Source organism: Nocardioides sp. URHA0032 (assembly GCF_000620645.1).
In the GTDB taxonomy this organism is placed as follows: Bacteria; Actinomycetota; Actinomycetes; order Propionibacteriales; family Nocardioidaceae; genus Nocardioides.
In genome coordinates this window covers 169,942-282,035 of the sequence record NZ_JIAV01000020.1, presented here as the reverse complement: position 1 = coordinate 282,035, position 112,094 = coordinate 169,942, and the positions used below count along the sequence as shown (strand labels likewise).

General features: G+C 72.2%; 115 protein-coding genes (2 of these 115 only partly in view). 37 read left to right on the top strand and 78 right to left on the bottom strand.

Annotated elements, in window-relative coordinates:
- The 4 genes in view from N538_RS0111825 to N538_RS29000 are tightly spaced (at most 24 nt apart) and all read right to left on the bottom strand, a layout consistent with a single transcriptional unit that may run on beyond the window.
- Nucleotides 1-1,946, bottom strand: the 5' portion of a protein-coding gene (locus tag N538_RS0111825) for a hypothetical protein (RefSeq protein WP_028637483.1). It extends 304 nt beyond the left edge of the window; the window shows 1,946 of its 2,250 coding nt (coding positions 1-1,946); it begins with the start codon at nt 1,944-1,946; the stop codon falls past the left edge of the window.
- Nucleotides 1,939-2,775: a hypothetical protein gene (locus N538_RS25060; RefSeq protein WP_036570193.1), complete on the bottom strand. Its 837-nt coding sequence runs from the start codon at nt 2,773-2,775 to the stop codon at nt 1,939-1,941. The genes N538_RS0111825 and N538_RS25060 overlap by 8 nt, the downstream gene beginning before the upstream one ends.
- Entirely contained in the window at nt 2,772-3,848 is a 1,077-nt protein-coding gene (locus N538_RS0111815) for a glycosyltransferase family 4 protein (RefSeq protein WP_028637482.1), read from the bottom strand. Before N538_RS0111815 ends, N538_RS25060 begins: the two co-directional genes overlap by 4 nt.
- Before the next feature lie 24 nt (nt 3,849-3,872).
- Nucleotides 3,873-4,307, bottom strand: coding sequence for a hypothetical protein (locus N538_RS29000; RefSeq protein WP_028637481.1), 435 nt, complete (start codon nt 4,305-4,307; stop codon nt 3,873-3,875).
- Nucleotides 4,308-4,358: 51 nt separating this feature from the next.
- Here N538_RS29000 and N538_RS0111805 point away from each other — a divergent pair, with 51 nt between their 5' ends.
- Genes N538_RS0111805 through N538_RS0111790 form a run of 4 tightly spaced genes read left to right on the top strand, consistent with a single transcriptional unit; the run spans nt 4,359 to nt 8,554 of the window.
- Nucleotides 4,359-5,444 (top strand): glycosyltransferase family 4 protein, encoded by a 1,086-nt coding sequence (locus tag N538_RS0111805; RefSeq protein WP_028637480.1) that lies wholly within the window; start codon nt 4,359-4,361, stop codon nt 5,442-5,444.
- Between the two features lie 58 nt (nt 5,445-5,502).
- Nucleotides 5,503-6,504 (top strand): glycosyltransferase family 2 protein, encoded by a 1,002-nt coding sequence (locus N538_RS25055; protein WP_081790439.1) that lies wholly within the window; start codon nt 5,503-5,505, stop codon nt 6,502-6,504.
- A gap of 45 nt (nt 6,505-6,549) precedes the next feature.
- Nucleotides 6,550-7,431, top strand: coding sequence for a DUF1295 domain-containing protein (locus N538_RS0111795; protein WP_028637479.1), 882 nt, complete (start codon nt 6,550-6,552; stop codon nt 7,429-7,431).
- 7 nt (nt 7,432-7,438) lie between these two features.
- Nucleotides 7,439-8,554: an FAD-dependent oxidoreductase gene (locus N538_RS0111790; RefSeq protein ID WP_036570313.1), complete on the top strand. Its 1,116-nt coding sequence runs from the start codon at nt 7,439-7,441 to the stop codon at nt 8,552-8,554.
- Here N538_RS0111790 and N538_RS0111785 read toward each other — a convergent pair.
- Nucleotides 8,535-9,692 (bottom strand): fatty acid desaturase family protein, encoded by a 1,158-nt coding sequence (locus tag N538_RS0111785; protein WP_028637477.1) that lies wholly within the window; start codon nt 9,690-9,692, stop codon nt 8,535-8,537. The genes N538_RS0111790 and N538_RS0111785 overlap by 20 nt on opposite strands.
- Nucleotides 9,693-9,890: 198 nt before the next feature.
- Nucleotides 9,891-10,319 carry an Hsp20/alpha crystallin family protein gene (locus N538_RS0111780; protein ID WP_028637476.1) on the bottom strand — a complete coding sequence of 143 codons (429 nt, stop codon included), beginning with the start codon at nt 10,317-10,319 and terminating at the stop codon, nt 9,891-9,893.
- Nucleotides 10,320-10,410: 91 nt separating this feature from the next.
- Here N538_RS0111780 and N538_RS0111775 point away from each other — a divergent pair, with 91 nt between their 5' ends.
- Nucleotides 10,411-10,704, top strand: coding sequence for a MerR family transcriptional regulator (locus N538_RS0111775; RefSeq protein ID WP_028637475.1), 294 nt, complete (start codon nt 10,411-10,413; stop codon nt 10,702-10,704).
- 159 nt (nt 10,705-10,863) lie between these two features.
- Here the strand turns inward: N538_RS0111775 and N538_RS25050 are convergent, their stop codons facing one another.
- On the bottom strand, nt 10,864-12,318 hold the full coding sequence (locus tag N538_RS25050) for a M1 family metallopeptidase (RefSeq protein WP_081790438.1): 1,455 nt from the start codon (nt 12,316-12,318) through the stop codon (nt 10,864-10,866).
- Between the two features lie 95 nt (nt 12,319-12,413).
- The gene (locus N538_RS25045; RefSeq protein WP_051549209.1) at nt 12,414-13,838 is read right to left on the bottom strand and encodes an amino acid permease; all 1,425 of its coding nucleotides are present in this window, start codon (nt 13,836-13,838) and stop codon (nt 12,414-12,416) included.
- Between the two features lie 153 nt (nt 13,839-13,991).
- On the opposite strand from N538_RS25045, the gene N538_RS0111755 reads away from it, so the two are divergent.
- Nucleotides 13,992-14,816, top strand: coding sequence for a collagen-like triple helix repeat-containing protein (locus N538_RS0111755; protein ID WP_155992066.1), 825 nt, complete (start codon nt 13,992-13,994; stop codon nt 14,814-14,816).
- 31 nt (nt 14,817-14,847) lie between these two features.
- Here N538_RS0111755 and N538_RS0111750 read toward each other — a convergent pair whose 3' ends face one another.
- Together N538_RS0111750 and N538_RS0111745 are read right to left on the bottom strand one after the other, a co-directional pair.
- Nucleotides 14,848-16,203: an HNH endonuclease signature motif containing protein gene (locus N538_RS0111750; protein WP_028637473.1), complete on the bottom strand. Its 1,356-nt coding sequence runs from the start codon at nt 16,201-16,203 to the stop codon at nt 14,848-14,850.
- A gap of 83 nt (nt 16,204-16,286) precedes the next feature.
- Nucleotides 16,287-16,469, bottom strand: a complete 183-nt coding sequence (locus N538_RS0111745; protein WP_155992065.1) for a hypothetical protein — start codon at nt 16,467-16,469, stop codon at nt 16,287-16,289.
- 52 nt (nt 16,470-16,521) lie between these two features.
- Between N538_RS0111745 and N538_RS0111740 the strand changes: the two genes are divergently transcribed.
- Nucleotides 16,522-16,842 (top strand): putative quinol monooxygenase, encoded by a 321-nt coding sequence (locus N538_RS0111740; RefSeq protein ID WP_028637471.1) that lies wholly within the window; start codon nt 16,522-16,524, stop codon nt 16,840-16,842.
- Nucleotides 16,843-16,845: 3 nt separating this feature from the next.
- Here N538_RS0111740 and N538_RS25040 read toward each other — a convergent pair whose 3' ends face one another.
- Nucleotides 16,846-18,324 carry a M1 family metallopeptidase gene (locus tag N538_RS25040; RefSeq protein WP_197025315.1) on the bottom strand — a complete coding sequence of 493 codons (1,479 nt, stop codon included), beginning with the start codon at nt 18,322-18,324 and terminating at the stop codon, nt 16,846-16,848.
- Nucleotides 18,325-18,493: 169 nt separating this feature from the next.
- Between N538_RS25040 and N538_RS0111730 the strand changes: the two genes are divergently transcribed.
- On the top strand, nt 18,494-18,913 hold the full coding sequence (locus tag N538_RS0111730; protein ID WP_028637470.1) for a hypothetical protein: 420 nt from the start codon (nt 18,494-18,496) through the stop codon (nt 18,911-18,913).
- 56 nt (nt 18,914-18,969) lie between these two features.
- Here the strand turns inward: N538_RS0111730 and N538_RS0111725 are convergent, their stop codons facing one another.
- From N538_RS0111725 to N538_RS0111715, 3 genes are read right to left on the bottom strand one after another with little or no spacing between them, the layout of a single operon-like run.
- On the bottom strand, nt 18,970-19,722 hold the full coding sequence (locus N538_RS0111725) for an SDR family NAD(P)-dependent oxidoreductase (protein ID WP_028637469.1): 753 nt from the start codon (nt 19,720-19,722) through the stop codon (nt 18,970-18,972).
- A complete protein-coding gene (locus N538_RS0111720; protein WP_028637468.1) occupies nt 19,719-20,918 on the bottom strand; it encodes a cysteine desulfurase-like protein in 1,200 nt (399 codons plus the stop codon). Before N538_RS0111720 ends, N538_RS0111725 begins: the two co-directional genes overlap by 4 nt.
- Nucleotides 20,915-21,610 (bottom strand): SprT-like domain-containing protein, encoded by a 696-nt coding sequence (locus N538_RS0111715; protein WP_028637467.1) that lies wholly within the window; start codon nt 21,608-21,610, stop codon nt 20,915-20,917. Before N538_RS0111715 ends, N538_RS0111720 begins: the two co-directional genes overlap by 4 nt.
- 125 nt (nt 21,611-21,735) lie before the next feature.
- Between N538_RS0111715 and N538_RS0111710 the strand changes: the two genes are divergently transcribed.
- On the top strand, nt 21,736-22,749 hold the full coding sequence (locus N538_RS0111710; RefSeq protein ID WP_028637466.1) for a hypothetical protein: 1,014 nt from the start codon (nt 21,736-21,738) through the stop codon (nt 22,747-22,749).
- A 15-nt stretch (nt 22,750-22,764) separates the two neighbouring features.
- Entirely contained in the window at nt 22,765-23,316 is a 552-nt protein-coding gene (locus N538_RS0111705; RefSeq protein ID WP_231496199.1) for a Uma2 family endonuclease, read from the top strand.
- Between the two features lie 504 nt (nt 23,317-23,820).
- On the opposite strand, the gene N538_RS0111695 is transcribed toward N538_RS0111705, so the two are convergent.
- Nucleotides 23,821-26,709 (bottom strand): vitamin B12-dependent ribonucleotide reductase, encoded by a 2,889-nt coding sequence (locus N538_RS0111695; protein WP_028637464.1) that lies wholly within the window; start codon nt 26,707-26,709, stop codon nt 23,821-23,823.
- A gap of 122 nt (nt 26,710-26,831) precedes the next feature.
- Nucleotides 26,832-27,308 (bottom strand): transcriptional regulator NrdR, encoded by a 477-nt coding sequence (nrdR, locus tag N538_RS0111690; protein ID WP_028637463.1) that lies wholly within the window; start codon nt 27,306-27,308, stop codon nt 26,832-26,834.
- Nucleotides 27,309-27,818: 510 nt separating this feature from the next.
- On the opposite strand from nrdR, the gene N538_RS25035 reads away from it, so the two are divergent.
- Nucleotides 27,819-28,601, top strand: a complete 783-nt coding sequence (locus tag N538_RS25035; protein WP_036570190.1) for a SigB/SigF/SigG family RNA polymerase sigma factor — start codon at nt 27,819-27,821, stop codon at nt 28,599-28,601.
- 3 nt (nt 28,602-28,604) lie between these two features.
- Here the strand turns inward: N538_RS25035 and N538_RS27410 are convergent, their stop codons facing one another.
- A complete protein-coding gene (locus N538_RS27410; protein ID WP_051549207.1) occupies nt 28,605-29,462 on the bottom strand; it encodes an ATP-binding protein in 858 nt (285 codons plus the stop codon).
- A gap of 46 nt (nt 29,463-29,508) precedes the next feature.
- On the opposite strand from N538_RS27410, the gene N538_RS0111675 reads away from it, so the two are divergent.
- Nucleotides 29,509-29,862 carry a hypothetical protein gene (locus N538_RS0111675; RefSeq protein WP_028637462.1) on the top strand — a complete coding sequence of 118 codons (354 nt, stop codon included), beginning with the start codon at nt 29,509-29,511 and terminating at the stop codon, nt 29,860-29,862.
- 7 nt (nt 29,863-29,869) lie between these two features.
- On the opposite strand, the gene N538_RS0111670 is transcribed toward N538_RS0111675, so the two are convergent.
- The gene (locus tag N538_RS0111670; RefSeq protein WP_028637461.1) at nt 29,870-30,274 is read right to left on the bottom strand and encodes a hypothetical protein; all 405 of its coding nucleotides are present in this window, start codon (nt 30,272-30,274) and stop codon (nt 29,870-29,872) included.
- Nucleotides 30,275-30,410: 136 nt separating this feature from the next.
- Nucleotides 30,411-30,815, bottom strand: a complete 405-nt coding sequence (locus tag N538_RS25025) for a LysM peptidoglycan-binding domain-containing protein (protein WP_051549206.1) — start codon at nt 30,813-30,815, stop codon at nt 30,411-30,413.
- A gap of 261 nt (nt 30,816-31,076) precedes the next feature.
- Here N538_RS25025 and lexA point away from each other — a divergent pair, with 261 nt between their 5' ends.
- From lexA to N538_RS0111650, 3 genes are all read left to right on the top strand, one after another.
- Nucleotides 31,077-31,805 carry a transcriptional repressor LexA gene (gene lexA, locus N538_RS0111660; protein ID WP_028637460.1) on the top strand — a complete coding sequence of 243 codons (729 nt, stop codon included), beginning with the start codon at nt 31,077-31,079 and terminating at the stop codon, nt 31,803-31,805.
- 98 nt (nt 31,806-31,903) lie between these two features.
- The gene (locus N538_RS25020) at nt 31,904-32,734 is read left to right on the top strand and encodes a phosphatase PAP2 family protein (RefSeq protein ID WP_197025313.1); all 831 of its coding nucleotides are present in this window, start codon (nt 31,904-31,906) and stop codon (nt 32,732-32,734) included.
- A 4-nt stretch (nt 32,735-32,738) separates the two neighbouring features.
- Entirely contained in the window at nt 32,739-34,229 is a 1,491-nt protein-coding gene (locus N538_RS0111650) for an MXAN_6640 family putative metalloprotease (protein WP_028637459.1), read from the top strand.
- Here N538_RS0111650 and N538_RS0111645 read toward each other — a convergent pair.
- The 10 genes from N538_RS0111645 to N538_RS0111600 form a co-directional block, all read right to left on the bottom strand.
- Nucleotides 34,201-36,162 carry an ATP-dependent DNA helicase gene (locus tag N538_RS0111645; RefSeq protein WP_028637458.1) on the bottom strand — a complete coding sequence of 654 codons (1,962 nt, stop codon included), beginning with the start codon at nt 36,160-36,162 and terminating at the stop codon, nt 34,201-34,203. The two genes, N538_RS0111650 and N538_RS0111645, sit on opposite strands and share 29 nt — an antisense overlap.
- Nucleotides 36,163-36,229: 67 nt before the next feature.
- Nucleotides 36,230-37,237: a sugar phosphate isomerase/epimerase family protein gene (locus N538_RS0111640; protein ID WP_028637457.1), complete on the bottom strand. Its 1,008-nt coding sequence runs from the start codon at nt 37,235-37,237 to the stop codon at nt 36,230-36,232.
- Between the two features lie 23 nt (nt 37,238-37,260).
- Nucleotides 37,261-38,427 (bottom strand): xylose isomerase, encoded by a 1,167-nt coding sequence (gene xylA / locus N538_RS0111635; protein WP_028637456.1) that lies wholly within the window; start codon nt 38,425-38,427, stop codon nt 37,261-37,263.
- Nucleotides 38,424-39,611 carry a Gfo/Idh/MocA family protein gene (locus N538_RS0111630; RefSeq protein ID WP_028637455.1) on the bottom strand — a complete coding sequence of 396 codons (1,188 nt, stop codon included), beginning with the start codon at nt 39,609-39,611 and terminating at the stop codon, nt 38,424-38,426. The genes xylA and N538_RS0111630 overlap by 4 nt, the downstream gene beginning before the upstream one ends.
- A gap of 67 nt (nt 39,612-39,678) precedes the next feature.
- Nucleotides 39,679-40,743, bottom strand: a complete 1,065-nt coding sequence (locus N538_RS0111625) for a substrate-binding domain-containing protein (protein WP_028637454.1) — start codon at nt 40,741-40,743, stop codon at nt 39,679-39,681.
- 63 nt (nt 40,744-40,806) lie between these two features.
- Nucleotides 40,807-41,847, bottom strand: a complete 1,041-nt coding sequence (locus N538_RS25015) for an ABC transporter permease (RefSeq protein WP_036570188.1) — start codon at nt 41,845-41,847, stop codon at nt 40,807-40,809.
- A complete protein-coding gene (locus N538_RS0111615) occupies nt 41,844-43,352 on the bottom strand; it encodes a sugar ABC transporter ATP-binding protein (RefSeq protein WP_197025312.1) in 1,509 nt (502 codons plus the stop codon). Before N538_RS0111615 ends, N538_RS25015 begins: the two co-directional genes overlap by 4 nt.
- The gene (locus N538_RS25010; protein ID WP_051549204.1) at nt 43,349-44,557 is read right to left on the bottom strand and encodes an ROK family transcriptional regulator; all 1,209 of its coding nucleotides are present in this window, start codon (nt 44,555-44,557) and stop codon (nt 43,349-43,351) included. The genes N538_RS0111615 and N538_RS25010 overlap by 4 nt, the downstream gene beginning before the upstream one ends.
- A gap of 157 nt (nt 44,558-44,714) precedes the next feature.
- Entirely contained in the window at nt 44,715-45,905 is a 1,191-nt protein-coding gene (locus N538_RS0111605; RefSeq protein ID WP_028637452.1) for an ROK family transcriptional regulator, read from the bottom strand.
- A gap of 9 nt (nt 45,906-45,914) precedes the next feature.
- Complete coding sequence (locus tag N538_RS0111600) at nt 45,915-46,631, bottom strand: SGNH/GDSL hydrolase family protein (RefSeq protein ID WP_028637451.1); 717 nt, start codon at nt 46,629-46,631, stop codon at nt 45,915-45,917.
- A gap of 86 nt (nt 46,632-46,717) precedes the next feature.
- On the opposite strand from N538_RS0111600, the gene N538_RS0111595 reads away from it, so the two are divergent.
- Nucleotides 46,718-47,602: an alpha/beta fold hydrolase gene (locus N538_RS0111595; RefSeq protein WP_028637450.1), complete on the top strand. Its 885-nt coding sequence runs from the start codon at nt 46,718-46,720 to the stop codon at nt 47,600-47,602.
- 6 nt (nt 47,603-47,608) lie between these two features.
- Here the strand turns inward: N538_RS0111595 and N538_RS0111590 are convergent, their stop codons facing one another.
- Nucleotides 47,609-48,262, bottom strand: coding sequence for a response regulator (locus N538_RS0111590; RefSeq protein ID WP_028637449.1), 654 nt, complete (start codon nt 48,260-48,262; stop codon nt 47,609-47,611).
- The gene (locus N538_RS27405) at nt 48,259-49,374 is read right to left on the bottom strand and encodes a sensor histidine kinase (protein ID WP_051549203.1); all 1,116 of its coding nucleotides are present in this window, start codon (nt 49,372-49,374) and stop codon (nt 48,259-48,261) included. Before N538_RS27405 ends, N538_RS0111590 begins: the two co-directional genes overlap by 4 nt.
- Before the next feature lie 147 nt (nt 49,375-49,521).
- On the opposite strand from N538_RS27405, the gene N538_RS0111580 reads away from it, so the two are divergent.
- Nucleotides 49,522-50,196 carry a hypothetical protein gene (locus tag N538_RS0111580; RefSeq protein WP_028637448.1) on the top strand — a complete coding sequence of 225 codons (675 nt, stop codon included), beginning with the start codon at nt 49,522-49,524 and terminating at the stop codon, nt 50,194-50,196.
- Here the strand turns inward: N538_RS0111580 and hflX are convergent.
- On the bottom strand, nt 50,193-51,683 hold the full coding sequence (gene hflX, locus N538_RS0111575) for a GTPase HflX (RefSeq protein ID WP_028637447.1): 1,491 nt from the start codon (nt 51,681-51,683) through the stop codon (nt 50,193-50,195). The two genes, N538_RS0111580 and hflX, sit on opposite strands and share 4 nt — an antisense overlap.
- Nucleotides 51,684-51,787: 104 nt before the next feature.
- Between hflX and N538_RS0111570 the strand changes: the two genes are divergently transcribed.
- From N538_RS0111570 to N538_RS0111555, 4 genes are read left to right on the top strand one after another with little or no spacing between them, the layout of a single operon-like run.
- Nucleotides 51,788-52,288, top strand: a complete 501-nt coding sequence (locus N538_RS0111570) for a SigE family RNA polymerase sigma factor (RefSeq protein ID WP_036570186.1) — start codon at nt 51,788-51,790, stop codon at nt 52,286-52,288.
- Entirely contained in the window at nt 52,285-52,797 is a 513-nt protein-coding gene (locus tag N538_RS0111565; RefSeq protein WP_028637445.1) for a hypothetical protein, read from the top strand. The genes N538_RS0111570 and N538_RS0111565 overlap by 4 nt, the downstream gene beginning before the upstream one ends.
- Nucleotides 52,755-53,468 carry a hypothetical protein gene (locus N538_RS0111560; protein WP_028637444.1) on the top strand — a complete coding sequence of 238 codons (714 nt, stop codon included), beginning with the start codon at nt 52,755-52,757 and terminating at the stop codon, nt 53,466-53,468. The genes N538_RS0111565 and N538_RS0111560 overlap by 43 nt, the downstream gene beginning before the upstream one ends.
- Entirely contained in the window at nt 53,465-54,022 is a 558-nt protein-coding gene (locus N538_RS0111555) for a nucleoside/nucleotide kinase family protein (RefSeq protein WP_028637443.1), read from the top strand. Before N538_RS0111560 ends, N538_RS0111555 begins: the two co-directional genes overlap by 4 nt.
- On the opposite strand, the gene N538_RS0111550 is transcribed toward N538_RS0111555, so the two are convergent.
- Nucleotides 54,019-54,828, bottom strand: a complete 810-nt coding sequence (locus N538_RS0111550; RefSeq protein ID WP_028637442.1) for a helix-turn-helix domain-containing protein — start codon at nt 54,826-54,828, stop codon at nt 54,019-54,021. The genes N538_RS0111555 and N538_RS0111550 overlap by 4 nt on opposite strands.
- Nucleotides 54,829-54,879: 51 nt before the next feature.
- On the opposite strand from N538_RS0111550, the gene N538_RS0111545 reads away from it, so the two are divergent.
- The gene (locus N538_RS0111545) at nt 54,880-55,401 is read left to right on the top strand and encodes a maleylpyruvate isomerase family mycothiol-dependent enzyme (RefSeq protein WP_028637441.1); all 522 of its coding nucleotides are present in this window, start codon (nt 54,880-54,882) and stop codon (nt 55,399-55,401) included.
- A gap of 65 nt (nt 55,402-55,466) precedes the next feature.
- On the opposite strand, the gene N538_RS0111540 is transcribed toward N538_RS0111545, so the two are convergent.
- From N538_RS0111540 to miaA, 7 genes are all read right to left on the bottom strand, one after another.
- On the bottom strand, nt 55,467-56,243 hold the full coding sequence (locus N538_RS0111540; protein WP_028637440.1) for an SDR family NAD(P)-dependent oxidoreductase: 777 nt from the start codon (nt 56,241-56,243) through the stop codon (nt 55,467-55,469).
- A gap of 148 nt (nt 56,244-56,391) precedes the next feature.
- On the bottom strand, nt 56,392-57,198 hold the full coding sequence (dapF, locus tag N538_RS0111535; RefSeq protein WP_028637439.1) for a diaminopimelate epimerase: 807 nt from the start codon (nt 57,196-57,198) through the stop codon (nt 56,392-56,394).
- On the bottom strand, nt 57,191-57,832 hold the full coding sequence (locus N538_RS0111530; RefSeq protein ID WP_028637438.1) for a pyridoxamine 5'-phosphate oxidase family protein: 642 nt from the start codon (nt 57,830-57,832) through the stop codon (nt 57,191-57,193). Before N538_RS0111530 ends, dapF begins: the two co-directional genes overlap by 8 nt.
- Before the next feature lie 37 nt (nt 57,833-57,869).
- Nucleotides 57,870-59,669, bottom strand: a complete 1,800-nt coding sequence (ggt, locus tag N538_RS0111525; RefSeq protein WP_028637437.1) for a gamma-glutamyltransferase — start codon at nt 59,667-59,669, stop codon at nt 57,870-57,872.
- A gap of 16 nt (nt 59,670-59,685) precedes the next feature.
- Nucleotides 59,686-60,210, bottom strand: a complete 525-nt coding sequence (locus N538_RS0111520; RefSeq protein ID WP_028637436.1) for a dihydrofolate reductase family protein — start codon at nt 60,208-60,210, stop codon at nt 59,686-59,688.
- The gene (locus N538_RS25000; RefSeq protein WP_036570184.1) at nt 60,207-61,112 is read right to left on the bottom strand and encodes a helix-turn-helix transcriptional regulator; all 906 of its coding nucleotides are present in this window, start codon (nt 61,110-61,112) and stop codon (nt 60,207-60,209) included. The genes N538_RS0111520 and N538_RS25000 overlap by 4 nt, the downstream gene beginning before the upstream one ends.
- Nucleotides 61,113-61,116: 4 nt before the next feature.
- Nucleotides 61,117-62,061, bottom strand: a complete 945-nt coding sequence (gene miaA, locus N538_RS0111505) for a tRNA (adenosine(37)-N6)-dimethylallyltransferase MiaA (RefSeq protein WP_028637434.1) — start codon at nt 62,059-62,061, stop codon at nt 61,117-61,119.
- Nucleotides 62,062-62,079: 18 nt separating this feature from the next.
- On the opposite strand from miaA, the gene N538_RS29480 reads away from it, so the two are divergent.
- Genes N538_RS29480 through N538_RS0111480 form a run of 5 tightly spaced genes read left to right on the top strand, consistent with a single transcriptional unit; the run spans nt 62,080 to nt 63,371 of the window.
- Nucleotides 62,080-62,211 (top strand): hypothetical protein, encoded by a 132-nt coding sequence (locus N538_RS29480; RefSeq protein WP_269320329.1) that lies wholly within the window; start codon nt 62,080-62,082, stop codon nt 62,209-62,211.
- On the top strand, nt 62,211-62,372 hold the full coding sequence (locus tag N538_RS28415) for a hypothetical protein (RefSeq protein ID WP_155992062.1): 162 nt from the start codon (nt 62,211-62,213) through the stop codon (nt 62,370-62,372). Before N538_RS29480 ends, N538_RS28415 begins: the two co-directional genes overlap by 1 nt.
- Nucleotides 62,369-62,839: an NUDIX hydrolase gene (locus N538_RS24995; RefSeq protein WP_036570182.1), complete on the top strand. Its 471-nt coding sequence runs from the start codon at nt 62,369-62,371 to the stop codon at nt 62,837-62,839. Before N538_RS28415 ends, N538_RS24995 begins: the two co-directional genes overlap by 4 nt.
- Nucleotides 62,839-63,090 carry a hypothetical protein gene (locus N538_RS0111485; protein ID WP_028637433.1) on the top strand — a complete coding sequence of 84 codons (252 nt, stop codon included), beginning with the start codon at nt 62,839-62,841 and terminating at the stop codon, nt 63,088-63,090. Before N538_RS24995 ends, N538_RS0111485 begins: the two co-directional genes overlap by 1 nt.
- On the top strand, nt 63,087-63,371 hold the full coding sequence (locus tag N538_RS0111480; protein WP_028637432.1) for a hypothetical protein: 285 nt from the start codon (nt 63,087-63,089) through the stop codon (nt 63,369-63,371). The genes N538_RS0111485 and N538_RS0111480 overlap by 4 nt, the downstream gene beginning before the upstream one ends.
- A 96-nt stretch (nt 63,372-63,467) precedes the next feature.
- Here N538_RS0111480 and miaB read toward each other — a convergent pair whose 3' ends face one another.
- Nucleotides 63,468-64,946 (bottom strand): tRNA (N6-isopentenyl adenosine(37)-C2)-methylthiotransferase MiaB, encoded by a 1,479-nt coding sequence (gene miaB / locus N538_RS0111475; protein WP_036570295.1) that lies wholly within the window; start codon nt 64,944-64,946, stop codon nt 63,468-63,470.
- Between miaB and N538_RS0111470 the strand changes: the two genes are divergently transcribed.
- Both N538_RS0111470 and N538_RS0111465 read left to right on the top strand, forming a co-directional pair.
- A complete protein-coding gene (locus N538_RS0111470; RefSeq protein WP_197025311.1) occupies nt 64,945-65,349 on the top strand; it encodes a hypothetical protein in 405 nt (134 codons plus the stop codon). The two genes, miaB and N538_RS0111470, sit on opposite strands and share 2 nt — an antisense overlap.
- A gap of 18 nt (nt 65,350-65,367) precedes the next feature.
- Entirely contained in the window at nt 65,368-66,846 is a 1,479-nt protein-coding gene (locus N538_RS0111465; RefSeq protein ID WP_028637429.1) for a CehA/McbA family metallohydrolase, read from the top strand.
- Here the strand turns inward: N538_RS0111465 and N538_RS0111460 are convergent.
- Complete coding sequence (locus tag N538_RS0111460; protein WP_028637428.1) at nt 66,839-67,477, bottom strand: response regulator; 639 nt, start codon at nt 67,475-67,477, stop codon at nt 66,839-66,841. The genes N538_RS0111465 and N538_RS0111460 overlap by 8 nt on opposite strands.
- Nucleotides 67,474-68,571 (bottom strand): sensor histidine kinase, encoded by a 1,098-nt coding sequence (locus tag N538_RS0111455; protein WP_155992061.1) that lies wholly within the window; start codon nt 68,569-68,571, stop codon nt 67,474-67,476. Before N538_RS0111455 ends, N538_RS0111460 begins: the two co-directional genes overlap by 4 nt.
- Before the next feature lie 110 nt (nt 68,572-68,681).
- Between N538_RS0111455 and N538_RS0111450 the strand changes: the two genes are divergently transcribed.
- The gene (locus N538_RS0111450) at nt 68,682-69,389 is read left to right on the top strand and encodes a hypothetical protein (protein WP_028637426.1); all 708 of its coding nucleotides are present in this window, start codon (nt 68,682-68,684) and stop codon (nt 69,387-69,389) included.
- On the opposite strand, the gene N538_RS24990 is transcribed toward N538_RS0111450, so the two are convergent.
- From N538_RS24990 to N538_RS0111435, 3 genes are all read right to left on the bottom strand, one after another.
- Nucleotides 69,373-71,706, bottom strand: coding sequence for a glycoside hydrolase family 3 N-terminal domain-containing protein (locus N538_RS24990; RefSeq protein WP_081790436.1), 2,334 nt, complete (start codon nt 71,704-71,706; stop codon nt 69,373-69,375). The two genes, N538_RS0111450 and N538_RS24990, sit on opposite strands and share 17 nt — an antisense overlap.
- Before the next feature lie 66 nt (nt 71,707-71,772).
- Nucleotides 71,773-72,135, bottom strand: a complete 363-nt coding sequence (locus tag N538_RS0111440) for a VOC family protein (protein ID WP_028637425.1) — start codon at nt 72,133-72,135, stop codon at nt 71,773-71,775.
- Nucleotides 72,132-72,902, bottom strand: a complete 771-nt coding sequence (locus N538_RS0111435; RefSeq protein ID WP_028637424.1) for a trans-aconitate 2-methyltransferase — start codon at nt 72,900-72,902, stop codon at nt 72,132-72,134. Before N538_RS0111435 ends, N538_RS0111440 begins: the two co-directional genes overlap by 4 nt.
- Before the next feature lie 65 nt (nt 72,903-72,967).
- On the opposite strand from N538_RS0111435, the gene N538_RS0111430 reads away from it, so the two are divergent.
- Nucleotides 72,968-73,456 carry a MarR family winged helix-turn-helix transcriptional regulator gene (locus N538_RS0111430; RefSeq protein WP_028637423.1) on the top strand — a complete coding sequence of 163 codons (489 nt, stop codon included), beginning with the start codon at nt 72,968-72,970 and terminating at the stop codon, nt 73,454-73,456.
- Nucleotide 73,457: 1 nt separating this feature from the next.
- Here N538_RS0111430 and N538_RS0111425 read toward each other — a convergent pair whose 3' ends face one another.
- The 4 genes from N538_RS0111425 to N538_RS0111410 are packed head-to-tail and all read right to left on the bottom strand — an operon-like array spanning nt 73,458 to nt 78,177.
- Nucleotides 73,458-75,239: an ABC-F family ATP-binding cassette domain-containing protein gene (locus tag N538_RS0111425; protein WP_036570290.1), complete on the bottom strand. Its 1,782-nt coding sequence runs from the start codon at nt 75,237-75,239 to the stop codon at nt 73,458-73,460.
- Between the two features lie 9 nt (nt 75,240-75,248).
- Nucleotides 75,249-76,157, bottom strand: coding sequence for a 4-(cytidine 5'-diphospho)-2-C-methyl-D-erythritol kinase (locus N538_RS0111420; protein ID WP_036570179.1), 909 nt, complete (start codon nt 76,155-76,157; stop codon nt 75,249-75,251).
- Nucleotides 76,154-77,014 carry a 16S rRNA (adenine(1518)-N(6)/adenine(1519)-N(6))-dimethyltransferase RsmA gene (gene rsmA / locus N538_RS0111415; RefSeq protein WP_028637420.1) on the bottom strand — a complete coding sequence of 287 codons (861 nt, stop codon included), beginning with the start codon at nt 77,012-77,014 and terminating at the stop codon, nt 76,154-76,156. The genes N538_RS0111420 and rsmA overlap by 4 nt, the downstream gene beginning before the upstream one ends.
- Nucleotides 77,015-77,031: 17 nt before the next feature.
- Nucleotides 77,032-78,177, bottom strand: coding sequence for a resuscitation-promoting factor (locus N538_RS0111410; protein WP_269320328.1), 1,146 nt, complete (start codon nt 78,175-78,177; stop codon nt 77,032-77,034).
- A 247-nt stretch (nt 78,178-78,424) separates the two neighbouring features.
- Here N538_RS0111410 and N538_RS0111405 point away from each other — a divergent pair, with 247 nt between their 5' ends.
- The gene (locus N538_RS0111405) at nt 78,425-79,672 is read left to right on the top strand and encodes an alpha/beta hydrolase domain-containing protein (protein ID WP_051549202.1); all 1,248 of its coding nucleotides are present in this window, start codon (nt 78,425-78,427) and stop codon (nt 79,670-79,672) included.
- A 127-nt stretch (nt 79,673-79,799) separates the two neighbouring features.
- Here the strand turns inward: N538_RS0111405 and N538_RS0111400 are convergent, their stop codons facing one another.
- From N538_RS0111400 to rsmI, 3 genes are read right to left on the bottom strand one after another with little or no spacing between them, the layout of a single operon-like run.
- Nucleotides 79,800-80,648: a TatD family hydrolase gene (locus tag N538_RS0111400; RefSeq protein WP_036570177.1), complete on the bottom strand. Its 849-nt coding sequence runs from the start codon at nt 80,646-80,648 to the stop codon at nt 79,800-79,802.
- The gene (locus N538_RS0111395) at nt 80,645-81,481 is read right to left on the bottom strand and encodes an alpha/beta fold hydrolase (RefSeq protein WP_028637416.1); all 837 of its coding nucleotides are present in this window, start codon (nt 81,479-81,481) and stop codon (nt 80,645-80,647) included. Before N538_RS0111395 ends, N538_RS0111400 begins: the two co-directional genes overlap by 4 nt.
- Nucleotides 81,478-82,332: a 16S rRNA (cytidine(1402)-2'-O)-methyltransferase gene (gene rsmI, locus N538_RS0111390; RefSeq protein ID WP_028637415.1), complete on the bottom strand. Its 855-nt coding sequence runs from the start codon at nt 82,330-82,332 to the stop codon at nt 81,478-81,480. The genes N538_RS0111395 and rsmI overlap by 4 nt, the downstream gene beginning before the upstream one ends.
- Nucleotides 82,333-82,351: 19 nt before the next feature.
- Between rsmI and N538_RS0111385 the strand changes: the two genes are divergently transcribed.
- Nucleotides 82,352-84,016: a dolichyl-phosphate-mannose--protein mannosyltransferase gene (locus N538_RS0111385; protein ID WP_051549200.1), complete on the top strand. Its 1,665-nt coding sequence runs from the start codon at nt 82,352-82,354 to the stop codon at nt 84,014-84,016.
- Nucleotides 84,017-84,225: 209 nt separating this feature from the next.
- Here the strand turns inward: N538_RS0111385 and N538_RS0111380 are convergent, their stop codons facing one another.
- Entirely contained in the window at nt 84,226-85,167 is a 942-nt protein-coding gene (locus N538_RS0111380; RefSeq protein WP_028637413.1) for an SDR family NAD(P)-dependent oxidoreductase, read from the bottom strand.
- Between the two features lie 40 nt (nt 85,168-85,207).
- Here N538_RS0111380 and N538_RS0111375 point away from each other — a divergent pair, with 40 nt between their 5' ends.
- The 4 genes from N538_RS0111375 to N538_RS0111360 are packed head-to-tail and all read left to right on the top strand — an operon-like array spanning nt 85,208 to nt 87,117.
- Nucleotides 85,208-85,615, top strand: coding sequence for a pyridoxamine 5'-phosphate oxidase family protein (locus tag N538_RS0111375; protein WP_036570175.1), 408 nt, complete (start codon nt 85,208-85,210; stop codon nt 85,613-85,615).
- 10 nt (nt 85,616-85,625) lie between these two features.
- Nucleotides 85,626-85,871 (top strand): DUF3263 domain-containing protein, encoded by a 246-nt coding sequence (locus N538_RS24985; RefSeq protein WP_051549198.1) that lies wholly within the window; start codon nt 85,626-85,628, stop codon nt 85,869-85,871.
- Between the two features lie 50 nt (nt 85,872-85,921).
- Nucleotides 85,922-86,503 carry a DUF1684 domain-containing protein gene (locus N538_RS0111365; RefSeq protein WP_028637411.1) on the top strand — a complete coding sequence of 194 codons (582 nt, stop codon included), beginning with the start codon at nt 85,922-85,924 and terminating at the stop codon, nt 86,501-86,503.
- Nucleotides 86,504-86,529: 26 nt separating this feature from the next.
- Nucleotides 86,530-87,117, top strand: a complete 588-nt coding sequence (locus N538_RS0111360; protein WP_028637410.1) for a TetR/AcrR family transcriptional regulator — start codon at nt 86,530-86,532, stop codon at nt 87,115-87,117.
- Here N538_RS0111360 and N538_RS24980 read toward each other — a convergent pair.
- From N538_RS24980 to N538_RS0111240, 24 genes are all read right to left on the bottom strand, one after another.
- A complete protein-coding gene (locus N538_RS24980; RefSeq protein ID WP_155992059.1) occupies nt 87,081-88,133 on the bottom strand; it encodes an ABC transporter permease in 1,053 nt (350 codons plus the stop codon). The two genes, N538_RS0111360 and N538_RS24980, sit on opposite strands and share 37 nt — an antisense overlap.
- A 173-nt stretch (nt 88,134-88,306) precedes the next feature.
- Nucleotides 88,307-88,501, bottom strand: a complete 195-nt coding sequence (locus N538_RS0111350) for a hypothetical protein (protein WP_028637409.1) — start codon at nt 88,499-88,501, stop codon at nt 88,307-88,309.
- Nucleotides 88,502-88,704: 203 nt separating this feature from the next.
- On the bottom strand, nt 88,705-89,295 hold the full coding sequence (locus N538_RS0111345) for a GTP cyclohydrolase II (protein WP_028637408.1): 591 nt from the start codon (nt 89,293-89,295) through the stop codon (nt 88,705-88,707).
- 167 nt (nt 89,296-89,462) lie between these two features.
- The gene (locus N538_RS24975; RefSeq protein WP_197025310.1) at nt 89,463-92,918 is read right to left on the bottom strand and encodes a multifunctional oxoglutarate decarboxylase/oxoglutarate dehydrogenase thiamine pyrophosphate-binding subunit/dihydrolipoyllysine-residue succinyltransferase subunit; all 3,456 of its coding nucleotides are present in this window, start codon (nt 92,916-92,918) and stop codon (nt 89,463-89,465) included.
- Between the two features lie 90 nt (nt 92,919-93,008).
- On the bottom strand, nt 93,009-93,446 hold the full coding sequence (locus N538_RS0111335) for an OsmC family protein (protein WP_028637407.1): 438 nt from the start codon (nt 93,444-93,446) through the stop codon (nt 93,009-93,011).
- A complete protein-coding gene (locus N538_RS0111330) occupies nt 93,443-94,282 on the bottom strand; it encodes a hypothetical protein (protein WP_028637406.1) in 840 nt (279 codons plus the stop codon). Before N538_RS0111330 ends, N538_RS0111335 begins: the two co-directional genes overlap by 4 nt.
- A gap of 115 nt (nt 94,283-94,397) precedes the next feature.
- Nucleotides 94,398-95,138 carry a 3-oxoacyl-ACP reductase FabG gene (fabG, locus tag N538_RS0111325; protein WP_028637405.1) on the bottom strand — a complete coding sequence of 247 codons (741 nt, stop codon included), beginning with the start codon at nt 95,136-95,138 and terminating at the stop codon, nt 94,398-94,400.
- A complete protein-coding gene (gene cofC, locus N538_RS24970) occupies nt 95,056-95,745 on the bottom strand; it encodes a 2-phospho-L-lactate guanylyltransferase (protein ID WP_081790434.1) in 690 nt (229 codons plus the stop codon). Before cofC ends, fabG begins: the two co-directional genes overlap by 83 nt.
- Nucleotides 95,742-98,324, bottom strand: coding sequence for a bifunctional FO biosynthesis protein CofGH (locus tag N538_RS0111315; protein WP_231496197.1), 2,583 nt, complete (start codon nt 98,322-98,324; stop codon nt 95,742-95,744). The genes cofC and N538_RS0111315 overlap by 4 nt, the downstream gene beginning before the upstream one ends.
- Nucleotides 98,321-99,484, bottom strand: a complete 1,164-nt coding sequence (locus N538_RS0111310; RefSeq protein ID WP_028637403.1) for an acyl-CoA dehydrogenase family protein — start codon at nt 99,482-99,484, stop codon at nt 98,321-98,323. Before N538_RS0111310 ends, N538_RS0111315 begins: the two co-directional genes overlap by 4 nt.
- Nucleotides 99,477-100,154, bottom strand: a complete 678-nt coding sequence (locus tag N538_RS0111305) for an enoyl-CoA hydratase/isomerase family protein (RefSeq protein ID WP_081790444.1) — start codon at nt 100,152-100,154, stop codon at nt 99,477-99,479. The genes N538_RS0111310 and N538_RS0111305 overlap by 8 nt, the downstream gene beginning before the upstream one ends.
- A gap of 5 nt (nt 100,155-100,159) precedes the next feature.
- A complete protein-coding gene (locus N538_RS0111300) occupies nt 100,160-101,209 on the bottom strand; it encodes an LLM class flavin-dependent oxidoreductase (protein WP_028637401.1) in 1,050 nt (349 codons plus the stop codon).
- Nucleotides 101,210-101,296: 87 nt separating this feature from the next.
- Nucleotides 101,297-101,614, bottom strand: a complete 318-nt coding sequence (locus N538_RS0111295; RefSeq protein WP_028637400.1) for an NIPSNAP family protein — start codon at nt 101,612-101,614, stop codon at nt 101,297-101,299.
- Nucleotides 101,611-102,273 carry an NADPH-dependent F420 reductase gene (gene npdG, locus N538_RS0111290; RefSeq protein WP_028637399.1) on the bottom strand — a complete coding sequence of 221 codons (663 nt, stop codon included), beginning with the start codon at nt 102,271-102,273 and terminating at the stop codon, nt 101,611-101,613. The genes N538_RS0111295 and npdG overlap by 4 nt, the downstream gene beginning before the upstream one ends.
- A gap of 98 nt (nt 102,274-102,371) precedes the next feature.
- Nucleotides 102,372-103,103, bottom strand: a complete 732-nt coding sequence (locus tag N538_RS24965) for an IclR family transcriptional regulator (protein WP_269320331.1) — start codon at nt 103,101-103,103, stop codon at nt 102,372-102,374.
- Between the two features lie 102 nt (nt 103,104-103,205).
- On the bottom strand, nt 103,206-103,685 hold the full coding sequence (locus tag N538_RS0111280) for a VOC family protein (RefSeq protein WP_197025308.1): 480 nt from the start codon (nt 103,683-103,685) through the stop codon (nt 103,206-103,208).
- Nucleotides 103,686-103,717: 32 nt separating this feature from the next.
- On the bottom strand, nt 103,718-104,425 hold the full coding sequence (locus N538_RS0111275; RefSeq protein ID WP_028637397.1) for an ABC transporter ATP-binding protein: 708 nt from the start codon (nt 104,423-104,425) through the stop codon (nt 103,718-103,720).
- Nucleotides 104,418-105,203 carry an ABC transporter ATP-binding protein gene (locus N538_RS24960; protein ID WP_036570171.1) on the bottom strand — a complete coding sequence of 262 codons (786 nt, stop codon included), beginning with the start codon at nt 105,201-105,203 and terminating at the stop codon, nt 104,418-104,420. Before N538_RS24960 ends, N538_RS0111275 begins: the two co-directional genes overlap by 8 nt.
- A complete protein-coding gene (locus tag N538_RS0111265; RefSeq protein WP_028637396.1) occupies nt 105,200-106,183 on the bottom strand; it encodes a branched-chain amino acid ABC transporter permease in 984 nt (327 codons plus the stop codon). The genes N538_RS24960 and N538_RS0111265 overlap by 4 nt, the downstream gene beginning before the upstream one ends.
- Nucleotides 106,176-107,039: a branched-chain amino acid ABC transporter permease gene (locus tag N538_RS0111260; RefSeq protein ID WP_028637395.1), complete on the bottom strand. Its 864-nt coding sequence runs from the start codon at nt 107,037-107,039 to the stop codon at nt 106,176-106,178. Before N538_RS0111260 ends, N538_RS0111265 begins: the two co-directional genes overlap by 8 nt.
- 2 nt (nt 107,040-107,041) lie before the next feature.
- Nucleotides 107,042-108,214: an ABC transporter substrate-binding protein gene (locus tag N538_RS27400; RefSeq protein ID WP_081790432.1), complete on the bottom strand. Its 1,173-nt coding sequence runs from the start codon at nt 108,212-108,214 to the stop codon at nt 107,042-107,044.
- 76 nt (nt 108,215-108,290) lie between these two features.
- Nucleotides 108,291-109,886 carry an AMP-binding protein gene (locus N538_RS0111250; protein WP_028637393.1) on the bottom strand — a complete coding sequence of 532 codons (1,596 nt, stop codon included), beginning with the start codon at nt 109,884-109,886 and terminating at the stop codon, nt 108,291-108,293.
- Nucleotides 109,868-111,319 carry an aldehyde dehydrogenase family protein gene (locus N538_RS0111245; RefSeq protein ID WP_028637392.1) on the bottom strand — a complete coding sequence of 484 codons (1,452 nt, stop codon included), beginning with the start codon at nt 111,317-111,319 and terminating at the stop codon, nt 109,868-109,870. The genes N538_RS0111250 and N538_RS0111245 overlap by 19 nt, the downstream gene beginning before the upstream one ends.
- 15 nt (nt 111,320-111,334) lie before the next feature.
- Nucleotides 111,335-112,094, bottom strand: partial view of an LLM class F420-dependent oxidoreductase gene (locus N538_RS0111240; RefSeq protein ID WP_028637391.1) — the 3' portion only. 128 nt of this gene lie beyond the right edge of the window; the window shows 760 of its 888 coding nt (coding positions 129-888); its start codon lies beyond the right edge, outside the window — the gene reads right to left on this strand; it ends in the stop codon at nt 111,335-111,337.

Genomic DNA, 112,094 nt, shown 5'->3' with positions numbered 1-112,094 from the left:
TGCATCTCGGAGTCGCTGGCGAAGAACCGGTCGTAGTAGGTGCCGGCGTTCTCGAGGCCGATCCGCTGCTGGGTGCCGGCGAGCACGACGAGCAGCGCGACCGGGACGACCGCGGTCAGGGCCCGCTTGCGCAGGACCCAGCAGATGCCCATGGCCATCACCGGGGCCACGACGAGCAGGGTCTGCTGGAACGCGCGCAGCACGCCGTAGTCGACGGAGAGATTGGGCACCACGACGATCAGGCCGAGCGCGGCCATCGAGCCCCAGGTCAGGAAGGTCACCTCGCGCGGGAGGGCCTGGTCTCCGCCGGACCTGGTAGTGCGGCGCCGGAAGAGCCAGATCAGGCCGAGGAACAGGAAGCCCTCCATCAGCAGCGCGCAGACCATCTTCACGGGGGTCGCGGGCTGCGTCTGCACCGCGGGCGCGAGGTCCGCCGGGCCGGGGTCGGGGATGGCGCGCAGGTCGGGCGGGATCTCCTGGTCGCGGTAGTCCAGGGTCGCCTGCACGAACAGGTGCATCCGCTGCTCGGGAGAGGTGCGGTCTCCGAACGGCTTGGCGTACGACGTGTCCGACGAGCCGGGCCCGTCGGCGCCGTGGCCGGTGAGCGACCGGACCGTGTCGTGCAGGACCTCGCTCGCGTGCCCGCCCGTGTGGGTGACCGGACCGGCCCAGGCGAGGGTGATCGCGACCAGCGCGGCGACCATCGCCGGGTGCAGCAGCACGAGCGTGTGGGTGTCGGGGCGCTCCTGGCCGCGCCGGCGGCGTACCAGCGCGATCACGCCGAGACCGGCGAGCGCGGCGACCATCGCCATCAGCAGCACGTACGTCGTCGAGTAGTGCGACAGGACCACACCGACGCCGAAGGCGAGCACCAGGGCCCGCGTGGTGCGGCTGCGCGGCTCGGTCGCGGCGAGCAGCGCGAGCGCGAGGAAGAAGAACGCGACCTCCTGGCGGACCAGGTACGGCATGTCGGTGAAGAACGTCGGGAACGCGACCGTGAGCACCGCCGCAGCGATCGCCGTCCGGCGGTCGACGAGCCGCCGCGCGAAGAGGTACGTCAGCACCGGCACGAGCGCGAACACCAGCTGCAGCAGGAGCTTGAAGACGACCAGCCCCGAGAGGCCGGTCGTCTGCGCCAGCACCGTCGGCAGGATGGTGACCGACAGGCAGGCGTTGTAGGCGCTCGGGAGCGCCGACATCTCCCAGTTCTGGGCGGTGTTGGTGAGCGTGAACGCGAGGTACTCCGCCTGGACGTCGTGGCCGGTGATGTTCCAGCCGCGCAGCGAGGTGGCGAGCAGCAGGCCCGCGGAGACCAGTCCGACGATCCAGGAGTCGTACGCCGTGGAGCGCTCGCGCCCGAGCATCAGCGCCAGCAGCGCGCCGCCGGAGACGACGACGGCGGTCACGGCCACGAAGCCCGAAGCCCCGTTGTTGAGCCGGATCGCGCCGATGACGGAGAGCAGCAGCGCGGCCGCGGCGAGGGTCGGGGCGAGCTCGAACCGGGCGTCGAGGACCGCCCGGGCCGCCCGGCGCACCTCGCGCCGGGTGAGGACCGGGACCTGTCGCCGCCAGGCCAGCAGCGCGGCGTCGACCACCAGCCAGGTGACCGCCAGCGGCAGCGGCGCCAGCGGGTGGTCGACGCCGACCCACCCGAGCACGGTGTCGAGGGCGAGTCCGCCCACGACCAGGCCGAGCAGGGTGACCCCGAACGCGTACGGCAGCGTCGTCGCCCGGCGCCGGAGCACGAGCGTGGGCAGCGCGACGAACGTGACCAGGGCGATCGCCGCGCGCAGCACGGGGATGTCCAGGTCGAGGGCGACGACGGCCTGCGCGAGGACCAGGGCGAGCAGCGGCCAGCGCAGCCCGGTGCGCCGGGGCGCCGGCGTGAGCTCGACGTACGACGGGACCCGGCCGTCGAGGAGCGCGGTGTCCCCGGCGTCACGCATGGCCGGCCTCCAGGCTGCCCCACCGTGACAGCGGCAGGTCGGTCGCCTCGGGCCAGCGCAGGATGACGTCCTCGTGGATCGCGAGCATCTGCTCGAGCAGGGCCTGGGGGGTGTCGAAGTCGGCGGGGTCGAGGGGCTCGTGCAGGCGGATGACCGGCCCCCGCTCGTCCTCCTCGGAGGTCATCACGACGACCGGCGCGCCGGCCTCGGCGGCGAGCCGGGCGGCACCGAAGGAGCCGAGGACCTCCCGGCCGACGAACTTCATCGGCGTCCGGCCGGGGACGTCCGAGGCGATGGCGAGGACCTGGCCCTCGCGCAGCAGGTCGAGCAGCCCGGCGGTCCCGACGGCGGCGCTGACGGCGGTGCCGCCGTTCGCCGTGCCGATCCGGATGTGCTGCTGCAGCCAGAGCGGGGCGTCGGGCTCCAGCATGTACGGGTAGACGACCATGTGGGCCGGCGCGCCGCGCCGTGCGATCGACGGGAAGCCGCCGTCGTAGTAGCCGTGGTGGACGAAGTTCAGCAGCACGCCGCGGCCCGCCGACCGGGCCCCGAGCAGGAAGCCGATGCCGTCGACGCGCAGGCTGGTGAGCAGCTCGGGGTGCCACCGCAGCTCGCCGCGGCGGGCCTGGTAGCGGACGTAGGCGCGGGCGATCGCGTCGAGGTCGGCGCCGGGGCGGGTGTGCTCGAGCAGGAAGCGCATCTGGGCGACGGCGTCCTCGCGGGCGACCGGTCGCAGCCAGGCGGCGCGGGCGCGCGCGGCGACCAGCGCGGGCAGCATCGCTGTCGGCACCCGGGCCCGGATCCGGGCGGCGATCTGCTCTGCGGTCATGCCACGTCCTCCCACACCGCTTCCAGCACGGAGAGCGTCGGTCCCACCCGCTGCTCCCAGTCCCAGCGCGACGGCTCGACGGCCATCGGGCTCGTCAGCGCGCCGGCGAGCGCGTCGGCCAGCGCGGCCGGGTCGCCCGGCGGCACCAGCCGTCCGTCCACGCCGTCGCGCACCACGAACGGGATCCCGCCGACGTCCGACCCGACGACCGGGCACCCGCAGGCCAGCGCCTCGGCGAGCGTCATCCCGAACGACTCCGACTCGGTCAGCGACGGCAGTACCGTCACGCCCGCGCGCCGGTAGTACGCCGGGAGCTCGTGGTGCGCGACCCGTCCGTGCCACGCGACCAGGTCCGCGACCCCGAGCTCGGCGGCCCGCTTCTGCAGCGTCTCGACGTCGTCCCCGTCGCCGACCACCTCGAGGCGCACGTCCGGGACCAGCGCGCGGAGCCGCGGCAGCGCGTCGACCAGCACCTGCAGGCCCTTCCAGCGCGACGTGCGCTCGACCCGGCCGGCGTACAGGACGGTCCGGCCGCGCGGCTCGCCGGTCGACGCGAAGACCGCGCCGTCGACGCCGGGTGGGATCAACGTCGCGCGGCCGGTGGCGTGCGCGAGCGAGACCGGGGAGACGGCGACCAGCGCGGCGCAGCGGCGGAAGACGCGCGGGAGCGCGTGCCGCTCGTAGGCGCGCAGCAGCGGGTCGACCACGCCGCCCTTGGCCAGCGACCCGGAGTGGTAGGTGAGCACGACCGGCTGCGTGGCGACGAGCGCCGTCAGGTCGGCCAGGCCGGGCACCGGGGCGTGCGCGTTCACGACGTCCGCGCCGCGCAGCAGCCGGCGCAGCTGCCAGGCCCACAGCGGGTTGACCGGGGTGTTGGACAGCGTGAGCCAGGTGCCCAGGCGGACGACCGGGATGCCGTCGTACGACGTGCGCACCAGCCGCCGGCCGCGGCCGGTGGTGACCACGAGGACGTCGTGGCCGGCGTCACGGACGGTGCGGGCCACCCAGGCCGCGTACTGCTCGACGCCGCCGGGGTCCGGTGGGAACCGCGGCGTCACGATCGCCACCCTCATGTCGCCCGCCTCATGTCGCCCGCCTCATGTCACGGTCCCGGGGCAGTGGGCGAAGACCTGGCGGTCCTCGCCCGGAAGCTCGACGCGCACCTCGTAGCTGTCCCGGGAGGGGCGGTCGAGGTCGCGGACGACGCTGGCCGTCTCGCCCGGGTCGACGGTGACCGATCCGGGGGTGTCGTGGCCGGCGACCGACACGACGTACCGCAGGTCGCGGACCTCGTCGAGGTGGCTGCTGACGTCGAACGCGACGCGCAAGCGGTCACCGGCGCCGGCACAGGTGACGACGGTGCCGTCGGCGGCGTGGCCGAACGCCAGGCCGACGTACTGCTGCGGCTGGTGGGACGCCGAGAGCGCGACCTGGTGGCGGACGCCGGGCAGGAGGACGGCGAGCAGCGCCACCAGTCCGACCGCCAGCGCGGTGACCGGGACGACGCGACTCCACCAGCGCTCCCTCAGCACGTCGGGTCAACGCAGGGCCCTCGGGCCGGTTACGCGCGGCATACTGCGCGGGTGAGCCGGTCTGAACCACTTCGCGTCCTGCACGTGGCGCACCAGGTGCTGCCGCACGTCGGCGGGCTGGAGACGGTGGTCGCGGCGGAGACCCAGGGGCTGCTCGCTCGCGGCTGGCGGGTCGCGGTGGTCAGCAGCGCCGGCGAGGTCGGCCCCGGCGTCCACGACGAGGACGGCGTGCGCACCGTGCGGGTGCGGGCGTGGAACGGCCTCGAGGAGCGGTTCGGCGTGCCGTTCCCGCTCTTCTCGCCGCGACTCCTCTCCCGGCTGTACGGCGAGGTGCGCCGCGCCGACGTCGTGCACGTCCACGACGTCCTCTACCTCTCCAGCTGGGTCGCCGCGATGTGGTGCATCGCACTGCGCACGCCGTACGTCGTGCACCGGCACGTCGGCTTCGTGCACCACTCCTCCGCGCTGGTGCGGCTGGTGCAGCGGGTCGTGCTCGGCACCATGGGTCGCCTGGTGCTGTCGCGGGCGGGCGCCGTGCTCGCTATCGACGAGCACGTCGCGAGCGGCCTCGCGGGCGCGCAGGTGCTCGGCAACGGCGTCGACGTCGACCGCTTCCACCCGGGTCCCCCGGTCGGGCGGGACCGGCCCCGGGTGCTGTTCGCCGGCCGGTTCGTGCCGAAGAAGGGCTTCGACGTGGTCGCGGCCGCCGCGGGCGACGAGTACGAGCTGGTGTTCGCCGGCGGCCAGCGACCCCCGGGGTACGACGACCCGCGGCTGTCCTTCCTCGGCTCGGTCCCCGCGGCCGCGATGCCCGAGGTCTACCGCGACGCGGACGTGATGGTCGTCGCGTCGGTGGGCGAGTGCCCGCTGACCGTGATCGAGGCGATGGCGTCCGGGCTGCCCGTGCTGCTCCGCGAGGACCCGGCCCTGCACTCGCCGTGGACCGCCGGTCCTGGGGTGCGGTTCGTGGACATGGCCGCCGGCGAGCTGGCCGGCGCGCTGCGCGAGCTGGTCGCGGATCCCCAGAAGATGCGGCGGATGGGGGCCGAGGGACGCGCGCACGTCGCGGCGTCGTACTCCTGGGACGTCCACGTCCAGCATCTGGATCAGAGCTACCGGGGCGTAACCCTGTGTTGACTGCCCCGTTGGGAGGGCGTTGGCGATCTCGGGACCATCGACCGACCGGGGGTCTCCTATGTCATGGGCAGAGCGTTACCGCATCGCGGCGGTCGTGCCGTGCCACAACGAGGAGGCGGCGGTCGCCACCGTCGTCGCAGACCTGCGGGCCGCGGTACCCGGGATGGACGTCTACGTCTACGACAACCGCAGCACCGACCGCACCGTCGAGCGCGCGCTCGAGGCCGGTGCGATCGTCTGCTCCGAGCCGCACAAGGGCAAGGGCAACGTCGTGCGCCGGGCGTTCGCCGACATCGACGCCGACATCTACCTGCTCATCGACGGTGACGACACCTACGACGCCGCCGCGGCCCCGGCCATGATCGAGCGGCTGGTGACCGAGAACCTCGACCAGGTCGTCGGCGTACGCCGCGGCTCGGCGTACCGCTCCGGCCACGAGTTCGGCAACCGGCTGCTCAACCGGATCGTCTGCGCGATCTTCGGCGACACGATGGGCGACATGCTCAGCGGCTACCGGGTGTTCTCACGCCGCTTCGTGAAGAGCTTCCCGGCGGTGTCGCGGGAGTTCGAGATCGAGACCGAGCTCACCGTGCACTCGCTCGCGCTGCGCATCCCGTCGGCCACCGTGGATGTCGGCTTCACCGACCGGGCCGAGGGCTCGGAGTCCAAGCTGCGCACCTACCGCGACGGCTGGAAGATCCTGAACGTGATCTTGATGCTCACCCGCCACGAGCGCCCGATCTACTTCTTCGGCCTGGTCTCCTCGCTCCTCACGCTGGTCTCGATCGCGCTCGCGACGCCGGTGCTGGTCGAGTACGTCCAGACCGGGCTGGTGCCGCGCATCCCCTCGCTGATCGTCGCGTCGTTCCTGGTGATGATGGCCTCCCTGCTGCTGCTGGCGGGGGTCGTCATCGACGGCACCCGCAAGTCCCGCCACGAGGTCAGCCGGCTCTCCTACCTGCGGCACCCGGCCGTGCGCGGCACCTACGTGCAGGACCCGTCGTACTTCACCGACGAGGCGCGCCCGCTGGCCGTCGTACCGGCGCCGCGGTCCGGCTGACCGGGTCCGCCACGAAACTGGAACGTGTTCTAGTACGGTTCGGGCATGACCAAAGCGGCGTCCCTGGCGCGCGTCGGCTGCTGCTACGTCCTGGCGATCGGGGTCGGCGCCGCCTGGCTGTACCTCGGCCCTGACTCTGGCCGGTTGTGGCTCGACGGGCTGGTCGCGGACCTGCTGGGCACCCTGGTGGTCTTCGGGTTCAGCCGCGCGTACCGCAACTCGAGCTGTTACGACGCCTGGTGGAGCGTGCTGCCTCCGCTGCTGGCGGTCTACTGGTGGTCCGAGAGCACCCCGGACACCAACGACGTCCGTGCGTGGCTGGTGATCGGCGTCATCGTGGTGTGGGCGGTTCGGCTGACCGGCAACTGGGTCTACGCGTTCCCGGGCTTCCCGCACGAGGACTGGCGCTACCCGATGCTGCGGGAGGGGAAGAGCCCGGCCGCGGCCTTCGTCGTCGACCTGTTCGGCATCCACCTGGTCCCGACGCTCCAGGTCTTCCTCGGCCTGGTGCCGGCCTACGTGGCGGTCACCCGGATCGGCCGGGACGTCGGCTGGCTGGACGCCGTGGCGGTCGTGGTCGGGCTCGGCGCGGTCGCACTGGAGCTCGTCGCCGACGCGCAGATGTACCGGTTCGCCCGGATCAAGCATCCGGGCGAGGTGATGGACCGCGGCCTGTGGGCCTGGTCGCGGCACCCGAACTACCTCGGCGAGATCCTCTTCTGGGTCTCGCTCGGGATCTTCGGCCTCGCGGCGTCCCCGTCGCACTGGTGGCTGGTGTTCCTCGGGGCCCTCGCCATGGTCCTGCTCTTCCTGCTCGCGAGCATCCCGATGATGGAGAACCGCAGCCTCGAGCGGCGGCCGAGCTACCAGGACGTGATCGACCGGGTGCCGATGCTGCTCCCGCGCCCGCCGCGGCGTGCCCGCTGAGGTGGGCGTGCGGCCACGCGTGGTGATCGCCGGGCTGGGCGACACCGGCCTCCTCACCGCGATCCACCTGTCGCGGCACGCCGACGTCGTCGGGATCAGCTCCAAGCCCGCACTGGTGAGCGGCCAGGAGCTCGGCACCCGCCTCGCCCGCCCCGACGCGTGGGCGCGCAACTACTTCGTCGGCTTCGACCGGTACCGCCGGCTCGACCGCGCGCGCGTCGTCCACGGGACGCTGATCGGGCTCGACCCGGTCGCTCGCACCGTCGAGGTACGGTCGGCCACCGGCACGACCGAGCAGGAGCGGTACGACGCGCTCGTCATCTCGACGGGGGTCACCAACGGCTTCTGGCGGCGGCCCGAGCTCCAGTCACTCGCGGAGGTCCGGGCGGCGGTCGGCGCGGCGCACGCCCGGCTCGCCGCGGCCCGCTCGATCAACGTCGTCGGCGGCGGCGCGGCGGCCGTGAACACCGCCTTCAACCTCGCGACCACGTGGCCCGCGACGGAGATCGACCTCTGGTTCCCGGGCGAGCACGCGCTCCCCCAGCACCACCGGCGGGTCTGGCACCAGGTCGAGAGCCGCCTGCGCGACGCCGGCGTGCGGATCCACGCGGGTCACCGCGCCGTCGTACCTCCCGGCTCCGGCTGTGACGAGATCACGGCCGACCCGGTCGAGTGGACGACCGGGCAGCCGGCGGCCGTCGCGGACGCGACCGTGTGGGCCGTGGGCCGGGTCCGCCCCAACACCGGGTGGCTGCCGGCCGAGGTGCTCGACGAGGACGGGTTCGTCCGGGTCGCTCCCGACCTGGGCGTGGTCGGCGCACCCGGGGTCTTCGCGATCGGCGACGTCGCCGCCACGGACCCGCTGCGCTCGACCGCGCGCAACCGCGCCGACCGCCTCCTGGCGCGCAACATCCGCGCCCACCTCGACGGTCGCCCGTTGCGGGACTACACCCCGGCCCGCCGCCGCTGGGGGTCGGTGCTGGGCTTCCAGCCCGAGGGCCTGCTCGTCTTCACGCCGTCCGGGCGCGGCTTCCGCATCCCGGGGTGGTCGATCGACACGATCCTCCAGCCCTGGATCGTGCGCCGCGGCATCTACGGCGGCGTCAGGCGGGAGCGGGGCTGAGCAGCTTGCGCAGCTGCGGGCGCAGGTTGCGCCGGTTGGTCTCGGCCAGCCAGCCGTTCGGCAGCGACAGCCGGAGCACCTTGTGCCACGCGCTCGCGACCTGCTTGACCATCGGCCGGGCGTTGTAGGGCAGCTCGAACCTCGCGAACACCTCGCGCACCCGCGGCGCGATCTCGTAGTACCGGTTGCTCGGCAGGTCCGGGAAGATGTGGTGCTCGATCTGGTGGGACAGGTTGCCGGTCATCAGGTGCAGCGCCCTAGAGCCGGAGATGTTCGCCGAGCCGAGCATCTGCCGCAGGTACCAGTGCCCGCGGCTCTCGTTCTCGTCGAGCTGCGCCTGCTCGAAGGTGGACACGCCCTCGGGGAAGTGGCCGCACATGATCACCGAGTGGCTCCACAGGTTGCGGACCAGGTTCGCGGTCGCGTTCGCCGCGAGCGTCGACTTCCAGCCGCGTCCGGACAGCGCCGGGTAGACGACGAAGTCCTTGCCGAGCTGGCGGCCGGCCTTCTTCAGCGCGATCCGCACCTCGGCCATCTTCTCCGGCGACATGTTGCGCTTGTCCCGGATGTGGTCGCCGAGGTCGAGGTCGAACATCGCGATGCCGTACTCGAAGATGCAGGCGGTCACGAAGTTCCAGACCGGCTGCACGAGGTGGCGCGGCTGCCACTCCTGCGCCTCGTCGACGCGCATGATGCCGTAGCCGAGGTCGTTGTCCATGCCGACGATGTTGGTGAACCGGTGGTGGGTGTCGTTGTGGGCCCGCTGCCACTGGGCCGCCGGCGTGACGTGGTCCCACTCCCACGTCGTGGAGTGGATCTTGGGGTCGCGCATCCAGTCCCACTGGCCGTGCAGGACGTTGTGCCCGATCTCCATGTTGTCCAGGATCTTGGCCAGCGCCAGACCGGCCGTCCCGGCCACCCACGCCGTCCGGTTGCGGCTGCGGAGCAGCGTCGCCCGGCTCGCGAGCTCGACCAGCCGCTGGACCTTCACGAGGCGGCGGATGTACGCCGCGTCCCGTTCGCCGCGGCTGTCGAGCACCTGCTGGCGGATCGCGTCCAGCTCCTTGCCCAGGACCTCGACCTCGGCCTCGCTCAGGCCACCGGGCGTCGTACGCGTGGGCTCGATCGTGACGGTCATGTCGCCAGTGTGCCCGGCCGGGCCACGGATCACCCCTTCCCCGCGCCACGGGTTCTCCGAGTACAACCTCAGCCGACCCTCAAGCCCCACATCCCGCAGGGGCCCCACCAGGCACGTTCTCCCCGGGGTCGCAGCGCAGCGAGGCCGCCCTGCACGGGCGGCCCCGCTGTGTGTCGGGAATGTGGGGCCGGGAGCGGGTCAGGCCTCGATCGCGGCGCGATCGGGCTCGCTCAGCCCGCCGATCTCGATCTTGCGCGGCTTCGCCCTCTCGGCGACCGGGACGACCAGGCGCAGCACGCCGTCGGCGTACTCCGCCTCGATCCGGTCGAGGTCGAGGTTGTCGCCGAGCACGAGCTGCCGGCTGAACACGCCCTTCGGCCGCTCGGAGGCCAGTGCCTCCCAGTCGCCGTTGCGGGCCACCCGCTCGGCGCGGACGGTCAGCACGTTGCGCTCGACGTCGAGGTCGATGCTGTCCTTCGCGACGCCGGGCAGGTCGAACTCGATCACGAAGCGCTCGCCCTCGCGCCAGGCGTCCATCGGCATCACCGCGGGACGGTTGGTGGTGCCGAGGAACTGCTGGGTCAGGCGGTCGAAGTCGCGGAACGGGTCGGTGGTGCGCAGCAACATCACTGTCCTCCTGGTTCTCTGCCGGGGGCCCGGGGACCGGGTCCGTATTTGTAACGATGGTTACAGGTTTCTTATACCCGATTCATCAGGCATGATCAAGAGCGTGCCGCACAGCAGCCAAGGCGTCTTCGCGATCTCCGTCGCCGCCGAGATGGTGTCCATGGAGATACAGAACCTGCGCGTCTACGAGCGCCGCGGCCTGCTCGAGCCGGACCGTACGTCAGGCGGCACCCGGCTCTACAGCGCCGACGACATCGAGCGGCTCCACCGGATCCGCGAGCTGCTCGCCGACGGCCTCAACCTCGCCGGCATCGCCGAGGTCCTCCGGCTCGAGGGCCGGGTCCGGGCGCTGGAGGACGAGGTGGCCCGGCTGCGCCGCCGCTGAGGCGGGCTCAGGCGTCGACCCGCCGGACGCGGAGCTTCTCCGGGTTGCGCATCACCCGGACCCGCACCCGGACCCCGAACACGTACACCGCGATCGCCGCACCGTCCTCGATAGCGACGAGGCCCGGCTGGCCGTCGCGCGGGCGTCCCGGTGTGAGGATCAGCGGGGGCTCGACGTCAGCAGCGCGTGGGTGCGGCTGATCTCGGCCCACGACGGGGGTGCCGACGACCGCCCCGTCGAGCTCGTGTCGAAGTCCCGGGGGAACCCGTTCGCCCGGGTCGGCGCGGGCCGCTCGCCCGTGTAGAGCCAGGCGTCGAAGAACGAGCTGAGATCCTCCCCGGACTCCTGCTCGGCGAGCGCGACGAAGTCGTCGGTCGAGGCGTTCGCGTGGCGGTGCTGCGCCACCCACGCACGCAGGACCGAGAAGAACGCCGGGCCACCGATGCGGGTGCGCAACGCCTGCAGGGCCATGGCGCCACGGTCGAGGACGGCGAGGCCGGACTTCTGGCGAGCAGTCGGGGCGCCGATGGGGACGCTCCAGAACGCGCTGTCGCCGGCATGGTCGCCCCAGGCGGCGCGGAACAGCTGGCGCCCGTTCCCGCCGGAGTGCAGCTCCGACCAGCGCCACTCGGCGTACGACGCGAAGCCCTCGTTCAGCCAGATGTCGCTCCAGTCCTCCACCGACACCGAGTCGCCGAACCACTGGTGCGCGACCTGATGGACGACGACGTAGACGTTCGGCCCGTCGTGCCAGAACGACCGGGCGTAGACGGGCCGGGTCTGGTTCTCCATCGTGAACCCCGTGCTCCCGTCGGTCGCGACCCCACCCATGGCGTCGAACGGGTAGGCGCCGAACTCGCGCGAGCCGAACTCCACCACCTCCGGCGTCCGGGCGAGCGCGGCCGTCGCCCGGCGGCCCTCCCGGCGACCGTGGGTGGCGACCGCCGTGACCACCGGGTGCCCGTCGACCCGGGTGCGCGCGACGTCGTACTGACCGACGACGAAGAACGCGAGGTACGGCGCCATGGGGTCCGGCCCGCCCCAGTGCCAGGTGCGCAGGCCGTGCCGGACGTGCTTCGAGACCAGGTTGCCGTTGCCGATCGCCTCGAGGCCCTTGGCCACGGTGACGCGCACGTCATAGGTCGCCTTGTCGGTCGGCCGGTCGTTCGACGGGTACCACCACTCCGAGGTCCCGGACCTCCCGGCCGCCACCGCCCCGCTGCTGGTCCGGATCCGCGACGGCGCCCCGGCGTACTCGACCCGGACCATCATCGCCTGGCCCTCGCGCAGCGCCGTCGGCGGTGTCACGACCAGCTCGTGCCCAGCACTCGTGAAGGATGCCGGCCGGTCGTTGACCCAGACCCGGGACACCGGCAGCGCGAAGTCGAGGTCGAAGCGGGACAGCGCCTGCGTGGCGTGGGCGCGGATCCAGGTGTTCCCCGTGAGCCGGTCGGTGCTGGGTGTGTAGGCGACCCGGATGTTGTAGTGGTCGACGTCGTAGCCCCGGCCGGCGTCGAGCGCGTCCGCCGGCGCGGCCTGGGCGGCACCCGCGGGCAGCAGCACGACGGTCACCAGGGCGACGGCAAGGCGGCGTACGCGTGCGTGTGAAGACATGTGGCTTCCTCCCGAGAAGGGACCACCCGGTGTGGTCCGCCGGGAACGCAACCACAGATCGCGGAGCGCCGTGCGCGCTCTCCACAGGCCCCGGCTCAGGTGTCCTTCGTCTGCACGACCGTCCCGTGCCCGAGCTTGCTGTGCCGGTAGCCGTAGACCGCATAGATCACCACGCCGATCACGAACCACACCGCGAACCGCACCCACGTCTCGGGCTGGAGCTTGGTGACCAGCCACAGGGAGAACGCGATGCCGAGCAGCGGCGTGAACGGCATCAGCGGCGTCCGGAACGTGCGCGGCAGCTCCGGCGAGCGGTAGCGGAGCACGATCACCGAGGCGGACACCACCACGAAGGCGAGCAGGATGCCGATGTTGGTGAGCTCGGCGGTATCCCCGATCGACACGAAACCGGCGATGCCGGCCGACACGATCCCGACGATCCACACCGGCCGACTCGGCGAGTGGTGCTCGTTGGTCTTCGCGAACCAGGCCGGCAGCAGACCGTCGCGGCTGATCGCGTACCAGACCCGGCTCGCACCCAGGGTGAAGGAGAAGAGCACGGTGACGATGCCGACGATCGCGCCGACGGCGACGACCTTCGAGAACCCGCCCAGCCCGACGGACTGGAACGCCTCGCTGAACGCCGCGGTGCCGCTCAGGTCCTGGTAGTCGACCATCCCGGTCAGCACGGTCGCCGCCAGCAGGTAGAGCACCATCGCGATCGCGAGCGAGTAGATGATCGCCTTGGGCAGGTTCCGCTCAGCCTCCTTCGACTCCTCGGCCGCCGTGCTCATCGCGTCGTACCCGAAGACCGCGAAGAAGACCGTCGCCGCACCCGTCGCCGCGCCGCTCAGCCCGTGCGGGAAGTACGGCGTCAGGTTGTCGGTGTCGATGTAGAAGACGCCGACCACGATCACGGCGAGCACGATCAGGAGCTTCACGCCGACCAGCCAGGTCTCGACCTTGGCGCTGGTCTTGATGCCGCGGTTCAGCAGCCACGCGACGCCCAGGCAGAGCAGCACCGCGAACAGGTCGATCCGGTGCCCGTCACCGGTCCCGGGCGCACCGAGCATCCACGCGGGCAGGTCGAGCCCGATCGCGTCGGCGAGGAAGGTGATGTACTGCGAGACGCCGATCGCGACGACCGCGACGATCGCGGTGTACTCCAGCAGCAGGTCCCATCCGATGAACCACCCGACCGCCTCGCCGAGGACGGCGTAGCCGTAGGTGTACGCCGACCCGGCGACCGGGATCAGCCCGCCGAACTCGGCGTACGACAGCGCCGCGCACGCGCTCGCGACGCCCGCGATCAGGAACGACACCGTCACCGCCGGGCCCGCCGTGTCCTTCGCGACCGGCCCGGCCAGCGCGAAGATGCCGGCCCCGATGATCGCGCCGAGGCCGATCGCGGTCAGCTGCCACAGCCCGATGGAGCGCTCGAGCCCCCCGTCGCTCTCCTCGGTCTGCACCGGCTTCCGCCGGAAGATGCCCGTCCTCGGTTCCACCCGCTGCTCGGTCATGGGCCTCTGGTACCCAGTTGCGAGAGGTCCGTGACACCCGCTCCAGGCACGACCTCTGAAGTGCGTCATGACTGCCGACGGTCGCCGTCCCTGTCCGGGGACGTGACGACAGGGCACGACCCACGACGAACGGACGACACAGCGGTGAAGGTGATGCGGTCACGGACCGGAGCGGTGGTGCTCACCGCCGCCGCGATGATCGCGGCGAGTGGCGTGGGCGGAGCGGCGGCAGGCAGCCTGATCACCTCGAAGCAGATCAAGGACGGCACCGTCGCCTCGGTCGACGTCAAGGACGGGACGCTCCAGGAGGCGGACCTCAGCACCGCGGCCCGCCGCGTCTTCGGCCTGCCCGGCCCGCAGGGTGCGGCGGGTCCGGAAGGTCCGCGGGGTCCGCAGGGAGAGGTCGGTCCGGCCGGTCCGTCGGGGCCGCAGGGCGACCCGGGCAGCGCCGGCGCCGACGGTCTCCCGGGAGCGACCGGGCCTGGTGGCCCGGCCGGGCCTCAGGGACCGGCTGGCCCCCAGGGGCCGGCGGGTCCGCAGGGACCTGCCGGGGTCTCGTCGGTCCAGACGGTGGTCATCCCGGCCGGCGCCACGGTGACGCCGGGCGGCACGGTGCTCGGCCAGGTCTCCCTCTCGCCGTCCGTCAACTACGTCGTCACGGCGGGGGTCACCGCACTGTCGAGCGTGACCGACTCGATGCAGTGCCAGCTGGGCGCCTCCACGAGCCCGAGCTGGGACGACATGGGCGAGACCGACGTCACCGGCAGGGCCACCGTCCCGCTCGAGCACGCCTATCCGCGGATGAACGGGCTCACCCAGTACACCGTCACCGTCGCGTGCCGCTCGGCCGCGGAGAACTACGTCGTCGACACCGGCCACATCTACGTCTGGCAGGTGGGCAGCATCAGCTCCCCGGGCTCCCACGTCCTCTACCGAGTCGGCAGGTCCGACCTGTCCTGGGCTCCCATGGGGAAGTGAGCCGGGCAGATCGCAGCGGTCGAGGGCGCGCTCAGGCAGCTCGGTACGGCGGCGAGACCAGGAAGGTGTAGCGGCCGCTGTCGTCGGCTCGCGGTGGCGGGGACCAGGCCGGTCTTCGGGTGACCGGATCGATCCGGAGCCGCCAGGCTGTCTGGTGCACGGTGGTGTGATGTCGTCGGCAGAGCAGCGCCAGGTTGTCGAGGCTCGTCGGACCACCGTCGACCCAGTGGACGACATGGTGGGCGTCGCACGCCTCGGGAAGCCGGCTGCAGCCGGGGAAGACGCAGTGGGCGTCGCGGGCGACCAGCGCGTGCCAGATCGCGGTCGTCACCAGCCGCTGCGTGCGACCCACGTCGAGCACCTGGCCCGTGGCGCCGAGGACCATCGGGATCAGCTCGGTGTCGCAGGCGATCCGCCGGGCGGCTCGGGCCGAGAGCGGCCGGCCACCGGGCAGCAGCCCAGCCGAGGTATCCAGGTCCCGCTGCAGGTCGTCGAGGGAGATGGTCACGACCATCCGCGGCGTCGCACCGTGGCTCTCGGGCAGCAGGTCGGCCGTCTGCAACCGGCGGCACGCCTCCACCAGCGCGTCCCACATCCGGACGCCGAAGTCGCGGGGGTCGCGACCGTCGTGTGCGCAGGCCTGCTCGGGACACGGAGTGCCCCGGTCTCCCGGGTCCGTGAGGTCGCGCCGTCGGCCGCCGCAGGCGCCGGGCGTGCCGCTCACCGGCGCGGCCAAGGGCATCAGCACCGACTTCAGCTGCTCGACCTCCTCACCGCTGCCGTACCCCTTGATCCAGACGCCGCCGAACTCGTCGTCGGAGAACGAGAGGAAGCGTGCGCGGTGCGCGGCGCGCTCGGCGCGCGGCAGGGACAGGTCGGCACCCAGCAACCGGTGGTCCGGATCGAGCTCGGCCACGATGGCCGGCCAGGCGTGGTCGAGGTCGGTGGCGTCGAGGTCGCGCGCTCGCGCCAGCAGCAGCCCCTCGGCGGCGCCGCGCAGCTCCTCGACCGCGGGCAGCTGCCCGACCCGGCGTCCGATCACGCGCGCCTTGTCGGCCGACAGCCAGCCGTCCGCGAGACCCCGCTGGGTCCGCGGCAGCTCGCGCAGCGCCGCCACCAGGCGGAGCACTCCGCCCCCGGCGCCCTTGCGGCCGCCCGACACCGCCGTCAGGAAGTCCTTCGTCGAAGCCCAGCCCACCGTCGCGGCGGCCTCGGTGCGCTCCAGCCGCTCCGCGGCCTTCAGCTTCGCGGCATCCAGACGCGCCTGCACCCGCTCGAGCTCGACCACGGCGGCCGGCAGGTCCTCGACCGGCACCTCGTCCCACCGGATCTCACTCAAGCGCGCGACGGCCTCGTCGGCCGTGGCGATCGCGGTGAGGGAGAACATGGCGCGAGTCTACTCGAACATGTGTTCGAATGCAATGCCCATCCGCTACTGCCCGGACGGCGCGGACTCGCTGGGGCTCGGTGTCAGTCGGCGGCCGTCGCGTCCCGCCGACGTTCCGCAGCAGTGGCTGCTTCCCAGGACTTCGCGCGGTACTCGCGCAGCTTCCGCAGGGCGTCGCGCGCAGCGTCCTTCGGGACCTGGTCGCCGTCGAGCGACCGGAGCCAGGCCACGAGCTTCTGGCCCGGGACGATGTCGACGCCGTCCACCACCCGCGCCTCGGAGGGCGTTCCTTGAGCCCGGCGGTGCTAGGAAGGGCAGATGATCTTCATCACCGCCAAGTTCCGCATCAAGCCCGAGCACGCCGATGCCTGGCCCGAGATCACCCGCTCCTTCACCGAGGCCACCCGCGCCGAGCCCGGCAACCTGTGGTTCGACTGGTCCCGCTCGGTCGACGACCCGAGCGAGTACGTCCTGGTCGAGGCGTTCCAGGACGACGCAGCCGGAGCCCACGTGAGCTCGGACCACTTCAAGCAGGCGCAGGCCGACCTGCCGCCGTACCTGGTCGAGACGCCGAGGATCGTGAACTTCCAGGTCGACGGCACGGAGTGGTCCGAGCTCGGGGAGATGCGGGTCGGCTAACCCTCAGCGCCCCTCGACCCGCGCGAGCACGGCATGGGTGTGCTGGATCTTCGACCACGAGGCCGGGACCGCAGAGCGCTCGGTCGCCGCGACCCGCGAGCGGAAGCCCGGCGGGAAGCCGTTCGCCTCCGTCGGTGCCGGCCGCCGGTCGCTGTAGAGCCAGGCGTCGAAGAACGACCCGAGGTCCTCGCCCGACACGCTCTCGGCCAGCGCGATGTACTCGGGGATCGAGCCGTTGCCGTACTGGTGCTGCGCCGCCCAGTCCCGCATGACGGCCATGAAGTCGGCGTTGCCGATCCGGGTGCGCAGCGCCTGGAGCGTCATCGCACCGCGGTCGTAGACGGCGTAGTGGAACTCGTTGTGCGCCCCCGGGTTGCCGATCTTCACCTTCCACATGTCGTTGCCGCGGCCGTAGGCCCGCCAGTACTGGCGGAACAGCTGCTTCGCCGTGCCCTCACCGTGCTTCTCCGACCAGAGCCACTCGGTGAACGACGCGAAGCCCTCGTTGAGCCAGATGTCGCGCCAGCTGTGCACCGAGACCGAGTCGCCGTACCACTGGTGGGCGTTCTCGTGGACGACGACGTAGATGTTGGAGCCGGTGCTCCAGAACCCGCGCGTGTAGACCGGTCGGGTCTGGTTCTCCAGCGCGAACCCGAAGTCGGCGGCTGGCGCGACGCCACCCATCGCGTCGAACGGGTACGCGCCGTACTGCTGCGCCTCGAACCGCAGCACGCTCGGCGTCCGCCGGAGGTCCCTGGCCGCGTACCGGCCCTCGCGGCCCCCGTGTGAGGCGACCGCCGTGATCACCGGCAGGCCGTCCACCCGCGACCGCTCGATGTCGAACTGCCCGGCCACGAAGAACGCGAGGTACGCCGCCATCGGCTTCGCCTCACGCCAGTGCCAGGTCCGCCTCGCGTTCCTGGCGTCGTGCGAGACGAGGACGCCGTTGCCGAGCACCTCGAGGCTCTTCGCCACTGTCACGCTGACGTCGTACGTCGCCTTGTCGCGCGGGTGGTCGTTGGCGGGGTACCACCACGCTGCGATCTCGGGCTCACCGACGGCGGCTGCGCCGTCGTCGGTGCGGATCCAGGGCCGGACCCCGTCGGACCGCACCGTCGACGGCTTCCCCGCGTACGCAACGTCGACGGTCATCTCCTCGCCCGTCGCCAACGCCTGCCGCGGCGTGACGACCAGCTCGTGCTTGCCCTGCGTGTACGTCGCGCGCTCGCCGTTGACCTTCACGCTCGACACCGGCAGCACGAAGTCGAGGTCGAACCTCGTCAGGTCCTGCGTCGCGTGCGCGGTGATCTTCGTCCGCCCCGCGAGGTGGTCGGTCTTCGGCTTGTAGGTGATGTGGATGCCGTAGTGGTCGACGTCGTACCCGCCGTTGCCGTAGTCCGGGTAGTACGGGTCCCCGATCCCCCGCGCTCCGGTCGTGTCGCCGGCCGGCGCGGCTTGGGCGACGCCGAGCGGCAACAGCAACGCCGTACCCACTGCCAGAGCGGTACGGCGAACTCGTGCTCCTGATGTCATGACTGTCCTCCCGAGAACGGGCCACCCCCGTGGCCCCTGCCAGCATTCGATCACAGGCCGCCGACGACCGTCGGCCCGAGATGAGGGGAACCGGGGGTCGCGGACCTACTGTGGGGACATGGTCGCGTGGTCAGCAGTCGGTCGTCAGCACGTTCTCGCCGCGATCCACGAGTACGACGAGGTCGGGCAGGACGCGTTCCTCGATCGCTACGGGTTCGCCCGGTCACGCGAGTACGTCCTGCGATACGCCGACCACAGCTACGACTCGAAGGCCGTCCTCGGCGCCGCGGTCCGGTACGCCACCGGCACCGCTGCCACGTCCGGCGACTTCTCGGGCGGCAAGTCGGGTGCCGCGAGGGTGCTGCGCGATCTCGACTTCGAGGTCCTGTCTCCGGAGAAGGACAGCTCGGTCGCGTCGGTCCCGACGACGAGCATCCCGAACCAGCGCCGGACCAACGGCATCGAGCCCGTGGTCGCGACCTGCCCGACCTGCTTCCTGGCCCTGCCTGCCTCCGGGGCCTGCGACTACTGCGACTGACCCGCCGCGAGCGGGTACCGGCCGGCGAGCGCCAGCACCGCCGTACGTGCACGGGCTCAGCTGCGCAGGTAGGACGCGCCGTTCACGTCGATGATCGTGCCGGTCGAGAACCTCGCCTCGGGCGAGGCCAGCCACAGCACCGCCGCCGCGACCTCCTCCGGCCGCGCCACGCGGCCGAACGGTGACTGCGCCCGCACGGCGTCGCCGCCGGGGCCGTCGAGCACCTCGCGCGCCATCTCGGTCTGCACGAAGCCCGGCGCCACCGTCCCGACGGTGATCCCCTCCGGCGCCAGCGCGATCGCCAGCGACTGGCCGAAGGCGTTCATCCCGGCCTTCGACGCCCCGTAGGCCGGGTTCCTCGGCTCCCCGCGGAACGCGCCTCGGCTCGACACGTTGACGATCGCCCCGCCGCCGACCGCCCGCAGGTGCGGGATCGCGCAGTAAGCCGCGTTCGCGGCACCGACCAGGTTGGTGGTCAGCGTCTGGGACCAGGCCGCCTGCCACTCGTCGTACGACGTCTCCAGCGGCGGGTGCGCCACGAAGATGCCGGCGTTGTTGACCAGCACGTCGAGCCGGCCCAGCCGCTCGGCGGCGGAGTCGACGGCGCGCCGTACCGCCTCCGCGTCGGTCATGTCCGCCTGCACGGTGGTGTGGCCGTCGCCCGGCAGCGATGCCACGACGCCCTCGGCGAGGTCGGCCGACGACCCGAAGTGCACCGCCACCTGGTCGCCCTGCGCCGCGAACGCGCGCACGATCGCGGCGCCGATGCCGCGGGAGCCGCCGGTCACCAGCACGCCGCGCGCCGTCACTTCGCGACCTCCGCCACGCCTGCGAGGAGGCGCTCGACGTCGTCGGCGCTCGTGTACGGCGCCAGGCCCGCCCGCACCGCGCCCCCGTCGCCCAGACCGAGCCATCGCGACGCCTCGATCGCATAGAAGCTGCTGGCCGGGGCGTTCACGCCGGCTGCGGCGAGGTGCTCGTACACCTCACGGTTCTCCCGGCCGGCGACCGAGAAGAACGCCGTCGGCGTACGCCGCGCGGGGTTGCCGTACAACGTCACGCCGTCGATCGCCCGCAGCCCCTCCAGCAGCCGCTCGAACAGCGCATCCTCGTACTCCTCCACCGCGCGCATCGACTCCAGGACCCGGGTCCGCCGGTCGCCGGCATCCGACGCCAGCCCGGCGATGTAGTCGATCGCCGCCGTGGTGCCCGCGAGCAGCTCGTACGGCAGCGTCCCGAGCTCGAACCGCTCCGGCACCTCGTCGCTGGCCGGCAACAGCTTGTCAGGCTGGATCCGCTCCAGCAGCTCCCGCGCCGCGACGACCACGCCGTGGTGTGGGCCGAAGAACTTGTACGGCGAGCAGGCGTAGAAGTCGGCGCCCAGCGCCGCGACGTCCACCGGCGCGTGCGGCGTCAGGTGCACCCCGTCGACGTACAGCAGCGTCCCCACCTCGTGCACCGCCTCCGCGATCGCCGTGATGTCCGGCCGCGTCCCGAGCACGTTCGACGCCCCGGTCACCGCGACCAACTTCGTGCGAGGCGAGAGCTCAGCCCGTATGTCGTCGACGCCCAGCTCGGCCGTCTCCCGGTCGAACCCGAGCCACCGCACCCTCGCCCTCGCGGCTTCCGCCGCGTGCACCCACGGCCGGATGTTCCCGTCGTGGTCGAGCCGCGTCACCACGACCTCGTCGTCGGGCCCCCACTCCTTCGCGAGCGCCCGGGACACGTCGTACGTCAGCTGACTCATCGACCGCCCGAACACGACCCCGCCCGGGTCGCAGCCGAGCAGGTCCGCCACCGCTTGGCGGGCACCCGCCACGACGTCCTCCGCCCGCCGCTCGGAGGCGGTCACCGTCCCCCGGTTGGAGATGCCGGACGTCATCGTCCGGGCGATCGCCTCGGCGACTTGCCGCGGCACTTGGGTGCCGCCGGGTCCGTCGAAGTACGCGATGCCCTCGCCGACAGCCGGGAAGTCCTTGCGGATGCGGTCGACGTCGAAGGTCATGGCGCCATCATGTCGGTCGCGGGCTCCACCATCGCGAACGGCACGGTCAGCACCCGATCGCCGACCTGCAGGTGGTAGCGAGTCCGGCCTCGCTTGACCAAGGTCCCGGCCACGCCGTCGTACTCGCTGCCCGGTACCGCGATCCGCACCGCGTCACCGAGTCGCAACGGCACCGGCTGTTGCTTCGCCTCCGGGTCCAGCAAGCGGTCGAGCTCGGCGCGATACCCGGGCAGCATCGGCGCGGGCCGGCCGCGGTAGGTCCAGGTGAGCAGGTGCGCAACGTCGAAGGTGGGCGAACAGCTGCCGCAGGCCATCGGCCGCTGAGGACGTCGGTGCCGAGTGCGCCGATGTCCGGCCGGACAGGTACCGACCCAGTGCCCGTCGATCTTCGGCGCGTCCTCGCTCGAGCAGCGCAGCCCGGTGCAGCCGATGCGCAACGCGGTCGCCCGCCACACCTCGTCGTGTCCATGTCGGGGGCCGACGAGCGCGTGCGCGATCTCGTGCAGGATCGTGTCCCGGACCTCCGCCTCGGGGTGGAGGGCGGTCAGTGGCCCACTCAGCCCGATCTCCTTGCGATCGGATCGACACACGCCGGCCCGCCGCTTGGCGCGGTCGAAGGCCAGCCTCCAGTCCTGCAGTCCGTGCTCGTCGAGCAGGGCCCGCCCCAGCTGCGCGGCCGCGGTCAGCTCCACGCCATCCCCGTCGTCATGGCGGAGACCGTAGCTGCGGTCACCGACATGGGGCCTGTGGATGACCCCTGCGCGCGGCCGGCGACCCGGGTGAAACTCCGTGGACCCGCCCACGACAGGAGGAACCCATGCCGACACCACTCCCTGAGGTCGACCGCACGCTGCACGACTCGTTGGTCCACCTGGTCCGCGAACACGGCCCGCTCGACCTTCGGACGCTGGCTCGTCGCGCTCGTCTGACTGCCGGCCGACCGGCCGTCGACGAGACGACCGTCTCGGCCGTGGTCGCCACCGGGACGCTACTCGTCGAGCGACCGGACGGCCGCGTCACCTACCTCGGCGACGTGCTCGACGGCATCGTGCTCACCCATCGCGTACGCGGCTCCCTCCGCGACCGCACCGACCTGTGGCTGGGCCGTGGCGTCCAGCCCTTCCTGGCCATGGCCGTGCTCGAGCCCCTGCCGTTGGCCAGTGGCGGCGAGGCCCGCCTCGCCGAAACACCCGATCCCGTCCTGCTCGGCCCGGACGGCTGGCTGCCGCCCGCCGAGCACGGTGACCTCGTCGCGTTGCAGTGGAGCGCGGGCCAGCTGCACCTGCGGCTGGTGGACCCCGCCGAGCTGCCCGGGCCGGCCGAGGAGGACGGCGTACGACGCCTGCTGTCCGCGCACTGCCGGACCGAGCGATGGTGGAGTGACGGCGACGAGGACTGGGTCCGCAACGCGCTGCTGCTCGAGGCGCTCGGCCGCGCGCGGCTCGAGGACCCGCAGCTGCTGTCAACGCCGCACACGCCGCTCGACCAGTTGCTCTACGACCCCCTCAGCCGCGATCCGCAGGCGCACTGGCGTGACACCGCCGCCCTGCGACAGGCCGATTGCGTCAGCTTCTTCGTGGAGGGCATGCCGTTCGGGTTGGACCGTGAGCTGCGGCACCGCGCGGAGCGTTACGGGATGACGTTCGACCAGTTCCTGATCACCCTCCTCGGGCACCTGGCGTGGCGCACGCCCTTCGCCGAGGACTTGGAACCCTGGGAGGACTGGTGGCCCGAGGAGGCCTCGCGGACCCGGTCGTCCGTGACTCCGCTCCGGCTGGCCACGGCCGCGGAGCCCACGTCCGGCGGGTCACATCCCGACCAGGCCGGATGAGGCACCATGGAGAGCATGACGACGCTCCCGCGTGGGCGCACCATGACCCGCGCCGACCTCGAGGCGCTCCCCGAGGACGGGTGGCGCCATGAGCTCGTCGATGGCGCGCTCGTCATGACTCCGGCACCGCGGTTGCGCCACCAAGCGGCCGTCGTCCGCCTCGTGGTCGCCCTGGACGCCGCGTGCCCAGCCGACCTGAGAGTCCTGGTAGCGCCGTTCTCCGTCGTCCTCGGCCCCGACACGGTGGTACAGCCCGATCTCCTGGTCGCGCCACGATCGGCGATGTCCGACACCGGCCTCGACGGCCCTCCGCTCCTTGCCATCGAGGTCCTCTCGCCGTCGACCACCCACATCGACCTCGGCCTCAAGAAGGCTCGCTACGAGGCCGCGGGCTGCCCGTCGTACTGGGTCGTCGACCCCGGCTCCACCGAGCACGAGCCGTCGATCACCGCGTGGCATCTCGAGGACTCCGCGTACGTCGAGATCGCGACCGCTGGTGCTCGGGAGCGACTCGCCGTCACCCAGCCCTACCCCGTACAGATCTCGCCGGCCGATCTGGTGACCTGACTCTCCAAGCCAGCGGACGCAGTGGCGCCGCCTGCAGGTCGTCTGCCATGTGGAGCTCCGCGACGCCCAGCTCCGCGCCCTCCGCTCGAATCCGACCCAGAGCACCGCACGTTCCCCGTCGTGATCGAGCCGGGACACCACCACCTCGTCCCCCGGCGCCCACTCCCTCGCCAGCGCCCCACGACACCTCGTACGTCACCTGCGTCATCGAGCTCCCGGACACCACGCCACCCGGTCGCACCCGAGCAGGTCCGCCACCGCCTGCCGCGCACCGACGACGACGTCCTCGGCCCGCCGTTCGGCGGCCGTCACCGTCCCTCGGTCGGAGATGCCGGACGTCATCATCGGCGATCGTCCCGGCGACCTGCCGCGGCACCTGGGTGCCGCCGGGTCCGTTGAAGTACGCGACGCCCTCGTCGAGAGCCGGGAAGCGATGGTCGTTCGGCGTGTTGTGGACGAGGGCGGACCGCATGGTGCGGCCCGCCCTCGTCGTAGGACCCTCGATCAGCTGCAGCCGCTGGTGCTGCCGCAGCCCTCGCAGACGTAGCAGGAGCCGGCGGGGCGCATCTTGGTGCCGCAGGTGAAGCAGAGCGGGCTGTCGACCGCGTGGCCAGTGATCTGCTCGAGGAGCTCCGCCGAGGTGTGGGCGGTCCCCGCGGGCTTGGCGGGGACCTCGCGGGCCTCGGAGCCGTGGGTGTCCTTGGTCTCGACAGTCTCCGCCTCGACCGTGTCGACGAGCTCGACGACCGGGGCCTCGATCAGCTCGGCCGGGGACCCGGTCTCCTCGACGGGCTCGTAGGAGCCGGTCTCGAGGTAGCGCTGGCGCTCCTCGGCGGAGTAGATGCCGAGGGCGGAGCGCTTCTCGTAGTCGAGGTAGTCCAGGGCCAGGCGGCGGAAGATGTAGTCCATGATCGACTGGCTCATCCGCACGTCCGGGTCGTCGGTGAGGCCGGCGGGCTCGAAGCGCAGGTTGGTGAACTTCGAGACGTAGGTCTCCAGCGGGACGCCGTACTGCAGGCCGATGCTGACCGCGATCGAGAACGCGTCCATCACGCCGGCCAGGGTCGAGCCCTGCTTGCCGAGCTTGAGGAAGATCTCCCCGAGCTCGCCGTCCTCGTGCGCGCCCGAGGTCATGTAGCCCTCGGCGCCGCCCACGGTGAAGGAGGTGGTGCGCGAGACGCGGGACTTCGGGAGCCGCTTGCGGGTCGGTGCGTAGACGATCTTCTCGACGACCTTGGTCGCGGCGTCGTCGGCGGCGGCCGCCGCGTCGGCAGCGTCCTTCTTGGCCTTGCCGCCGCCATCGGCGAGCGGCTGACCCACCTTGCAGTTGTCGCGGTAGATCGCGGTCGCCTTCAGGCCGAGCTTCCAGGACTGGAGGTAGACCTCCTCGATCTCCTCGACGGTCGCCGACTCCGGCAGGTTGACCGTCTTCGAGATCGCGCCGGACAGGAACGGCTGCGCCGCCGCCATCATCCGCACGTGGCCCATCGGCTTCAGCGAGCGGGCACCCATCGCGGTGTCGAAGACCTCGTAGTGCTCGGTCTTCAGGCCCGGCGCGTCGATTACGTGGCCGTGCTCGGCGATGTAGGCGACGATCGCCTCGACCTGCTCGGGCTGGTAGCCCATCTTCCTCAGGGCCCGCGGGATCGTCTGGTTGACGATCTGCATCGAGCCGCCGCCGACCAGCTTCTTGAACTTGACCAGCGAGAAGTCCGGCTCGATGCCGGTCGTGTCGCAGTCCATCATGAAGCCGATGGTGCCGGTCGGGGCGAGCACCGAGGCCTGCGCGTTGCGGAAGCCGTTGGTCTCCCCCAGCGCGACCACGTCGGCCCAGGCCTGGGTGGCCAGCTTGTGCACCTGGTTGTCGGCGATGCCGAGGGTGCGGACAGTGTCGTTCGCGGCCTGGTGCTTGCGCATCACCCGCTTGTGCGCCTCGGCGTTGCGGGCGTAGCCGGCGTACGGGCCGACGACGCCGGCGAGCTCCGCCGAGCGCTTGTACGACGTACCGGTCATCAGCGAGGTGATCGTGGCCGCCATCGCCCGACCGCCGTCGGAGTCGTAGCCGAGGCCCATCGCCATCAGCAGCGCGCCGAGGTTGGCGTAGCCGATGCCGAGCTGGCGGTAGTCGACGGTGGTCTTGCCGATCGCCTCGGTCGGGAAGTCGGCGAAGCAGATCGAGATGTCCATCGCGGTGATGATCAGCTCGACGGCCTGCGCGAACAGCTCGGCGTCGAAGGTGTCGTCGTCCTTGAGGAACTTGAGCAGGTTCAGCGACGCCAGGTTGCACGAGGAGTTGTCCAGCGACATGTACTCCGAGCACGGGTTCGACGCGGTGATCCGGCCGGTCTCGGGGTTGGTGTGCCAGTCGTTGATGGTGTCGTCGTACTGGAGGCCCGGGTCGGCGCACTCCCACGCGGCGGTCGCGATCTTGCGGAACAGCTCGCGGGCGTCGACGCGCTCGATGACCTCGCCGGTCTTGCGGGCCCGCAGCCCGAAGTCGGTGCCGTCCTCGACCGCGCGCATGAACTCGTCGCTGACCCGGACCGAGTTGTTGGCGTTCTGGTACTGGACCGAGGTGATGTCGGCGCCACCGAGGTCCATGTCGAACCCGGCGTCGCGGAGCGCGCGGATCTTGTCCTCCTCGCGCGCCTTGGTCTGCACGAACTCCTCGATGTCCGGGTGGTCGACGTCGAGGACGACCATCTTCGCGGCGCGACGGGTGGCGCCACCGGACTTGATGGTGCCGGCCGAGGCGTCGGCACCGCGCATGAAGGAGACCGGGCCGCTCGCCGTACCACCGGAGGAGAGCAGCTCCTTGGAGGAGCGGATCCGGGAGAGGTTCAGGCCGGCGCCGGAGCCGCCCTTGAAGATGAAGCCCTCTTCCTTGTACCAGTTCAGGATCGAGTCCATCGAGTCGTCGACGGAGAGGATGAAGCAGGCCGAGACCTGCTGCGGCGACGGGGTGCCGACGTTGAACCAGACCGGGGAGTTGAAGGAGAAGTACTGGTGGGCGAGCAGCCAGGTGAGCTCGTGCTCGAACGTCTCGGCGTCGGCCGCGCTCGCGAAGTAGCCGTGGTCGACGCCGGCCTTCGTGTAGGTCTTCACGACCCGGTCGATGATCTGCTTCAGGCTCCACTCGCGGACGTCGGTGCCGACCGCACCGCGGAAGTACTTGGTCGTGACGATGGTCGAGGCGTTGACCGACCAGAAGTCGGGGAACTCCACGCCGCGCTGCTCGAAGACCGTCTCACCGGTCTTCCAGTTCGTCTGCACGACGTCGCGGCGCTCCCAGGTGATCTCGTCGTACGGGTGCACCCCTTCCGTGCTGAAGACACGCTCGATCTTCAGGCCTGCGCCCGTCTGCGCGGCCTTCCCGCTCACCGTCTCGGTCATCCCTCTTGGTCCCGTCTCTCGAGGTTGCTGTTCCATCATTGCTGCTGCCACCGACAGTCGATGGCGACGTTGGTGCGCCCGGCGCATGCAGCTTCCCCACTACACACGCCGGGCGGTCTGGGTCACCCGCTCGAGGCGGGTGCAGGGGCGAGGTCGCGCTCGGCCCTCAGGACGGCGATCTCGTCCTCGAAGTCGTCAGCGGACTCGAAGGCGCGGTAGACCGACGCGAACCGCAGGTAGGCGACCTCGTCGAGGCGGCGCAGCGGGCCGAGGATCGCCAGGCCCACCTCGTGGGCCGGGATCTCCGCCGTACCGGCGAGCCGCAGCGCGTCCTCGACCTCCTGGCCGAGGCAGGCCAGCCGGTCCTCGGTGACCGGGCGGCCCTTGCACGCCTTGCGGACGCCGGCGATGGCCTTGTCCCGGGTGAACGGCTCGGTGGCGCCCGAGCGCTTGAGCACGGTCATCTGCATCATCTCGACGGTCGTGAACCGGCGCTCGCAGGCCGAGCAGGTACGCCGGCGGCGGATCGAGCCGCCGTCCTCGGCGACGCGGGAGTCGAGGACCCGGGTGTCGGTGTTGCGGCAGTACGGACAGTGCATCCCGGTCCTCCTCTCTCGCTGGTTCGGTGTGGCTCGTCGGGTTGTGCTCGTCGCCGGTACCCGGGCGTGCCACGAAGACCCTCTGACGAGGGTGCGGCGTCTGTGGATATCGGGGGTCTCACTGTGTACAACAAGCAGTCAGGCTGTGGGCTTCCACCTCTGAGCTGTGCACTAGATGTGGATAACTACATTGTTGTAACTACTAGATGTTGGGGTAACCGTACGCCCGGACCCGGGGGTGCGCAAGCAGAACCGGAGAAGTTCCTGACGGAGGTCCGCCCGGTCCCGTAAAGCCGCAGGTCAGGCCCGCTTTCGGCGCCGGAAATCGGTCCGCGGAGAGGGCGTGTCGCGGCCCTGCTCCCGGCCTTGGCGAGCGGCTCCACCACGGGCCGCCGGGCTCCGGTCGCGAAGGTCCACCCGAACGGGTGGTTTCTGCCTCAACCAGATACGGAAGGTGTTCTGAGGCGGCCAGAACGGCCGCAGCACCACCGCATCAGAGAGGCTCCTTCGTTGACTGCGTCAGCTGTACTCACCGAGGCCCCCGAGAGTCGCTCCGAGGCCACCGCCCGCCTGATCGCCGACCGTGCCACCGCTGGCCCGGCCCGGCGCAGTGCCATCGAGGACGAGATCGTCCGCCTGAACATGCCGCTCGCTCGCGACCTGTCGCGCCGCTTCCGCGGCCGCGGCATCGCCGACGACGACCTCGAGCAGGTCGCGTACGTCGGCCTGGTCAAGGCCGTCCGCGGCTTCAAGCACGACCAGGGCAGCGAGTTCATCAGCTTCGCCGTCCCGACCATCCGCGGCGAGATCCGCCGGCACTTCCGCGACCTCGGCTGGACCGTGCGGCCGCCGCGGTCGATCCAGGAGACCCAGCAGAAGATCGCCGGCTGCGAGGGCGAGCTGTACCAGCAGCTGGGCCGCGCGCCCCGCCCGAGCGAGATCGCCGCGCACCTGGGCCTCGAGCTCGAGCAGGTCATCGACGCGCTCGGCGCCAACGGCTGCTTCGCACCGGCGTCCCTGGACACCCCGAGCATGGCCGACGGCGAGGAGACGGTGGGTGCCCGGCTGGGCGGCATCGACCCCGAGTTCGACCTGGCGGAGGCCCGTGCCACCCTCGCTCCCCTGCTGGCGAAGCTGTCGCGCCGCGAGCAGCTGATCGTGGAGATGCGGTTCTTCCGGGGCTGTACCCAGGCCGAGATCGGCGAGGAGATCGGCGTCAGCCAGATGCACGTCTCGCGGCTGCTGGCCCGCCTGGTCGCCCGGCTCCGCGCCGAGCTGACGGTCGCGGCCTAGGCATCACGCGAACGCCGGGGCGCCGACCTCGAGGGAGAACCACGACGTCGTCCCGGCGTCGTCGTGGTCGGCGCCCCACCGGTCGGCGAGCGCGGCGACGAGCTGGAGGCCGCGGCCGAACACCCGGAGCGGGTCCTCGTCGTCGACGAGCGCCACGCCCGTGTCGGCGCCGTGGTCGCGCACCTGCACGTCGAGCACGCCTGCGGCCAGGCTGACCGTCAGCACCGAGCCGGTCCCGGCATGGATCACGGCGTTCGTCACCAGCTCGGACACGCAGAGCTCGGCGGTGTCGGCGACGTCGCGCCTGACCTGCCACGCCGTCAGCAGGCCGCGCAGGAACTGCCGCGCGCGGCCCGCCGCCCGCGGGTCGTCCTCGAGCCGCAGGGTCGCGCGCTGGGTGAGGTCGTCATGGGCCACGGCCGAGCGGACCCGGCGTACCGACTCCGCGATCCGGTGCGCGACCGCATCGAGCAGCCCGCGCTGGGGGGCGTCGAACGCCTGCTCGACGTCGAAGTAGAGGACCACCCCGCCGATGGGTGAGTGCCGGCCGGGCAGCGGCAGCGCCGCGAGCGCGACCGTGCCGTCGGCCCGCTGCCGCTCGACGACGCCCGCGAACTGCGCGCGCAGCCCGTCCAGGTGGTCGAGGAGCGGTCGGCCGGTGCGCACCACGGTGGTCAGCGGTACGTCGTCGTAGGCGTCGATGTGGCACCACGCGCCGCCGTCGCTGGAGCGGAACCGCAGCCGGCGGCCGCCACCCTCGCTGAGCGCGATGGCGGCACGCCGCACGCCGGGGATGCCGACCAGCTCCCGCAGCGCGGCGCTCGCGACGGAGTCGACGGAGTCGACCGGGTCGTGCACCACCCCCCAAGGCTAAGACACCTCAGGCCCCATCGGGGAGGATGGCCTCGTGGCATCGGGGACGGGCAGCAAGCACGCGGGCTCGCGCCGCGGCGCGCGCCCGAAGCGCTCCTTCCAGCCGATGCTGCTCCTGCTCGCGCTCGGCATCACCGCGTGCATCGTCGCGTGGGGATACCTCGTGTACGCCGCGATCGACTTCGGCTCCACCGCCCGCGACGGCGACTCGGTCGCGTGGTGGTTCCTCGCGCTCGCATCCGTCGGCGCGGTCGCCTGCCTGTTCGTCGGGCTGATGCTCGTGGCGCGGGTGCTGCGCCGGCTCGGCATCACCCGCGGTCCCGAGCCGAGGATGACGGGCGAGCCGGAGGAGCCGCGCCCGATCGGCGGCCGACGGGCGGCGCGCTAGCGACCGGTCACCGGTCGGCGAGCCGGCGCACGAACTTCAACCCCGACCAGGTGTCGTCGATCGCGGCGACCTTCACGTCGACGAACCCCAGCCGCAGCCCGAGGTCGCGCACCAGGCCCTCGTCCAGGTCGCTCGCGATGCCGAGGGCCCGCTGCGCGGCCTTCTTCGGCCAGCACACCCAGACCATGCCGGCGGTGCTGGTGCGCTCGAGCAGGACCGGCAGCCGGCCCGCGAGGCCGGCCAGCGTGGTGTGGAAGGTCAGTGTCACGTCGGCCACGGCCGGGAGCCGGCGTACGACGTGCGCGCCGGGGACGTCGAGCGCCAGGTCGTCCGGCGCCCCGTCGAGGAACAGCGTGTGACCGGCGCGGATCCCGAGCTTGCGCTCCAGCGGAGTGCCCGAGTAGCCGGCCATGGCCCGACGGTAGGGCCTGCGCCGCGGACGCCGCGAGGGGCGGGACCACAGCGTGGTCCCGCCCCTCGTCTTCCCCGGTTTCGCCGGCCGGGGTCGAAGCGACCGGCGAAAGTCTGTGTCCAGCGTCAACCGGACCTCAGCCCAGCGGCACGACCAGCTTCTGGCCGGCGGAGACCATGCCCGAGTCGAGCGCGTTGAGCTTCTCGATCCTGTCCACCATCGCCCGCACGTCCCCGTCGTCGGCGAGGCCCGCCGCGATGTCCCAGAGGGTGTCGCCGGTGCCGACCAGGACGACCCTGGTGGGCTCGGGGGTGCCCGCCTCGCCGGTGCCCACGGCACCGGAGGCGAGCACGAGCCCGACGGCGAGGACCGCGAGCAGGGCGACGACGAGCACGACGAGGCGGCCCCGACGGGTCAGCCGCACGCTGCCGTGCCGGCCCGAGCTGGGCTGGAACGAGCTGGGCTGGAACGAGCTGGGCTGGGACGAGCTGGGCTGGAACGAGCTGGGGCGGAACGTGGGGGTTGCGGTCATCGTGCTCATCGAAGGCTCCTGGCTGGACGGCTGGGGGAAGTGGCCTGACACCAGTTCTAGAGGCGGCCACCGACAGTCCTCGCGGACCGGTCTGGACCGGACTCTCGATCAGGTGTTCGATCGAACGTGTGTACGACGGTAGAGCAGGTGTTCGAACGACACAAGCAGCGACACGAACATTTGTTCGAACGCTTTTCCGTCCGCACCTGGGCGACACGCCGTTCGAACAGATGTTTGAACCCGGACGGTCCGGAGGACTACCGTCAGGTCATGGCCACCCAGAAGAAGGCGTCTCCCACAGTCAGCGAGCTCCCCGACGGACCGCCGGACGCGACGGGCCTGACCCCGCGCCAGCAGCGCGTGCTCGCGCACATCAAGGACTGCATCGAGAAGCGCGGCTACCCGCCCTCGATGCGGGAGATCGGGGAGGCGGTCGGCCTGACCAGCTCCTCCAGCGTGGCCCACCAGCTGAAGGTGCTGGAGGAGAAGGGCTTCCTCAAGCGCGACCCGAACCGGCCCCGGGCGCTCGAGGTCTTCCTCCCCGAGGTGATGGCGGCTCGCCGCTCGATGTCGAGCGCGGAGGAGACCGCGTTCGACGAGACCGGGGTGGGCGACGCGGCCCCGGCGCCGGCGTACGTGCCCGTGGTCGGCCGGATCGCCGCGGGTGGCCCGATCCTGGCCGAGGAGCGCGTCGAGGACGTGTTCCCGCTACCGAAGCAGCTCGTCGGCGACGGGCAGCTGTTCCTGCTGGAGGTGAGCGGAGACTCGATGATCGACGCGGCCATCTGCAGCGGCGACTACGTCGTCATCCGGCAGCAGCCGACCGCGGAGAACGGCGAGATCGTGGCCGCGATGATCGACGGCGAGGCCACGGTCAAGACCTTCCAGCGCAAGGACGGAAATGTGTGGCTCCTGCCGCACAACGCCGCCTACGATCCTATTGACGGCACTCACGCCACTATTCTCGGTAAAGTGACAGCGGTGCTGCGCCGGGTCTGACACTCCGGACTAGACGGGGAAATACCTGAGCAGACCCTGGTGTTGATTCCGGGTAGTACCCGGATGCGGCGGGAGGATGCATGAACGACGCTGGTGCTGTGACGACGGCACCTGCGTACGCCCACCACCGGACGATTCCTCGGTGGATCCGGGCCATCCTCGAGCTCGTGCTGATCGTCGGGCTCTGGGCTCTCTACAGCCTGGCCCGGCTGCTCGCGGACACCAACATGGATCCCGCGCTGCACCGCGCCAACGAGCTGCTCCACCTCGAGACCCTGATGGGCATCCGGTGGGAGGGTCCGCTCAACCAGCTCTTCACCGACTACCGGTTGGTCGGGCTGGTCGGCAGCTACTGGTACGCCACCCTCCACTACGTCGTCACCGGCGCGGTCCTGATCTGGCTGTGGCGCCTCGGCGCGGACCGCTACGGCCCGGCCCGCCGCGCCCTCGTGATCGGCACGCTGCTCGGCCTGCTCGCCTACATCTCGATGCCGACCGCTCCCCCGCGCTTCCTGGCCGGGTACGTCGACGTGCTGAGCCTGCACTCCGCCGACGGCTGGTGGGGCGCCGACGCCTCCGCACCGCGCGGACTTGGCGGGCTCACCAACGAGCTCGCGGCGTTCCCCTCGCTGCACGCCGGCTGGTCGCTGTGGGTCGCGCTCGCGCTGCAGATCTACGCGACGCGCTACTGGGTGCGCGCGCTGGGCTGGCTGTACGCGCTCGGCACCGCGATCGTGATCGTCGGCACCGGCAACCACTGGGTGATCGACGCGGTCGTCGGCTGGATGGTCATCCTGGTCGGGTGGGCACTCGCCGAGGCGATCGGCCGGATCCCGCTGCACCGGCGCTGGCAACGACCACCCGCCGGCGAGCCCGTCGAGCTCGAGCACGCCTCCGTTGGGGATTCTCAGGCACGTGCGGTTGAGTAGGCGAGTGCTCCGACGCCCCCTCGCCGTCCTGGTCGCCGCCACGCTCCCCCTCCTCCCCCTGGTCGCCGCCCCGGCGTACGCCGGTGAGCCCGACCCGGTCGCTCCGGTCCACCGGCTGCTGAGCAGCCCGCTCGCCGCACGGGCGCTCGCGGCGGCGGAGCACCCGGACGGCAGCCGTGACCAGACCCTGGTACTGCGCGACCTGCGGACCCACCGCGACGAGCTCGGCGCGACCGACCGGGCCCGGGCCGACGCGCTGCTGCAGCGGCCCGGCGGCGGCCAGTCCGAGTGCTTCACGACCGTCTGCGTGCACTGGTACTCCTCCGGCCCCGAGCGCTCGACCCAGACCTACGTCGACAAGGTCGCCCGCACCGCCCAGTCGGTGCTGAAGGCGTACGCCGCCGCCGGCTACCGCGCGCCCGAGCCGGACGGCAGCCTGGGCGGGAACGCGCTGCTCGACATCTACCTCGCGGACCTCGGCAGCCAGGGGCTGTACGGCTACTGCGACAGTGACCGCACGCCGACGGACCCGGGCCCGTACGACGCGCCGGCGTACTGCGCCTTCGACAACGACTACGCCGAGTTCCCGAGCCACACGCCGCTGGAGAACCTCCAGGTGACCGCGGCGCACGAGCTCTTCCACGCCGTCCAGTTCGCGTACGACTACGACGAGGACGCGTGGTTCATGGAGGCGACGGCGACCTGGGCCGAGGACGAGCTCTACGACGGCGTCAACGACAACCTCCAGTACCTCGCCGAGAGCCCGCTGTCGCAGCCGGCCAGCTCGATGGACCACTTCGAGGACTACGGCGTGCGGCAGTACGGCGACTGGATCTTCTTCCGCTACCTCACCGAGCGCTACGCGAACGCCGAGGGCGGGCTCCCGACGATCATCCGCGACATGTGGGGGCTGGCCGACGGCGCCAAGGGCGGGCCGAACCAGTACTCGATCCAGGCCGTCTCGGGCGCCCTCGGCGACCGCGGCACCAGCCTCCGCGCCGTGTGGGCCGACTTCGCCGACGCGAACCGCCGGCCGGGGACGTCGTACGACGAGGGCCGCGCGAACCACTACCCGACGGGCAACCTCGGCGGCCGGGTCGCCCTCACCGGCAGCGCCCGCGACTCCGGCTGGAAGACCCGGCGCGTCGACCACCTCGCGGCGAGCACGGTGCGGTTCAGTCGCGCGCCCGGGATGCGGGCCAGCTCGCTGAGGCTCAGCCTCGACCTGCCCGCGACCACCCGGGGCTCCGGTGCGGTGGCGACCGTCTACCGCACCTCCGGCCGGCCGACCACGGGGCCGATCCGGCTCGACGCGGCCGGCAACGCCACCACCAGCGTCGACTTCGGCCACGGCGTCAAGTACGTCGAGGTGACCCTCGCGAACGCCGGCACCGACTACGACTGCTGGCGGCGTACGGACACCGGCTACTCCTGCCGGGGCAAGCCGCTCGACGACGACCTGCCGCTCAGGGTGCGGGCGAAGGCGCTGCGCTGAGGTCCAGGGCGGTGGCCGAGAGCCGCGCCAGCGCCTGACGGGCGACGCCCGGGTCGGTCGTCGTCCACATCGGCGGCAGGCTGGCCTTGAGGAACCCGCCGTACCGCGCGGTCGCGAGCCGCGGGTCCAGGACGGCGACCACACCGCGGTCGGTGTGGGTCCGGATCAGCCGGCCCGAGCCCTGCGCGAGCAGCAGCGCGGCGTGCGTCGCGGCGACCTGCATGAAGCCGTTGCCGCCGGCGTCGTCCGCGGCCTTCTGGCGCGCGCTGAGCAGCGGGTCGTCCGGGCGCGGGAACGGGATCCGGTCGATGAGCACCAGCTGGCAGGTGTCGCCCGGGACGTCCAGGCCCTGCCAGAGCGACAGGGTGCCGAACAGGCAGGTGTGCGGGTCGCCGACGAACTGCGCCGCGAGCTCGGGCAGCTGCGCGTCGCCCTGCGCGAGCGTGGTCAGGTGCGGCAGCCGCTCGCGGACGACCACCGCCGCCGCCTCGGCCGCGCGCCGGCTCGAGAACAGGCCGAGGGTGCGGCCGTTCGCCGAGTCCACGAGGTCGACGATCTCGTCGAGCTGGGCGGCGCCGAGGCCGTCGCGCCCCGGCGGCGGCAGGTGCCGGGCGACGTACAGGATCGCCTGCCGGCCGTAGTCGAACGGGCTGCCGACGTCGAGGCCGCGCCACGGCATCTCCTGGTCGTCCGGCCGCAGCCCGAAGCTGGTCGCCACGGTGCCGAAGTCACCGCCGAGCCGCAGCGTCGCGGAGGTGAACACCACGGTCTTGTCGGTCAGCAGCTTCTGCCGCATCGGCCCCCAGACCTGGAGCGGCGCGACGCAGAGCCGCGGCGGCATCCGCTCGGTGCCCTCGCTCATCCAGAGCACGTCGGAGTCGAGGTCGGCGGCCATCCGCTCGGCGGTCGCGAACACCTCCTGCACGGCGCCCTTGGCCTGCTGCCTGCCGGCGTCGGCGTCGTCGCTGCCCTTGGGGTAGGCCGACAGGCACGCGCGGGCCGCGTCGCGGACCAGCACCAACGCGTCGCCGAGGTCCTGGGGGATCCGGTCGAACCGGCCCGGACGCACTTCGTTGATCGCCTGGCGGAGCGCGTCCGCCGCGTCCGCGAGGTCGTCTGCCTCGGAGCCGTCGACGTGCCGCTGGCTGCGCCGGGCCGCCCTCTCGACCTCGGCGGCCCACAGCTCGTCGGTCGCCGCCTGGGTCACCCGGCTGGTCAGCTCGTGCGCCTCGTCGATCACCACGACGTCGTACTCGGGGATCATCGGCACGCCCTCGATCGCGTCGATCGCGAGCAGGCTGTGGTTGGTGACGACCAGGTGGGAGCGGTGCGCCTTCTCCTTGGCGCGCTCGGCGAAGCACTCCTGGCCGAACGGGCACTTCGCGGCACCGAGGCACTCGCGGTGGTTGACGCTGACCTGGCGCCACTCCTTGTCGGTGTGCCGCGGGGCGTTGTCGCGCTCGCCGCTGCCGCCGCCCTCGGACTCCTGCTCGGCCCACGACCGCAGCTCGAGGACCTTCTTGCCGAGCGAGCCCTCGGGCAGCTCGACCAGCGCGCCCTGGTCGTCGGGCACGCCCTCGCGGATCCGGTGCAGGCAGGCGTAGTTGGAGCGGCCCTTGAGCACGGCGTACGACGTGTCGACGCCACTCTCACTGACCGCCTCGACCAGCCGCGGCAGGTCCCGCTCCACGAGCTGGTGCTGCAGGGCGAGCGTCGCGGTCGCGACCACCACCCGGTCGCCGTGCAGCAGGCTCGGGACCAGGTAGGCGAGTGACTTGCCGGTGCCGGTGCCGGCCTGGACGAGCAGGTGCTCGCCCTTCTTCATCGCGTCGGCCACGGCCTCGGCCATCGCCACCTGTCCCGCGCGCTCCTGGCCGCCGAGCGCCGCCACCGCGGTGCTCAGCAGCTCGGTCACGGACGGCGTCTCAGGCACCCGGAAACCCTAGCCGCGCCCGTGGACAGGGCGGCGGCGCCATCCCCAGCCACCGGTGGGCGGGCGGTCAGTCCTTCGTCGAGAACGCTGCGTCGAAGGCGGCCTCGGGGGCGTCGAAGGCGAGCCGGCGGACGAACTCGAGCGCCTCGGGAGCACCGACGAGGCGGTCCATGCCGGCGTCCTCCCACTCGACCGAGATCGGCCCGTCGTACCCGATGGTGTTGAGCATCCGGAAGCACTGCTCCCACGGGACGTCGCCGTGCCCGGTGGACACGAAGTCCCAGCCGCGGCGCGGGTCGGCCCACGGCAGGTGCGAGCCGAGGCGGCCGTTGCGGCCGTTGCCGGTCTGCCGCTTCGCGTCCTTGCAGTCGACGTGGTAGATCCGGTCCTGGAAGTCCCAGAGGAAGCCGACCGGGTCGAGGTCCTGCCACACGAAGTGCGAGGGGTCCCAGTTCAGGCCGAACGCCTCCCGGTGCCCGATCGCCTCCATGGCGGCCTTGGTGGTCCAGTAGTCGTAGGCGATCTCGGAGGGGTGGACCTCGTGGGCGAACCGCACCCCGCACTCGTCGAAGACGTCGAGGATCGGGTTCCACCGGTCCGCGAAGTCCCGGTAGCCCGCGGCCACCATCTCCTCGGTGGCCGGCGGGAACATCGCGACGTACTTCCAGATCGAGGACCCGGTGAACCCGATGACGGTCTTGACCCCCAGCCGCTGCGCTGCGCGTGCCGTCATCTTCATCTCCTCGGCCGCCCGCTGCCGGACGCCCTCGGGATCGCCGTCGCCCCACACCTTCGCCGACAGGATCGCCTCGTGCCGTGCGTCGATCGGGTCGTCGCAGACCGCCTGGCCCTTGAGGTGGTTGGAGATCGCGTAGACGCTCAGCCCGTACTTCTCCAGCAGGTCGAGCTTGCCCTGCACGTAGCCGTCGTCCTCGGCGGCCTGCCAGGGGTCCAGGTGGTCGCCCCAGCAGGCGATCTCGAGCCCGTCGTACCCCCACTCGGCGGCCAGCCGGGCGACCTCCTCGAACGGCAGGTCGGCCCACTGGCCCGTGAACAGCGTGATCGGTCGTGGCATCTGACTCTCCTTCGGTGACGGGCTCAGCGCACGCCGAGCAGGTGCTCCATCGCGAGCTGGTCGAGGGCTTCCATGGCGACACTGCGGCCGCGCAGCGTCTCCAGGTCGTACGTCGCGTTGCGGACGTCGTCGAGCGACTCCCCGGCCGCGACCGTCGGGATCTCGAGCTCACCGACACCGGCCGCCTCCAGCGCCGCGGTGACCTCCGGGTCGGCGCGGAACGCCTGCACCTTGTCGCGCAGGATCAGGTAGTTGCGCATGCAGGCCCGCGCGGACTCCCAGACCCCGTCCATCGCCTCGGCCCGCGGGGGCTTGTAGTCGAAGTGCACGTAGCCGTCGTAGCGCCGGTCGGTGCCGGCGCCGAGCATGGCGTCGACGGTCCAGAACGCCCCGCGCAGGTTGCCCGCACCGAAGCGGAGGTCCTGGTCGAATCGGGGCCCGTGCTGGCCGTTGAGGTCGATGTGGAACAGCTTGCCGTGCCACAGCGCCTGGCTGATGCCGTGCGCGAAGTTCAGCCCCGCCATCTCCTCGTGGCCGACCTCGGGGTTGAGGCCCACCATCTCGGGGTGGTCGAGCTCGGAGATCAGTGCGATCGCGTGTCCGATGCTCGGCAGCAGGATGTCGCCGCGCGGCTCGTTCGGCTTCGGCTCGAGCGCGAACCGCATCGAGTAGCCCTGCTCCTTGACGTACGCGCAGACGATGTTGAGCGCGTCGCGGAACCGGTCCATCGCGGCCGGCACGTTCTTGCTGCCCCCGTGCTCGGCGCCCTCGCGGCCACCCCACATCACGAACGTCTCGGCGCCCAGCGAGGCGGCGAGGTCGATGTTGCGCAGCACCTTGGCCAGCGCGTAGCGGCGCACCTCGCGGTTGTTGGCCGTGATCGCGCCCTCCTTGAACACCGGGTCGGAGAACGTGTTGGTGGTGACCATCTCGACGCGGAGGCCGGTGTCGGCGAGCGCCTTCTGGAACCGGTCGAGCGTGGCCTCGCGGGTGCTGTCGTCCGGCAGCAGGTCGTCGTCGTGGAAGGTCACCGCGGCCGCGCCGAGCTCGGCGAGCCGGTACGTCGCCTCCACCGGGTCGAGCAGCTCGCGGGACGCGGGGCCGAACACGTCCACGCCCTGCCAGCCCACGGTCCAGAGTCCGAAGCTGAACTTGTCGTCGGGGGTCGGGTCGTAGGTCGCCGAAGTCATTGCTGGGGGATCTCCTGCCAGGTGCGGGTGTCTGAGCTGGTCTCGACCGCGGCCAGCACGCGCTGGACCTGCAGGCCGTCGGCGAACGACGGGGCGGGGTCTCCGCCCGCCGCGATCGCCTCCACCAGGTCGACGACCTGGTGGGTGAAGCCGTGTTCGTAGCCGAGCCCGTGACCCGGCGGCCACCAGGCGGCGACGTACGGGTGCCCGGGATCGGTGGCCAGGATGCGCCGGAACGCGGCGACCTCGGAGTCCTCGCGGGCGTCGAAGTACTCCAGGACGTTCATGTCCTCGAAGTCGAAGGCCAGGCTCCCGAGCGAGCCGTTGACCTCGAGGCGGATGGCGTTCTTCCGGCCGGTCGCGAAGCGGGTCGCCTCGAAGACGCCCATCGCCCCCGAGCGGAACGTCGCGAGGAACGTCGCCGCGTCGTCGACGGTGACCGGGCCGCGCTCGGTGGCGGCACCTCCGCCGCCCAGGCCGCCCGCGGTGTCGCCGGCCGGGTACGGCCGCTCCTTGACGAAGGTCTCGAGCCGCGCGGTGACCTCGGCGACCGGGTCGCCGGTGACGTACTGCGCGAGGTCGATGACGTGCGCCCCGATGTCACCGAGGGCGCCGGAGCCGGCTCTCGCCTTGTCGAGCCGCCAGGAAAGCGGGGCGTCCGGGTCGGCGATCCAGTCCTGGAGGTACTGCGCGCGGACGTGCCGGACCTCGCCGATCCGGCCCTCCTCGACCATCCGGCGGGCGAGCGCGATGGCGGGCACGCGGCGGTAGGTGAAGCCGACCATGGTCCGTACGCCGTGGGCGTGCGCCTCCTGGGCGGCCGCGGTCATCTGCTCGGCCTCGGCGACGGTGTTCGCGAGTGGCTTCTCACAGAGCACGTGCTTGCCGGCGCGGAGCGCGGCGATCGCGATCTCGGCGTGGGTGTCGCCCGGCGTGCAGACGTCGACCAGGTCGATGTCGTCGCGGGCGATGACCGCGCGCCAGTCGGTGGAGCTCTCGGCCCAGCCGAGCCGGGTGGCCGCCTCGGCGGCCCGGTCGGCGTCGCGGCCGACCACCACGGCCATCTCGGGCCGGAGCGGGAGGTCGAAGAAGTGCGGCGCCGTGCGCCACGCCTGCGAGTGGGCGTTGCCCATGAACGCGTGGCCCACCATGGCGACGCGCAGGGGCTTGCTCGGGTCAGTCATGCGAGCTCCCGGGAGAGAGGGTGGTGCCCGCCCCCGGGACGGAGTCCCGGGGCGGGCACGCTGTCGGTCAGGACTCGAACGCGGATCCGATGAACTGGTCGACGTTGTCCGCCGTCACCACGGGGGCGTACAGCTGGACCTTGCGCGGGACCTCGACCTCGACCAGGTCCGACATGGACTTGCCCTGCACGAGGAGGCGGGCCAGCTTGACGCCGTCGGCGGCCTGGGTCGACGGGTAGATGACCGTCGCCTTGAGGACGCTGTCGCCGCTCTTGATGGCCTCCATCGCGTTCTTGGAGCCGGCGCCACCGATCATCGTGAACTCGTCGCGGCCGGCGTTGTCGATCGCGGCGAGGACGCCGACGCCCTGGTCGTCGTCGTGGTTCCACAGGTAGTCGATCTTCGGTGCGGCCTGCAGGAGCTGCTCGGCGGCGTCCGACCCGCCCTCGACGGTGAAGTCGGCGGCGACGCGGTTGTCGACGTCGAGACCGCACTCGGCGAGCGCGTCCTTGAAGCCCTGGCTGCGGTCCTGCGTCAGCGGCAGCGAGTCGATGCCGGCGATCTCGGCGACGATCGCGTCCTTGTTGCCGTCGGCCTGGTCGCAGATGTAGGAGCCCGCCGAGACGCCCATGCCGTAGTTGTCACCGAGGATCGTGACGCGCGCGGCGTTCGGGTCGTCGAACTCGCGGTCGACGTTGATGACCGGGATGCCCGCCTTCATGGCCTTCAGGGCCACCGGGGTCATCGCCGCGCCGTCGAACGGCAGCAGCACGATCGCGTCAACCTTGTCGTTGATGAACGTCTCGACCTGGCTGATCTGCAGGTTGACGTCATTGGTCCCCTCGGCGACGCGGAGCTCGACGTCGTCGTACTTCGCGGCCTCCTTCTTGGCGGACTCGGTGATCGAGCCCATCCAGCCGTGGTCGGCGGCCGGGGCGGAGAAGCCGATGACGACCTTGTCGCCGCTCTCGTCGTTCGAGCCGGTCGCGGCAGACGTGCCGCCGGAGGTGTCGGCGGTGTCGCCGCCGCCGTCGCTGTTGCTGGTGCAGCCGGCCAGGGCGAGGACCGCGATGCCGGCGACCAGGCCGGCGGCGACCTTCCTGGACTTTCGGGTGGTGGACCGCAGGGACATGGTGGTGCTCCTTGTTTCGTGCAGAGGAGTGGTGCCGAGGTGGTGGGGTGTGCGGGCGTGCTGCTAGGTGCTGCTCCGAGACGCCAGGCGCTGCTGGAGCAGCACGGCGGCGACGATGATGGCTCCCTTGAGGAGCGACTGCTCCGAGAAGGAGCGGTTGTTGAGCGTGAAGATGATCGAGAGCGTCGAGAAGATCAGGACGCCGAGGACGGTGCCGACGATGGTGCCGCGACCGCCGGTGAGCAGCGTCCCGCCGATGACGACCGCCGCGATCGCGTCGAGCTCGTAGCCGGTGCCGTGCGTCGAGCTGCCGGTCGTGGTCTTGGCGACCAGCATCAGGGCGGCGATGCCGCAGCAGACGCCGATCAGCACGTAGAGGTAGACGGTGTGCCGCCTGACGTTGATGCCGGCGAGGCGGGCGGCCTCGGGGTTGCCGCCGACCGCGACGGTCCGCCGACCGAAGGTCGTGCGGTTGAGCAGGACCCACCCGGCGACCGCGACGAGCGCGAACAGCCAGATCTGCACGTCGACGCCGAGGATGTCCGCGGTGAAGAAGTCCTTGAACCCCTTGACGTCGATGCCGTTCGCACCGAGGATCTGGGTCTTCTTGTCGCTGATGATCTCCGCGAGACCGCGAGCGCTGGCGAGCATCGCGAGCGTGGCGATGAACGCCACGACGTTCCCGTAGGCGATCAGGATCCCGTTGACCAGTCCGCAGCCGGCCCCGACGAGCAACGCGACCGCGACCATCCAGAGCCAGTGCGTGTCCTCGGCCAGCTGCTGGGTGGCGATGGTGGTGCACCAGACCGACGACAGCGCGACGATCGCGCCGACGGAGAGGTCGATGCCGCCGCCGATGATCACGAAGGTCATGCCGATGCTGACCACGCCGGTCGTGGCGGCGAGCCGCAGGATGGTCAGCGCGTTGTCGGTGGAGGTGAAGCGGTCGCCTGCGGTCGCCGCCCCGACGATGCAGACGATCAGGAGCGCGATCACGAGGCCGGAGTTGCGTCCGACGCTGCTGTTCATCACCGCACGGAAGCGGCTCTCCTCGCGGCTCGTCTCTAGCGCGGCGCGCTCGACGCGGACACTGTCCTGGCTCATGCCGGAACCTTTCCTTCCATGACGAGGTCGAGGACTTCTGCCTCGTCGATCGCGGTGGCGGCGGACTCGTGGACGACCACGCCCTCCCGGACGACGAGGACCCGGTCCGCCAGGCCGAGCACCTCCTCGATCTCGCTGGACACGACCACGACGGCGACGCCGCGGTCGGCCAGCGACCGGATGAGCTGGTAGATCTCGGAACGCGCGCCGACGTCGACGCCGCGGGTGGGCTCGTCGAGCAGCAGCACCCGGCAGTCGCGCATCAGCCACCGGGCGAGCACGACCTTCTGCTGGTTGCCGCCCGACAGCGTGCGGACCGCCCGGGTCACCCCGTCCGGGCGTACGTCGAGACTGCTGGTCAGCTCCTGCGACTGGCGCCGCTCCTCACCCCGGTCCAGGAACCCGAGGCGGGCGAAGCGGCTCATCGAGGAGACCGTGATGTTGGCGTACACGGCCTGGTCGAGCAGCAGGCCCTGGCTCTTGCGCTCCTCGGGGGCGAGCCCGACGCCGGCCCTGACCGCGGCGGCGACGGAGCCGCGGCGCAGCCGCTTCCCGTCGACGGTGACGGTGCCGCCGGTGGCCCGGCGGGCGCCGTACACGGTCTCGATGATCTCGGAGCGCCCGGCGCCGACGAGCCCGGCGAACCCCACGATCTCGCCGGCGTGCACGGTGAGGTCGACCCCCGTGAACACGCCGGCGAGAGCGAGGTCCCGGACCTCCAGGACGGCGGCACCACGGTCGAGTGCGGTGTCGGGCCGGGGCGGGAAGACGTACTCGATGGAGCGGCCGGTCATCAGCCTGATCAGCTCCGCGGTCGGGGTCTCCTGGACTGCGAGCCCGGTGGCGACGGTGCGGCCGTCCTTGAGGACGGTGATCCGGTCGCCGATCTGACGGATCTCCTCGAGCCGGTGGGAGATGTAGATGACGGCCACGCCGTCCCTGGTGAGGTCGTGGATGACGCGGAACAGGTTCTCGACCTCGCCCTGGTCGAGGACCGCGGACGGCTCGTCGAGGATCAGCAGCCGGGTGTCCCGCGACAGCGCCCTGGCCATGCTGACGATCTGCTGCTTCGCCGGGGACAGGTCGCCGACGACGCGGGTCGGCGAGATCTCCGGATGGCCGAGCCGGTCCAGCAGCTCGCGGGCCTGCTGGTGCGCCCGGCCGCGCTGGGTGAAGCCGCCGACCGACACCTCGTGGCCGAGGAAGATGTTCTCGGCGACGTCGAGGTGCGGCACCAGGTCGAGCTCCTGGTAGATCGTGCCCACACCGCGCTCGATCGCCTTGGCGGGCGTGGACAGCGGCGCCGGCTCGCCCTCCCAGGTGATGGTGCCGGCGTCGGGCTGGTGGAAGCCCGAGAGCACCTTGATCAGCGTCGACTTGCCGGCGCCGTTCTGCCCGAGCAGGCAGTGCACCTCCCCGGCGCGGACGTCGAGGTCGACGCCGTCGAGGGCACGGACCCCGGGGAACTCCTTGACGATCCCCGTCATCTGCAGCAGGACACTCATCGCGCTCCTCCCAGGAGTACGTCGGGCCGCGGGGCCACGGTGGTCGGGTCGTCGAAGACGGACTCGAGGGCCTCGGTCGCGCCACCGCGCACCGCGGCGGTGAAGCCGAGCGTCGAGAACTCCACCCGGGTGCCGCCGCCCTGCGGTGCCAGCACGCCGGCGAGGAGCTGCTCCTGGATCGCGGGGCGCATGTGGTGGCCGATCTCGGCGAAGTAGCCGCTGAGCACGATCGCCGCGGGGTTGAGCGCGTTGGTCAGCATCGCGGCGCCGATGCCGACCCAGCTGCCGACCTGGTCGAGCGCGGCCAGGGTGCGGTTGTCGCCGAGGTCGGCTCGCCGGTTGATCTCCGCGAGCCGCTCGTCGAGCGCGAGCGCGGGGTCCCGGATCGGGTCGTCAGGGTCGGCGGCGGCGTCGAGCAGCGGCCGGAGCGCGGCGACGGTCTCCCAGCAGCCGACCCGGCCGCAGCCGCAGCGGCGACCGCCGGGCTCGACGATCATGTGGCCGAACTCGCCGGCGTACCCCTGGTGGCCGCGCAGCAGCCGGCCGCCGGCGACGATGCCGCCGCCCATGCCGACCTCGCCGAAGATCACCAGGATGTCCTGGCGGGACGCGTCGCCCGGGACGGCCTCGGCGACCGCCGCGAGGTTGGCCTCGTTCTCGATGGTGACCGGGTACGCCGCGCCGAGGCGGCCGCGGAGCTCCGCGCCGACCGGGACGTCCTTCCAGCCCAGGTTGGGGCCGACCGTCAGCACCTCGTGGGTGCGGTCGAGCAGCCCGGCGACGCCGACCACGCAGCCGACGGTCTGCCCGCCCCCGGCACGGACGTCGGCGTCGGTCTGCTCGACCAGCTCGGCGAGCAGGTCCAGCACCGCCGAGACGGCGAGCCTGGTGGAGTCGATCGGGGCCCGGTGCTCGGCGACGACGTCACCGGCGAGGTCGAGCGCCATGGTGGCGACGTGGTTCACGTTGATCTCGGCGCCGATGCCGCAGACCCGGTGGCCGTCGAGCTCCACGGCAGTGCCCGGGCGGCCCAGGCCACCGCGCTCGACGCCGGCCGCGCGGACCAGGCCGAGCTCCTCGAGCTCCCCGACCAGTGCCGAGGCCGAGGACCGGGTCAGGCCGAGGTCGGTGGCGAGCCGCGCCCGGGAGCGGGGGCCGCCGTCGCGCAGCTGCCGCAGGACGAGGGAGAGCTTGGTGCTGCGCACCGGCGACCTCCCTCGTGACGACCGTCACCCCGTTTGTTGTGACGTCGCACAAAGTAGGCGCCCGGACCGAGGATCTGCAAGGGGTTCAGGCGAAAGAATCCACACTGCTGCGCAAACTTTTGAAAGTTACCTGCGAAAGTCTGCTGGTGAGGCGCCGCTACGGGGAGTAGACGGACTCGCTGATGAGCCGGGCCGCGCCGATCACGCCGCCCTCGTCGCCGAGCTCGGAGAGCACGATCGGCAGGTTGCCGGTCGCCAGCGGCAGCGACCGCCGGTAGGTGACACCCCGGATCTCGGCCAGCAGCGCGTGCCCGAGGCCGGTGACCCGGCCGCCGATCACGATCAGGCCCGGGTTGAAGAACGACACCAGCCCGGCGAGCACCTCGCCGATGTGCCGGCCGCTGTCGCGGATCAGCTGGACCGCCTGGGCATCGCCCTGCGAGACCGCGATGCCGACGTCGGCGGCGGTCAGCTCGCTCCGCTCCTCCAGCAGCGCCGCCAGCGCGGGCGAGCGGCCGCTGCGTGCGGCGGCCGTGGCGTCCCGGGCGAGCGCGGCGCCGCCCGAGAACGCCTCCAGGCATCCGGAGTTGCCGCACGCGCAGGTCGGCCCGAACTCCTCGACCCGGATGTGACCGATGTCGCCGGCGCAGCCGTTCACGCCGCGGTAGAGCTCACCGTCGATGACGATGCCGCACCCGATGCCGGTGCCGATCTTCACGAACAGGAAGTCCTGCGCGCCCTTGGCCACGCCCGCGTGCTGCTCCCCCACGGCCAGCACGTTCACGTCGTTGTCGAGCACGACCGGGCAGCCGAGCTCCCGCGAGACCGCGTCCCGGACCGGGTAGCCGTCCCAGCCGGGCATGATCGGCGGCGACACCGAGACGCCGCGGTGGAAGTCGACCGGGCCCGGTACGCCGATCCCGGCGCCCATCGGCTTGTCGACCCCGACCTCGTGCAGGACCTCACGGACCAGTGCCAGGGCGACGGCGAGCACCGCCTCGGGGCCCTGCCGGATGTCGCAGGCCTTGAAACGGGTGGCGAGCACGGACAGCCGGCCGTCGGTCACGCCGACGGACAGGCCGGTCGCGCCGATCGAGATGCCGACGAAGCGGATCTCCTGCGACAGGTCGACCAGCGTCGAGCGCCGGCCACCCCGGGACGCGGCCGGTCCGGCCTCCTGGGCGAGCCCCATCTCGGCCAGCCGGGCGACCTCGGCGGCGACGGTGGTCCGGGACACCTGGAGGCGGTCGGCGAGCTGGGCCTTCGACAGCGGGCCCTCGTCGCGCAGCTGGACGAGGATGCGGGCCTGGATCGCGTTCTCCGCGCGGCCCGCGAGGGATAGACGCACGGCGCGATCCTAGGCCGTGAGCGCAGCGAGCTCCCCCGCGACGAAGTCGCCGAACTGCTCGTGGCCCGCGGGCGTGAGGTGCAGCCGGTCGTCGAGGTAGGGCAGCGTGAGGCCCGACGTACGCACGTAGCCGACGCCGTGCGACGCCGCCAGCCGGGCCAGCAGCGCGTCGACGCGCGGCACCTCGGTGGCGCGGGACGGCGCGCTCGCCGGCCCGACGATGACCACCCGGTCGCCCTTCAGCTCGCCCATCAGGCGGTCGAACCCGGCGCGGATGTCGGCGTTCGGGACGTCGTAGTCGTTGAGCCCGCCCTCGACGACGACCAGGTCGGCCCCGCCCCGGAGCGCGGCCGGGGCCCGGTCGGCGAAGGAGACGTCGCGGCAGTCGCCGGCCTGCTCGCTGAAGCCGGAGCCCGAGAAGCCGGCCACGTGCACGGAGCCGGGCAGCCAGGACGGCCAGGAGGACGCGATCCGGTCCAGGCCGAGGCCGGCCGACCACGAGTCGCCGATCACGACCACCCGCTGGCCGGAGCCGGTGACAGCCGCGGCCCGGGCCAGCGAGTCGGACTCGAAGCGGTCACACCGGTCGCCGTCGGCGCCGGCCCGGTCCGCGACGTGCACGACCAGGATCGAGGCGAGGACGAACGCCACCAGCGCGGCGACCGTGACGGTGCGTCGACGTGCTGACCAGTGCGGGCTCGGCCCCGCGACCCCCCGGAGGACCACGAGAGCAATGGTGCGGCCGCGCCGGCCGCGGCGTCGGCGTTGTTGCCAACCCGTGACCTCGGCGCACGAAATGTGAGGCTGGGGCAATGAGCGAGCGCCTGCAGGTACCCGGTCCCGACGGTCGCAGCATCGAGGTGCTGGTGGCAGGTGACCCCGGCGGGTTCCCGCTGCTGTTCCACGGCGGCTCGCCGTCCGCGGTCGCGGAGTTCGACCTGTTCGACCGGACCTGCCACGACCTCGGGCTGCGGTTCGTGACCTACTCGCGGCCCGGGTACGGCGCCTCGACGCCGCGCCCGGCGGCGGGGGCGTACGTCGACGACGTCGAGGAGTCGACCGTCGTGCTGGACCACCTCGGCATCGGCGAGTTCCTGACGGCCGGGTGGTCGGGCGGCGGCCCCCGCGCGCTGGCCTGCGCCGCGCTGCTGCCCCAGCGGTGCCGGGCCGCGGCGTCGATCGCGGGCGTGGCGCCGTACCACGGCGAGGGCCTCGACTGGTTCGACGGCATGGCGGGGGAGAACCACGACGAGTACCACGCGGCCGAGCAGGGCCGGGAGGTCTACGAGCGGTACCTGCTCGAGAACTTCCTGCCGATCCTGCAGGCCTCGGCCGACGAGCTCGCCGAGGCGATGGGTGGCCTGGTCACACCGGTCGACCAGGCGGCGATGACGCCGGCGTTCACCGACTGGATGGCCCGGCTCTTCCACCACGCCGGCGCGCAGGGTGTCACCGGTGTGCGGGACGACGGCATCGCGGCGGTCGCGCCCTGGGGCTTCGACCTCGCGGACATCCGGGTGCCGGTGGCGATCTGGCAGGGGCGTCAGGACGCGATGGTGCCGTTCGCGCACGGCGAGTGGCTCGCCGCGCACGTCCCCGGCGCGGAGGCCCACCTGTTCGAGGACCAGGGCCACCTGTCGGTGCTCCTTCGCTTCGACGACGTCCTGGTCGACCTCAAGCGTCTCGGCGGACGCTGAACCGGGCTAGGCGAGGCCCGGGCGGACCAGTCCGCTCTCGTACGCCGCGACCACGGCCTGCACCCGCGACCCGGCGCCGAGCTTGGCGAGCACCCGGTTCACGTGCGTCTTGACCGTGGCGACCGCGACGACGAGCTCGGCGGCGATGTCGTCGTTCGACAGGCCGCGCGCCATCAGCACCAGCACCTCGCGCTCGCGGTCGGTGAGCCCGGCGAGCGGGGCGGGTGACTCGGCAGCCGGCGGCCGGCGCAGGTACTCCTCGATGAGCCGCCGCGTGAGCTGCGGCGCGAGCAGTGCCTCGCCAGCGCACACGGTGTGGATGCCCTGGACGAGCCGGTCCGGCGGGGTCGCCTTGAGCAGGAAGCCGGACGCGCCGGCGCTCAGCGCCTCGTACACGTAGCGGTCGAGGTCGTACGTCGTCAGCACGATCACCCGGCTCGGAGACCCGGTCGCACAGAGCTCGCGCGTCGCCGCGATCCCGTCGAGCACGGGCATCCGGATGTCCATGAGCACCACGTCGGGCAGCGTGCGGCGTACCGCCTCGACCGCGGAGCGTCCGTCACCGACCGCGGCGACGACCTCGCAACCCCGCGCCTCGAGCAGGACCTGGAGCCCGGACCTGACGAGCTCCTGGTCGTCGGCGAGGACGACCCGGGTCACCACACGGGCTCCGGGACGAGCGGGAGCCGGACGTCGACGACGAATCCCTCGGCGGTCACGCCGCTGATCAGCGTGCCGCGGAGCATCGCCACCCTCTCCCCCATGCCGCGCAGCCCCAGACCGCTGCCCGGCTCGTCGTCCGCGGCGACCTGGTTGACACAGCGCACGCGGAGCTGCCCACGCTCGACTCCCACGCCGAGCCGGACCGTGCCCCGACCGTGCCGGGCCGCGTTGGTCAGGGCCTCCTGGACGATGCGGTACGCCGAGAGGTCGACGCCGTCGGGGAGCGAGTCCGGCGGCTCCAGCTCGGCGTCCACCTGCAGCCCCGCGGCGCGGAACGACTCCACCAGCGCCGGGAGGTCGCGGACGCCCGGCGGTGGGTGCAGGCCGAGCTCGTCAACGTCGTCGGCGTCGTCGCGGACCAGATGCAGCAGCCGCCCGGTCTCGTCGAGCGCCCTGCGGCCGCACGCCGTCACTGACCGGAGCAGCCCGGCGGCGCGTTCCGGGTCGGTGCGCACCAGGTCCTCGGCCGCGGCCGCCTGGACGACCATGGCGCTGATCGAGTGGGCGATCACGTCGTGCAGCTCGCGGGCGATCCGATCCCGCTCGTCGCGCACCGCGAGCTCCGTGAGCACCGCCTGCTGCTCGCGCAGCTGCTGGGCCTGGTCCGCCAGCCGCCGGGTGATCCGGCCGACGACGTACGGCGGCAGCACCAGGGCCGCGACGAACACGACGTCGGTGATGTCGTGGCCGCGCGGGTCCACCAGGTAGTCGGCCAGCAGCACGGCGAGGATCACGCCGATGCCGAGCAGCCCACGCAGGCCTGGGATCCAGCGCGCGAACGAGTAGCCGCACACGGCGATGAACAGGATCGGGGCGGCCACGTCCTCGAGCTCCGGTCCGACCCAGGGCATCGCGAGCACGATCACCGCGGCGGTCGTCCCGACGACCAGCGGCGCGTGGCGACGGGCGACCAGCACGGCCGCGGCCAGCCCCTCGAGCAGGAGCCCGACCCCCCAGCCGTCCGGCTGCGCGAGCACCAGCTCGACGCCCCCGACCAGCAGGAGCATCGCAGGGACGAGGACGTCCGCGAGGCGCAGGCGCACAGCCACGGACCGAGCGTAAGGCCGGCGCGGCCGTGGGACGTCCACCCTGGGGTGGACACCCGGTTCGGCACCGGGGTTGACGACCGGGCAGCGCGACCTACCTAGCGTCGTCAGCGAGGGCGCCGCCCGGGCGCCGGACGACAGGAGGACACGATGCTCGGGTCGATCGAGAGCCAGCGCCGGATCGGGCGCGTGGCGTGGTGGATGGCATGGTTCGGGCTGGTGCTGGGGCAGCTGCACGCGATGGCGCGCCACCAGACCGCGGACGGCAAGGAGGACCTCGAGTCCGGGCTCGTGCGGGCCTGGTCGGATCCCGCCCGCGAGATCTTCGCGCCCCTGCTGGGCTGGGCGTCGCCCGACACGGTCTACCTGACGTACGGGAAGCTCTGGCTGCCGGTGTTCGTCGCGTTCACCCTCTGCGCGTTCGTCGTACGCCGCCGGCGCCGGCCGGTCGGCGTCGAGAAGTGGGCCTGGCGGCTCACGCTCACGGCGTACGTCGGGGCCTGCGTCTCGGTCGCGCTCGAGTACTGGACCCAGTGGACCGCGGTCGACGACGCGCTCATGGATCCGATCTTCCTGGCGTCACTCCCGTTCGTGCTGCTGACCATGGTCGGCTCGACGTTCCTGGGGATCGTCCTGCTCCGCCGGGGCGTGGGCCTGCCCGCCGCGCTGCTGACGCTGGCCGTCCCCGGGATGATCCTGATCCCGATGGTGACGTCGATGGGCAGCGTGGTGCTGCCGATCGCCTTCGCGTTCGGCATCCTGGGCCGACGGATCGCCGGCGCCGAGGAGGTGGCCGCCCGGGGCGAGGTCCCGGCGGCTGCCTAGCCCAGCGCGTAGGCGGCGAGCTCGCCGGCGAGGTCCTCGTTCGCGCGGCCGACGACGACGGTGCCCTCGCCGGTGTGCTCCATCGAGGCGATCTCGCCGTGCTGGTGCAGGCGGTTGATCAGGTCGCCGCGCTCGTAGGGCACCAGCGCCTTGAACTCCACGTCGGGCCGGGGCAGCTCGCCCTCGATGACCCGCAGGGCCTCGGCGATGCCCTCGCCGGTCTTCGCCGAGACGACGACCGAGTGCGGCTCGCGCTGGCGGAGCCGGGCCAGGACCATCGGGTCGGCGGCGTCGGCCTTGTTGATCACGACCAGCTCGGGGACGTCTCCCGCGCCGATCTCGGCGAACACCTCGCGGACCGCGACGAGCTGGCCCTCCGGGTCGGGGTGCGACCCGTCGACGACGTGCAGGACCAGGTCGGAGTCGGCGACCTCCTCCAGCGTGGAGCGGAACGCCTCCACGAGCTGGTGCGGGAGGTGCCGGACGAAGCCGACGGTGTCGCTCATCGTGTACACCCGGCCGTCGGCGGTGGTCGTACGCCGCGTGGTCGGGTCGAGGGTCGCGAACAGCGCGTCCTCGACGAGCACGCCGGCGTCGGTGAGCCGGTTCAGGAGCGAGGACTTGCCGGCGTTCGTGTAGCCGGCGATGGACACGCTGGGGATGTGGTGGCGCCGGCGCTCCTGGCGCTTGGTGTCGCGGGTCCCCTTCATCTCGCGCAGCTCGCGGCGGAGCTTCACGATCCGGGTGTTGATCCGGCGCCGGTCGGTCTCGATCTTGGTCTCACCGGGTCCACGGCCACCGATGCCGGCACCGCCGGCGACCCGGCCACCGGCCTGCCGGGAGAGGTTGCCACCCCAGCCGCGGAGCCGCTGCTTCATGTAGTTGAGCTGGGCCAGCTCGGTCTGGGCCTGGGCCTCGCCGGACTTCGCGTGCTGGGCGAAGATGTCCAGGATCAGCGCGGTCCGGTCGACGACCTTGACCTTGAGCCGGTCCTCGAGGTTCCTCAGCTGGCTGGGCGCGAGCTCCCCGTCGCAGATCACGGTGTCGGCGCCGGACGCGGCCACGATCTCGGCGATGCCCTCGACCTTGCCCCGGCCGACGTACGTCGCGGGGTCGGGCGACTGGCGCCGCTGGTAGATGGCGTCGAGCACCTCGGAGCCGGCGGTCTCGGCGAGCAGCGCGAGCTCGGCCATGGAGTTCTCGGCGTCCTCGACCGTGCCCTCGGTCCACACCCCGACGAGCACGACGCGCTCCAGGCGGAGCTGGCGGTACTCGACCTCGGTGATGTCCTCGAGCTCGGTGCGCAGGCTCGCGACGCGGCGCAGCTGGTGGCGCTCGGCGAGGTCCATCTCGCCGGTGGTGACGTCCTCGGGATCCGGCTCGTCCGGCCAGGAGTCGGACAGGTCCGTCTCGAGCTCCTCGGAGTCCCAGTCGTCGGTCGCCTCGAGCTCGTCGTCGAGGTTGAAGTCAGGCTCAGCGTTCGTCATATGTCCACAAGAGTACGTTCGGGCCCCACGCCGTGGCCAAACGGTTTGCGCACCGCGTCAACCCTCTGCCGGGTCCCGCGCGTTCCAGTGGTGAGGAGGTGGCCGTGCGCGAGACGGACCGCGAGTCGTTCGAATCCTGGGCCCGGGTGTCGCAGCAGCGCCTCCTGCGCGCGGCGTACCTCCTCACGGGCGACCTGTACCTCGCCGAGGACCTCCTCCAGGAGGCGCTCGTGAAGGCCGCCCTGCGCTGGGACACCCTCGGTGGTCAGCAGCCGGAGGCCTGGGTGCGGCGGGTGATGTACCGCGACCACGTCTCGTGGTGGCGGCGACATCGGCGCGAACGACGGGTCGCGGAGGTGCCGGACCAGCGCGGGACGGCAGGACCCGGAGAGGCGGCGGCGATGCTGCGCGACGCCTTGGGCGTGCTCACCCCGCGGCAGCGAGCCGTCGTGCTGCTCCGGTACGTCGACGACCTGACCGCCACCCAGACCGCCGACGTGCTCGGGGTGACCGTCGGCACCGTCAAGAAGCTCGGCTCGGTGGCGCTGGCTCGGCTGCGTGCCGACGCCCCCGGGCTCGCCGACCTCGCGGAGGACCGCTCATGAGGCTGACCGAGATCGCCGAGACCATGGAGCTGCCGGAGACCCGCGTGGCCGACGCCGCCTGGGACCGGGCGCGGGCGCGGGTACGCCGGGGCCGCACCGCGGCCGCCGTCGCGACGGTGACCGCGGCCCTGATCGTGGTCGCAGCGGTCCCGCTGGTCGGGGACCGGCACCAGACCTCGACGCCTCCGCCGGTGACCACACCGACCCGGTCGCCCGAGGCCGTGGCCGACGCCACCGTGCCCCGATCCCTGATCAGTCCCCGCTGGACGTCCGCGGACTACACCGCAGCCGCCGCCGGCGCGCCGCGGCTGGCGATCACCGCCCCGGTGCCGCTGTCCGAGGATCCCGTCGGCCGCGCGGTGCTCGCCGTGGTCCCGAGCTCGGCGGGTCCGGGAGATGCCCGGTGGACCACCATCGACGTGCTCGGCGACGACGGCCGCTGGCGCTCGCTGGACTCGAGGGCCTGGTGCCGACCCACGATGTCGGCGGGTACCAGTGGTACCCGCTGACGCCGACCAGCCTGAGCGCCGACGGCGCCGAGCTCGCGCTCGCCCAGCCTGGCGCCGTGGTGGTGGTCGAGCTGACCACCGGGCGGTCGCACCGGTACGACGTGCCGGGGCTGAACAAGGCGACCTCGTGGGCCGGCGACGACCACGTGCTGGTGACGGTCGAGGAGCGGGAGACGATGCGGGAGCTCGACCTGGACACGGGGTCCCTGGTGGACACCGACCTCGAGCAGTCCACACGGGTGCTGCCCGACGGCACCGCGGTGACCTGGGGTCTCGACGGACTGGCGGGGACGCCCGCCGTCGGAGGCGACTCCGGAGCCCAGCGGACCGTCCCCCTGGTCGGCGACGGGGCCATCGTCCAGCTGGCCGGCTTCAACCATCACGTCGGCAGCACGACCTACATGGGCAGGACGGCTGTCGCCGCCGTCGACCGGCACTCCGGCGAGCTCCTCGGTGTGCGGATGAGCCCGGTCGACGGCGTCGACTTCTCCCAGCTGCTGGCCGTGGACGACCACTCGGCGTTGATCAGCCTGGTCCCGCCCGACTCGACCGACCATCTGCTGATCCGCTGGGACTGGGCGGCGCGCACCACCGAGGTCCTCGCGGTGCTGCCGGCCCAGATGGCGAGCTACGCCGGGACGGTCGACGAGGCTGCCACCATGGTGCGGTGACCCCGCACGTCCCGCCCGGCATCCGCCTGCTCGGCATCACCGGGGCGCCCGGTGTCGGGAAGTCGACGGTCGCCACGTCCCTCGGGCTGCCGGTGGTGCCGATGGACGGCTTCCACTACGCCGACGTCGAGCTGGTCCGCCGCGGGCTCCGGGACCGCAAGGGCGCGCCGGAGACCTTCGACGCTCCCGGGTACGCCGCGCTGCTGCGGCGGGTGCGCGCGGGCGAGGAGGACGTCGTCGCTCCGGTGTTCGAGCGCGACCTCGAGCAGCCGCTGGCCGGTGCGACCTGGGTGCCGCCGGCCGGCACCGTGGTGACCGAGGGGAACTACCTGCTGCTCGACGAGCCGCGCTGGCGCGCGGTGCGCGAGGCCATCGACGTCGTGTGGCACCTGGTCACCGATGACGCGCTGCGCGTCGAACGGCTGATCGCGCGGCACGTCGAGTTCGGCAAGGCGCCGGACGAGGCCCGCGCCTGGGTGGCCCGGGTCGACGAGGCCAACGCGCGGCTCGTCGAGGCGGCCCGTGACCGTGCCGACCTGGTCGTGGAGGTCTAACGCGGCTCCGCCGCGAACGCGCCCGGGGTGAGGCCGGTGACCGCGCGGAAGTCGCGGCCGAAGTGCGCCTGGTCGGCGTACCCGAGGTCGGCGGCGACGCGGGCCAGGTCCGGTCGCTCGTCGCGCGCGAGCCGCTCGGCGGCCTCGTGGAGGCGGCGGCGCTGGATCAGCCACTTCGGGCTCAGGCCGATCCGGCGCGCGGTCAGCCGCTGCAGGGTGCGCTCGGTGATCGCGAACTTCTCGCAGACCTGACCGACGCGCTGCACGTCCGGGTCGCCCTCGACGTACTCGACGATCGCGTTGACCAGCAGCCCCTCCTCGTCGACGGGGAGCAGTGCCCGGAGCGTCGTCTCGACGGCGGCGACGCCGGCCTGCTGGCGCTCTGGGTCCTCCGGGTCGTCCCCGACAGCGTCGCGGATCCGGCAGGCGAGGTCCTCGTCGGGCAGCGGGACCGCCTGGTCGGTCAGTCGCTCGACGGGCCCGCTGGCCAGCGCGAGTCCGGCCGCGGGCTGGAGCATGGTGCCCAGCGCCCAGCCCGTGCCGCTCAGCTCCTGCGTCGACAGGCCGCTGCTCGGCCCGACGAGCAGGGCGTACTCGGGCGACACGACGACCAGGCAGACGGGGTACTGCAGCACCCGCTGCGTGGACGTGACCCCCTCGGGCAGCGACCAGACCGGCATCCAGTAGCGCCGGACCAGCGGCGCGAGGTCCGGTGACGGGGCGAACCGGTGGATCGGCGGCGTGTAGCCGCTCGCGTCCAGCAGGTGCGCGCGCTCCCTGGGGTCGATCCGGCGGTTCCCGCTCATGTGTCGGATTCTTTCAAGAGCCGGCGACAGCGTCGTCGCGATGCTGGTGGCATGAACTTCTTCCTCCGGGCCGCAGACCGCTTCTCCGCCACCGTCGACGCCACCACCGACTGGTCGGCCACCAGCCCGTGCGAGGGCTGGACCGCCGCGGACGTCGTCGACCACGTGGTGGACACCGAGCGCGACTACCTGTCGCGGATGGACGTCGCGGTCGGCGGACGCCCCTCCGGCTCACCTGCCGACGTGTGGGCCGCGCACCAGGCCGCCGTACGGCCCCTGGTCACCGACGAGCTCCGCGCGCGGGAGTACGACGGCTTCTTCGGCCGCACCACGATCGGCGCCACCCTGGACCACTTCTACGGCTTCGACCTGGTCGTGCACGGCTGGGACCTCGGCGCGGCCAACGGCCGGCCGACGACGTTCACCGACGCGGAGATGGACACCATCGAGGTGGCGTTCGAGGGCTTCGGCGACCACGCCTACGACGACGGCGTCTTCAGGCGGCCCGTCCAGGTGCCGGCGGACGCCGACCGGCAGACGAGGCTCCTGGCCCGGACGGGCCGGCGAGCCTGAGCCGGCGCGGGTCGTCCGCCTGAGGGCGGCGTATTCACGCGCGAGAGGCGGACGACCCGAACGCGCTACTTGGGGGGCATCCGGATACCGCCGTCCACGCGGACGACCTCGCCGTTCATGTAGCTGTTGGTGATGCACTCGACGACCATGCTGGCGAGCTCGTCGGGGACGCCGAGGCGCTTGGGGAACAGCACGCTCTCGCCGAGCTTGGCCTTGAACGCCTCGGCCGCCTCGCCCTCGCCGTAGATCGGGGTGTCGATCAGGCCCGGGGCGACGGTGTTGAGGCGGATGCCGGAGGCGGCGAGGTCGCGGGCGACCGGGAGGGTCATGCCGACGACGCCGCCCTTGGAGGCGGAGTACGACGCCTGGCCGATCTGGCCGTCGAACGCCGCCACGCTCGCGAGGTTGACGATCGCGCCGCGGCACCCGTCCGCGTCGGGCTCGTTGCGGCTCATCGCGGTCGCGGCGAGGCGGGTCATGTCGAAGGTGCCGATCAGGTTGATGGCGATCACCCGCGAGAACGCCGCGAGGTCGTGGGCGGAGTCGAACTCGCCGTCCCGGCCGATGGTGCGCTGCGCCCAGCCGATCCCGGCCGAGTTCACGCACGCCCGCAGGGGTGCGATCGCGGCGGCGGCCTCGACCGCGGCCTTGATCTGGTCGGTGTCGGTGACGTCGACCTGGGCGAAGACGCCGCCGATCTCCTCGGCGAGCGCCTCGCCCTTGTCGGCCTGCAGGTCGGCGACCACGACGACCGCACCCTTCGCGGCGAGCTGGCGGGCGGCCGCCGCGCCGATGCCCGACGCGCCGCCCGTGACGATGGCACTGGCTCCGTTGATGTCCATGCTGCGGAGGATAACCATGCTCACAGCAGCACTGTCGCGGTCGGTCACGATCTGCGGGTGCTTGTCGTGGGAAACCCGACGGACACGCCGGTGGGCCGCGGCGTGTCGCGCGGGTTTCTCCGGTCAGCCGGTGAAACCCGACGTGTCGTCAGAGCGAGGTGGTGCCCCGCGCGACGATGAGGGCGCGGCCCGTGAGCAGCACCCGGTCGTCGTCGGTCCAGGTGACGGTGAGGGTGCCGCCGGGGACGTCCACGCGGTAGGCGCCGGAGCGCTCGGCGCCGTCGGCGACGGCCGCGGCCACCATGACCGCACACGCGCCGGTGCCGCAGGACCGGGTCTCGCCGGAGCCGCGCTCGTGCACGCGCATCGCGAGGTGCCGGGCTCCCCGGCGTACGACGAACTCGACGTTGACGCCCCGGGGGTACGTCGCGGGGTCGTGCTCGGGCGCCTCCAGCAGCGGGCCGGCGTCCGCGAGGTCGTCGACGAACGCGACGGCGTGCGGGTTGCCCATGTCGACGTGCCGCGCGACCCAGGCCCGGCCGGCCACGCCGACCTTGGTCTCCCCGAGCACCTGCGGGGTGCCCATGTCGGCGGTGATCAGGTCGCCGTCGACCGTGAGGACCTTGACGCCGTCGCGGGTGTCGACGGGGATCGGCCGCGCCGGGTCGGCCAGGCCCGCGTCGACGAGGTAGCGCGCGAAGACGCGGATGCCGTTGCCGCACATCTCCGACAGCGAGCCGTCGGCGTTGCGGTAGTCCATGAACCAGCCGTCGCCCTGGCGCAGCACGCGCAGCACGCCGTCGCCGCCGATGCCGGCCCGGCGGTCGCAGAGCGCCCGCACCCGCTCCGCCAGCTGCTCCGGCGACAGGTCGCCGTGGACCGTGCCGTCGAGGTCGGGCAGCAGCACGAAGTCGTTCTCGGTGCCGTGCCCCAACAGGTACTCGTAGTCAGGCATACATGCCCTTCTCGTAGTTCTCGGGCCTGTAGTACTCGTCGAGCTGCTCCAGGGTCATGCCGCTCGGCTCGACGTCACGCGCGATCACCGCGCGACGCGGGACGACGCCGTTCGGGTCCCAGGTCTCCGGCTTCCACAGGCCGGACCGGAGGAAGGCCTTCGCGCAGTGGAAGAAGACCTCCTCGATGTCCACGACGACGGCGAGGACCGGCCGGTGTCCCTTGACGACCATCTCGTCGAAGAACGGCGCGTCGCCGACCAGCCGGGCGCGGCCGTTGACGCGCAGGGTGTCGCCGCGGCCGGGGATGAAGAAGTCCAGGCCGACGTACGGGTTGTCCAGGATGTTCCGGTAGCCGTCCGCCCGCCTGTTGCCGGGCCGCTCGGCGAGCGCGATCGTGGTGTCGTCGACGACGTGCACGAGCGAGCCGGCGGGGTCACCCTTCGGGGAGGCGTCGCAGCGGCCGTCGGCGGACGCGGTGGCGAGCACGCAGAACGGCGTGGCCGCGAGCCAGGCCCGGTCGACGTCGAGCAGCGCGGTGCGGCCCTTGTCGCGGGCACGGGCGTTCGGCTCGCCCAGCAGGTCGACGAGCTCCTCGACGGTGGTGAGCTCGGTCCAGGCGGCGGCGGTCGTCACCCCACCACGGTACCGGCGGCCGCAGCCCCGCCTGCGCTCAACGCTGCGGTGTGACGACGGTCGCAGCGCCACCCCCGCGCCGCCGCGGCTCGGCGGCGACCGTCAGCAGCCCGCCGGGACCGAACTCGATGCCGGTCGCGGCACCGATCTCGGTCGTCCCGGTGAAGATGTCCTGGTACTTCTCGACGTGGTGGCCCAGCCTCTTCAGGGCGTGGCCGTACCGCCGCAGGAACGCCGGCTCGGCGAGGTCGTCCTCCGTGTTGCGCTGGGTCGCGCGCGGGGCGGCGATCGCCTGCGGCAGGGTCATGCCGAGGTCGAGCCGGTTCACCAGGATCTGCAGCACCGTCGTGATGATCGTCGAGCCGCCGGGCGAGCCGACCGCGAGCAGCGGCCTGCCGTTCCGGTGCAGCGCGAGGGTCGGCGACATCGAGCTGCGCGGGCGCTTGCCGGGCTCGATCCGGTTCGGGTCGGCGTCGTCGTAGACGGCCGTGAAGTCCGTGAGCTCGTTGTTGAGCAGGAAGCCGCGTCCGGGCACCACGATCCCCGAGCCGCCGGTCTGCTCGATGGTGAGCGTGTACTCGACGACGTTGCCCCACCGGTCGGCGACCGTGAGGTTCGTGGTCTCGACGTTCTCGGTGTCCCCGGCGGACGTCGCGGTCCCGCGGCCGGCGCCGCAGCGGCCGTCGTACGACGAGGCGTCGCCCGCCTCGACCGGCGTCGGGAACGCCCGGCCGACCCTGATCCGGCAGGCGCGCTCGTCGGCGTACTTCTGCGAGAGCAGGTCCTTCAGCGGTACGTCGACCTGGGCCGGGTCGCCGACGTACGCGCTCCGGTCGGCGAACGCCAGCGCGCTGGCCTCGAGGTAGAGGTGCAGCGCGCGGGCCCTGGTCATCGACCCGAGCGGGTAGCGGTCGAGGATGTTGAGCGCCTCCCCGACCGTCGAGCCGCCGGACGAGGACGGCGCCATGCCGTAGACGTGGAGGCCGCGGTACCCGACCCGGGTCGGCGCCCGGTCGACCGGCCGGTAGCCGGTGATGTCGCTGCGTCGCATCAAGCCCCTCGGGACCGGCAGCGTCGTGTCCTTCGTCGTCGGCGGCCTGCGAACCGCGTGCACGACCTCGCTCGTCAGCCGCCCGTCGTACAGCGCGCGCGTGCCGCGGTGGGCGATCAGGTCGTAGGTGCGCGCCAGGTCGGGGTTGCGGAACGTCGAGCCGACCCGCGGCGCCCGGCCGTGCGGCAGGTAGAGCCTCCTCGTCGGCACGAAGGCATCGAACCGGCGCCGGTTCTGGACCACCTGGTCATGGAAGGTCGGATCCACGCGGAAGCCCCGGCGGGCCAGTGCCTCCGCGGGGGCGAGGGAGCGGGCGAGCGAGCGGGTGCCCCACTCCCTCAGCGCGCGCTGCCAGGTCGCGAGCGAGCCGGGCACGCCGACGGAGACGCCGCTGGTGACGCGGGCGGGCGAGAAGCCGTACGGCTTGCCGGTCTTCGGGTCGATGAACGCGTCGTGCGGCATCGCGGCCGGCGCGGTCTCGCGGCCGTCGATGGTGTGGACCTCGCGGGTCTTCGCGTCGTAGTACACGAAGTAGCCGCCTCCGCCGATGCCGCTGCTGAACGGCTCGGTGACGCCGAGGGCGGCGGCGGTCGCGACCGCGGCGTCGACGGCGTTGCCGCCGGCCTTCAGCACCTCGAGGCCGATCGCGGAGGCATCGGGGTCGACGGAGGTGACGGCGCCGCCGTACCCGCGGGCGGTCGGGTGCTTGGGCGGCGTCGCCTGCGCGGGCGCGGCGAGGGCGGTGGCAAGGAGGGCGAGCGGTACGACGATCCCGAGACGGCGCATACCGCCCGGTGCCCGGTCAGCCCGGCCTGGAAACGGTGTACCGCGCGCACAGGAACTCGCGGTTCCGGGCGTGCTCCTCGAGCCGCATCTCGACCCTCCGCGTGAGCAGGGGCGCGCCGCCGCCGAGCGTCAGGGGCGCGTACTGCACCCACACCTCGTCGAGCAGGCCCGCGTCGGAGAACTGCCCCACCAGGTCACCACCGCCGATGAGCCACACGTCCTTGCCTGCCGCTGCCTCGACCATGGCGGCGTGCACGGTGCGCACGTCCTCCGCCGTGAAGGTGACCCCCTCCTGCGGTGGGAGCTCGCGGTGCGTGAAGACCCAGGCGGGCAGGGTGAAGTCCCAGCCGTTCGGGTCGTTGTCGAGGATCCACCGGTACGTCGTGGCGCCGAGGGCACAGGCGCCGACGGTCGCCCGGAACTCGCCGTAGTTCATCGGCCCGTGCTCGTCGATGTCGCGGCTCAGCAGCCAACCGAGGGAGTTGTCCGGGTCGGCGATGAAGCCGTCGAGCGAGCTCGCCGTGTAGTAGACGGTCTTCACTCCGCACCTCCCCGCCGCCGCAGCCAGTTGATCGGGTCGCCCTCGTCGACCTCGACGCCGAGCTCGGCGAGCATCGCGCGGGCGCCGAGCCGGCGGTGGGCGGAATAGGTGAGGACGTGGGCGACGATGCTCCCGAGCACGAAGCTCTCCGGCGGCTCGCAGAGCGCGTCGACGACCCGGTCGTCCCAGGCATCGCGCCGGTCGACGTCGCGGACCATCTCCAGCCAGCGCGGCGCGACCTCGTCGTGCCGGGCGATCAGGGCCCCGGGGTCGTCCGGGCGCTCCGGCGGGAACTCCTCGCCGAGGATGGCCGCCAGCCACACCTCCAGGGTGCTGACCTGCCGCTCGAGGACGCGCGCGAGCGTCGTCTCGTCGCCCTCCCAGGAGAGCACCGGGCGCACCTGGCGTCGGTACGCCTCGTCGGGCAGCTGCTTGGCCAGGTCCAGCAGCGCCCGGGTGTCGTCGAGGTCGTGGTGGACCATCAGGTCCATCGGCTGGCTCATGGTGCGCTCCCCGGAGTGGACCCACAGCGAGGTGGGCGGGTGGAAGTGGATGCCGTTCGGTGCGGGCAGCCAGTGGCTGCCTGCTCGCGGCTGCGTCCGTTGCTGGCTGGGCACGTGTCGGTAGGCGCGGGCGAACGCGCGGCTGAACCCCTCGACGGAGTCGTAGCCGGCGGCGAACGCCGCGTCGGTGACGCTCTCGCCGTGGCTCAGCTGCCAGGCGGCGCGCTCGAGCATCACCCGCCGCCGCATCGCGACCGGCGGCTCCCCGGTCTCGCGGGAGAGCCGGCGGGTGAAGTGGAACGGCGAGGTGTACGCGCCACCGGCCATGTCGTCGAGGCTGCGGTGCTCCTCCTCGAGCACCGCGTCGAGCAGCTCGCGGAGTCGGTCGCGTCCGGTCATGGGCTCAGTCTGGCGTCGGCCGGCCCTCCGGCGCCCGACCGATCTTGCTCAGGCTCTTCTCGACCAGGTCCGGGTCGTCGTACCGGATCCACACCACGCGGGGGTCCTTGCGGAACCACGAGTCCTGACGACGCGAGAAGCGCCGGGTGGCCGTGACCGTGCGATCCCGGGCCTCGTCGAGCGAGATTTCGCCGGCGAGGTACGCCGCGACCTCGCGGTAGCCGATCGCGCGGCCGGCGGTCCGGCCCTCCGCGAGACCGTCGGCCAGCAGGCGCTCGACCTCGACGACGAGCCCGGACTCGAACATGGTCTCGACCCTCGCCTCGATCCGCGCGTCGAGCGTGGGCCGGTCGATGTCGACCCCGATCTGGACGGTGCACGGGTCGGCGTACTCCAGGGTCGGCAGCGACGCGGTGAACGGCCGCCCGGTGATCTCGACGACCTCGAGGGCGCGCACGACGCGGCGGCCGTTCTCGGCCAGGATCCGGTCCGCGGCCTCGGGGTCGACCGCGCGCAGCCGCTCGTGGAGCGCGACCGCGCCGACGTCGGCGAGCTCGTCCTCGAGGCGCCGCCGGACCGCATGGTCGGTGCCCGGGAACTCGAACCGGTCCAGGATCGCCCGCGTGTAGAGCGCCGAGCCGCCGACCAGCACCGGCGTGCGCCCGCGACCGCGGATCTCGTCGATCTCGGCGCGGGCCCAGCCCTGGAACTCCGCGACCGTCGCCGGGTCGCGGACGGTGAGGGTGTCCAGCAGGTGGTGCGCGATCCCGCGCCGCTCGGCGACCGGGAGCTTCGCCGTGCCGATGTCCATGCCACGGTAGACCTGCATGGCGTCGGTGTTCACGACCTCGCCACCGAGCCGCTCGGCGAGGTCGAGGGACAGACCGGTCTTGCCGGACGCGGTGGCCCCGACCACGGCCACGATCGGGGTGCTGGGCGTCGGCGGCATGTGGCTAGTGTGACAAGCATGAGCGAGAGCCCGACGCCCCCGGAGCCCCACCACGACGAGCGCGATCCGCAGGGTCCGCCGCGGGAGGGCCAGGAGGAGAATGCCGAGACGTCGCTCGACGAGCCGTCGGACGACGCGGGAGGTGAGTGATGAGCGAGTTCGACTTCCACGAGGATCCGCTGCCCGAGGAGGAGGAGTCGCCGGTCTCGGAGGACACCGGGACGGTCTACGGCACCGAGGGTGAGGCGGAGCTGACGCCCCACGACCTGGAGGACCCCGAGGATCCCGAGGAGACCGAGGTGCCCGAGTGACGCACGGCCGTTTCGTGGTCGTCCCTGCGTCGTACGTCTTCCTGCTGCGCGGCTCCGGCCCGGACACCGAGGTGCTGCTCCAGCTCCGCCGGAACACCGGGTACATGGACGACCACTGGGCCGCGGCCGCGGCCGGCCACGTCGAGCAGGGGGAGACGGCGTACGACGCCGCCCACCGCGAGGCGTTCGAGGAGATCGGCGTGGGCGACCTCGCGCTGTGCTTCGTGACCGCGATGCAGCGCACCCAGGGCGGCGAGCCGATCGACGAGCGGATCGACTTCTTCTTCACGGCCCGGTCGTGGTCGGGAGAGCCGCGGGTCGTCGAGCCCGAGAAGTCGGGCGGGCTGCGGTGGGCCCGGCTCGACGCGCTGCCGGAGCCGGTCGTCCCCCACGAGCTGGCCGTGTTGGAGGGGCTGCGAACGGGTACGTCGGCGGCGTACTCGACGTTCGGCTTCAAGGAGCACTGATGTCTGACCTCGGACCCCTGCCCGACCCCGAGATCGAGCCCGGCGAGCCCAACCCGGGCGGGGTCGACGCCATCCCTCCGGACGAGGGCCGGCCCACGGTGCCCGACCTCTCCCCCGAGGAGAACCCCGCCATCGAGGAGGCCCCCGACCCGCTGAAGGAGTCGGTCAAGGAGGGCGAGGACACCTCCACCGAGGCCACCCGCAGCGACGACGGCGAGGACGACCAGCCGGAGAAGGAGTCGCCGGCATGACCGGCCGCGACGACTCCGACGAGGAGCTGCAGTCCTCGACCCCGAACTCCAGCGGACCCTCCCGGGCCGCCGGCGACCTCGGCGTCAGCAGCGAGCGGGTCGGCCACACCGGCCCCGGGCAGCAGGCCACCGACGGGCTGCGCGACGTCGCGCGTGCCGAGGTCCCGTCCGACGACGCCCCGCCGGAGCAGTCGCCCGGCAACCCCGAGGACAATCCCGAGGGCCTCCCGCCCAAGGCGGGCTACTCCTCGAAGGACCCGCGGGACGACGACGAGGTCTGACCGGTCGCGCTTCACGGGCACTCCCTGCACTTCTCGGGCGTTGCAATGCCCCACATGCGCCGGGATCCCCGGCTAACCGGGGATCCCGACGGACCCTCAGCGGCAGGCGGGGGCGTCCGGCAGCGGTGCGGGTACGCCGAGGCCCGGCATGCCGAGCGCGACACCGGACGACGCGGGCGCGGCGGTGCGTGCCTCCCAGGCGTCGCCCGAGCGGGTCCGGCGCGCGGAGACGAAGGTGTCCGCGACCAGGTGGTGCGGGGCGGCCCGGGTGACCTCGACGGTGACCAGGTCGCCCGGGCGCACCTGGACGCCGGCCGGCGGGGCGAAATGCACGAGCCGGTTGTCGGGGCCGCGGCCGGAGAGGCGGTGCGTGGCGGCGTCCTTGCGTCCCTCGCCCTCGGCGACCATCAGCTCGACGCGCCGGCCGACGAGCGCCTTGTTCTCCTCCCAGGCGATCTGGTTCACGACGGCGACCAGCCGCTCGTAGCGGTCCCTGACGACCGCCGGCGGGACCTGGTCGTCGAGCACGGCGGCCGGGGTGCCGGGCCGCTTGGAGTACTGGAACGTGAACGCGCCCGAGAACCGCGCCTCGCGCACGACGTGCAGCGTCTCCTGGAAGTCCTCCTCGGTCTCGCCGGGGAAGCCCACGATGATGTCGGTGGTGATCGCCGCGTCCGGCATCGCGGCGCGGACCCGCTCGATGATGCCGAGGAACTTCCGCTGCCGGTAGGAGCGCCGCATCTCGCGCAGCACCCGGTCCGAGCCGGACTGGAGCGGCATGTGCAGCTGGGGCATCACGTTCGGCGTCTCGGCCATCGCCTCGATGACGTCGTCGGTGAACTCCGCCGGGTGCGGGGACGTGAACCGCACCCGCTCGAGCCCCTCGATCGAGCCGCACGAGCGGAGCAGCTTCGAGAACGCCCGGCGGTCGCCGAACTCCACGCCGTACGCGTTGACGTTCTGCCCGAGCAGCGTGACCTCCGAGACGCCCTCGGCGACCAGCGCCTCGATCTCGGCGAGGATCTCACCAGGCCGGCGGTCCTTCTCCTTGCCGCGCAGGCTCGGGACGATGCAGAAGGTGCAGGTGTTGTTGCACCCGACCGAGATCGACACCCAGGCGGCGTACGCCGAGTCGCGCTTGGTCGGCAGGGTCGACGGGAAGACCTCGAGCGACTCGAGGATCTCGACCTGCGCCTCCTCCTGCACGCGAGCGCGCTCGAGGAGGACCGGCAGGGACCCGATGTTGTGGGTGCCGAAGACGACGTCGACGTACGGCGCCCTCGCGGTGATCGTGGAGCGGTCCTTCTGCGCCAGGCAGCCGCCGACGGCGATCTGCATGCCCGGCTTCGCGGCCTTCACCGGTGCCAGGTGGGAGAGGTTGCCGTAGAGCTTGTTGTCGGCGTTCTCGCGCACCGCGCAGGTGTTGAACACGACCACGTCGGCCTGCTCGCCCTCGGGGACGCTCTCCCGGTCGAACGGGAGGTAGCCCGCGTCCTCCAGCAGCCCGGAGAGCCGCTCGGAGTCGTGGACGTTCATCTGGCACCCGTAGGTGCGGACCTCGTAGGTGCGTGTCATGACCCGCACAGGGTACGGCGGGACGTCCGGCCGGGCCCAACCGAGCAGCTGCCTGGAGCGGGTGACGGCCGGTCCCGACTACGCTGACGCCGTGCTCTCCTGGCGCTCGCAGAACTCGATCCTCTCGATCTGCTCGACCGGCTCGATCCTCTCCGTCGGCAGCATCGGCTCCGTCGCCTCGCTGGCCAGCATCGGCTCCGCGCTGTCGGCGTTCTCGATCGGCTCCTGGATGTCGACGGGCTCGGCGCTGTCGTACCAGAGCAACCTGTCGCTGATGTCCCACCAGAGCAACCGCTCGACGATGAGCAGCCAGAGCAACCGCGCCCGGATGGGCCGGCGCGTGTCCGGTGCGGTCGCGCTCGCGCTGGTGACCGCGTTCGGCGTACAACGCGCCCGTCGCTAGTCCATCCTTGGACCCGACATGAGCAACCTGCACCTCGACCGCCGCGCCCTGCTCCTCGCCGGCGCCGGCCTCGCGACCACCGCCGCCGTCCTCACCTTCGAGCCGGCCGAGGCCGGGTCGAAGGTCACGAGGAAGTTCCGCGGGACCTTCACCGCCGGCACCACCGAGGACTGGGTCTACCTGCCGTTCCAGGTGCCGAGCGGGGTGCGGCAGATCCAGGTGTCCTACTCGTACCCGCCGCCGATCGACACCCACCTCGGCTACAGCAAGAACGTCGTCGACATCGGCATCTTCGACGAGTCCGGCACCGGCCTGGGGAACGCCGACGGCTTCCGCGGGTGGTCGGGCGGGGCGCGCACGGAGTTCCGGATCAGCCGGACCTGGGCGACGCCGGGCTACCTGCCCGGTCCGATCCGCTCGGGCCGCTGGCGGATCGCCCTCGGGCCGTACCAGATCGTGACCGACGTCGACTACGAGGTCACCGTCACGCTGCACTTCGGCAGGAAGGGCGAGCGCTTCGACCCGTCCCCGGCGCCGACCGGCGTCGAGGGCACCCGCACCGGCTGGTACCGCGGCGACCTGCACGTGCACACCGTCCACTCCGACGGCGCCCAGACCCAGCGCGACGTGATCGGGTACGCCAAGGCCGCGGGCCTCGACTTCATCGGCACCTCGGAGCACAACACCAGCTCCGCGACCGGGACGTGGGGTCGCTACGTGCCGGACGACTTCCTGGTGGTCTGCGGCGAGGAGGTCACCACCCGCGCCGGGCACTGGCTGGCGACCGGGCTCCCGGCCGGGACCTGGATCGACTGGCGCTACCGCCCAGAGGACGGCGCGCTGGCCGGGTTCGTCCAGCAGGTGCACGACCTCGGCGGTCTCGCGATCGTCGCCCACCCCTACATCCCGGTGCCCTCGATCCGGTGGGACTTCGGCACCGACTGGGCCGGCATGGACGCCGTCGAGGTGTGGAACGGGCCGTGGGACGGCTTCGACGAGCAGGCGCTCACCCGCTGGCACCAGCTGCTCACGACCGGCACGTTCGTCCCGGCGGTCGGCAACTCCGACACCCACAAGCAGAGCCAGACGATCGGACTCGCCCAGACCGTGGTCCGCGCCGAGTCACTGTCGACCGAGGCACTCGTCGCGGGCTACCGGGGCGGGCACTCCTGGATCGCCGGGTCGTCGGGGGTCGACCTGCACTTCACCGCCACGCTCGACGACGTGAGCGGTGAGTGCGGCGACCGGGTGCCCAGCGGCGCCGGCCAGCACGTCGCCGTCCACCTCGACGCCACCGGCGTCGACGGCTGCACCGCGCGGCTCGTCGGCCCGCAGGGGACGAAGACGCCGCTGGCCACCGCGACGGCGGACGGCGGCGCGATCACCCTGGTCGCCGACGTCGCGGGCGGTACGCCGTTCGTCCGCGTGGAGGTCCGGCAGGGTCCGCTGTTCAACGACCCGATGGTCGCGCTGACCAACCCGATCTTCCTCAGCTGAGCCCCGCCTCGCGGGCGACCACGACGGCCTGGGCGCGGTCGCGCAGGTCCAGCTTGGCGAAGATGTGGCGCACGTGGGTCTTCACCGTCGCCATGCTGATCACCAGTGCGGCCGCGATCTCCGCGTTGGACCGGCCGGCACCGATCATCGCCAGCACCTCGCGCTCCCGCTCGCTGAGGTCGGCGAAGCCGGGCGGCGCCACCGCGGTGACCGGCGGGCGGGTGGCGAAGTTGGCCATCAGCCGCTCCAGCACCGCCGGGGCGACGACCGGCTCGCCCGCCGCGGCCCGGCGTACGGCGTCGACGAGCGCGCCCGCGGTCGCGTCCTTGAGCAGGAAGCCGACCGCACCGGCGCGCAGGGCCTCGACGACGTGCTCGTCGACGTCGAACGTCGTCAGCGCGATCACCCGGGCGGCCTGCGTCGCGGTGATCCGACGGGTCGCCTCGATGCCGTCGACGCCGGGCATCCGCAGGTCCATGAGCACGACGTCCGGCATGCACGCGACGGCCGCGGCGACGCCCTCCTCGCCGTCGCGCGCCTCCGCCACGACCTCCATCCCGGCGAGCTCGAGGATGAGGCGCAGCCCCTGCCGGACCAGGTCCTGGTCGTCGACCAGCAGCACGCGCGTCATCGCGGCAGCACCACGCGCACGGTGAACCGGCCGTCGCACACCGCCGCGTCGAACGAGCCGCCGAGCAGCTCGGCCCGGTGCCGCATGCCGGTCAGGCCACGACCCGGCGCGGGGACGGCGGCGAGCCCCGTCGGGTTCGCCGCACCCACCCGCACCTCGTGCTCGTCCCAGGAGACCTCGAGGTCGACGGGCGCACCGGGTGCGTGCCGCCCGGCGTTCGTGAGGCACTCCCGGACGATCCGGTTCACCGCGAGCCGGACCTGCTCCTGGCCCGCGACCGGCGCACCGCGCTGGGTGAGGGTGTTGGCGATCCCGGCCGCGCCGGCCCGGCGGGACACCTCGTCGAGGTCGTCGTACGCCGCCCGCACGTCCTCGTCCGCCGACAGGACGTCGAGCACGCCCCTGATCTCCGCCAGCGTGCGGTGCGCGGTCACCCGGATCGCCTCGACCGGCTCGACCGCGCGCTCGGGCGCGACCCGGAGGGCGGCGGCGGCCGCCTCGGCCTGCACCGCGATCAGCGTGACCTCGTGCCCGAGCACGTCGTGGAGCTCCTGCGCGATCCGGGCGCGCTCGACCTCGACCGCGGACTCCTCGGCCCGCTCCTGCTCGAAGCGCAGCCGCCCGGCGAGCCGGGCCAGCTCGGCGTTCTGGGCCCGCTGGTGCGCGGCGAGCTGCCCGGCGAGGACCGGCGCCACCACCGCGATCACCGCCCCGATCGCCGCGAACGGCGCCTCCGGCCCGAGCAGCGTCACCACCGCGGTCACGACCGAGGCCCACGCCGTCAGGGCGACCACCGCGCGACGCGGCCGGCCCCAGGACCCGAGCGCGAAGAACTGCAGGACCACCACGACGTACCCGAGCACCGGGAAGCCGTCGGTCGGCACGGCCCACAGGACCGTCGACGCCAGCGCGGCCGCGAGCGGACGAGTGCGGCGCCAGGCCAGCGGCAGCGTGGTGCCCAGCACGTAGACCTGGCCCAGGACCGAGTCGGCGATCGGCCAGAGCGTCACCTGCGCGAGGCCCAGCACGACGAACACGGCCGCGAGGACGGCGTCCGTGCGGTCCATGCCGAGGCGGCCCGGAGTCGGTGTCACGCGGGCAGCGTAGGGCCCGAAGGACCCCGCGGTCCTCAGCCCTGGGGCTGAGCCGGAGAGCCGCCCAGCGGTCGATGCGACGGGACAGCGGCCGTTCGTACGGTCCCGGCATGACACTTCTCGACACTCCGCGCGACCGGGAGCAGACCCCCGTCGCCGGCCCCGACGTGACCCGCATCAGCACCTGGTGCGGCGTCGCCTCCACGATCTGCCAGCTCGCCGTGATGGTGTGCATGGCGATCTTCGTCCTGCCCCACGCCGGCTCGCCGGGCGATCCCGCGCTCGAGCGGGGACAACGCGTCCTCGACGCCGCCGACACCTACCGGGTCGGCAACTACGTCTTCATGCTCGCCGGGGTGCTGCTGCTCGGCTTCCTCGGCGCGATCGACGTGCGGCTCCGCCGGGTCGACGCGACCGGTGTGCTGGCGACCGTCGCGGTCGCCGCGGGCACGCTGCTGACGTTGATCTGGCCGTTCGCCGGCGTGCTGCACGACGTCGCACTCGACACCGCCGAGACCGGCGCCGACGTCCGGATCCTCGCCGGGTGGGACGGGGCGGCGCCGTACGCGCTCGCGTTCTCGGCGCTCCCCCGCATCTTCCTGCTGCTCGCCCTGGTGCTCGGGCTGCGGCTGGCCGGCGACTCGCCGTGGCTGCAGCGGACCGGCGTCGCGATCGCGATCGCGAGCGCCGCCGGCACGCTGACCCTGGTGGCCGGCGCGGCGTTCCCCGTACTGGCGCTGAGCAGCCTCGCCTACGAGCTGTGGATCGGCGCGCTCGCCTGGCACTGGCTGCGCGACCGCACTAGCGGCGGCTCGTGACCCACAGCCGGATGACGCCCTCGATCACCCGCGTCCCGTCCGCGAGCTCGCCGCGGACGCGGACCGGGAGGTTGGGGTCCGGCGAGGTCCACTGCTCCGCGGCGGTCTCGGCGATGCAGGTGACGTCGCCGGTGGCCTTGGCCGTGTAGGCGACCTCCATCCCCTTCGGGATCCACCGCCTGTCGGGCGGGATGCTCGCCTCGGCGAGCGCGCCCATCGCGGCCTCGAGGCCGTTGCACAGCGCGATCGCGTGCACGGTCCCGAGGTGGTTGTGGACCCGGCGCCGCTTCGGGATCACCAGCTCGACGTGGTTCGGCTCGAGGACCGTGAACCGCGGGCGGATCGTGGCGAAGTACGGCGCCTTCCGGGCGAACAGCAGCGAGAAGACCCGGCCGCCCATCGGCAGCCCGCTCGCCGTGTTCCAGAGGGTGAGGACCTGGCTCATGCCGGACACATTACCGGCCGGTAACTTGATCGGGTCAGTAGCCAGGCCGTGGCCGAACTCGAACAGCTCGCCGGTGCCGTCCGGGCCGGGGATCGTGACCGGCAGCCGGCCGGCCGGGTCCACCTCCCCGAAGAGCACCCGCACCAGCGACTCGACCTGGTCCGCGGTGTAGCCGTAGGTGTCGACCACGGTCGGCGCCGCGGGGAACGAGGCGACGTCGTAGGGGTTGCGCATCGCGGCGACCACGACCGGGGTCCCGGTCGCGAGCAGCGCCCGCACGAGCTGGGTCTGGGCAGCGGCGGCCGCCGTCGGCTGGCCGGTCGTCGCGTCCACGTTGTAGGCGTTGTTGGTCGACACGACGACCAGGTCGGCGTCCCGCGCGGCCGCCACCGCGTCGTCGATGTCGGCCTTCGCCGGGGTGGCGCCGGTCTGGAGGACCTGCGTGGTCGCACCGCGCGCGGCGAGCGAGGTCGCCATCGTCGCGGTCGTGGTCACGCCCCAGCCGGTGACCAGCACGTCGCGCGGGCCGGTGGCGAGCGGCAGCAGCCCGGCGTCGTTCTTGACCAGCGTGGTGGTGCGGTCCGTGATCGCCTGGGCGACGGCGAGGTGCGCGGGCGCGCCCATGACGTCGGGCGCCGTGACCGGGTCGACGAACGGGTCCGCGAAGAGCCCGCGCCGGAACTTGTGCAGCAGGATCCGGTACACCGACGCGTCGAGGCGGTGCGTGCTGATCTGGCCACTGCGGGCGACGGCGAGGACCCCGGCGTACGCCGTGTCCATCTGCGGCGGGACCAGCAGCTGGTCGGCGCCGGCGAGGATCGCCTTCACCGGCGCCACGTCGGGCGGGTACGTCGCGGTCGCGCCCGCCATGTCGAGGGCGTCGGTGACGATCAGCCCGTCGAACCCGAGCTCGTGGCGCAGCAGCCCGGTGAGGACCCGGTGCGACATCGTCGCCGGCACGCCCGGGTCGATCGCCGGCATCACGACGTGCGCGGTCATGATCGTGTCGACGCCGGCGGCGATGTCCGCCTCGAACGGCGGCAGGTCGATCTGGTGGATCTGCGCCAGGGTGTTGGTCACCTCGGGCAGCCCGAAGTGGCTGTTCACTCCGGTGTCGCCGTGCCCCGGGAAGTGCTTCGCGACCGCGGAGACCCCGCCGGCGTGGTAGCCCTTGACCTGCGCCGCCGCCAGGTCTGACACCAGGCCGGGGTCGCCACCGATGGAGCGGATCCCGATCACGGGGTTGTTCGGGTTGATGTTGACGTCGGAGACCGGTGCGTAGTCCTGGGTCACCCCGACCGCGGCCAGCTCGGCGCCGATGACCTTCGCCGACCGCCGGGCGTCGATCGCCGACCGGCCCGCGCCGAGTGCCATGTTGCCGGGCAGCTGGGTCGCGGGCGCGCCGAACCGGGCGACCAGCGAGCCGCCCTCCTGGTCGACCGAGATCTGGAGCGGGACGTGCCGCGGCTGCGCGAGCGCGGCGGTCTGGAGGCCGTTGGACAGGGTGGTTACCTGCGCGGGGTCGCCGATGTTGTCGTCGCTGTTGCGGGTCGTGTAGTAGATGACGCCGCCCGGGCGGTACTTGGCGATCACCTGGGCGGGCGTGTCGACGCCGTACAGCTGCTGGTTGACGGCCATCGCCGCGTCGCTCACCAGGGTGGCGTCGCGACCGGCCACCTCGATGACGAACAGCTGCCCGACCTTCTGCCGGAGGGTCATGTGATCCATCAGCGCGCGCACCTGGTCGCGGTACGCCGCGTGGCCGGGGCGGGCGGGGTCACCGGCGGTCGCCGCGGGCGGACCGACGGCGGCGCCGAGCGCCAGGGACAGGCCGGCGACCAGCAGCCGGGTCGACGTCGGGGCAGAAGACATGGGGACCCTCCGGGGCTCGGCTGCCCCCTGACCGGAGACGGCCCGACGCTGGCGCGGCGGCGCCGCTCAGGAAGCCGATTCGAGCAGCTCGACGCGGTTGCCGTGCGCGTCGAGCACGTGGCACCGCTCGAACCCGGGGAACGTGTGCCGCTCGCGCCGGTCGACGTCGAACCCGAGCGCCGCCAACCGCGCGGCGACCGCGTCCAGGTCCTCGACCAGCAGCGCCGGGTGGGCCTTGCGCGCGGGCGCGAACGGCTCCTCGACGCCGATGTGGACCTCCGCGCTCCCGGCGCGGAACCAGCAGCCACCGCGACCGGCCAGCGCGACCGGCTTGTCGACCTCGGTCATGCCCAGGCCCTCGGCCCAGAACCGCCGGGCGCCGTCCTCGCCGCCGGGCGGGCAGGCCAGCTGGACGTGGTGGAGCTTCATGCCGGCACCTGCGCGACGACGAAGATCCGGCGGAACGGCAGCACGACGCCGTACTCCTGCTGCGGGTACGCCGCGGCCAGCCGGCGCCGGAACTCCGTCTCGAACGCCGGCCGCAGGTCCTCGGGCAGCGCCTGGAGGGTCGGCCGCGCGCCGGTGCCGGAGACCCAGGTGAAGACCGGGTCCGGGCCGGTGAGCACGTGGAGGTACGTCGTCTCCCACGCGTCGACCGCGCAGCCGAGGCCGGCCAGCGCGTCGAGGTAGACGGCGGGGTCGTGGCTCGAGGGCACGGCGGCGCCGCCGGTGTGCGCGGCGTACGGCTCCTCCGCGGCCAGCTCGGTGCGGATCGTGTGGCTCGGCTCGTCGAAGTTGCCCGGCACCTGGAAGGCGAGCCAGCCCCCCGGCGCGACCGCGGACACCAGCCGCGGCAGCAGCCCCAGGTGGCCGGGCACCCACTGGAGGGTCGCGTTGGACACCAGGACGTCGACGGGCGCGGACGGCACCCAGTCGCGCAGGTCGGCGACGTCGAACCCCACCCGCGCGCCGGTCGCCCGGGCCTTCTCGATCATCTCGGGGCTGGAGTCCAGGCCCGCGAGCTCGGCGTCCGGCCAGCGGTCCGCGAGCAGGGCGGTCAGGTTGCCGGGTCCGCAGCCCAGGTCGACGACGGTGCGCGGCGCGGCGGCGCCGATCCGCGCCACCAGCTCCACGAACGGGCGGCCCCGCTCGTCGGCGAAGGCCAGGTAGCGCTCGGGGTCCCAGGTGTGGCTCATGGCAGCATCGTCCGTCCGATTTATCTTGATGTCAAGATTCTCGACGGATCCGCTACGCTGCCGCCATGCGGGACGAGGTCGACGAGCTGGTCGAGGCGTGGGCGCGCGAGCGCCCCGACCTCGACCTCGCGCCCGTCGAGGTGTTCAGCCGGATCGGCCGGCTGTCCCGGCACCTGGACCTGGCCCGCCGCGACGCGTTCACGGCCGCGCGGGTGGAGTCGTGGGAGTTCGACGTGCTGGCCGCGCTGCGCCGGGCCGGCGCGCCGTACGAGCTCTCACCGGGCCGGCTGCTGCGCGAGACCCTCGTGACCAGCGGCACGATGACCAACCGGGTGGACCGGCTCGCCGCCCGCGGCCTGGTCGAGCGACTGCCCGACCCGCACGACCGCCGCGGCGTGCTCGTGCGGCTCACCCCCGAGGGGCGGACGACCGTCGACCGCGCCTTCGAGGAGCTGCTCGCGGCCGAGCAGGGGTTCCTCGCCGGCCTGCCGGACCGCGACCGCACCCGCCTGGCCGGCCTGCTGCGGACCCTGTTGTCGCCGTTCGCCGGCTGACCTACTCGAGCACCTCCGCGGCCTCGAGCCACTCGAGCTCGAGCTCCTCCTTCTCGGCGGCCAGCTCGTCCAGCTGGGCGGACAGCTCCGCGAGCCGCACGTAGTCCTGCGCGTGCTCGGCGATCTCGGCGTTGAGCGCCGCCTCGCGCTCGGCGATCCGCTCCAGCTGCTTGTCGGTCCGGGCCAGCACCTTGCGGGCGTTGCGCTCCTCGGCGCTGCCCGCCTTGACCTTCACGGGTACGGCGGGCGCCGGCTCCGGCGGTGTCGGCGGAGTCATCTCCAGGTGCAGCGCCGCGGCCCTGCGCTCGAGGTACTCGTCGACGCCGCGCGGCAGCATCGAGATCTGCCCGTCGCCGAGCAGCGCCCAGACCGAGTCGGTGACCCGCTCGAGGAAGTACCGGTCGTGGGAGACCACGACGAGCGTGCCGGGCCAGCCGTCGAGGAAGTCCTCGAGGACGTTCAGCGTCTCGATGTCCAGGTCGTTGGTGGGCTCGTCGAGGAGCAGCACATTCGGCTCGGTGAGCAGCAGGCGGAGCAGCTGGAACCGGCGTCGCTCGCCGCCCGAGAGGTCCCCGATGCGTGCGGTGAGCCGGTCGCCGGTGAACCCGAACCGCTCCAGCATCGCGGACGCGGTGATCTCGCCGTCCGCCGTGCGGGTGACGCGCCGGATCGACTCGACCGTCGGCAGCACCCGCCCCCCGGGGTCGAGGTCGTCGAGCTGCTGGGTGAGGTGCTGGAGGGCGACGGTGCGGCCGAGCTTGACCCGTCCGACGGCCGGCGCGAGCTCGCCGGACAGCATCGCGAGCACCGAGGTCTTGCCGGCGCCGTTCACGCCGACGATGCCGACCCGGTCGCCCGGCCCGAGCCGCCAGGTCGCGTGCGCGAGCAGCTGCCGGTCCCCGCGGTACAGGTCGACGTCCTCGACGTCGATCACGTCCTTGCCGAGCCGCTGGGCCGCGAAGCGCTGGAGCTCCATCCGGTCCCGCGGCGGCGGCACGTCCTCGATCAGCTGGTTGGCCGCGTCGATGCGGAACTTCGGCTTCGAGGTCCGGGCCGGCGGACCCCGGCGCAGCCAGGCCAGCTCCTTGCGCACCAGGTTCTGCCGGCGGATCTCCGAGGCCGCGGCCTGGCGCTGGCGCTCGGCCTTGGCGAGCACGAACGCGGCGTACCCGCCCTCGTAGGCGTCGACGACGCCGTCGTGCACCTCCCACGTCCACTGGCAGACGGCGTCGAGGAACCACCGGTCGTGGGTGACGACGGCCAGCGCGGAGGGGCGGTTCGCCAGGTGCTGGGCCAGCCAGGCGACCGCCTCGACGTCGAGGTGGTTGGTGGGCTCGTCGAGCACGACCAGGTCGTGGTCGTCGAGCAGCAGCGCGGCCAGCGAGCAGCGGCGGCGCTCGCCACCGGAGAGGCCGACCACCGCGCGGTCCAGGGAGACGCCGGCCAGCAGCACGTCGACGACCTCCCGGGTGCGCGGGTCGGCGGCCCACTCGTGGTCGGACCGGCCGCCGAGCACCGCCTCGCGCACGGTGTGCGTGTCCTCGAGCTGGTCGCCCTGGTGCAGGTAGCCGACCAGCAGCCCGCGCTGCATCGACACCCGCCCGGTGTCCGGCTCCTCGAGGCCGGTCATCACCTCGAGCAGCGTGGTCTTGCCGTCGCCGTTGCGGCCGACGATGCCGATCCGCTCGCCCACGGCGATGCCCAGCGAGACGTCCGTGAGGAGCGGGCGGATGCCGTAGGACTTGGACACCCGTTCCAGGTTGAGCAGGTTGGGGACCGTCACCACGGCCCCCTAGGCATAGGACACCAGGTGGGCGCCGGCGACCGGGCCGTTGGCGGCGAGGACGACGGGGTGGCCGCTGCCCTGGAGGTCCGCGGCCAGGGATCGGGCGTGGTCGGCGGACCCGCAGAGGAACACGCAGGTCGGCCCGGAGCCGGAGACGATGCCGCGGAGCGCCCCGGCCTCCTCCCCCGCCTCGATCAGCGTGCCGAGCTCGGGGCGCAGGTCGATGGCGGCGGCCTCCAGGTCGTTGTGCAGCGCGTCGGCGAGCGCCCAGGTGTCGCCCTCGGCGATCGCGGTCAGCAACGCGTCGGCAGGCACCGGCTCCGTGGGCGCGTCGGGGAACATCCGGTCGAAGTGCCGGTACACCTCCGGCGTCGACGTGCCGACCTCGGCGGGCACGACCACCCACCACCAGGTGCCGCGGTCCTCGACCGCGTCGACGAGCTCGCCGCGGCCGGTGCCGAGCGCGGTCCCGCCGAGCAGCGCGAACGGCACGTCGCTGCCGAGCTGCGCGGCCAGCGCGAGCAGGTCCTCGTCGGAGGTGCGCACCTCCCACAGCCGGTCCAGCGCGACGAGGGCGGCCGCGGCGTCGGCGGAGCCTCCGGCCATCCCGCCGGCGACGGGGATCGCCTTCGCGATGTGCAGCTCGCCGGTGCGCTCGATGCCGTGGTGCGCGGCGAGCAGGTCCGCGGCCCGGTCGACGATGTTCTCCCCCGCCGTCGGTACGGCGGCCGCGTCCATCCAGTCGGGCACGCCGACCGCGAGCGCCCAGCCGGGCGCCGCGCGGGCGGTGAGGTCGTCGTACAGCCCGACCGCCTGGTAGACGGTGACCAGCGGGTGGTAGCCGTCCTCGCGGGGGGCGCCGACCCCGAGGTGCAGGTTGACCTTCGCGGGCGCGCGGACCGTCAGCTCGTTCACGCGGCGGTCAGCCCCTCCGCGATCCGCACGAAGTCGTCGATCGCGAGCGACTCGCCCCGCGCGAGCGGGTCGATGCCGGCTGCCGCGAGCGCGGCGTCGACCGCCTCGCCGGACGCGAGCGAGCGGAGCACGCCGCGCAGCGCCTTGCGACGGTGCGCGAACGCCGCGTCGACGACCGCGAACACCTCCTGCCGGGTCGCGCTGGTGGCCGGCGGCTCGCGCCGGGTCCAGGCGACCAGCCCGGAGTCGACGTTCGGCGCGGGCCAGAACACGTTGCGGCCGATGGCGCCGGCCCGGCGCACCTCGGCGTACCAGGCGGCCTTGACCGACGGCACGCCGTACACCTTGGAGCCCGGCGGCGCGGCCAGCCGGTCGGCCACCTCGGACTGCACCATCACCAGGCCGCGCTCGAGGCTGGGCAGGAGGGCGAGGAGGTGGAGCAGCACGGGGACCGAGACGTTGTAGGGCAGGTTCGCCACCAGGGCGGTCGGCGGCGGGCCGGGCACGTCCTCGATGCGCATCGCGTCGGCCAGCACGACCTCGAAGCGGTTCGCCTGCGCCGGCGCGTGGTCGGCGATCGTCTCGGGCAGCAGGCCGGCGAGCTTGTCGTCGACCTCGATCGCGACCACCCGCCCGGCGACCTCGAGCAGGGCCAGGGTCAGCGAGCCCAGGCCCGGGCCGACCTCGACGACGACGTCGTCCGGGCCGACCCCGGACTCGCGGACGATGCGGCGGACCGTGTTCGCGTCGATGACGAAGTTCTGCCCGCGCTGCTTGGTCGGGCGCAGGTCGAGACGGGCCGCCAACGCGCGAACGTCCGCGGGCCCCAGCAGACGGGGGCCCGCGGACGTCGACATGTCCGGAAGGGTAACCGTCAGCGCGGGAGCCCCAGCGACGCGGCACAGGCCGGCCAGGCGCCGTACCCGCCCGACGCGTCGCGGATCTTGGTCGCGATCGCGATCTGGGTCTCCCGGCTGGCGTTGCTCGGCAGCCCGGAGCCGCCGTACGCCTGCCAGGTGCCGAGGCTGAACTGCAGGCCGCCGTAGTAGCCGTTGCCGGTGTTGGTGGCCCAGTTGCCGCCCGACTCGCAGCGGGCGAGCGCGTCCCAGACGGTGCTGCCGCCGGCGAAGTTGGTCGTCGCCTGCTGCTTCTTGGTGCCGACCTTGACGAGCTCGGGGACGGGCTGGCGCAGCACCTGCTGGTGCAGCACCTTGCGCACCGCGACCTCGCCGTTGCGGTAGACGATCCGGTAGGTCACGTCGCGCAGGCCGGTGCTGCCGTCGCGGGCGACAGAGGTCTGGCCCTCGTACAGCGAGGAGTCGTCCTGCTCCACGGTCGGGTAGTCCACGACCTCGCCCTTGACGTGCTTCGTGACGATCTTGACGTTCGTGAAGACGAGCGTGTCGCCGTCCTGGAGCGTGTGCTTCGGCGCCGGCTTGGTCTCGTCGTGCTTGCCCACCTGCACCCCCAGCTCGTCGAGGGCGTCCTCGACGGTGAGGGCGGTGACGGTCTTCTTGACCATCCTGTGGGCGCCGAGCTTCACGTGCAGCGTCTTGGGGGTGACCACCTGGAGGGTCATGCCCTCGCGGTCGATGCTGCCGCCGCGGCTGACCGACAGGTCGGCGTCGCGGTAGCTGCGGCCGATCTCGTCGAGTGCGCGGGACACGGTGGTGGCGGTGACCCAATAGGTCTTGGTGCTGCCGTCCACGTCGAGCTGGAGCTGCTTGGCGAACCGCACGGTGATCTTGCTGCCGTCCTCGACCTTCTCGTCGAGGCTCGGGGCGACCACGTCGCGGCTGCTGACGTCGACCCCCTGCGCCTCCAGGACGTCGCCGACCGTGCCGCCGAAGGCGGTCACCTGCTCGGACTTGCCGTCGAGGCTGAGGGTGACGGTCTTGCTGAGGGCGCTGTAACCCCAGGTGGAGCCGGCGACCGCCAGGACCACCACGCCCGCGAGGGCGATCATGAGGGGTCGGCTGCGGACGATCCGGCTGAGCCTGGTGGGCTTGCTGTCCTGCACGATTCTCCGAACGTCGTACTCCCCGGGCCTCGGGTGCCAGCGCGCCGGACGCGCGCTTCCGCGGCTGCGGGGGGCGATGCGTTCGGGGGTGTCTTCTGCGGGGCCCGTGGGCCACCAGCACTGGCGGAATCAGTCCCGATCCCGGCCTTCAAGTCGTTCCAGCGCACCAGCCTTTCCGCTCGATTGCAAGCCGAACCTGCCACATCTCGCCCGGACGTGAGCAGGATCTCGACGGTAAAGTCCGCTCGTGACCGCACCCGCTCGCGCCGACTTCTCGGCGCTGACCTGCGGGAACGGCGTCGCGCTGGTCCCGCCGGTCGCCGGTCCAGACCTTCCGGCGCGCGGGTACGTCGAGGAGGAGCTTCGCGCCTCGGGGACGGCCCTCTCGTACGCCAGCCACCCGCCCGCGGCGTACGCGACCCGGGTGGCGCTCCGCCGGCCGGCCGGCGAGGGCAGCGGCACGCTGGTGGTGGAGTGGCTCAATGTCAGCGGCGGTCAGGACGCCACTCCTGACTGGAACTACCTCGCCGAGGAGATCGTGCGCCGGGGACACACGTGGGCGGGGGTGTCGGCGCAGTTCAACGGCGTCCACGGCGGACCGCCGGCGGTCGAGAGCGGGCTCGAGGCGCGCGGCCTGACGGCCCTCGACCCGGAGCGCTACGGCAGCTTGTCGCATCCAGGGGACGCGTACTGCCTGGACCTCTACACGCAGGTCGCACGCGGCCTGGCCGCGGATCTCGGGTCGGACTGCGTGCTCGCGGTGGGCGAGTCGCAGTCGGCGATGGGGCTGACCAGCTATCTCGACACGGTGCGCGAGCACCCGTTCGACGGGTTCCTCGTGCACAGCCGCGACCACGCCGGGCTGCCGGCCTGTGTGCCCGGGCGCGGCGCCAGCCTCGACGACGTCGTCGAGCACGGACCGGTGCTCTTCCGCGACCTGACGGCGCCGGTCATCGTGCTCCAGACCGAGACCGACCTGTTCGGGCCGCTCTGGTCGGTGCTCAGCCGGCAGCCCGACGACGACCTGCTCCGGACCTGGGAGGTCGCGGGCACGGCCCATGCCGACAAGTTCCAGATCGGACGGCACGAGCCGTTCCTCGGCTGCCCGGAGCCGGTCAACCGCGGGCAGCAGGTGTACGTCGTGCGGGCGGCGCTGCGCCGGCTGGAGTCGTGGGCGCGCGGCGGGCCGTCGGCGCCGTCCGCCCCGCTGCTCGAGGTCTCCGGCGAGTCGTTGGTGCTCGACGAGGTCGGCAACGCGCGCGGCGGCGTCCGGACGCCGGTCGTGGACGCACCCGCCGACCTGGTGTCCGGCTTCGCCGCCCCCGGCGGGCCGCCGATCTGCTGGCTGTTCGGAAGCACCCGGCCGCTGCCGCGCTCGATCTGGTCGTCGCACGAGGAGTACCTCGCCGCCTACACCGCGGCCACCGACGCGGCCATCGCCGCCGGCTTCGTGCTGCCCGAGGACCGCGACGCCGTACTCGCGGAGGCGCGCTGAGCTTCCTGTTGTCTGCGGCGGCCTCACCGGCCTCACTGGCATCTTCCGTCACATGTGCGACGTACTTGTCCGCTGAAACCCGACGGACACGCCGTGGGGCCTCGGCGTGTCCGTCGGGTTTCTCCGGTCAGCCGGTGAAACCCGACGTGTCACCCCAACGCCCACCGAACGCCACCGCGGTGTTCGCGTCGACGGCGGCGCACAGCTCGCCGAGGTCGTCGCCGCGCACCTCGGCCATCGCCCGCATGGTGAGCGGGACGAGGTACGACGCGTTGGTGCGGCCGCGGTGCGGCACCGGGGTCAGGTACGGCGCGTCGGTCTCGACGAGGACCCGGTCGCGGGGGGTGAGCGCCAGCGCCTCGCGCAGCGGCTCGGCGTTCTTGAACGTGACGGTCCCGGCGAACGACAGGTAGGCGCCGCGGTCCAGGCACTGGCGGGCGAACGCCGCGTCGCCGGAGAAGCAGTGCATCACCCAGCGGTCGGGGGCGCCCTCATCGTCGAGCACACGCAGCACCTCGGCGTGCGCGTCGCGGTCGTGGATGACCAGGGCCTTGTCGAGCCGCTTGGCGAGGTCGATGTGCCGGCGGAACGACTCGACCTGCACGGCACGCCCCTCCTCGCCGGTGCGGAAGTGGTCGAGGCCGGTCTCCCCCACCGCGCGCACCTTGTCGTGCGCACCGGCCAGCGACTCGATTTCCGCCATCGCGCCGTCGAGGTCAGCGAGCCGCGGCGCCTCGTTGGGGTGCAGCGCGACGCCGGCGACGAGGGCGTCGTACCGCAGCGCGGCCTCGACCGCCCACCGGGCGCCGGGCAGGTCGCAGCCGATCTGGACGATCCGGGTCACGCCCACGGCGGCCGCGGCCGCCAGCGCCTCCTCGACCGGCAGGCCGTCGTCGCCCGAGCGGACCACGTCGAGGTGGCAGTGGTTGTCGACGACCGGGTGCGGCAGCGGCTCCGGCGCCGGCGGCCGGCTCACCCGCCGACCCGCGCGAGGATCGCGTCCGCGCACTCCCGCGGCGCGTGGGTCGGGATCCAGTGGCTCACGCCGTCGAGCACGACCAGGTCGTACGGCGCCTCGACCCAGCGCTCGGTGCCCTCCACGCCGACCCGGTCGATGGCGATGTCGCGGGTGCTCCACACCAGCGTGGTCGGGACCGTGACGGTGAAGTCGGTGGTGCCCGGCCTCGTCAGCGGCAGCGCGCGGTACCAGCCCAGCGCATGCGGCAGGGCGCCGTACTCGACGATCTCGCGACGGAACCGCGCCACCTCCTCGGGCGTCATGCCAGCCCTGGCCATGCTCGTGTCGAACCGCCCGCCGGCCCTGCGGGCCGTGAGCTCGGGGATCAGCGGCACGTTGAAGAACGCCATGTAGCGCGACTTGCGCCGCTGGGCCGGGTCCTTCATCGCGCGGGCGAACGCCGCCGGGTGCGGCACGGAGATCGCGGTGTAGCTGCTGACCAGGTCGGGGAACCGGGCGGACACCGCCCATCCGACCGCCGCGCCCCAGTCGTGGCCGACCAGGTGCACCGGCGCGCCGACCTGCTGGACGAGCGCGGCGACGTCCCCCGCGAGGTGGTGCATCTTGTACGCCGAGCGCGGGCGCGGCCGGGCGCCCGGCGAGTAGCCCCGCTGGTCCAGCGCGTAGGTACGCAGGCCCGCCGCGTGCAGGATCGGGGCCACCTCGCGCCAGGTGCTGCTGCGCTCGGGGAAGCCGTGCAGGAGCACGACGGGGGCGCCGTCCTCCGGCCCCTCGTCGAGGACGTCGAAGGTCAGGCCCTCGTTGCTGATGGTCGTGATCCGCTCGCTCATGCCCGCTCTCCTGCCCCGTGCACCAGGTTGTAGACCTCACGCTTCGGTACGCCGGCGCGCCTGGCCGCCTCCGCGATCGCCTCCTTGCGGCTGGTGCCGTCGGCCTCGAGCTCGGCGACCGCTGCCCTGAGGCTGTCCGCGTCGGTCGCGATCCCGGCAGTCGGGTCCGCGCCCTGCACCACGATGGTGACCTCGCCGCGCACGCCGTCGGCGGCCCAGGTGACCAGGTCGCCGACCGGCCCCCGGCGTACCTCCTCGTGGGTCTTGGTCAGCTCGCGGCAGACCGCCGCCGGCCGGTCCGACCCGAACGCCTCGGCCATCGCGCCGAGGGCGGCCTCGGTGCGGTGCGGCGCCTCGAAGAACACCATCGTGCGCTCCTCGCTCGCGAGGGCGCCGAGCCGGCGGGCCCGCTCGCCGGCCTTGCGGGGCAGGAAGCCCTCGAAGCAGAACCGGTCCACCGGCAGCCCGCTCACGGCCAGCGCGGTCAGCACCGCCGAGGGCCCCGGCACTGCAGTCACGGTCACGTCGTGCTCGACCGCGGCGGCCACCAGCCGGTAGCCCGGGTCCGACACGCTCGGCATCCCGGCATCGGTCACGAGCAGCACCCGCTCGCCGTTCAGGAGGGCCTCCAGCAGGGCCGGCGTCCGCGCGGTCTCGTTGCCCTCGAAGTACGACACGACCCGGCCCGACACGGTGACGCCGAGGTCGCCGGTGAGGCGGCGCAGGCGCCGGGTGTCCTCGGCTGCGACCACGTCGGCGGTGGCGAGCTCCTCGGCGAGCCGGGGTGGCGCGTCGGCGACCCGGCCGATGGGGGTCGCTGCGAGGACGAGTACGCCGGTGCTGGGGGCCACGGCCGTAGAGTCTTCCACCGTGACGACCGCCGCGCCGCCCGAGCCTCCGCGCGCCGGTCTCTCCCGCACCGCGCTCGGCCGGCCGGTGCCCTCCGCGTGGGAGCGGGCGCGGGCCCGGGTCCGGCTCGAGGACCCGTTCGTCGGCTGGACGGCCTGCATCGCGGTGGCGCTGCTGGCGCTGTTCCTGCGGCTGTGGCACCTCGGCCAGCCGCACGTCTTCGAGTTCGACGAGACGTACTACGCCAAGGACGCCTGGTCGCTGCTGAACTTCGGCTTCGAGCGGGACGCCACCGACAAGGCCAACGACCTGATCCTCAACGGGACCACGCTCACCGGCGTCTACAAGGACAGCCCGGAGATGATCGTGCACCCCGAGGTCGGGAAGTGGCTGATCGCGCTGGGCATCAAGGCGTTCGGGATGGACCCGTTCGGCTGGCGGGTCTCCGCGGCCGTCGTCGGATCGCTGATGGTGCTGGTGATGTGCCGGTTCGCCCGGCGGATCACCGGCTCGACCGCGCTCGGCGTCGTCGCCGGGCTGCTGCTCAGCTTCGACGGACTGCAGTTCGTGCTCTCGCGGCTCGCGCTCCTCGACATCTTCGTGGCCTTCTTCGTGCTGTGCGGCGTGCACTGCATCGTCGCCGACCGCGACTGGTTTCGGCTCCGGCTCGCGTCCCGGCTGGACGAGCCGGTCCGCCACGGCTGGGGCCCCCGGGTGCTGTTCCGGCCCTGGCTGCTGGTCGGCGGCCTCGCGTGGGGCCTGGCGCTCGGGACCAAGTGGGAGGCGATCTACCCGCTCGCGGCGTTCGGGCTGCTGTGCTGGGTCTGGTCCGCCGGCGCGCGCCGGTCCTTCGGCGTCCGCTGGCCGGTCGCGAGGTCGGCGGTCGCCGACGGCATCCCGGCGTTCGTCCACCTCGTGCTGGTCGGGTTGGTCGTGTACGTCGCGACGTGGACCGGCTGGCTGATGCACGCCCACCAGTACGAGGAGCACCTCTCCGCGACCCAGTACACGCACTACCACGGCGGCCAGGACTGGCCGACCCGCACCGAGCCGGACGCGTCCGGACTCGGCGAGGTCACCCAGTCGCTGCGGTCGCTCTGGTACTACCACCACGACGTCTACGCGTTCCACACGCACTTCCTGAACGGCAGCACGCACACCTACCAGTCGAAGCCGTCCGGCTGGTTGCTCCAGAACCGGCCGGTAGGCGTCGCGGCCGACACCGGCATCAAGCCCGGCACGCAGGGCTGCCACGCCCCGGAGGGCAGCGACTGCCTGCGCCAGGTGCTGCTGCTCGGCAACCCGACGATCTGGTGGGCCGGCTGCCTGGCGCTGCTGTTCGCGCTGGTGATGTGGATCGGGGCGCGGGACTGGCGGTTCGGCGTGGCGGTGGTCGGTGTCGCGTCGACCTGGCTGCCCTGGCTGCAGTACGACGACCGGCCGATCTTCCTGTTCTACGCCGTCGTCACCCTGCCCTTCGTCGTGCTCGCGCTCACCCTGGCGATGGGCAAGCTGATCGGCACCGCGCGAGTGCCGTCCGGACGACGGACGTTCGGCGTGATCGTCTCCGGCGCGTTCTTCGTGCTCGCGCTGGTCAACTTCGCGTGGTTCTGGCCGATCTGGACCAACCAGCTGCTCACGCACTCGGAGTGGCTGGACCGGATCTGGTTCTCGAGGTGGATCTGAGCACCGCCCTGTCTGAGCTTGCGAAGGCAGGGATCCCAGTGCCAGGTCGAGTAGCCGCGCGGCCGAGGAACGAGGCCGCGACCGGCGTATCGAGATCTGAGCACCGCCCTTCCTGAGCTTGCGAACGCAGGGATCCCGGTGCCAGGTCGAGTAGCCGCGCGGCCGAGGAACGAGGCCGCGACCGGCGTATCGAGACTCAAGCTGTGGCGCTAGCCGCTCAGCCCGGTCTGCGCCGCCACCCACGCCCACATCCGCTCCGCCTCGACCACGCCGGTGCGCGTCCTCGGCAGCAGCTGGGTGGGACGCGGCCGCCGGTCGTGCCACAGCTGCCCACCGGGCGGCGGGGGCTGCGTCGCGGCGAGCCAGATCGTCGTGTCCGCGCCCTCCGCCGCGTCGCGCAGCAGCGGGGCCGTGAGCCGGCGGAAGGTCGGCAGCGAGTCGGCGACGCCGGGGGTGTCCGCCCAGCCGGGGTGCGTGGCGTGCACGTCGGTCGCGGGCCAGCGGCGCTGGAGCAGCGGGAGCAGCTCGACCTGGGCGCGCTTGCTGCGGGCGTACGCGGTGGTCGGCGAGTAGTCGCCGTCGAGGTACTCCGGGTCGTCGTCGCGCAGCTTCTGCGTGTACATCCCGCCCGACGTCACCAGCACGACGCGGCCGCCGGCCAGCCGCTCGCCGAGCAGGTCGGTCATCAGCACCGGGCCGAGGACGTGCACCGCCATGGACAGCTCGTGCCCCTGCGGCGACTCGGTGCGCTCGGCCGGCATCACCCCGGCGTTGTGCACGAGCACGTCGACGTCGCCCTCGAGCTCGCCGGCGAACCGGCGTACGTCCTCCAGGTCGCCGACGTCGCAGCGCCGCACCTCGAGCCGGGCGAGCGGGTTGCGGCCCTGGAGCTGGCGGACCACCCGCGCGGCCTTGTCGGTGTCGCGGACGACGAGGACGACCTCGGCCCCGAGGGCGGCCAGCCCCTCGACCGTCGCGACCCCGAGCCCGCTGCTCGCCCCGGTGACCAGCACCCGCGCACCCGCGAGCGCGTCCGCGGGCGGGTCGGCCGGCCAGGTGCTCAGCCGGCGCCGTACGGCGGGACCGATGCGGGTGTAGCCGGGCACCACGGTGCGGTCGAGCAGGGTGTCCACGAGGGACGCGAGGGCCATGCCTCGAACCTAGCCAGCCGGTCGTGACAGCATCGGCCACGTGACCTCATGGCGACCCGGCTGGGACGACTTCCCCCAGGCCCTGCTGGACTTCTGGACCGAGCGCCGCCTGTGCACGCTCACGACGCTGCGGGCGGATGGGCTTCCGCACGTCGTACCCGTCGGGGCGGTGCTGGACCTCGAGGAGCGGTGCGCGTGGGTGATCACCAACGCGTCCTCGCAGAAGGCGCGCAACCTCGAGCACTCCGCGGTGGTGGCGATCTGCCAGGTCGAGGGCCGCCACTGGTCGACGCTCGAGGGGCGGGCGGCCGTGCGCACGGACGAGGCCTCGGTGCGGCGCGCCGAGGTGCAGTACGCCGGCCGCTACCGCGAGCCGAGCCCGAACCCGCTGCGCGTCGGCGTCCGGATCGAGGTGGACCGGTTCCTGGCGTCCCGGGGCCTCGTGTGAGGATTTCCCCGTGCCTGCAGACGACCTGACCGACCTCGACCGCGAGATCCTCGCCTTCGAGCAGGACTGGGCGGCTCACGCCGGGGCCAAGGACACCGTGGTCCGCGAGCGGTTCGACCTCACGCCGACCGGCTACCACCAACTCCTCAACCGGCTCATCGACAACCCCGCCGCCGAGGCGCACGCGCCGCGGCTGGTCCGCCGCCTCCGCCGGCGCCGCGACGCGCGGCTCAGCAGGAGGCGCTCGGCGGGCTGACGGCCGACGGGGCAGAGGACCGCTGCGCCGGTTGCTGGCACGCTGGCGGGATGACGACCTCCGAGCTGACCCTGGTCGACTGGCGGATGCGGGTCGCCGACCTGTACGCCGCCGTCCGCGCCGCCGCCGATCCCGAGGAGGGCCACCGGCTCTGGCGCGAGGGCCGGACCGCGCTCTTCGCGACGCATCCGGACAGCCCGACCTCCGAGGTCGTGGGCTACTGGCCCTACGACCCGGCCCTGCGCTTCGTCGTACCCCTGCTCGAGGCGGAGCCGGAGGAGCGCGAGGTCGACACCGGCGCCGACGGGACCCTGACCCTGCAGCGGATCGGCCGGGTCGAGCTCCCCGTGCCGGTCGAGGCGAGCCTGGACGTCTGGTGGATGCACCAGTACGCCGGCGGCATCTTCGTGCCGCTGCGCGACGGCACGGCGGGCGCCGGCAGCTACGGCGGTGGTCGGTACCTGCTCGACACCGCGAAGGGCGCCTGGCTGGGCGGTGACGCGAGCTCGCTCGTGCTCGACCTCAACTTCGCCTACCACCCGTCGTGTCGCTACGACGACCGCTGGCGCTGCCCGCTCGCGCCCGCGGGCAACACCGTCGCGGCCCGCGTCGAGGCCGGCGAGCGCCTCTGACCTGCCCGCCGTCCTATGCTGCGAGAGTGCCCAAGGTCTCCGAGCAGTACCGCGCCGACCGTCGGGCGCAGATCCTCGCGGCGGCCGCGCGGTGCGTCGCCAAGGAGGGGTTCCACCGGACCACGATGGCCGACGTCATCGCGGCGGCGGGCCTCTCGGCGGGCGCGGTGTACGGCTACTTCGCGTCGAAGCAGGACCTGATCCGTGCCCTGGCCGGGGAAGCGCTCGAACCCACCGGCGAGCGGCTGCTCCGCCTCGCCGAGCGCGACGCCCCGGTCGCGCTGCGCGACGTCGTCGAGGAGCTCATCGACTCGGCTACCTCGACGTACGGCGACAGGTCAGCCACGATCGCTGTCCAGATCTGGGCGGAGGCGGCCCGGGACCCGGAGGTCGGCTCGATGGCGGCCGACCGGTTCGCGAAGCTGCGGGAGACCGTGGCGACGGCCGTCGCCCGGTGCCAGGCCGACGGCACCGTGAGCGTGGACGCGGACCCTGATGCGGTGGCTCAGGTCCTGGTCGGGATCCTGGACGGGCTCGTCGTCCAGCAGGTCGTCGACCGGCGCGTGGACCGGGACCGTTACGTGGACGGCCTGCTCGCGATCACCGCTCCGTGACCGGCCGCCCGCGCGCGCTGACGGCGCGCCGCGAACCCCGTGAAGCTGCGGTGTCCGCTGGCGATCGCGCCCAGCCCGAAGGCGACCCACACCAGGAGCGCCAGGACGTGCGGCTCGGCGCCGCTGCCGCCGAAGTACGTCGTCGAGCGCACCAGGTTCGCACCGGCGCCGGGTGGCAGCCACTGCCCCACGTGGTCGGCGATGTCGGGCAGGAGCTCGGGGGCCGAGGTCGTGCCCGAGAAGGGGTTGCCGATGAAGACCATGATGGCGGCGCCGATCCCGAGACCCGGTGACCCGACGAGCGAGATCAGGCCGGCGGTGGTCGAGCTCATCGCGAGCACGAGCAGGGCCAGCGCCGCCCAGGTCGCGACGGCTTCGCCCGGGAGCACGCCGAGCCACCACTGGCCCACCGCGTAGACGCCGAGACCGGCCAACGCCGAGACGCAGACCAGTGCCAGTGTCATCCGCCAGGCCGGACCGAACTCCAGGAGCAGCGCGACGACCGCCGCGATGATGAGGCTGCAGATGGACAGCGGCAGGAGCGCCGAGCTCAGCACCGCGCCGTTCGGGTCGTCCGGATCGGCGGCGACGACGTCCGTCATACGGACCGGCGGGTCGATGTCCCCCTGCGCGGTCCTCGCGGCCATCGTCCCGGCGAGGTCGGTCAGGAGGCGGGCGACCGTCGGGCTGGCCGCAGTGGACGTCAGGACGCTGACCCCGGACCGCGAGACGGCCAGCGCCCCGTAGACCTCGCGCGCCTCGATCGCCTGCTCGGCAGCGTCCTCGTCCGCGTAGATCCGCAGGTCGTACGCACCGGGCGCGGACTGGTCGAGGGCGGTCAACACCTGCTCCGTGGCGGCATCGGACCCGACGACACCCACCGGCAGCTCCCGTGGGCGGACCTGGGACGTGGGCCACGCGAAGGCGCAGACCGCCAGGACCACCACCATCGGCAGGACCACGGACACGATCAAGAGCTGCCGCCACGGCGGGTGGGCCATGAGTCTGGCGCGCACGACGTCCTCCAAAACAGAATAGATGTTCTGTTTAGTGAACACGGCGCGGCGCCCGGACGCAAGTCGAGCGCGATGGTGCCGGGACCCGCGGCAGTGGACCGGGTGATCCAGGTCGCGGTCACGACACCGGGGTCGTGAGCGCTCCGGCCGCGTCCAGCCGGCCCGCCGGACGCCTAGTCGGCAGCCGAGGAGTCGTCGTCGGACACCTGCTCGAGGGACCAGACGTGAGCCTCCTGCACGCGCAGGATGGCCTCGCGACCACGGAAGAAGACCACCCAGCCGTCTTCACGTTCGACGTCGACACCGTCATAGGTCTCGGTCACCGCGTCGGCCTCGGTCTCGCCGTACATCATCCGGTAGGTGGGCATCGTCTCGCTCCGTAGGAAGGGGGCACGGGGTTCCCACCAGTGTGCGGCCAACCGACGCCGAACGCACCAGAGGTCGTCCGGGACGACACCAGGGCGCGAGGCGCTCCGACGAGGTGGCGGCCCGGAGGGCGCCTTCGTAGCCCGTCGGGACCGCGACGGGCGCGAGTGAGCGAGTTCGAGCGCCCTCGTGGTGCGGCTGCGCGTCAGCCGCGCCCGGCCTCGGCCTTCGCCGCCAGGTATCGGGAGTTCTCCGGCGTCTCGAACACCCCGGTCGGGCGTTGGCGCACCACGGAGATCCCGAACGACTCGAGCGCTCGGGTCTTCGTCCGGTTGTTGGTCAGCAACTCGACGGCGCCCACACCGAGCGCCTGCAGCATCTGCGCCGCGACCTCGTAGTCGCGCTCGTCATCGGCGAATCCGAGCGCCCTGTTGGCAGCGAAGGTGTCGAGCCCGTCATCTTGGAGGGCATAGGCGTCGATCTTCGAGTAGAGACCGATGCCGCGGCCCTCTTGACGAAGGTAGAGCAGGTACCCACCTTCGCGATGAAGTGCCTCCAGCGCCTCTCGCAGCTGAGGACCGCAGTCGCACCTGGCCGAGCACAAGACGTCTCCTGTCAGGCACTCGGAGTGCATGCGGACCAGCGGAGGACGACCCGCGCGGCGAGCCGCGACCTGCTCCCCCAGGGCGACCGCGACGTGCTCGCCACCATCGGCGAGATCCCGGAAAGTGATCACGCGCGCCGGAACCACGGCCCGGCTCGGAAGACGGAGGTTGAGCTCGACAGAGGTCCTCACCGTCGGCGCCGGCGGCCCCGGCGCCGCGTACCTCGACCTCGCCCTACCGGCCTCAGGGGGCGCCCGGTCGACAGGAGGGTCGAAGCCTGCGACCTCGAAGTGCCGGACGCCCACCGGGCAGGACTTGAGCGCCTCCTCCGACATCGAGACGACCGACTCGGGTTCCATCACAGCTCCCGCGGGGCGGGGCCGATGGAGAGCGCCTCTGCGATCAACGCAGCGTCCTCGGCAGCATGACGCGCCGGCGAGCCCGTGGCCGGCGCAGCAGCGGGCGGCCGAGAGACGACTCGGCTCGTTCGATCGAGCGCGGGAAACACCTCGGTCGCCATGAACGTCCAGGCACCCTGGTTCCGGGGCTCCTCCTGGAGCCACACGCACTCGGCCGCCTGATACCGGTCCAGGACAGCCCGCAGCTGCTCCACCGGTGCGGGGTACAGCTGTTCCAGCCGCACCACCGCGACGGCCTGAGCCACCTCCGGCGCGAGCTTCTCGAGGCGGCTCTGCACCTCGTAGTAGATCTTTCCGGACACGACGAGGACGCGCCGCACCGCTGCGGGGTCCTTGATCCGCGCGTCGTCCAGGACCGGGGCGAAGGTCCCGCCGGCCAGCTCGTCGACGGTGCTGGTCGCGCCACGGGCACGGAGCATCGACTTGGGCGTGAAGACGACCAGGGGCTTCCGCGGCGAGCGGGCCGCCTGTTCGCGGAGCAGGTGGAAGTACGACGCGGGCGTGGTCGGCTGAGCGACGATCATGTTGTTCTCGGCACAGAGCTGCAGGAACCGCTCGATCCGGCCCGACGAGTGGTCGGGGCCCTTGCCCTCGAGCCCATGCGGCAGCAGCAGCACCAGTGAGCTGCGCTGCCCCCACTTCTGCTCGGCGGACGACAGGAACTCGTCGACGACGATCTGGGCACCGTTCGCGAAGTCACCGAACTGCGCCTCCCACAGCACCAGGGACTCGGGGCTCTCCACCGAGTAGCCGTACTCGAAGGCCATCGCGGCGTACTCGCTCAGGAACGAGTCGTGGACGCCTGCGCGAACTCCGTCCGCGGCGGCGGCCTCCAGTGCCGACCAGCGCGCGCCGGTCAGGCGGTCGTAGACCAGGGCGTGCCGCTGCGCGAACGTTCCGCGACCGGAGTCCTGGCCGACCAGACGGACCGGAGTGCCCTCGTGCGCCAGGCTGCCCAGGGCGAGCAGCTCACCGGTCGCCCAGTCGAGCTCGCCGGTGAGGACGGACTCCCGTCGCTTCGCCAGCAGCTTCGCCACCCGCGGATGCGGGACGAAGCCGGCCTGCGGTGTCGTGATCACCTCGGCCAGTCGGCCCAGGTCGTGCACGGTCGGTCGGGTCGAGTCCGGCGCCGGAGCCCCCGAGCGTTGCTCCTCGGGCGGCGCGGGCCGCCGCTCGTCCTCACGCGCCTGCGCGAACGCCTGCTCGAGGACGGTCTCGAAGTCGCGGTGGGCGGCGTCGAACTCTGCCTGGCTCACGTCGCCACGGCGAAGGAGTGCGTCGAGGTACACGCTCCGCACGCTGGCCTTGCCACCGATGAGGTCGTACATCCCCGGTTGTGTCATCGACGGGTCGTCGGCCTCGTTGTGGCCGCGACGGCGGTACCCGATGAGGTCGATGACCACGTCGCGGTGGAAGGTCTGGCGGTAGTCGAAGGCGAGCTGCGCGGCGCGCACGACTGCCTCGGGGTCGTCACCGTTGACGTGGAGGACCGGCGCCTGCACCGCCTTCACGACGTCCGTGGCGTACGTCGAGCTCCGCGCGTCGCTCGGCAGGGTGGTGAAACCGATCTGGTTGTTCACCGTGATCCGGATGCTGCCGCCGATGTCGTAGGCGGCCAGCTTGGACATCTGAACGGTCTCGCTGACGACACCCTGCCCGGCCATCGCGGCGTCACCGTGGATGATCACCGGAAGCGTCGAGCTCCGGCTCCCCCTCCGGTCCTGCTGCGCCCGGGTGGTGCCCATCAGGACGGCGTCGACGGCTTCGAGGTGCGACGGGTTCGCGGTCATGTGGACCGGCAGCTCCTGCCCCTGGAGGCCCCGATACACGCCGGACGTGCCGAGGTGGTACTTCACGTCACCGGACCCGTCGAGCTCCTGGGTCCCGTCGAACTCCCGGAAGAGCTCCGAGAACCGCTTGCCCGCGATGTTCGTCAGGACGTTCAGGCGGCCCCGGTGGGCCATGGCGAGCTCCGCGCCGTCGAACCCCTCGACAGCAGCCTCGCTCATCAGCTCGTCGAGCAGCGGGAGCAGCGCCTCCGAGCCCTCCAGGCTGAACCGCGTCTGACCGACGTACTTGGTCTGCAGGAACGTCTCGAACGCCTCGGCCTGGTTGAGCTTCGCCAGGATGCGGACCTGCTGCTCGTGGCTCGGGCGCCGGTACGGCTTCTCGAGCCGCTCCTGGAACCAGCGCCGCTGGACCGGGTCTGCGATGTGCATGTACTCGACCCCGAGGGTCCGGCAGTAGGCGTCGCGCAGGATGCTCAGGATGTCGCGCAGCGGTAGTCGGCGGGGACCCGAGCCGCCGAGGTCACCCGCGACGTGCTCCCGATCGAGGTCCCAGAGGGTCAGCCCGTGGCTCGAGAGCGCGAGGTCCAGGTTGGAGCGTTGCTGGTAGGCGACGGGATCGACGTCGGCGATCAGGTGTCCCCGCATCCGGTACGCCTCGATGAGCGCCTGGACGCGCGCCTGCCGGCCGACCTCGGAGTCCTCGCGGACGTAGACGTCCGTGGCCGCCTCGACCGGGGCGTACGGGATCTTGAGGACCGCGTAGATCTCCTCGTAGAAGTCGTCGGCACCGTTCAACAGCCGGTCGACCGCGCGGAGCAGCTCACCCGACGCCGCACCCTGGATCACGCGGTGGTCGTAGGTGCTCGTCAGGGTGATGACCGGCCCGACGCCGAGGTCAGCCAGGGCGTGCCCGGACGCTCCGCTGTATCCGGCGGGGACCTCGAGTGATCCCGCGCCGATGATCAGGCCCTGTCCGGCCATCAGCCGGGGAATCGACTGCTGGGTGCCGACCCCTCCGGGGTTGGTGAGCGACAGCGTGGCGCCGGCGTGGTCCGCCGGCACGAGCGCGTTCCGGCCGGCGCGCCGCACGAGGTCGTCGTACGCGTCGACGAACTCGCGGAAGCCCATCTCGTCAGCGCGCTTCACACTGGGCACGACCAGGGTCCGTGTTCCGTCCGCCCGGACGACGTCGACCGCGACACCGAGGTTCACGTGCGCCGGCGTGACGAGCACCGGCCGCCCACCCTGCTCCTCGTAGTGGGCGTTCATCCCTGGGAAGGTCCGCAGGGACCTGACCAGGGCCCAGCCGATCAGGTGCGTGAACGTGAGCTTGCCGCCGACCGTACGGCCGAGGTGCTCGTTGATCGCGGCCCTGTTCTCGACCAGGACCTTCGCGGACACCGTCCGCACGCTCGTCGCTGTCGGGACGCCCAGGCTCAGGTCCATGTTCGCCGCGATCGTCCGGGCCACCCCCCGCAGAGGCTCGACGGTCGCCTCGTCACGCGCGTCCCCGGCGACAGGCTCCGCCGGCACTGCTGGCCTCGGCACGCCGTTGACCGGTGCCGGGATCGTCCTCGCCTGGGGGTCCAGGGTCTCTGCTGTCATTGCCATCTCCACCTTCGACTCGGGATCAGCTCCCGACTCGTCTCCTTGCTTGCTTCCGTGCAGCCGACAGTCGCTCCCTCGCGACCGGGCTCATGAACGAGCTGTGATCTCCTCGACGACGACCGCCGCGCCGTCGACGAGCGCCTGTCCTGGCCGGCGCGCTGCCAGGTCCGGAAGGACCCGGCGCAGCCGTGCGGCGTGGTCTTCGTCCTCGACCTCCCAGTCGAGGGTGATCAGGTCGAACGCGGCCCCGTCGTCGACCCCCATCACCCGATCGACGTTCAGGGTCGCCGAGATCGTGAGCCGCGCAGCAGCGGCGATGTCGGGCTGGCCCAGGATCCGGAGGACCACCAGCGAGGCGGCTGCGAGACCGGCGAGCATGTGCTCGACCGGATTCGCACCGGCGTCGTGCCCGCCGTACTTCTCGGCTTCGTCGATCGTGAACCCGTGGCTGCGCGCGGTGACGGCGAGGCCCTTGGTTGCGTGCGTCGCCTCGACCACCAGCTGCTCACGTCGTGCCGACGTCATCGGATCTCCTCGTAGAAGGTCTGCGCCGGACCCGGCGCCGCGGTCAGGACCTGCGAGAGCCAGGCGATCGCGTCGCCGCCGACGGCGTCGACGTCCGTGCGGGCCGGGCCGTACTGCGGGGCCAGGTAGTGGCTGAGCAGACCCTCTGCGTCCTCGCGCGTCGCGCCCGGCAGGAGCTCGAGGGCGGCGTCGACCGCCACCGGCGCCTGGGACCGGATCAGGCCGAGGGCCTCTCGCTGCGCCTCCACCACCGCTCGCACCCCCGGGTCGTCCGGGGGGACGAGCTCCGTGTCGACGGCGACCCCGGCGGTCGGGAACCTGATCTCGTCCCCGAAGAACACGAGCTGGACGAGCCCCAGCCGCTCCAGGGCGCTGGGCGCGAACGCCGTGCCCACGACGGCGACGTCGACGGCGCCGGCCCTCAGCGCCTCGAGGCGCTGGCGGTCCCCCTCGGTCCCGACCGGGAAGCGCTGCACGTCGAGAGCCTCGGTGGCGACGCCGCGGTCGCCGAGCACCTTCTCCGTGAACGCCCAGACGATCGATCCGTGGGGGTGACCGGCGACCCGTCCGGCATCGGACCACGAGGTGCCGGGGCGCCCCCACCCCCAGAACAGGGGGTGCAGGGTGTGCACGAGCGCAGCCCGCCAGCTCCGCTGGCCGTTGAGCGTCTCCACCAGCGACCCACCCAGGCCTGCGGAGAGCGCTGCGTCGGGGTGCTCGGCGCCGGACACCGCCCGGACCTCGACGCCGACGCGCCGGTAGCTCCCCGCCCGGACGGCCACCGCGTGACCGATGAGCTCGTGCACGTTCCGGTCACGGTAACCGAGGAGGATCATGACGTCCTTCGTTCTCTATCCTGAACTTGCATCATTATTTCGAACACAGGCGTCCCGCGAAATGTTCCGGCATGCGGCAGCGGCCGCCGCCCCGGGGCGCCACGTCGGCCCGATCTCACATGTACCGTCCGCCGGTGACCTCGGTGACGGTCCCGGTGAGGTACGACGACATGTCGGACGCGAGGAACAGGTTCACGGAGGCCACCTCGGACGGCTCGCCCGCACGCTGGAGCGGGATCTCGGCCAGCTTCGTGTCCCAGATGTGCTGCGGCATCGCCTCGGTCATCGCCGTCCGGATCAGGCCGGGCTGGACGGCGTTCACACGGACGCCCAGGTGTGCCAGCTCCTTGGCGGCGGCCTTGGTCATGCCGACGATCCCGGCCTTGGCGGCCGAGTAGTTGGTCTGGCCGACGAAGCCGACCTTCCCGGAGATCGACGACAGGTTGATGATCGAGCCCGATCGCTGCTCGCGCATCACGGCGGCGGCGTGCCGCAGGCCGTTCCAGCAGCCCTTCAGGTGCACCGAGATCACCTGGTCGAACTGGCTCTCGGTCATCCGCCGCATGGTTGCGTCCCGCGCGATCCCCGCGTTGTTGACCATGACGTCGAGGGAGCCGAAGACCGCGACAGCGGTCGCAACGGCAGCGCCCACCTCGTCGCCGTCCTGCACGTCGCAGCGGACCGCCTCCGCCGCTCCCCGGTCCCGCAGGGCGTCCGCTGCCGCACGCGCGTGCTCCAGGTCGAGGTCCGCGATGACCACCTGCGCACCCGCCTCAACGAATGCCTCCACGGTCGCCAGACCGAGACCCTGCGCCCCGCCGGTGACGAGTGCTGTCCTGCCGTCCAAGAGCTTCACGCTGCTCTCCCCATCGTTCTGTGTGTCGGAAATGGATGTTCGCCGCCGCGAGGTCCGTCAGGTCGTCGACGTCGCGCCGGAGGAGGTCGAGGTCAGCGTCGTCGATTCGATAAGCGCCCTGGGCGGCATGTGCGGCCGCGGAGCCCGGACCGTAGGCGGGCCGCAGCGCGACGCCGGCTCCGGCGAACAGGAGCGTCGTCCCCGTCGACGACCGGTCCGCGATGAACGCCCGGGCGTGCGGCTCCGCCGCCCGCAGCGAGAGGTCGAGCAGCCCGGGGGTCACGAGCGGCAGGTCCGCCGGCACCACCGCCAGGCGCACCGGGCCGTACCACGTGCGTGCGGCCTCGTCGGCGGCGGCGAGCGAGGCGTTCAGCCCGTGGCACCCCGGGTGGAACGCGGTCACGTCGAGGTCGGCGACCTCCCGCTCGTCGTCCGGCTCGTCGAGGACCACCACCACCGCTGCGAACCCTGCCGCGGTCGCGCTGGTCAGCACGGCTCGCAGCATCGCGACCGCCAGCTGCCGCCGGCGAGCGCGCGGCAGGGTCAACCTGCTCTTCGCCTGGTCGAGGTTCTTCTGCGGCACGAGCAGCACCGTGGAGTCACTCATGGCGAACCGACGAAGCCGACGCTGACCGGGAGAACCCGCGGAGCGCTGACGTCGAACGACTCGGCTGCCGCGGCACGCTCGGTACTGACAGGCCCGTACGTCGTGTCACGCTGCCGTGCCGGGCGCCCGGCCAGCGTCGCCATCTCGCGGATCTCGGCGATCGTCTTCATCGAGCCGTTCGACGAGCCGGCCATCCGGCTGATCGTCTCCTCCATCAGGCTCCCGCCCAGGTCGTTCACACCTGCCGCCAAGAGCTCCACGCACTCGTCCGGCGCGAGCTTGACCCACGAGCACTGGATGTTGTCGATCCGGCCGTGGAGCAGCAGACGAGCCATCGCGTGCACTGCCCGGTTGTCGCGCCGGGAGGGTCCGGGGCGTGCCACGCCGGCCAGGTAGATCGGCGAGCTCTGGTGGACGAAGGGGAGCGGGACGAACTCGCTGAAGCCACCCGTCTCGTCCTGGAGACGGGCCAGCAGGCGCAGGTGCCCGACCCAGTGGCGCGGCTCGTCGACGTGCCCGTACATCATCGTCGCGGTCGACGGGATGCCGAGGCGGTGCGCCGTGCTCACCACCCGCACCCACTCGGACGCAGGCAGCTTGCCCTTCGTCAGGATCCACCGGATCTCGTCGTCGAGGATCTCCGCAGCGGTGCCCGGGATGGAGTCCAGTCCGGCGGCCTTGGCCTCCGCGAGCCACTCCTCCACCGAGATGCCCATCCTCGATGCGCCGCTGATCACCTCCATCGGTGAGAACGCGTGCAGGTGGATGTCAGGACTGGTGCGCTTGACCTCGCGCGCCAGGTCGAGGTGGAAGTCGCTCGGCAGCCCGGGGTCGATGCCGCCCTGCATGCAGATCTCGGTCGCCCCGACCTCCCAGGCCTGGGCGACGCGAGCCCTTACCTCCTCGAGGGAGAGGCGATAGGCGTCGGCGTCGGTGGCGCGTTGCGCGAAGGCACAGAAGCGGCAGCCCACGTAGCAGACGTTGCTGAAGTTGAGGTTCCGGTTGACGATGTAGGTGACGGCCTCGCCGACGGTGTCGCGGCGCACCGCGTCCGCCAGCGAGCACAAGGCGTCCAGGTCGTGGTCGTCGGCATGGACGAGCGTCAGGGCGTGCTTCTCGCTGAGGTCGCCGGGCGAGCGCTCGGCGGCGCGGAGCGCTTCGAGGACGTCGGCGTCGATCCGCGCCGGCGGCCTGCTGTGGCGAGCGTCCAGGTGGCGCTCGTCGATCTCCTCGGCGAGCACGTCCCACGAACCGAAGGCAGCGGCGAAGTCGCCACGGGCGATCGTGCGACGACCCTCGTCGTCGATGCCCAGATGGAGGTCGGTCCGCCCGCTCGACAACACCTCGGCGGAGGGAACCTGCCACGGTCGGCCCTCGGCAAGGATGTCGGCAGCGAGCCCGGTGACCGGGTCCGCCAGCGCGCGTACGAACGGCAGCACCCGGTTGTCCACCCAGGGCTCGGGGTCGAGCAGGTACTCGGGTTGGATCGCCAGCCGCTCGCCGAGAGTGAAGCCGGCCCGGGAGGTGAGCTCGGCAAGCGCCTCGATCTGGGGCCACGGCCGCTCCGGGTTCACGTGGTCCGGGGTGAGGGGGGAGACCCCACCCCAGTCGTCGATCCCCGCAGCGACCAGCCGGGTGCACTCGGCCGGGTCGCTCAGGTTCGGCGGAACCTGGATGCGCATCCGTGGCCCGAGGATGACGCGCGCCAGTGCGACGGTGGCGAGGTAGTCCTCGACCTCCGCGTCGGGAGCCAGGCGCATCGCCGTGTCGTCCTTCGCACGGAAGTTCTGGACGATCACCTCCTGGATCGCGCCGTACTGGCGCGCGATCCGCCGCAGCTCGAACAGCGACTCCACCCGATCGGCGAGCGTCTCGCCGATACCCACCAGGATCCCGGTCGTGAACGGGATGTTGCTGCGTGAGGCGTCCTCGATCGAGCGCAGCCGAACCGCCGGCTCCTTGTCGGGCGAGCCGTAGTGGCAACCGCCGGGCTCGGCCCACAGGCTGGTGGCGGTCGACTCGAGCATCAGGCCCATCGAGCCCGAGACCGGCTTCATCCGCTGCAGCTCGGCCCACGTCATGACACCCGGGTTCAGGTGGGGAAGCAGGCCGGTCTCCTCGAGGACCAGGATCGCCATGGCCCGCACGTAGCCGAGGGTGTCCTCGTACCCGCGCTCGTCCAGCCAGGTCTGCGCAGCGCCCCAGCGATCCTCGGGGCGGTCACCGAGGGTGAACAGCGCCTCCTTGCACCCGAGCTCGGCGCCCCGCCGGGCGATCTCGAGCACCTCGTCAGGCGAGAGGTAGGGCGCCTCCACGCGACCCGGAGTGGTCGCGAACGTGCAGTAGTGACAACGGTCGCGGCAGAGCCGGGTCAGCGGGATGAAGACCTTGCGGCTGTAGGTGACCAGGCCGGGACGGCCGGCGGCCGCGAGGCCGGCGTCGCGGATGCCCGCTGCCGCGGCGCACAGGACGTCCAGGTCCTGGTCGCGAGCCGAGAGCAACACCTCGGCCTCCGCGCGGTCGATCGCCTTCCCCGCCGTGACCCGGGCGAGCGCGCGCCGCAACCCCGGGGCGCTCACGAGCCGACACGCAGGCCCATGGACCGCGCCACGTAGTCGAGCTGCAGTGACGGCGGACCGGCCACGACGCGCGCGATGATCCCGTCCGAGTGGTGCATCGGGAGCGCATGGTCCCGCACGTAGCCGTAGGCACCCTGGATCTGCACGGCCAGCGCCGACGACTCGGCGTAGAGCTGACCGCAGAGGTACTTGGCCATCGTGCTCTCCACCTCGCACGGCAGGCCCCGGTCGAAGAGGTCCGCCGACCTGCGCACCGCGCAGCGCGCCGCGTCGAGCCGCACGTGCATCTCCGCAAGAGGGAGGGAGACCCCCTGGTAGGACGAGATCGTCCTGCCGAACTGCTCCCGCTCGTTCGCGTACGCCACGGTCATGTCGATGACCGCGCTCGAGCTGCCGACGAAGCCCGAGCTGATCATGATCCGCTCCAGCACGAGACGTTCCTTGAGGATCTGCCAGCCCTGGCCGACCTCGCCCAGCAGCGCGTCGGCGGGCAGGGCGACGTTCTCCAGGAAGACCTCGTAGATCCCGCTGATGTTGCGGCCCAGCGCCGGCATCCGCCGGACCTCGACGCCGGGCGAGTCGACGGGCACCAGGAACACGGCCAGGTGATCACGCTTCCGCCCTCCGTCGCCGACCTTCGCGAGCACCTCCATCACGGCGCCCGGGAGGCCGGCGCCCTCGCAGTAGGTCTTCTGACCAGTCAGGATCCATCCCGCCTCGCCCGTCCGGACGGGCTCGGCACGCGTGACCACGCTGGCCGCGTCGGACCCGACGTCGGGCTCGCTCACCGCGATGGAGAACCGGCCCTCACCGCGCAGCACGGGCGCCGCGTACCTGGCCTGCTGCTCGGGGGTGCCCCAGCGCTGGAGGTCGCGGATGCCGCTCAGGTTCAGGTTGAAGAGTGCCACGAGGTCAGAGCTCGACCGACCGATCTCCTCGCACAACGAGGTCAGGAGGCCGGCCGTCCCGTCGATCGGGCCGTCAGCGACGATGTCGTACCAGCCGAGCCGGGCGATCTCCTCGTAGAGCGATCCGGGGTAGGAACCCTCCTCGTCCCAGATCCGCACGTCCCGCTCCGGCGCTTGCTTGGCGAACAGGGCTCGGGCGGTACGGCGCAGCTCGACCTGGTCGTCGGTCTCGAGCGTGGCGGTGTCACTCATCGTTGTTCCTTTCTCGTGCTGAGGAAGAGGTGATCTGCTGCTTCAGGACGCCGAGGAGGTCAGGAGCCGCGCGGGAGAACAGGGCGGCGAGCTCGTGTGCCCGGCTGTCGAGCAGGTCGCGCGGCACCGGCTCGACGAGCCCGTGGAGCGCGACGTCGTCGGCTCGGAAGGACTCCCCCGAACCGAGCAGACGCAGCGAGCGGACCGGCCCGGCGGCCTCGACGAACCGGCGCACGATCGGCTCCGGTGGGAGGAAGCCGAGGGCGAGCTCGGGGAACTTGAACAGTGCCCCTTCGTCCGCCAGCACGACGTCCGCGGCGAACGCCAGGCCCCAACCGCCACCCACGGCGGGGCCCTGGACGACGGCGATGGCGACCGGGAACGAGCTCACCAGGGTGATGGCGTCCTCGATCAGCTGGCGACGCCTGCCGGGCCTGCCACTCGCGGTGCCGTCGTCGGACCGGATGTCGGCACCGGCGCAGAAGGCCGACCCTTCGGCGCGGAGCACGAGGACGGAGATCCCGGCCGCGATGCACTCCTCGAGGCGCCCGATGAGCGCCTCGAGCAGGCCGAGGTCGAGCGCGTTGCGCGCCTCGGGTCGGTTGAGCGAGATGGTCGCCGTCGGCGCATCGAGCTCGAGACGGCACAGCTCCTGCGAGCCGGTGGTCACCACGCTCACATCAACCCCCGGAGGACGTGGGTGGTGAGGAGCTCGACGGCCTCGCGCGGATCAGGACCGACGGGCGCGCCGACATAGGCCTCGGTGAAGCCGGCGGCCTTCGCGAAGTCGAGCAGCTCGCCGAGCGCGGACACGCAGTCGTCCGGAGTGCCCGAGACGATCAGGTGGTCCGCGATGTGCTGGGGCAGGAGCTCCGCGGCGCGGGCGACGCTCTCCCCGTTGTGGACCGCCTCGCGCGTCGCGGCATAGTCCGCCTGCTCGAAGCCGACCGTCTCCAGGTTCTCGTGCGGCTGTTGGCTCACGATCAAGGTCGCCTGGCGCCGAGCCGCGGCACAGGCGGCGTCCCGGTCGAGCGAGACCGAGATGTTGACACCGTAGATCCGGGCGAAGTCCGGCCGCTCGCTCCTGGCGCGACCCAGCTCCAGGCTGTCGAGGTTGCTGATCGAGTCGAACTGACCGCAACGGAAGGCCGCGAGGCTGTGTGCCGGGAAGTTGCTGGCGCAGATGACGCCGTCGGCGAGCTCGCCGGCCATCTCGAGGACCTTCGGTCCGGTACCGGCCACGATGACACGGACATCGGCGTCGTCGACCCAGGGAAAGTCGACCTTGCCCTCCTCACGCATCCGCAGCCGGGCGCAGGTCAGCGGGTAGTCGCCGAGGCGCACCTGTTCCCCGCGCCACAGCGCACGGCAGAGGGTGATGAGCTCGGCGACCGCGTCGACGGGCCTCTCGCGCGGCATCAGGGCGCTGACCAGGCCACCCCCGGTCCCGATGCCCATGCTGACCCGGCGGCCGGCCGGCATGAACTCGGCGAGGGTGGCCATGGTCGACGCCTGCTCGATCGGGTTGCGGCCGAAGGGGAACGTCACTGCCGTCCCGACGCCGACCCCCGTCCGCGCTGCGACCGCACCGAGCACGGCGGCGACGCTGCGGGACTGGAGCTGGTCGGTCACCCAGACGGTCTCGAACTCTTGGGCGGCCATCTCCGCGACGGCGACCATCTCGGGCGCGCCGGCCCACGCGTGCAGCTGGATGCCTGTGATCATGAGAGCACTCATTTCATTTTACTGAACTTCGATCATCATTGTGAACAGATTATGGACAGGGCGATGCCATGGTCAAGAGCCGGACGCTCAGGAAGCGGCGTAGTCCGGCGCGCTCAGGTAGGTGACGTTGATCGACTCGATCAACGGCCCGTCCTGCTCGGTGGCGGCCTTGATCGCGAGCCAGCGAGGATCCGTGCTGAAGTGCGTCCAGTGGGTTCGGGCGGCCTCCACGCTCGGGAACCTGACGAGGTAGACGATGCGGCCGGGGTCGTCGACGACGTTCCAGAAGCCACGGACGTCGAGGCCCATCTCCTCCCACAGCTCGAAGGTGAGCTCGGCGAACCTCCGGTGCAGCCGGTCCGCGCGCCCCGGGCAAGCGACGTACTCACGCAGCTCGTCGATCAACGGTCGATCCCCACGATCGCGACGCCGGAACGCGTCTTGTACCGGCGGTTGACCCCGATGAGCACGGCCGTCAACGGCTCGAGCTGGCCGGCGAGGCGCAGGGCCCCGGCGTCGATCCCTGCCCGCCCGGTCACCGCAGCAGCGAGCTCGAGCACGAGGGACTTCGCCTCGGCGTCGTCGCCGCACACGAGGACGTCCTCGTGGTCGAGCGGCTCCTCGCTCTCCCAGAGCGAGACCGCGGACAGGTGGTGGAAGGCGCCGACCACGCGAGCTCCGGGCACGAGGCCCTGCGTCTGCTCGGCAGCGCTGCCCTCCGCGACGACCAGCCCGTAGGCACCCCGGGCATCGAATCCGAGGGGGTTGACGCAGCTGACGACGACCTTCCCGTCGAGCACTGGCGCCAGCGCCCTGACCAGCGCCTCGTGGCCGTCCCACGGGACCACGATGAACACCACCTCTGCTGAGCTCGCCGCGCCCTCGTTGTCGGTGCCGGTGACCTGCGCGCCGCTCCGCGCCTCGATCTCCGCGGCCGCCTCAGCGGCTCGCTCGGCCGAGCGGGACCCGACGACGACCGTGTGTCCGGCGCGGGCGAGCCAGAGCGCGAGCCCCCGGCCCTGCGGGCCGGTCCCACCGATGATGGCGATCTTGTGAAAAGTCATGTCGATTCTCCAGTTCCTTGGATGCGTGTGAGGGCAGGGCAACAGGACCCGAGGACGTCCATCACGGTGGGTGACGCCTCGAGGGCCGCGAGCCAGGTTCAGCCGACCAGGTCGCTCCGGGTGCCGGCGGTCGGATAGTCAGTAGGGAGGTTCCCGCCGCTGCTGACGGTGATGGAGCGAGCAGCCTCCACGATGTACTCGGACATCTCCTGGACGCTGGCGTCCGTGAGGTCGGACCCCATCGCGAGGAGGGCGATGTACAGGCAGGGCTGCTCGTCCCGGTCGAACACCGGGAAGCCGATCACGTTCAGCTCGGGTCGGTACTCCCCCCATGCCACGCCGAAACCCTGGCTCCGGATCTCGGCGAGGACGGCCTTGTCGACGCCGCGCGGCGCCGGCGCTGTCCCCCAGGCCGCCGAGAGCCTGGCGAGCAGCGGGGCGGTGCGGTCGAACCGCTCACCCACCTCGATCGTGATCTTGATGGCCTTGCGGCTCTCGATCTTGGCGATCGCCGTGAAGTGACCATCAGGCATCGGCTGGATCGCGAGGCACGCCAGCCCACTCTGCTCGGCGAGGCGTTCCATGTAGGGCCGCGCCTCGGTCACGGCCGTCGTCCGGGTGATCGCCGCGACGCCGTACTCGATCAGCACCGAGCCGAGGTTGTAACGCCGCGTCTGCTGGTCGTAGCTCACCAGGTCCTCGGCGACCATCGTCCTGAGCAGGTTGGAAGCGGTGCTCTTCGCCAGGGAGCATCGCTCTGCCAGCTCGGTGAGGCTGGCCCCGTTGCGGCTGCGCACGAGTGCGTCCAGAACCCGGGTCGCTCGGGTCACCGCGGGTACGAGTCCCGTGGGCGCCTCCGCAGACTCCGTGTCGTTCTGCTCCGGTGACCGGCTCTCATCCGTGCTCACTCGTCGTGCCTCCTCGTGATCTGGTCAGTCGACGGTATCGGCACCGACCAGTTCCACGAAGTGGAACAGCGTCCCGTCCGGGTCCTCGGCGAAGAGAAGCTTCCATCCCGTCGTCCCGTCGGCGTCCATCACGGCCTGGGGCTCGGACAGGAACTTCACTCCCGTGGCACTCAGCCGGTCGTACTCACCCTGGATGTCATCGGTCAGGATCGAGAACCGGCACAGACCCGGGTGGATCAGGTCGGTCTGCGAACGGCCTGCCGCCCGCTCGTCGTGCCACTGGATCAGGTCGAGCAGCGCCTCGTCGGCCGAGTCGTTCGGCAGGCGCATGTGTGCGAAGCGCAGCTTGCTCGCGCCGTCGAACATGAAGGCTCGAGCCAGGTTGGCGTCGTCGACCTCCTTGTCCTGGACGACCTCGAAGCCGATCTTCTCGTAGAACTCGATCGTGGCATCCATGTCGGTGACATTGATGCCCACGTGCCAGAACCTGCGCACGGTGATCACTCCCTTTCTCTCTGTGATGTCGTGTGGTGAAGTCAGGTCTCGGTCGCGACGGACTGGAGCACCAGGTGCCGCGAGAGCGAGTCAGGGTCCGCGCGTGCGTCGTCTCCAGCGATGGTCAGGGCGATGTGCCCCCGGGCCATCACCAGGACGCGATCGGCGACGGTCAGCGCGAACGCGAGGTTCTGCTCGACGAGCAGGACGCCGGCGCCGTCGTCGCGCAGGCTTGCGATCACCGACGACAGCGCGCGCAGGACCTGAGGAGACATTCCCTCCGACGGTTCGTCGAGCAGGAGGATTCGCGGTCCGGTCGCAAGGGCGCGCGCCATGGCGAGGGCACTCTGCTCACCGCCGGAGAGGTTGCGAGCGCGCGTGTTCCGTCGCTCGGCAAGCCGTGGGAAGACCGCCGCCACCCGGTCCAGGTCCCAGCCGCCCGAACGACCGGCGAGGTCGAGGGTCTGCTCGACCGTGAGGGTTCCGAAGACGCGTCGTCCCTGCGGCACGACCGCGAGCCCCGCCCTGCTGCGTACGTGCGGTGCAGCCCGGGTGAGCTCGCGACCCTCCACGTGCACCGAGCCACCGTGCGCCGGGACGAAACCCATGAGGGAGTTCACCAGGGTGGACTTGCCGGCACCGTTGCGGCCGACGAGCGCGACGACCTCGCCCGGGGCGACGGACAGGTCGAGGCCCCGGACGATCTCGATGTGGCCGTACCCGGAGCGCAGGCTCCTCACCTCAAGCATGTGTCTCCTCCTGGACGGGTTCCGTACCGAGGTAGACCTCTTTCACGAGCGCCGAGACGCCCGGGTCGTCCGCGCGACCAGTCCCGCGGATGGTCCCCTCGGCCATCACCGTCACCGTGTCGGAAAGGGCGAGGGCCATGTCGAGGTCGTGCTCGATCAGCACGATGCTGGTGTTGCGGGGAAGCCGTTCGATGAGCTCGCAGACCCGCGCCGTCTCGGCGGGCGACAGACCTGCCGCCGGTTCGTCGAGCATGAGGACGTCCGGGGACCCGGCGACCGCGAGGACCAGCTCGAGCTCTCGCCGTTCTCCGTACGACAGTGCTTCGACCGGGGCCTTGCCCCTGTCGCCCAGCCCCCACCGCTCCAGGAGCTCCGCGGCCGATCCGTCCAGCGATCTCGACCGCAACGGCCGGATCACGTCACGACGTACCCGCGGTCGTGAAGCGGCGAGCGCGAGGACGACGTTGTCCACCACGCTCATCGTGTGCATCAGGTTGGTCACCTGGAACGTCCGCGCCAGGCCGGCCGAGGCCCGCCGACTGACGTTCCAGCGGGTGACGTCCCGACCGTTCAGGGAGACGCGACCGGAGTCAGGACGGAGGCCTCCGCCGAGGACGTTGAACATGGTCGTCTTCCCGGCGCCGTTCGGTCCGACGATCGCGCGCCGCTCGCCCCTGTCGATCGAGATCGACAGGTCGTGAAGGATCTGGACGCCCCCGAGCCGCACCGAGACCGAGTGTGCTTCGAGCGCCGCAGTGTGCTGGCCCGTGCCGATCACGACACCACCTCCAGCGAGCCTTCGGGCGCGTCGTGGCGTCCGCGCGACGGCGCCAGACGGCGCCGGACGCGCTGGGCGAGGACAGGCGGGTTGAGCAGCGCGACAGCGATGTAGATCCCGCCGAGCACGAGCAGCCAGTGGCTCGTGTGCCGCTGCAGGAGCTCCTGCAGCCACACGACCCCGATCCCGGCGAGGGCAGGGCCCATCAGGGTGCCGGCGCCGAGGACCACCACGAGCAGGGCCTGGATGGAGACGACGAAGTTCAGCTGGGCGGGGCTGGAGAACTGGAGCTGGTAGGTGAGCAGCGCACCCGGGATGGCTGCGAGGACACCGGCGATGACGAAGGCGCCGAGGCGGTAGGCAGTGGTGCGATAGCCGAGCGCCGCCATGCGGGACTCGCTGTCGCGGATGCCGACCAGGACGTGCCCGAACGTGGAGTGGCGCACGGTCCGGACCAGGAGGCAGATGACCAGGAGGGCGATCGCCGAGCACAGGAAGACGTCCTGTGGCGAGACGAGGTACCCGGGAAGCGGCGACAGGCTCGGCGGGTAGATGCCGACGAGGCCGTCGTCCCCTCCGGTCAGCGATCGCCACTTGACCGCCAGTCCCCAGATCATCGCAGTGAACGACAGCGTGATGATCTGGAAGTAGATGCCACGGGTGCGCAGGCTGACGGCGCCGAGGGCGAGGGCGAGGACGCCTGCGACCACGGCAGCCACCAGGAGGCCCACCCACAGGTTGTCCTGGCTCGTGCGGACGGCGAGGACTCCCACCGCATAGCCGCCGGTGCCGTAGAAGGCCGCCTGCGCGAGGGAGGGCATGCCGGCGTGGGTGACGAGCAGGCTGAGGCTCATGCCCAGTCCGCCGGTGACCATGGCGAGGGACCAGACCGAGAGCGCGTAGCCACTCGACCCGTTGCGCACGAGTGCGATCGCGACCACGGCGAGGACGATGCCGATGACGAGCGGACGACTAGGCACTTCGCACCAGCCCTTCCGGACGGAACGCGAGCGTGAGCACCACGATCGCGAAGATGAGGAACAGCGAGACCTCGGGGAAGTACGCCTTGCCGACCGAGTCGCCCACCCCGACGAGGATGCTGGCGACGAACGCGCCCGACAGGCTGCCCATGCCACCCACGACGATGATCGGCAGGGTGTAGAGGATGATCGTGTACTCGACGCCGGGAGAGGCGCCGATGAAGGCCGAGCCGAGCAGCCCGGACACCCCGATCAGGGCGAAGCCGAGCGCGAAGACCGTCCCGAAGAGCCACTCGGGGTTGCGACCGATCGCCGACAGCATCTGGTGGTCGTCCACTCCGGCGCGCACGGCGGAGCCGAACAGCGTGCGGCTCAGGAGCAGCCAGAGTCCCGATGCCACCAGGACACCCGCTGCGATGAGGACCAACCGGTACTCCGTGACGGTGGTTCCCGCCACCGTCACGGAGCCGGAGACCGACGTGGGAAGAGGCAGCGACTGGGCCAGGCCGTGGTAGCGCGCCTGGGTCAGGTCCGCGATCACGTAGATGATGCCGAAGGACAGCAGCACCTGGGGCAACGGATTTCCCCTGAGCCAGGCACGACCCCGCACGAACGCCGCGTAGAGAACGGCCCCGACCAACGCCGCCGAACCGAGCGCGACACCCGCCGCGGCCCAGTACGAGCCGGTCCGCGTGTAGGTCTCGATCGTCAGGTACGCCGTCAGCAGGTAGACCGCACCGTGGGCGAGGTTCACGTAGCGCCCGAGCCCGAAGATCAGGGTCAGTCCCGACGACAGGATGAACAGCAGCATCCCGAACGCCAGGCCGTTGACGACGATCGCCAGCCACTGCCCCATCGCTACTTCTCGCCCTCGAACGTGGCGAGGACCTTGTGGTCGAGGCGCTGCGGGCCCTTGACGACCTGGAAGAGGAGTCCCTTGAGCACCGGGTAGTGCGTGGTCGGGTCGAACGAGAACGGACCCCACGGCGCGTCGACGTGCGTGCCGGCGATCGCCTCGGTCAGGGAGTCCCCGGAGCTGCGGGACTCCTTGATGGCCTCTTCGATCACCTTCGCGGTCGTCCACGCGTTCGCCTGGACGAAGTTCGGCGTCACCTCCGGCGGTGCGGCGGCGGCGGCCGCAGCAGCGAAGGCCTCGTCCGCGGGGCTCGCGGTGCCGGTCTCCGCATAGTGGAAGACCCCTTCGACACCGACGGCGGCATCACCGATCTGGTCGAGGACCAGGCGGGACACCATGGGCCCGAGCCCGATCAGCTGAGCCTTGTCCTTCAGGCCGGCCGCCGCGTACTGCTTGACGAAGCGGACCGCGTCCGCGCCTCCGAAGAAGCCGAAGACGACATCGGCGTCGGAGATCTGGCTCAGGAACGGCCCGTAGTCGGAGGTGTCGAGGGGCGGGTAGACCTCCTTGACGATGGTCCCGCCGGCCGACGTGAAGCCCTCCTTGAAGCCGTCGGCCACGTCGTGGCCCTGGACGAAGTCGCTCGCCATGATGACGGCCTTCTTGTACCCGAGCTCCTGCGCGGCGTACGCCCCGAACGGCTTCGTCAGCTGCTGGGCGTAGAAGCCGACCGAGTAGGCGGTGCTGAACTCGCCGAGGCCTCCCGGGCCGGGGATCGGGGCGATCTGAGGGACACCCACGCTCTCCAGGTAGGGCGCGACGGCGAGCGTCGCGGCGCCGTTGACGCAGCAGACGATCACGTCTGCGCCCTCCTGCTGGACCAGCTGACGGACCTTGGTGAGGGCGGTCTGCGGGTCGCCGGCGTCGTCGGCCTGCTCGAAGGTGAGCCCGGAGGTCCCGTCGTGGCCGAAGACGCCCTTCATGATGCCGCCGAGCACCGGACCGTACAGACCGTAGACGCCGGTGGAGGGAGCAACCAGGCCGACGGTCACCTCATCCCCCGCGGCCTTGCCGGTGGCCCCGGGCCGCGCGCCGTCCGCGCCGCCGTTCCCGCACGCGGCAAGCAGCGCGAGAGCCGCACCTGCGCCGAGCGCAGCCAGTAGACGTGATCTCATTTCATCTCCTCATGTGATGGGGCTGGTTGATCCGAGAGCTGGGCTTGCGGGCACGACGCGCCGGGGTCGGCGCGTCTCAGGCGTGGGCGGGCAGCTCGCGACGGAGGAGCTTGCCGGTCTCGGTCCGGGGCATCTGCTCGATGGCCTCGATTTCCTGTGGCCGCGCGTGCGGCCCCACGGTCCGGGACACCAGCTCGCGCAGGGCTCCCGCGAGCGAGTCGTCGAGCACGGCGCGGTCCAGCTGGACGAACGCCTTGACGAGCTGGCCGAGCTGCGGGTCGGACACGCCGACGACGGCGGCGTCCGAGACCGCGGGGTGGAGCTTGAGGGCCTCCTCGACCTCGGCGGGTCCGATGCGATAGCCGCGGCTCTTGATCACGTCGTCGGCCCGCCCGACGTACTCGAGCCGCTGCCCGAACGCGCGGCGGGCGAGGTCGCCCGTCCGGTGCCAGCGTTCCTCGACCACCGTGGGCGCTTCCAGCTCGGCGCTCCAGATGCCGAGCATCGCGACCGGGTCAGGAAGGAGCAGCGCGATCTCCCCGACCTCGCCGGGCGCGACCTCCGCCCCGGAGTCGTCGAGGAGCCGGACCGTGTGGCCCGGGTACGGCGCGCCCATGGTGGCGTCGTCAACGGACCCGAGCACCACGGAGTCCCCGATGAGTCCGTTCGCCTCGGTCTGTCCGAACGCCTTGTTGACGGCGGCCGCCAGGTGACGTCGCGCCCAGGCCATCTCGAACCGGCCGGCCGGCTCACCCCCGGTGACGACCGCCCGGAGTCGCCGGCGCGGACCCTGGCCGTGGGCCGCCAGCAGGCGGAGCACCGACGGCGGGAGGAACGCGATCGTCACTCCGAACCGCTCGAGGATGGCGAGGGTCGTGACCGGATCGAACTTCTGCTGCCGGAACGCGACCACCGGCACCCCGAAGCTCCAGGGGATCAGAAGACCGAGCATCAGCCCACCGACCCAGCCCCAGTCGGCGGTGCCGTAGTAGACGTCGCCCTCCTGGTAGAGCTCGAAGGCGAAGTCGACGCCGGCATGACCGAGCAGCACCCGGTTGGCGTGCACGATCCCTTTCGGCTCCCCGCTGGTCCCCGAGGTGTACATCAGGAGTGCGGGGTCGTCCATCCGGGGCACGTGCGGCTCGGCAGGTGCTGAGCGCTTCGCCTCCTGGAGGAGGTCGTCGGCCGACGAGCCGTCGACGGTCAGCACCGCGACGCCGACAGTGGCGACCTCGGTCGCCATCAGCCGACGGCTGCCTGCGGCATCCGTGACCAGGACCCGCGCGCCGGCGTCGCGCAGCCGGTGGGTGACCGAGTGCCCGCCGAGGAGCCGGGGGATCGGCAGGATCACGGCTCCCGCGGTCAGCACACCGCACACGACCTCGGCGGCCGCCTGCGACGGGTCCAGGTACACGGCGACCCGGTCGCCGGGCGCGACCCCGCGGGACGCCAAGGCCCCGGCGATGCGCCGGGCGGCGTCCTGGATGTCCCCGAACGTCACCTCGCCGCACTGGTGGATCCCGGACGTCAGGATCGCGACCCCCCGGGGATCCTGGTCGAAGAGCGCGTCCCTGACCATGGAGTAGCTGGGATCCGGGAGCCAGTCCGTCTGGTCCCGGGCGGCCCGCAGTCGCGAGATGACCGTGGGCGCGGTCAGTCCAGTCGCACCCATACGCTCTTCTCCTTGGTGAAGGCGTCGATGGTGGCCTGCCCGAGATCGCTGCCATGTCCGCTGAACCGGAAGCCGCTGTACGGCGACGCGGGGTTGAGCACTCCCCAGCTGTTGACCCAGATGTTCCCGGCGTCGAGGGTCTGCGCGAACCTCAGGGCGCGACCGACGTCACGGGTGAACACGCCCGCGCCGAGTCCGTAGATGGTGTCGTTCGCCAGTGCGATCGCCGCGTCCTCGCCCTCGAACGGCAGGACCGAGAGCACCGGCCCGAAGATCTCCTCCTGGGCGATCCGCATGCCTGCGGTCACGTCGGTGAAGACAGCGGGCTGGTAGAAGAACCCCGGCGCGGCACTGGACGGGTCCGCGGCGCTGCCGGCGGCGAGGGTCGCCCCCTCGGCCACGCCTGCCGTCACGTAGGAGTGGACGGACGTGCGAGCCGCTGCGTCGACGAGCGGTCCGATCTCGGTCTCCCGGTCCTCGGGGTTGCCGACCCGCGCCGCCTCGACCTTCTCCACGACCAGGGCGATGACCTCGTCGTAGATCGGCCGCTCGACCAGCAGGCGGCTCGGAGCGGTGCAGGTCTCTCCCTGGTTGCTGTACATCGCCTGGAACACGACCGAGGCGACGACTGCGGGCGAGGAGTCGCCGAACGCGACCAGCGCGGACTTCCCACCGAGCTCCAGGGACGCCGTGATCAGCCGATCCGACGCCGAGCGGCCGATCTGTCGACCGACGTCGGTCGAACCGGTGAAGCTGATCTTCCCGACCCCGGGGTGCTCGACCAGCGCGTTGCCGGCCACCGAACCGCGACCGGGGAGGACGTTCACCAGGCCGGCGGGCAAGCCCGCCTCGAGAGCGAGCTCGCCGAGCGCAGCCGGGACCAGCGGGGCCAGCTGCGCCGGCTTCAGGACGACCGCGTTGCCCATCGCGAGCGACGGCGCGATCTTCCAGATCGCCTGGACCGCCGGGAAGTTCCACGGCGTGATCGCGCCGATCACCCCGATGGGCTCACGCACGGTGTAGTTGAGGAACCGTCCCGGAGCAGGTGTCGTCCTGCCCTCGATCTTCGTGATGAGACCGGCGAAGTACTCCAGGGTCTCGACCATCACCGGGACGTCGATGCCCTGCGACTCACGGATCGGCTTGCCCATGTCGCGGGTCTGCAGGAGCGCGAGCTCGTCGCCGTGCTGCTCGACCAGGGCCGCGTAGCGGACCATCAGCCGAGCACGCTGCGAAGGACGCATGCGCTGCCACTTCCGGGCAGCGGCATGTCCGGATCGGACGGCTCGGTCGACGTCGTCGGCCGACGCCTCCGCGACGGACGCGAGGACGGCGCCCGTGGCCGGGTTGACCGTGTCGAAGCGGGCGCCGGTCGATGCCTCGACGAGCTCACCGTCGAGGACGAGGGACACCTTGTCTGTCAGTGCTTCCATCTCCGTCACCACCGATCAGGACAGCCGGTGTGCGGTGGGGAGCACGGCCTCGGCGAGCTCCTGGAGCTCGTCCATCGCCTCGGCGAGCGTCTCGTGCTCGAAGGAGGTGTCGCAGATGAAGTGGCTGACACCCTGCTCGCCGTAGGCCTCGATGGTCTCGGCGTTGTACGGCGCCGTGCGGAGCGGTCGCGCCGTCAGGGTGATCTCGCTCATGTCGCGGCCCGCGCTCTCGACGTGCTCCGTGAGGGTCTTCAGGTAGCCCGCGTAGTCCTCGGGACCGACGGCCAGGGGGTGCCAGCCGTCGCCGATCGCGGCGATGCGGCGCAGCGAGGCGTCGCTGTAGCCCGCGAACCAGATCGGGATCGTGCCGCGCACCGGCTTCGGGTACATCTTGAAGTCGTGCAGGTCGTAGAACTCACCGGTGAAGTCGACCTCGTCCTCGGCCCACATGTGGCGCATGAACCCGACCATCTCGGTGACCCGGCGCCCTCGGTCCTTGAAGGGCGCGCCGAGCGCCTCGAACTGCTCCTTCATCCAGCCGACGCCGATGGCCACCGTGAGCCGTCCGCGGGACAGCACGTCGATGCTGACCAACGTCTTGGCGGTGGGGACCAGGGGCCGCCACGGCAGGATGAGGCACGACGTACCGAGCTCCATGTTCTCGGTCGCCGCCGCGGCCCAGGTCAGGGACGTCAGGCAGTCGAGGTACGGGGTCTCGGGCGCCCAGAGGAACTTGCCGTCAGCGGTGTAGGGGTACGGCGTCTCCACCTTGGTC

Bases quoted from the DNA above. Each gene is read 5' to 3' on its own strand.
- N538_RS0111785 (WP_028637477.1), bottom strand. From the start codon at position 9,692: ATGACCGTCACGATCGAGCCCACGCGTACGACGCCCGGTGGCCTGAGC.
- N538_RS25000 (WP_036570184.1), bottom strand. From the start codon at position 61,112: ATGACCGGACGCGACCGACTCCGCGAGCTGCTCGACGCGGTGCTCGAG.
- N538_RS25045 (WP_051549209.1), bottom strand. From the start codon at position 13,838: ATGACCGAGCAGCGGGTGGAACCGAGGACGGGCATCTTCCGGCGGAAG.
- N538_RS25050 (WP_081790438.1), bottom strand. From the start codon at position 12,318: ATGTCTTCACACGCACGCGTACGCCGCCTTGCCGTCGCCCTGGTGACC.
- N538_RS0111250 (WP_028637393.1), bottom strand. From the start codon at position 109,886: ATGGGTGCGACTGGACTGACCGCGCCCACGGTCATCTCGCGACTGCGG.
- N538_RS0111795 (WP_028637479.1), top strand. From the start codon at position 6,550: ATGACCAAAGCGGCGTCCCTGGCGCGCGTCGGCTGCTGCTACGTCCTG.
- nrdR (WP_028637463.1), bottom strand. From the start codon at position 27,308: ATGCACTGTCCGTACTGCCGCAACACCGACACCCGGGTCCTCGACTCC.
- N538_RS0111395 (WP_028637416.1), bottom strand. From the start codon at position 81,481: ATGAGCGAGCGGATCACGACCATCAGCAACGAGGGCCTGACCTTCGAC.
- N538_RS27400 (WP_081790432.1), bottom strand. From the start codon at position 108,214: ATGAGATCACGTCTACTGGCTGCGCTCGGCGCAGGTGCGGCTCTCGCG.
- N538_RS0111815 (WP_028637482.1), bottom strand. From the start codon at position 3,848: ATGAGGGTGGCGATCGTGACGCCGCGGTTCCCACCGGACCCCGGCGGC.
- ggt (WP_028637437.1), bottom strand. From the start codon at position 59,669: ATGCGCCGTCTCGGGATCGTCGTACCGCTCGCCCTCCTTGCCACCGCC.
- N538_RS0111580 (WP_028637448.1), top strand. From the start codon at position 49,522: ATGCTCGGGTCGATCGAGAGCCAGCGCCGGATCGGGCGCGTGGCGTGG.
- N538_RS0111380 (WP_028637413.1), bottom strand. From the start codon at position 85,167: ATGGCCCTCGCGTCCCTCGTGGACACCCTGCTCGACCGCACCGTGGTG.
- miaB (WP_036570295.1), bottom strand. From the start codon at position 64,946: ATGACACGCACCTACGAGGTCCGCACCTACGGGTGCCAGATGAACGTC.
- hflX (WP_028637447.1), bottom strand. From the start codon at position 51,683: ATGACGAACGCTGAGCCTGACTTCAACCTCGACGACGAGCTCGAGGCG.
- N538_RS0111260 (WP_028637395.1), bottom strand. From the start codon at position 107,039: ATGGGGCAGTGGCTGGCGATCGTCGTCAACGGCCTGGCGTTCGGGATG.
- N538_RS0111465 (WP_028637429.1), top strand. From the start codon at position 65,368: ATGAGCAACCTGCACCTCGACCGCCGCGCCCTGCTCCTCGCCGGCGCC.
- N538_RS0111565 (WP_028637445.1), top strand. From the start codon at position 52,285: ATGAGGCTGACCGAGATCGCCGAGACCATGGAGCTGCCGGAGACCCGC.
- N538_RS0111750 (WP_028637473.1), bottom strand. From the start codon at position 16,203: ATGTTCTCCCTCACCGCGATCGCCACGGCCGACGAGGCCGTCGCGCGC.
- N538_RS0111630 (WP_028637455.1), bottom strand. From the start codon at position 39,611: ATGACTGACCCGAGCAAGCCCCTGCGCGTCGCCATGGTGGGCCACGCG.
- N538_RS0111720 (WP_028637468.1), bottom strand. From the start codon at position 20,918: ATGACCTTCGACGTCGACCGCATCCGCAAGGACTTCCCGGCTGTCGGC.
- N538_RS0111470 (WP_197025311.1), top strand. From the start codon at position 64,945: ATGACCCGCACAGGGTACGGCGGGACGTCCGGCCGGGCCCAACCGAGC.
- N538_RS24975 (WP_197025310.1), bottom strand. From the start codon at position 92,918: ATGACAGCAGAGACCCTGGACCCCCAGGCGAGGACGATCCCGGCACCG.
- N538_RS25025 (WP_051549206.1), bottom strand. From the start codon at position 30,815: ATGAGCACGATGACCGCAACCCCCACGTTCCGCCCCAGCTCGTTCCAG.
- N538_RS0111550 (WP_028637442.1), bottom strand. From the start codon at position 54,828: ATGAGCGGGAACCGCCGGATCGACCCCAGGGAGCGCGCGCACCTGCTG.
- miaA (WP_028637434.1), bottom strand. From the start codon at position 62,061: ATGCCGCCGACGCCCAGCACCCCGATCGTGGCCGTGGTCGGGGCCACC.
- cofC (WP_081790434.1), bottom strand. From the start codon at position 95,745: ATGAGTGACTCCACGGTGCTGCTCGTGCCGCAGAAGAACCTCGACCAG.
- dapF (WP_028637439.1), bottom strand. From the start codon at position 57,198: ATGCCTGACTACGAGTACCTGTTGGGGCACGGCACCGAGAACGACTTC.
- N538_RS0111780 (WP_028637476.1), bottom strand. From the start codon at position 10,319: ATGTTGCTGCGCACCACCGACCCGTTCCGCGACTTCGACCGCCTGACC.
- N538_RS0111330 (WP_028637406.1), bottom strand. From the start codon at position 94,282: ATGATCCTCCTCGGTTACCGTGACCGGAACGTGCACGAGCTCATCGGT.
- N538_RS0111300 (WP_028637401.1), bottom strand. From the start codon at position 101,209: ATGATCACAGGCATCCAGCTGCACGCGTGGGCCGGCGCGCCCGAGATG.
- N538_RS0111695 (WP_028637464.1), bottom strand. From the start codon at position 26,709: ATGACCGAGACGGTGAGCGGGAAGGCCGCGCAGACGGGCGCAGGCCTG.
- xylA (WP_028637456.1), bottom strand. From the start codon at position 38,427: ATGACTTCGGCGACCTACGACCCGACCCCCGACGACAAGTTCAGCTTC.
- N538_RS0111335 (WP_028637407.1), bottom strand. From the start codon at position 93,446: ATGACGTCGGCACGACGTGAGCAGCTGGTGGTCGAGGCGACGCACGCA.
- N538_RS0111450 (WP_028637426.1), top strand. From the start codon at position 68,682: ATGACACTTCTCGACACTCCGCGCGACCGGGAGCAGACCCCCGTCGCC.
- N538_RS0111365 (WP_028637411.1), top strand. From the start codon at position 85,922: ATGACGACCTCCGAGCTGACCCTGGTCGACTGGCGGATGCGGGTCGCC.
- N538_RS0111440 (WP_028637425.1), bottom strand. From the start codon at position 72,135: ATGAAGCTCCACCACGTCCAGCTGGCCTGCCCGCCCGGCGGCGAGGAC.
- N538_RS0111705 (WP_231496199.1), top strand. From the start codon at position 22,765: ATGACGACGCTCCCGCGTGGGCGCACCATGACCCGCGCCGACCTCGAG.
- N538_RS0111740 (WP_028637471.1), top strand. From the start codon at position 16,522: ATGATCTTCATCACCGCCAAGTTCCGCATCAAGCCCGAGCACGCCGAT.
- N538_RS0111595 (WP_028637450.1), top strand. From the start codon at position 46,718: ATGAGCGAGCGCCTGCAGGTACCCGGTCCCGACGGTCGCAGCATCGAG.
- N538_RS0111310 (WP_028637403.1), bottom strand. From the start codon at position 99,484: ATGAGTGACACCGCCACGCTCGAGACCGACGACCAGGTCGAGCTGCGC.
- N538_RS0111350 (WP_028637409.1), bottom strand. From the start codon at position 88,501: ATGCCCACCTACCGGATGATGTACGGCGAGACCGAGGCCGACGCGGTG.
- N538_RS0111460 (WP_028637428.1), bottom strand. From the start codon at position 67,477: ATGACGCGCGTGCTGCTGGTCGACGACCAGGACCTGGTCCGGCAGGGG.
- N538_RS25060 (WP_036570193.1), bottom strand. From the start codon at position 2,775: ATGACCGCAGAGCAGATCGCCGCCCGGATCCGGGCCCGGGTGCCGACA.
- N538_RS28415 (WP_155992062.1), top strand. From the start codon at position 62,211: ATGAGCGAGTTCGACTTCCACGAGGATCCGCTGCCCGAGGAGGAGGAG.
- rsmA (WP_028637420.1), bottom strand. From the start codon at position 77,014: ATGTCGACGTCCGCGGGCCCCCGTCTGCTGGGGCCCGCGGACGTTCGC.
- N538_RS29480 (WP_269320329.1), top strand. From the start codon at position 62,080: ATGAGCGAGAGCCCGACGCCCCCGGAGCCCCACCACGACGAGCGCGAT.
- N538_RS0111710 (WP_028637466.1), top strand. From the start codon at position 21,736: ATGCCGACACCACTCCCTGAGGTCGACCGCACGCTGCACGACTCGTTG.
- N538_RS0111670 (WP_028637461.1), bottom strand. From the start codon at position 30,274: ATGGCCGGCTACTCGGGCACTCCGCTGGAGCGCAAGCTCGGGATCCGC.
- N538_RS0111480 (WP_028637432.1), top strand. From the start codon at position 63,087: ATGACCGGCCGCGACGACTCCGACGAGGAGCTGCAGTCCTCGACCCCG.
- N538_RS0111545 (WP_028637441.1), top strand. From the start codon at position 54,880: ATGAACTTCTTCCTCCGGGCCGCAGACCGCTTCTCCGCCACCGTCGAC.
- N538_RS0111730 (WP_028637470.1), top strand. From the start codon at position 18,494: ATGGTCGCGTGGTCAGCAGTCGGTCGTCAGCACGTTCTCGCCGCGATC.
- N538_RS0111540 (WP_028637440.1), bottom strand. From the start codon at position 56,243: ATGGACATCAACGGAGCCAGTGCCATCGTCACGGGCGGCGCGTCGGGC.
- N538_RS0111615 (WP_197025312.1), bottom strand. From the start codon at position 43,352: ATGAGTGTCCTGCTGCAGATGACGGGGATCGTCAAGGAGTTCCCCGGG.
- N538_RS0111435 (WP_028637424.1), bottom strand. From the start codon at position 72,902: ATGAGCCACACCTGGGACCCCGAGCGCTACCTGGCCTTCGCCGACGAG.
- N538_RS25055 (WP_081790439.1), top strand. From the start codon at position 5,503: ATGTCATGGGCAGAGCGTTACCGCATCGCGGCGGTCGTGCCGTGCCAC.
- npdG (WP_028637399.1), bottom strand. From the start codon at position 102,273: ATGACTTTTCACAAGATCGCCATCATCGGTGGGACCGGCCCGCAGGGC.
- N538_RS0111485 (WP_028637433.1), top strand. From the start codon at position 62,839: ATGTCTGACCTCGGACCCCTGCCCGACCCCGAGATCGAGCCCGGCGAG.
- N538_RS0111755 (WP_155992066.1), top strand. From the start codon at position 13,992: ATGCGGTCACGGACCGGAGCGGTGGTGCTCACCGCCGCCGCGATGATC.
- lexA (WP_028637460.1), top strand. From the start codon at position 31,077: ATGGCCACCCAGAAGAAGGCGTCTCCCACAGTCAGCGAGCTCCCCGAC.
- N538_RS0111430 (WP_028637423.1), top strand. From the start codon at position 72,968: ATGCGGGACGAGGTCGACGAGCTGGTCGAGGCGTGGGCGCGCGAGCGC.
- N538_RS0111625 (WP_028637454.1), bottom strand. From the start codon at position 40,743: ATGTCCCTGCGGTCCACCACCCGAAAGTCCAGGAAGGTCGCCGCCGGC.
- N538_RS0111640 (WP_028637457.1), bottom strand. From the start codon at position 37,237: ATGCCACGACCGATCACGCTGTTCACGGGCCAGTGGGCCGACCTGCCG.
- N538_RS24990 (WP_081790436.1), bottom strand. From the start codon at position 71,706: ATGTCTTCTGCCCCGACGTCGACCCGGCTGCTGGTCGCCGGCCTGTCC.
- N538_RS25015 (WP_036570188.1), bottom strand. From the start codon at position 41,847: ATGAGCCAGGACAGTGTCCGCGTCGAGCGCGCCGCGCTAGAGACGAGC.
- N538_RS0111245 (WP_028637392.1), bottom strand. From the start codon at position 111,319: ATGGAAGCACTGACAGACAAGGTGTCCCTCGTCCTCGACGGTGAGCTC.
- N538_RS0111775 (WP_028637475.1), top strand. From the start codon at position 10,411: ATGATCAAGAGCGTGCCGCACAGCAGCCAAGGCGTCTTCGCGATCTCC.
- N538_RS0111275 (WP_028637397.1), bottom strand. From the start codon at position 104,425: ATGCTTGAGGTGAGGAGCCTGCGCTCCGGGTACGGCCACATCGAGATC.